The following is an 83677-nucleotide window of genomic DNA, read 5'->3' on the forward strand; positions in this document are numbered from 1 at the left end:
TTGGTTAAAGTTTACTTCCTGAGCAAATTCTTCTCTGTTTGCTCGTGGTCTGTTAGCATTTTGATTTTGGTTCTGCTGTTTTTTGTTATCCTGAGTTTTATTGTTTTTATGTTTATTGTTACCCATTTCAACTCACCTCCACTAACAGTGTGTGTGGAAAGTAAATTTCTATCCCATTGTTTATCTAAAAGCTTTGCTGTAAATTTCACGCAGTTCGGTTGCGTTATCTTGCCAATTTGTCGCTTCCCCATTGAATCTAATATGAAATCCTCTCGAACACTTTCACAAACGCCGATGCGGATGAGTATGCTAATAAAAAAGCCCAAATTCATATTACTATTGAATCTAAAAGTTGAGAGGAATGGTATGAGTGTATCCTTTTTATACAAATGGTTTTACTTATCCGCTTAGCGCTTCCTATGCGCAACCCTTTTCCCAATATACTGCACCGCTTCGTCATTTTTTAACTCGGCAACAGAGCAATCTTGATCAGCGTTGTATAAGTAAAACAGAGGCAGACTATATGGCAATGAATCGATTACTTTGGATGGAGCATGTCAATTGGACCAGAATGACGATTATTAGCATTGTGTTCCAATTGCCTGATTTACCATTTGTCCAAAAGCGCCTCCTGCAAAACGCAACTGACTTAGGCAATTGTCTGCGCCCATTTTATGGCGACCAAATTGCGGATTACTACGCTAAGCTTATTCAAGCTCACCTAGTAATTGCTGCCGAACTTGTAACAGCTGCAGTCAAAGGAGATACAAACACGGTGAATGCTAAAGAAAAAGAATGGTATAAAAATGCGGATGACATTGTTTTATTTTTAAGCAATCTAAATCCATACTTATATAAAGATGCACTGCAGGAAATGTTCTATAAACATTTAGAGTTAACTAAAAAAGAAGCCGTGACAATGATTCAAAAAGATTATCAAACGGATATTGAATTGTTTGATGAAATTGAAGCCGAGGCATTGGCTATGTCCGATATGATCGCATCAGCAATTGTAATGCAATTCTTTTACCGATTTATGTGTCCACACAACTCTTATTAATAACACAACATTTAATGTATAATTAAAATAAATATTTTAACCAGGAGTGACTGATATGAACCTTAACAAAATATTTATTGCCATCATACTCAGCCTGTAACGGTCCAATTTATTCTTTGGGGGACTTTTACAGGCTGAGCCCTAACCCAAGGAGTTGATGGTAATGAAACCACATACTAAAAATCGTAGTCGAGCCTATTTTCGACATCAGCGTGAAAGAGTCATTCAACGGAAACTTAAAATTGCGAAACAAATTGGATGGCATGCTCGCTATACCGGATATTTTGCAAAAGGGAAAATTCACTGTTCATGTTGGATGTGTTCTCAAAAAACGAAAATAGATGGATTTCCCCATTCACAAATCACTCAATTAGAACGCTTGAACAATCAATTATCCGAACACTATAAGGAATATCAAGATTAAGAATTTTTAGGCAGGAGGAATTTATTCCCCCTGTCTTTTTCATATGATTTTTTTAACCTCCCCCCAAAAAACGAATAGCTCCTTGCGGGAATTCCATAAGTCCCCTTACATTTGATTTAAATACTATAGAAGACTGCTCGTATATTTTTATACTCGGTATTCCTTTGCTGCTGCGAGCTAATTTATTTTATATCTTTCCGCTATCCAAATTCGAATAAGACATATGACTTGTCAACCATTGACTAATCAACTAAAATAAAAACCTATTCTAATTTCGATAAAGAAGGGTGAAAAAAATGTCACAACAAAAATCAGCTTTAGAAAAATTAATGGATGAACGTAAATCGGTTCGTAAATATGAATCTGGTGTTGCGATTCCTCGCGAGACAATTCAACATATACTTCAACAGGCAACAACAGCTCCATCATCAAGTAACCTGCAGCCTTGGCGCTTCCTTGTTATTGACGATCAGGAGCAAAAGAAAGAGTTGCGCATCGCTGGATTTAATCAGGAACAAATCGAAACATCCTCTGCAATTATTGCAGTCATTGGCGATATCGAAATGTATAAAAATGCCAAGCAAATTAATGATTTAAATGTTGAGTTAGGCTATATGCCACGTGAAATTGCAGATATGATGATTTCAAATTCCGAAGCATCGTACAGCAATTTTTCTGATGCTGAACGCAGTAATATTGCACATTTGGATTCAGGTTTAATTTCTATGCAAATCGTACTTTTAGCGAAGGATATGGGCTATGACACAGTAATAATGGGCGGCTTTGATAAAGCTGCATTCGCTAAAAGATATGAGCTGCCTGCCAATGAGGTGCCGATGATTTTAATTGCTATCGGAAAGGCTGCTATGCCAGCTCGTAATTCATCACGCTTACCATTCGAACAAATTATTCGTTTCTCTAGCTAATGGACTTATAGGGTCCTTTGCCTGACATGTTCAATTGAAATTTTTTTGACTTTATCCGAATGAACGGAAATGCTACCATATAGGGATACTTGGAACGAAGAGCAATCAATGTAAGGAGGTATAGTATGGAAGTTTGTTTGGATGATAAAAAACAGATGATCATGATGTTAAAAAGATTAGACCGTCATGTAACGCAAATATTTGAAAAAAGAACAGAAGTCAGTTTAACGAGATATGAAATATTAGTTTCTTTATTAAAAAAAGGAAGCGTTTCTCAAAAGGTTCTGCAACAATCCTTAGCTATCGATCAATCTGCAATTACGCGCCATTTAAAGCTGCTTGAAGAACAGCAATATGTAGAACGACAACGCAATGCAAAAAACAACCGAGAAGTTCTTGTAACGATTACCGATAAAGGACGAGCATTACTTGAAGGTTGCACAATGTTTAAAGATCAATTTCTGAATGACCTTTATGAAGATTTTTCAGATAGCGAATTACAGCAGCTTAAACAGTTTCTTACGCGCTTAAACCATAATGTAGAGAAGCTTTAATCGTTGCATAATAATAAAATAAGAAGAACGATTTTCTGTATCCAGGAAATCGTTCTTCTTTTATTGCTCTCATAACCCTTTCTACTACTGGCGTTTCCAATAAATTAACGTAATTACGGATGATTTTAAATGAGAATGTTTATCATCTGTGATATACTATAACTATAAAGAAAATAAGCATTATTTAAGGAGAATGTTTTATGCAAATATACTGGACGAAAATAAACAAAATTATTGATGAAACAACAGAAGTTAAAACGTTTTTGCTCGACCTTCCTGAAGGCTTTACATGGGAAGAAGGTGCCCACACACACCTTGCATTAGAAGGTTTCAATGCTGGTGATCAGCCAAATAAAAGCTTAGTTCGTCATATGTCAATCTCCACGTTACCAAATGAGCAGACTGTCGGGATTACAACTCGCATAAGAGAACTGTGCTCTGAATTTAAATCGATTTTAAGAAATCTAAAAGTCGGCGATAAAGTTGCACTATTTAAAATTCATTCAAATGTACCCCTGAAAAGAGAAGATAAAAATATTTATTTATTATCTTCCGGTGTAGGTCTTGCAACGTTCAGACCGCTTGTACTTACTTATTTGGAACGCCCTGATAACATCAATCGTATTCATTCTCTTAATATTGATTCAACAAAGAACTTCTTATTTACTGATGTTTTTGAATCTGCACCTGATAAAAATTTCACATCACAGTATGTTGATAATCGAAAAGATTACTATGAAGAAGCTAAAAAACTTGCTGCAGATCCGGACGGACTATTTTATGTTGTCGGCAGCGACGAGTTTATTATGCAAAACATTGACGTGTTGCGTGAGCAAGGAATCAAACCGGAACAAATTATCCTTGATAAACGTGAACGACAATTACCTAATTTCTTCCCGGTTGAATCTACAATTTAATTAATTATATGAAACGGGGCTATCCGAAAAAGTATTCTGCTTTTCGGATAACCCCGTTTTTAATATTCTATAGATTTTTTATAGTTTACTTTAAATATTCCGCAAAGAAGTCTACCAATGCGTTATAAAATTCAATTCGGTTTTCTTCATTTGCAAAGCCGTGTCCTTCATTATCTTTTACCATATACTCAACTTCCACACCTCTATTTTTAAGTGCCTGTACGATTTGGTCTGATTCTTGTTTATTCACACGTGGATCATTCGCCCCTTGTGCTACAAATAAAGGTGTTTTGATTTTATCGACATGGAAAACCGGTGAAGCAGCTTTTAACAGTTCCTTATCTTTTTCAGGGTGGCCTACACGCTCATAGAACATATTTCGTTGTGTTTCCCAATATGGAGGGATTGTTTCCAGTAATGTAAAGATGTTTGAAACCCCTACATAATCAACAGCTGCGGCATATAAGTCTGGTGTGAATGTTATACCGGCCAAAGTTGCATACCCCCCAAAGGAAGCACCGTAAATACCGATTTTTTCTGCATCAGCAATGCCTAAATCAATTGCCCATTGAACCCCATCTGTAATATCATCCTGAATTTTTAATCCCCATTGTTTGTTGCCCGCTTCAAGGAAATCTTTACCGTAGCCTGTGGATGATCTAAAGTTCACTTGAAGAACTGCATAGCCTTGATTAGCTAATAACTGTACTTCATTATTAAAGCCCCACATATCACGTGCCCATGGTCCACCATGCGGAATGACAACTAACGGTAAATTTTCAGCTATTTTATTTTTTGGTAGTGTTAAATAACCATGGATTATTAGACCGTCTCTCGCTTCATAGGAAATAGAACGCATCTCCGCTAAATTACCAGCATCCAACCATGAGCCTAACTCTGCTAATAATGTCATTGTTTCTGTTTCAGCGTCATAATAATAATACTTTCCATACACAGTATCGCTTGAAACACTTACGATAAATTTCGTCATTTCCTTATTGTAATCGTTAATCCCTAATTCACTTGAACTTACACCGAGTTGGTCTTTCATTTTATTGAAAAGATTTTCAAACTCGCTATCGAAGAAATTATAGTGAACTTTATCCGTGATATACGCAGCGTAAAGAAGTTGATCTTTTGTTGAGCTGTAAAGAGCCCCTGAAATATCTACGAGTGGATTTGAGAAAACTACTTCTTCTTTGCCCTCTAAATCATATTTTACTAGTGCCGCTTTATCTCGACCCTTATCAGATACGGCATAAATAGATTGATTGTCTCGAGAAAATCCTAGCGGTGAAACTGTTTCACCAGCATCAATCGAGATAAAGGGCTGGAACTCCTCTTCTTCTGTTTCACGATATAAAACAGCACCTACTACACCGTCAGATGCTACAGCCATTCGAATTTGTCCATTGCTATCGGGAATCCAGCTTAAAATATTCCCAGGATTTTTTGCTACTAACTTTGTTGCACCTGTCTTTAAGTTTAATTTATAAACATCAAATACCGTTGCATCTTCTTTGTTCATCATGATTAAAATTTCATCTTCAACATCTTTTAAATAATCAATAGGAAGTACAACAACATTCGGGTACGGCGTTAAATCTTTTTCTTCTGCACCGTTAAATGTAGACGAGTAAATATGATAATTTTCGTCTCCCCCGTTATCCTTCAAATAATACATACTATTATCTTTCCAGAAAAGCCCCGCAATATCTCGATCAGTTGTACTTGTTACTCGCACAGGCTCGCTCTCATCAGCCATGTTCTTTATAAACACATTTAAGCGACTTTGCCATTCAGCAGCGTAAGCGATGTATTGGCCATCTGGAGACATTTGATAACCTAAACTACCGGGATTCCGCATAAAATCTTCGACAGAGATTTCCTGTACCCCTGTGTTATTAATATCTTTGTTTTGATATTGCTTTACATTACTAAACATTTTGGAAACCTTTGCTTTTGTAATCGGCTGGAAATCCGAAATACCTTTAAATAAGCCTAGTTTTTCAGCTGTTTTTCTATAATCATCGAGCGTTTCCTCATTTGTTTCTGCACCAAGTGCTTTTACTAAAATAAGTGCAGACTGATTTTCAGTAATATAGTTGCTTGTATTTTCGAACTCATAATCACCAAGCCAATTTCCGATGACTTCTGCTCTCATATAGTCTGACGCATGCTGAAATGTTAAAGCTGTGACAGCTTCTTCAAGAAAAGCATCAATGGTTACTCGTGACTCTTGACTTGCTGCTAACTCATTTGTAGAATTGTTTGCTAAAGCTGAAAATGGTAACGAGACTAATAATGACATCGTTAACATAACTGATAAAAAGGTTTTTTTCACAATATCCCCTCCTTGATTAATATAAATTTAATAATAACTCACAGAATTATTTATGTAACATATAATTCAAATTATTCAATATTTTTACATATTTATAAATTTAAATTCCATAACAATACATATTTTTGAAACTTCTTTGTAGCACAAACGTATATTATTGATTTTCTCAAGTTTAGTGAAATAACAGGAGCATTCAAACATTTTAAAGAAGGTCACGCTCAAGGCAGCTGTTTTTCATCCCCATTTGTTATTATGCTTCCTGTAAATTAATGATATTGACAAGTTATGTTTTCATTTTAAAACAACAAAAAAGCCGAATGATGTAGTAGAATCACTCAGCTTAATCTTTTAACGTTATTTTAAATCTGTATCTGATAATGCAGGAATTATTTTCTGATCAATTTCACTAATAAAAGAATTTAAAATGCCAATTTGCTCTTCTAGTTTTTCCTTGTGCTGAATTAATATAGCTTGTGTATTAATCTCTTCCTGCTCTAAATTCAGCGTTGATATATTTTCTCTTATATCCTCAATTGACATGCCTAGACTTCGAAAACATTTAATTAATTTTAAAAGTTCAATATCTTGTTCATCAAATATTCGATGCTTTTGTTCATTTCTTTTTATTGGTGGAATTAAATCTATTTTTTCATAGTATCGAATTGAACTTGCAGGTATTTCAATTAAGAGGCTCGCTTGTTGAATTGTATACACGAGGTGTCCTCCTTGACTTAAAGTATGGTTTAACCTATAAGCTTGATAGTATCAAATTTAAAGGAGATTGTATAATGAAAAAGATATTATTAGTAGTAACGAATACCTCTAAGTATCCCAATTTAGATCGTGCAACAGGATTATGGTTAGGAGAAGCTGTTCACTTTGCAGCTGAAATGGAAAAAGCAGGATATGAAATTGATTATGTGAGCCCTAAAGGTGGTTATACGCCACTCGACCCGCATAGTTTGCAACCGGAACAAATGACCGAATTAGATTGGAAGTATTACACAAATACTGATTTCTTAAATAAACTAAGCACTACTTTGTCCGCTGACTCTATTAACCCAAATGATTATGCTGCTATCTATTATGCAGGTGGCCATGGAGTTATGTGGGATTTCGCAGAAGACGAAAACCTGCAAAACATTGCAAGCACTATTCACGCTAACGGTGGTGTTGTTTCTGCTGTTTGTCATGGAGTTGTTGGATTATTAAATATTAAAAATGGTGATGGTGAATATTTAATTAAAAATACTAAAGTGACTGGTTTTACTAACACAGAAGAAATTGCTGTTGGACTAGATAAAGTCGTTCCATTTTTAACTGAAGATGAACTTGTTCGTAAAGGTGCTAATTACGTAAAAGATGCTGATTGGTCAGTATTCACTGTAACTGATAATCGTATTGTTACAGGACAAAATCCTGCATCAGGTGGCGCAGTTGCCAAAGATGTAATTAAATTATTAAAATCACTTTAATACAAATTAACTCAAAAAATTGTTTTTAACCTCAAAAAAGCTGTGCTAAAATCCCCATACAATGTGGATTTTTGACACAGCTTTTTTATTGTATTTCTATACTAACTCCAACCAAGCAACCGCTTCACAGTGCGTCGTGTGCGGGAACATATCGACCGGCTGTACTTCCTGCGTTTTATATCCGCCGTCTTCTAAAATACGGAGGTCGCGCGCAAGGGTTGCGGGATTGCACGATACGTAAACTACACGCTTCGGTTTTTGCTCGATGATTGTACTCAGTAACGCTTCATCACAGCCTTTACGCGGTGGGTCGACTACTAATACATCTGCCTCTTTACCTTCTTTGTACCAGCGGGGAATGACTTCCTCAGCCGGGCCTGCTTCGAAATATGTGTTTGTAAAACCGTTTAATGCAGCATTGCGTTTTGCGTCCTCGATTGCCTGCTCGACAATTTCAACACCCATTACATGACCAGCCTTTTGGGCTAAAAACAGTGAGATGGATCCGATACCGCAGTATGCGTCGATTACGCGTTCATTGCCTGTCAGCTGCGCATAATCGAGTGCCTGCTTATAAAGCACTTCTGTTTGAACCGGGTTGACTTGATAAAACGAACGTGCCGAAATTTCAAAGCGGACATTGCCGATTGTATCTTCAATTGTATCCTTGCCCCAAAGTGTGAATGTATCGTTGCCGAAAATTACATTTGTTTTCTCGCCATTTACATTTTGCACAATTGAAGTGACATTTGGAATAAGTGCCCGGATTTTTTCGATTGCCGCGCTCGTCTGCGGGAACTTTTTAGATTTTGTAACAAGTACGACCATCACTTCTCCTGTTGCACGTCCTTTACGAACGACCACGTGACGCAGCATGCCTTGATGGGATTTTTCATCATATGGACGCATACCTAAAATTTCTAATTCACGTTTCAAATCTGCCATAACAACATCGGCTTCCCCTGTTTGAATTAAGCAACGTTCCATATCAACGATTGAGTGTGACTTCGTTTTATAGAAGCCTGCCACCATTTGTCCTGCTTCGTTTTGCGCGAAAGGTATTTGTGATTTGTTGCGGTAATGCCAAGGCTCTTCCATCCCTTTTACCGGAAGGACAGGCGCATCGATTTTACCAAGACGCTTCATCACATTTGCAACCATATTTTGTTTCCATTTTAATTGTCCCTCATACGAAAGATGCTGTAATTGGCATCCCCCACATTGCGAGAAATAGACACATGGCGCTTCTACACGATCAGGTGACTTTTCCAGTATATTTATAACTTTTGCAAAGCCATAATTTTTTAATGTTTTCATAACATGAATTTCGGCAGTTTCTCCAGGAAGTGCCCCTTGTATAAATAATGGATAGCCATCAATTTTCGCGACGCCATTGCCATCATGTGTTAAATCTTCTATATAAACTGTTTGACGATCATTTTTTTTAATTGGTGCAGACATGTTCATTTCTTCCTCTCATTTCAATCACTTTATTGTACCACGCTCCATATATTTTGCACTTATTATACTTTCTACTAACATTCTGACTAATCCCAATTATTACTTTTGTTCTAGTATTCAGTAAGTATTACCTATATAATTTACCTTATAGCTCTAATAATTCTATTAATTTCAAGGAGAAGAAAAAAACATGTCAGTTCGCAAAAAACTTAATATAGGCTTTATTTTAATCGGGATGATTCTTCTGCTTTCAATCGGATTTGCAACCGTTCAGTTTTTCCGTATTGGTGATGAAGTTTCCAAAGCCGTTGATGTACAGATGGCACAGGTTACTCGTATTAATGATATTCAGCAGCACATATTATCCCAAGGGATTTATGCACGTGCCTATGCAGTAGACCCTTCTCAAAATAACTTGGATTCACTAAACAGCCATACAACAAGCCTCGTTCAATTAATTGAAGAGGTACAAGGTGAGAATATTTTAGCAGAAGCGACACCGGTTATTACTAACTTAAAGGATCAGTCGGAAATAATCGCTGGGCAAATTGATAAGGTCATTTCATCTGTACAGTCACGTGATATTTCATCCGCTCTTTCAATGGTGAACGGCGATTATACATATACGAGCGTATTCACGAGCGAACTTGCGGAGAAAGTGGAACAAATCGAAAACAAAGAGCTTGATAAAGTGGTAAACAATACGAAAGACATGATCTCACTTTCTACGATTTTGTCGATTATTTTCATTATTATTACGCTTATTGTCATCGGCTTTTATATGGTGTATACGAAATATGGCATTACACAGCGTCTCCAATCCATTACAAATGATCTGGAACAAATTGCAGATGGAAATATTAAAGTTTTACATAAACCGGTTCACACAAAAGATGAATTCGGTATGCTGTCGAATGCGTTCATTTCATTGCAGCGTAATTTTGAGGACTTATTAATAAGCATTCAGCAAAATGCAAATCAGCTTAGCTCTTCGGCGGATGCACTTATGAAAAACAGCGGGACGATTTCTTCGGAAACAGCCCATATTAAAGAACTGATCGAGCATACTGCACAGACAGCCGCAACGATGACAATTGGTGCAAATGAAAGTGCGCTTGCTGTAGATGAAACTGCACAGGGAATTAACTCGATCGCACGGGCAACACAGGACCTGCATAGTAGTGCGGTGACATTGACACAGTTTGCCAATGATGGGGTAAAGATTATTGATGAAGCGATGCAGCAAATGGAAACAGTACATGCATCGACTCAATCGATTTCCAACCTATCCAGTGTCTTAATCGAACAGTCGGGACAAATCAGTACAATAACAAAAGCTATTACTGATATCGCGGATCAGACAAATCTGCTTGCCTTAAATGCTGCCATTGAAGCTGCCAGGGCTGGTGAACATGGGAAAGGCTTTGCTGTTGTTGCAGATGAAGTCCGCAAACTCGCGGAGCAATCCAAAAAGTCGGCAAATGAAATTGTACATTTAACTGAAACGATTCAGCACAATTCCCAAAATGTTGGCGAAGCGGTGGAAAGCAGTCTCAAACGTGCAAATGATGGTGTCGTTATTATCGATCGTGCCGGTCAGTCGTTTCATACGATTACCGATAGTATTTACAATATAACGGAGCGTGTAGAACATATCTCTGCTACATCACAGCAAATTTCAGCAAGCTCTGAAGAAGTTGCCGCTTCCGTCATCGAAATTTCGCTAGGTACAGAAAAAACGATGACGGACGTAGAGCAAGTAGCCAATGCAACTCAACTTCAAACTGAAATTGTCGTTGAAATGGAAGAGCTGTCTAAGCGACTAGCTAATCAGGCCAAACAGCTCCAACAAAGTATGGAGAAGTTTACATTGTAGAATAAATTGATTTAAATTACCTTCACTTTAACGGTTTTCACTTGTTGAAGTGGAGGTTTTTTAGAAGTTTCTCATTGTTTATTAGAACAACTTTTCGTTTATTAGAAAAGTTGAGGGATGCTTTCTACAGGGGGTTAGAGTGCTCTTTCTTATGAGAAGGTACGGATTTTAGAACAATGGTGTACTTTATTAGAAGATGTTAAAAGGCTATTAGAACATTCTTTGGGTTTATTTGAACATCTCAGCCCGAACTAAAAAACTCACAAGGGCATTCCACTACCCTTGCAAGTTTTAGTTAAATTACTTCTTCATCTGTTTCAATTTCACGAATTTTATCGATTGGCACGAATACTTCAATATGCCGTTTTAAATTTTGGAAAACAGCTGGTGCATCCCCGCCATATTCCCCGTCCAGATTTAAATGCACTTCCTGATCAGATGATACGACAACACGGCTAGCTTTTCGGTAAATGAGACGCTCGTCGGATAAATGCTCGCCACGTAATGCGAGTGAAGCAATACGTATGAAATCAGCAATATTGCATTCCTTTAAGATCATAACTGTAAACAGTCCGTCATTAATCGATGCATCGGGTGCTATTTTTTCGAAACCGCCTACTGAATTTGTTAAGCCACATAAAAACATCATCGCTTTTCCATCAAACTCTTCATCATCCATCTGGATTTTCATATGAGTTGCTTTAATAGAAGGAATCATTTCAATTGCCTTCAAATAATACGCCATTTGTCCAAGTACCGTTTTCATTCTGCTCGGTACTTCGTATGTCAGCTCGGTAATTCGCCCGCCTGCAGCAATGTTAATGAAATAGCGGTCGTCATTCAAAATACCGACATCGACAGGTATTGTATCGCCTGCAAGAATGATGTTTAGTGCTTCTTCAACATTTCGGGGAATACGAACAGCCCGTGCAAAGTCATTTGTCGTCCCCATTGGAATTAAACCAAGCTTTGGCCGTTTTTCGCATTGACTAACACCTGCCACTACTTCATTTAACGTACCGTCTCCACCTACTGCAATTACAACATCAAATTCTCGTCTTACAGCTTCAATTGCAGCTTTTGTTGCATCACCTTCACCAGTCGTTGCATGGCATGAAGTTTCATATCCGGCTATTTCGAGTTTCTCCAATACTTCCGGAAGATGTCTCTTAAATACTTCACGACCCGAAGTTGGGTTATATATAATTCTCGCTCTTTTCATATTGATCTCATCCTGATTAATTATATTTTTCATCCTGTCCAAAGTATACTGCTGTCTGTTTTAGAAAAGCAACAATAGTACCCAGGATATTCTCTTCAATAATACGCATTAAATAGAAAAAAGTTCCTACTATATTATATAGTAAGAACTCGTAAAAATAACAGGTTAAGTAAAATTAAATAGCTGCACTTACTTTATTTTTAAAATCTTCATATACGTAGATCCACAGCTTTGAATCATTTACATATTGTCCGCGCATATTTTCGTATACCGCTTTTTGTGCTTCTTCAAATGACGGATCTTCTTTATCCGGTAAAGTCGAACGTAAATCAGTTACAAGCTGCTGTAATTGTGGTGCACGTGGTCCCCATGCAGTAATTACTTCCCCGGCTTCATTTAAAATTAAATACATTGGAATAGCTCGTCCGCCATTTGTTAAATAACGGTCGATCAAATCTGTATCCGCATCACGTAAGGCCGTACGAATTTCCACACCTGCCGCTTCTGCTACTTTACGGATGATTGGATTGTTAATCATCGCATCACCGCACCAGTCTTCCGTAATCGCTAAAATATGGACATTAGCATTTTTCAGCTTTTCAATAAAAGCTGTATCTTCCGGAAGTTCAAAGCTCTCATAAATCGCAAAGCTTTGTTCTTTCAGTTGAGACATTGCATCCATATATTCCTTCATTGATTTGCTCTCTTCAAAATATTGTTGTTCTGTTTTCATATATATACCACCTTTCATTTCTCTCTTCTATTTTGCACGTTTTAAAGAAAAAAAGAAAGTTTTATGTGTCAAAATTGTTACACAATAATACAATTCAAAATTTTCAAAACAAATTGCATAAGATAGCAGATTTTTGTTATTTTCGAGAATATTAAAGCGACTAATTCTTTTGCTCAAATAACGTTACATTATTGTGAAATAATTAAAAATATTCTTAATAGTCTTACTTATTAGTATCTATAAAAAATTTTTAATATAGTATATATTTCTTATAAATATTCTGATATATTAAAATAACACATCAAAAAATTATCAGAAAATTTAATTTACATGATTTTCTAGGAGGGGTTATTTATGAAACGCAATAAAAAGGTCGCATTGACTGCTACAGCACTTTCATTATCTGCATTACTTGCAGCTTGTGGTGGTGGAGAAGAAACAAAATCTACATCATCTGGAGATGGTGAAAAAGAATTAGATTTACTAATCACTTCGGAGCCGCCTTCATTACATCCACAATTGGCTTCAGATACAACTTCTGGTGCAATTTTAGAAAGCACATTCGAAGGGTTAACAACAATGGTTGATGGCGAGCCAGTTCTTGCTGCTGCTGAAGATTATAAACTATCTGATGATCTTTTAACTTACACTTTCACTTTACGTGACGCAAAATGGTCAAATGGTGAAAAAGTAACTGCTGAAGATTTTGCATACGCTTGGAAATGGGCATTAAACCCGGAAAATGCGTCTGAATATTCTACAATCCTTTATCCTATTAAAGGAGCAGAGGCATACAACAACGGTAAAGGTACTGCTGAAGATGTTGCAATTAACGTAATCGATGAAAAAACATTAGAAGTAACGTTAAACGCTCCAACTCCATATTTCTTGGAATTAACAGCATTCAAAACGTTCTATCCAATTCATAAAGCAACAGCTGAAGCGGATCCAAAATGGTACACAGAAGCAGATACATATGTATCTAACGGTGCATTCAACTTAACTACTTGGAACCATTCAGGCGATATCGTTTTAGAGAAAAGTGATACTTACTGGGATACTAAAAATGTAGATATCGATACAGTAAACATTGCAATGGTTGAGTCTGAAACAACTCAAATGACAATGTTTGATGCTGGCGAAGTTGATTTCCTAGGAGCTCCTTACGGAACAATCTCTCTTGATGCAATCGACCGCTTAAAATCAGAAGATAAATTAAACGTTTCTGATATGTCATCTATTTACTGGTACAAGTTCAATACAGAAGATCCAGTAATGCAAAACGAAAACATTCGTAAAGCATTAGCATTGGCAATCGACCGTGAAGGCTTAATCAGTAATGTAGTAAAAGGTGAACAAGAACCTGCATTAGGTATCGTGCCAAACTCTGTAGAAGGCTTCGGCGATGATGAAGGATACTTCAAAGATGCTGATTTCGAAGAAGCGAAGAAATATTTAGAGGCTGGTCTGAAAGAATTAGGCTTAGCTAGCGCTAAAGATTTAGAAGTAAAAGTTTCATACAACACTTCTGAAGCTCACTCTGCAATCGCACAATTCATTCAACAAGGATGGTCATCGAATTTAGGTATTACTGTTAAACTTGATAACTCTGAGTGGCAAGTATACTTAGATAAAATCGGTAATGGCGATTACCAAATTGGTCGACTTGGTTGGGGCGCTGACTACAACGATGCGTATACATTCCTAGAAATGTATAACTCTGCTGAAAACGGCAATAACCAAACTGGCTGGTCGAACGAAGAGTACACTGCATTATTAAATGAGTCAATTACTGAAACAGATCCGGCAAAACGTACGGAAAAATTATTGGCTGCTGAAGCAGTAATTATGGAAGAAATGCCAGTAGCACCAATTTACTACAACACTAACTTAAACGTTGTATCTGATGAAGTAGAAAATATGGCTCCAGATGCTTTAGGTAACATTAACCTTAAATACGTTAAAGTGAAGTAATTTTAACTAGTTAGTATTTACCCCTACGATGGTCGATATAATCTCAAAAAATCATCGTAAATAGGGAGTGCCTCGAAATTATATTTCGGGCACTCCCTTTCACAGTTTTATCGAATTTTCAAAATAGTATAAAAAGGAGGTACGGACATTGCTTAACTTTATTATTAAACGATTACTCTATATCGTACTTGCAATGTACTTAATTATTACAGCAACGTTCTTCTTAATGCAGCTTGCTCCCGGTAGCCCGTTTACAAGCGAACGTGAATTGCCACCTGCTATCGAAGAACAGTTAAACGCGAAATACGGGTTGGATAATCCTTGGTATATCCAATATAAAGACTATTTAGTAGACACGATGACCTTTGATTTTGGGGAGTCAATGAAATACAAAGGCCGTTCCACAAATGACATTATCGCAGAAAGCTTCCCTGTATCCCTTGCTTTAGGTCTTCAGGCGATGGTTTTAGCTATTGGTCTTGGTGTTTTACTCGGTGTTGTTTCTGCACTGTATCATAATCGCTTCGGAGATTATGCCGCGACAATCTTTGCAATTTTAGGGATTTCAGTTCCCTCATTCATTTTAGCCGGACTATTACAGTATTACTTGGCATTTGAAGCTGGCTGGTTCCCGGTAAGTGGCTGGAAAGGATTCGCCTATACGATTTTACCTTCGTTGGCAATCGCTGTTACCCATGCCGGATTTATCGCCAAACTTACTCGTTCTAGTATGTTGGAGCAAAACAATAGTGAGTATGTAAAGCTTGCTCGTGCAAAAGGTCTAGGAAAATGGACAATCGTGTTCAAGCACTCTTTACGTAATGCATTATTGCCGGTTGTAACGTATTTAGGCCCACTATTTGCCGGTGTTATTACAGGTTCGTTCGTTATTGAACAGATTTTTGCGGTGCCAGGACTTGGCCGCCATTTCGTAACAAGTATTACAAACCGTGACTATACGGTAATTATGGGTACGACTGTGTTCTATTCATTAATTTTATTACTGGCTGTATTAATCGTAGACATTTTATACAGTGTCATCGATCCACGTATTAAATTGAAAGGAGCGAAAAAATAATGGCTCAAAACGAACAGCAAATACCAAAAGTATCAGCTGACATGTTCGATGTTGTCGGTCGTTCAGAAAATACAGATGCCCTTTCTAAAAAGCAAGTATCTTATTGGAAAGAAGTATTTTATCGCTTCTCTCATAACAAGTTAGCTGTAATCGGGTTAATCCTTCTTATTATAATTGCAGGATTTGCAATTTTTGCGCCCATGTTCTCTTCTTATACATATGAACAGAATGTTGGGTTATACAATACGGCTCCTTCTGCAACACATTGGTTCGGTACGGATGACCTTGCGCGTGATATTTTCGTCCGTGCATGGGAAGGTGCCCGAATTTCATTATTCATCGGTATTACTGCCGCTGTAATTGACTTAATTATCGGTGTTTTGTGGGGAAGTATTGCAGGTTTGGCAGGTGGTCGTGTCGATAATATTATGATGCGTATCGCAGATGTATTGACTGCAATCCCTTATTTATTAGTAGTAATTATATTATTGGTAATCATGGAACCTGGTTTAATTCCTATGATTATCGCCCTTTCCATTACAGGTTGGGTAAACATGGCACGAATTGTACGAAGTGAAGTACTGAAAATTAAAAATCAGGAGTACGTACTTGCTGCTCGTACATTAGGCGCAAATCAATGGCACATCATTAAACGTCACTTAATCCCAAATGCAATGGGTGCTATTTTAGTAACAATGACAATGACTATTCCAAGTGCAATTTTCACAGAGAGTTTCTTAAGCTACTTAGGTTTAGGAGTTCAGGCTCCTTTAGCCAGCTGGGGTACAATGGCCTCTGAAGGTTTCAAAGCACTTCAATCTGCACCATGGCGATTATTGTTCCCTGCAGCTTTAATCTCGATTACAATTTTCGCATTTAACGCAGTTGGAGACGGCTTACGTGACGCACTTGATCCGAAATTACGTAAATAAGGAGAGTGTACGCAATGAAGAAAAAAGTATTAGAAGTAAACGACTTACGTATTAATTTCAAAACGTACGCTGGTGTCGTACAAGCCGTACGCGGAGTAAGCTTTGAATTATACGAAGGCGAAACATTAGCAATCGTTGGTGAATCCGGTTCAGGAAAATCAGTAACGAGTAATGCATTGATGAAGTTAATTCCACAACCACCTGGTATTTATGCCGGTGGTGAAATCAACTTCAATGGTCGCAATATTATCCCTTTATCGGAAAAAGAAATGATGCAAGTTCGCGGAAATGATATTTCAATGATTTTCCAAGACCCCATGACTGCATTAAACCCAACAATGCGTATCGGGTCGCAAATTACCGAAGTGCTTTTAAAGCATAATAAAGTTAAAAATAAGGATGAAGCAAAAAAACGTGCGGTTGAGTTACTTGATCAAGTAGGTATCCCTTTCCCTGAAAAACGTTATAAGTCTTACCCTCATGAACTATCAGGCGGAATGCGTCAACGTGTTGTCATCGCCATCGCACTTGCAGCCGATCCGAAGCTTTTAATTGCCGACGAGCCAACAACTGCGCTTGATGTAACAATTCAGGCCCAAATTTTAGAGCTGATGAAAGAACTTCAAAAGAAATCAAATACGTCAATTATTTTCATTACACATGATTTAGGTGTTGTAGCAAATGTTGCGGACCGTGTTGCGGTAATGTATGCAGGTCAAATCGTTGAGTATGGTACTGTGGAAGATATTTTCTACAATCCGCAGCACCCGTATACTTGGGGACTTCTTGGCTCTATGCCGGACTTAAACAACTCTACTGATGAGTTGTTGATGGCGATTCCGGGTTCACCGCCAAACTTGATCGATCCACCTAAAGGCGATGCATTTGCCCCTCGTAATGAGTTTGCAATGAAAATCGATTTTGAAATGGAACCGCCAATGTTTAAAGTATCGGATACACACTACGCAAAAACTTGGCTACTGCATCCTGATGCACCAAAAATGCCTGTTCCTGATGCGGTAGCACGCCGTATTAAAGGCTATCAACAGGAGGGCATGTAATTATGGCAAATAAAATATTAGAAGTACAAGGCTTAAAACAATATTTTGGCACTGCTAAACAGCCGATTAAAGCGATCGATGGCATCTCCTTTGATGTGTATGAAGGCGAAACATTAGGTTTAGTCGGGGAGTCAGGCTGCGGTAAATCTACAACTGGTCGCTCTATTATCCGCCTTTACGATATTACAGAAGGTCAAATTACCTTTAAAGGCAAAAACATATCAGAAATGAAGTCTCGAAAAGAATTGATGCAATTCAACCGTGAAATGCAAATGATTTTCCAGGACCCTTATGCGAGTTTAAATCCTCGTATGACGGCCGGCGAATTAATTGCAGAAGGCTTTGATATCCATGGCCTGTATAAAAATAAAAAAGAACGCCAAGCTCGTATTGGTGAGTTGCTGGAAGCAGTTGGACTGACACGTGAGCATGCTAACCGTTATGCCCATGAGTTTTCTGGTGGTCAGCGTCAACGTATCGGTATTGCCCGTGCGCTTAGTTTAGACCCAAGCTTCATTATTGCAGATGAGCCGATTTCTGCGCTTGATGTTTCTATCCAAGCACAGGTAGTAAACTTACTGAAGCAACTACAAAAAGAACGTGGGCTAACTTATTTATTCATCGCCCATGATTTATCGATGGTAAAGTATATATCAGACCGAATTGCGGTTATGTATCGCGGAAAAATATTAGAACTTGGAAGTGCGGATGAGATTTACAATAACCCAATCCATCCTTATACGAAGTCTCTATTATCTGCAGTTCCTCAGCCAGATCCGGCTTATGAACGCAACCGTACACGTATCCCGTACAAACATGTTGAACATGATCCGGCTGCTAAAGTAATCGAAGCCCGCCCTGGCCATTTCGTCTTTGGCACAGATGTACAAGTAAAAGACTGGGCTAAATAAAAGAACAAAATAAGAACTCCTTCACGAGGCAATGTGAAGGAGTTCTTTCTATATTATATAAGGAAATTTCCAATGACTATTACTTAATAATTAAAATGCTTCTGATGTTGTTTTCGCTTGCATATGCAATGTTAAATAATCTGGTCCGCCTGCTTTAGAGTCAGTACCTGACATATTGAAGCCGCCAAATGGTTGGTAACCAACGATTGCACCTGTACAGCCGCGGTTGAAATAAAGGTTTCCAACATGGAACTCTTCGCGAGCATACTCTAAGTTCATACGGTCATTTGTAATAACAGCACCTGTTAAGCCGTATTCCGTGTTGTTTGCAATATCAATCGCTTCTTCAAATGAATCTGCTTTTGTAATCGCTACAACTGGACCGAAGATTTCTTCTTTCATAATACGCGCTTCTGGATCTACGTCGGCAAATACTGTCGGGTGTACGAAGTAACCAACAGAATCATCTGCAGTACCACCAGCAACTAGACGGCCTTCTGTTTTACCAATTTCAATATACTCACTGATTTTTTTGAATGCTGCTGAATCGATTACTGTTGCCATAAAGTTGTTATTGTCTGAAGGGTCACCGATTGTTAATGATTTCGTTAACTCTTCCACACGGTTTACAACTTGATCATATACATCTTTTACAATTACTACACGTGAACATGCTGAACACTTTTGTCCTGAGAAACCGAACGCTGATTTTACAATGGACTGTGCAGCTAACTCTAAATCTGCATCCTTATCAACAACGATTGTATCTTTACCACCCATTTCAGCGATGACACGTTTAATCCAAATTTGACCTGGGCTTAATTTTGATGCGCGTTCGTTAATACGTAAACCGACATCACGAGAACCTGTAAAGCTGATGAAGCGTGTTTTCGGGTGGTCTACTAAGTAGTCCCCTACTTCCGCTCCACTACCAGGAACGAAGTTTACTACGCCCTTTGGTAAACCTGCTTCTTCAAGCACTTCAATAAATTTATAAGCGACAACCGGTGTTGTTGATGCTGGTTTTAATAATACTGTGTTACCAGTAACAACAGCTGCTACAGTTGTACCTGCCATAATTGCGAACGGGAAGTTCCAAGGAGAAATAACAATCCCGATCCCTAGTGGAATATAATCATAACGGTTGTATTCATTTGGACGACTTTCTACTTTACGTCCATCTTTCATTTCCAGCATTTGACGGCCGTAATATTCTAAAAAGTCGATTGCTTCTGCAGTATCTGCATCCGCTTCATTCCATGGCTTACCTGCTTCTTTCGTTAACCATGCAGAAAACTCATGCTTGCGGCGGCGGATAATTGTCGCTGCTTTAAATAATACGTCTGCACGGATTTCAGGTTTAACTTTTTTCCATGATTTGAAGGCTTTATCTGCTTCTTGCATCGCTTTTTCAGCCAAGTCTTTTGAAGCTTTTGAAACAGACCCAATCACTTCTGTTTTCTTTGCCGGGTTATATGATACAATTTTTTCTTCTGTCGTAATACGTTCGCCACCGATAATTAGAGGATAGTCGGCACCAAGCTGTGATTCTACTTTTTTAAGCGCTTCCAAATAAGCTTGCTTGTTTTCTTCTACCGAGAAATCTGTAAATGGTTCATGTTTATAGTTAATCATTTATCATTACCTCCGATATTAAGTGCAATATATTTTTGCATCATATTATGTTACTTAATTTGAATTATGCAATATAATAATGCTTAAATCAATTATTTTTTCTAAATTACGCAAATTATCTCATTTTGACATTCCCATGCTAAAATAAAATGGAGGGGGTTACACCGTATGAATCAACTAGATGACTCTAGTGTTTTTGAATTTATGATTGAAAAAATAGAAACCGGTCTTTGCGCTATTGACGAAAATGGACGAGTCATCGTTTACAACAAAAAAATGCGCGAACTTACTGGTGAATCACTTGAACAAATAACACAGCGCTTTTTATCACAGTCACTTGACTTTAACTTGGAGCAAAATATGCTGCAAAAAGTTTTAGCTTCGGGTCAAAGTTTTAAACATATTAAGCAAACGTTCTGGAATGCCCGTGGTGAAGAAGTCACAATGATGAATGACTATTATCCATATACCCTTAATGACGGTACGAAAATCGCTATTCAATTTTCCCGCGATATTACACAGCAGGAGTTTTTAATGGACCGTCCTTTAAGTCGTTACGGAGCTCCATTAACTTTTGATATTATTACCGCTGTCTCAAAATCGATGAAGCAAGTAATCCAGCAAGCTAAAATTGCCGCGCTAGGCCGAATTCCGGTCATGCTTGTCGGTGAATCAGGGACAGGGAAAGATATGATTGCAGAAGGTATTCATCATGAGTTGGCAGAAAAAAACGAACGCTTTATTACACTTATTTGCCGCCGCAATGAAGAAACTTTGCTCGCTCAAATCGAAAAATATATTGCCGAGGAAAAAAACTATACGTTTTTTGCCGAGCGGATTGAGTTTTTATCAGATGAAGCACAAAACCGTATCGTGGAGCTTCTGGAGAAACATTCCGAACGTAACCATGTATTTATTGCAAGTATTGGTGAAGATCCGATTGACCTAATCCAGAAAGGTCATCTCTCCAAAAATCTGTATTACTTATTTTCTAACTTAACAATTCAAGTACCGGCATTACGTGAGCGCCGTGAAGACATTAAGCCTTTCGTGGACGATTATTTCGCTCGCCGACGCATTGCATACGGCAGCCCGGTTAAAGGTCTATCACCTGAAATCGAGGAAATATTTCTGAACTATGAATGGCCAGGAAACTTAAAAGAACTAGAAGTGTTACTGGATGATATTAGTGCATTACTTACAACAGAAGAATATGTGGAACTTATACATATCCCAGCATATTTCAAGTGGAAGCTCCAGCAAGCCGAGCCAACTACCTCCGAGCAGCAAAAATTATTTGACTTCTCCGGACAAACATTGCAGCCTCTTGATGAATATATGCGTAAAGTTGAGGATTATTATATTTCACACGCCTTACAGCTGAATGATGGAAATATTTCACAAACAGCTAAAGCACTAGGCATCCACCGCCAAGGTTTACAATATCGCTTAAAACGCAAGTGAAACTGGAAATATATTCTATTAATTACCATTTAACAGATCCGCTCTATGTGGGTCTGTTTTTCATTTTACAAAGTGCAATATTATAATGCATGTCATATAAATGATGTTTTTTAGAGCATGTAAACGTTTTAATAAAGTATTTCAGCAAAATTTTTTTACAGCAAAAACCGTTGCTATTTCTCGCTTTTCCTTCTAGCAAACACTAAACTTCTCAAAATTTGTTTCCTTTTTTGAATTTTTTGTTTTATACTCACGTCAATAACAATAAAATACTTTTTTAATCGCAGGGGGATTGATTAAAATGTCATTAAAAGATTTTTTTATCGCACTTTCAGAGAATCAAACATTAAATTCTGCAGCCCAAAAATACGGATTTAAGCTAGGGGCGCAAAGTGTCGTTGCAGGTACAAATATTGATGAAGTTATAGAAAGCATCAAGCATTTAAATGCACAGGGTATTTCTTGTACTGTCGATAACCTAGGGGAATTTGTGTTTGAGAAGTCAGCTGCACTTGCTGCAAAAGAGCAAATTTTGGCAGTAATCGAACGCATTCACAGTGAAAACCTTGATGCACATATTTCTTTAAAACCATCTCAGTTGGGGTTGGATATTGATTTCGAGTTTAGCTATGAAAATCTAAGAGAGATCGTTGCATTGGCAAATGAATATCAGATTTTTGTTAATTTTGATATGGAGAACTATGCTCGTTTACACCCTTCATTTGAGTTATTGGAGAAGATTCATGCTGAATACGATAATGTTGGTACAGTAATTCAAGCGTACTTTTTCGAGTCAGATGAAAATGTCGAACGTTTTAAAGATTACCGTTTACGCCTTGTAAAAGGTGCTTACAAAGAAGACGAATCTGTCGCTTATCAAAATAAAGCCGATATTGACCGCAAGTTTATCGAGCAAATTGAATACCATTTACTACATGGCAAATTCACTTCAATTGCAACACATGACCACAATGTAATTAATCATGTAAAACAATTTGTCGAAAAGCATAATATTCCGAATGATAAATTTGAGTTCCAAATGCTTTATGGTTTCCGTAAAGAAATGCAGTTGAGCCTTGCAAAAGAAGGATACAACTTCTGTACGTATGTACCGTTTGGTAATGATTGGTATGGCTACTTTATGCGTCGTTTAGCTGAACGCCCGCAAAACCTGACTCTTGTCACAAAACAAGTATTTACGAAAAAAACAAATACAATTTTAGCTGTTGCAGCAGGTGCATTTTTAGCCGGACGTATGTCTAAAAAGTATAGATAAGTACAGATGCGCCATATTTTATTGCGTTGACGACCATCTATCGAAGCATGTTAAACTAGTCAAAAATTATTAATAAAGGAGTTGTCTTTATGTCGGATTATAGCTATCAGTTGTTGGCCATTATTATTTACATGATTGTGATGCTCGGTATCGGTTGGTATGCCTTTCGAAAAACTAGCAACCTGACAGACTATATGTTAGGAGGGCGCGGTCTCGGTGCAGCTGTAACAGCATTAAGTGCCGGTGCAGCGGATATGTCGGGCTGGCTGTTAATGGGACTTCCAGGTGCAATCTATTTATCAGGACTTGTGGAAGCTTGGATTGCAATCGGTTTAACAATCGGTGCTTACTTAAACTGGTTACTTGTAGCACCTCGTTTACGTGTTTATACACAAGTAACAAAGGATTCCATTACAATTCCAAGTTATTTGGATAACCGTTTGCGTGATAACACTAAACTATTACGTATCGCATCCGGAATTATCATTTTAGTATTCTTTACATTCTATGTATCTTCCGGAATGGTATCCGGCGGTAAGTTTTTCGAAAGCTCATTCGGAATGGATTATCATACAGGTCTTTTATTCGTATCTGCAGTAGTTGTCGCTTACACTTTATTTGGCGGATTCCTGGCTGTTAGTTATACGGATGTTATTCAAGGACTTATTATGCTTATTACATTAATTGCTGTCCCTGTTTTCGGAATTTTCCTAACAGGCGGTATTGGGGAAACGGTCGATTCCATTAAAGCGGTAGATCCGGAAATGTTCAGCCTTCTTCCATCTACTGTGACAGCTGCGGCTATTATTTCTTCTCTTGCATGGGGGCTTGGCTACTTTGGTCAGCCACATATAATTGTGCGCTTTATGGCGATTTCATCTGTAAAAGAAACGAAAAGTGCACGCCGTATCGGTATTGGATGGATGATTTTCAGTTTACTAGGTGCGCTTGCAACAGCTTTGGTCGGTGTAGCATACTTCCAACAGCAAGGTACGGAATTAAAAGATCCGGAAACGGTATTTATCGTACTAGGACAAATTTTATTCCATCCGTTCATCGCAGGAATTGTACTTGCAGCAATTTTGGCAGCAGTTATGAGTACCATTTCATCACAATTAATCGTAACTTCTTCAGCACTGATTGAAGACATTTATAAAGCTTTGTTCAACAAGACTGCGACAGATAAACATTACGTATTTTTAGGTCGTGTCGCTGTACTATTCGTATCTATCATTGCGGCAATTGTTGCATGGAATCCTGAAAGCACAATTTTAGGACTGGTAGCATTCGCATGGGCAGGTTTCGGTGCAGCATTCGGTCCAATCATTTTACTTTCCCTGTTCTGGCGCAAGCTTACTAACTACGGAGCACTTGCCGGCATGGTTGCCGGTGCCGCAGTTGCATTTGTTTGGGGTCGTACGGAAAGTTTAACAAGCATGCTTTATGAGATTGTACCTGGCTTTATCGCGTGTTTAGTCGTTGCAGTCGTAGTAAGTATGTTAACGTATAAACCAAATGCGGAAATCGAAGAAGAGTTCAATGAAACTCAGCGTATTTTAAAAGAAGAGCAATAGTAACAATAAAAACGGTATGATCTTTTATAGATATACCGTTTTTTCAATATCCAGAAAAACTTTTGATGGAGGTTATTTTATGCAACTTGCACAACTATTCCCTTCCCTTAAGCAACATAGTACATACCCGACAGCCCATAATTCTGCAACTACAATTTTTTATGATTCGCCTAATGCATGCTGGTATGAAATCGCCAAAAGTGAAATAACCGAACGAGATGCTCTATTGTTAAGGCATTTTTATCATGAATGTAGTGAGCAAACGGATCCGTGGTTACTATTATTGACACAAGGAGTTGTACCAAAGCCAGCTACTTACTCTTCTATTCGAATTTTACAATATCATATTAATAATGACGCCGCGCAATTAAAGTACGCTATCGAACTTTTCTTTATGCATGATGTTTATCTTCTTGAAGTTTCTCCTACTACTTTCTGGATTATTTTGTTTAAAAATTATTCACGGGAAGAACTGGAAGGCTTTATTGCTATACTGGAAAATGATTTTTATTTGCATGGACAACTTTTCATAGGTCAAATGCTACCAGTTTCCGAGATGCTTCACCAATCTTTCTCATCAGAGCAAAAAATGTTTCAGACCATTTTAGAACGGCAACATCAAACGATCTATACATTTTCTGAATGCTTCCTAACTATACTGCCGTTACATTTAAATCTGCCGTTACAACAATATTTGCAGCATACGCTGTTCAATAATTTAAATGATGAAATGATTACTACCATTACAACGCTATTTTCCCATAATGGAAACATGTCCTCAGCCGCAAAAGAATTACATATACACCGCAACACGTTGTTGTATCGAACACAACGTTATTTTGAAGAAACATCATTGGACTTAAAGCGCAGTGACGATCTGCTAATAGCTTATTTAGCAGCTCAATTGAATAAACTGACAAAATATCCCTGAAAATTTTAAGCACATTGCACAAAGGCATTCCCCTCTTAATCTTTTATAATATGAAAAAAGGGGGATTGTTTTTTATGTTAGATTTTGATCATCTTGTAAAACGTTATCCCGATGGCTATGTAGCTGTTGAAAATTTTCATTTAAAGGTTGAACCTGGTGAATTCCTTGTACTTGTTGGTCCTTCAGGCTGCGGGAAATCTACGACATTGCGTATGGTGGCAGGACTTGAAACGATTTCCGAAGGGGAACTACGCATCGAGGGTAAACGAGTGAATGAAGTTGAACCAAAAGACCGTGATATTGCAATGGTGTTCCAAAACTACGCTCTTTATCCGCATATGAATGTATATGATAATATGGCTTTTGGCTTGAAGCTGCGTAAATTCTCCAAAGATCAAATTGATAAAAAAGTACGTGACGCTGCAGCAATTTTAGGGTTATCGGAATTATTGGACAAGAAGCCAAAATCCCTATCCGGTGGTCAGCGCCAACGTGTTGCATTAGGACGCGCCATTGTTCGTGACGCGAAACTGTTTTTAATGGACGAACCATTATCGAACTTGGATGCAAAACTTCGTGTACAAATGCGCTCTGAAATTACAAAGCTCCATTACCGTTTAAATACGACGACTATATATGTTACACACGACCAGACGGAAGCGATGACAATGGCTTCACGTATTGTTGTAATGAAAGATGGAATCATTCAGCAAATCGGAACGCCTCGTGAAGTATATGATACACCTGAGAATGTATTTGTTGGCGGGTTTATTGGTTCACCAGCTATGAACTTCCTTCGCGGGAATGTCGTAGGGGAATATTTTGAAATTGCCAGCGAAAAAGTTCGCATTCCCGAAGAAAAATTAAAAGTATTAAAAGAACAAAATTATACGGACCGGGAAATTATTTTAGGTATCCGTCCTGAAGATATACATGACGGCAATAAACAAGACTCGAGCAGTGTTGTTAAAACTAAAGTGCAAGTAAGCGAATTAACCGGTGCAGAAATGATTGTTTATGCATCAATTGATGACCAGCAATTTGTAGGCAAAATACACGCAGATGCAGATGTAGCTATGGGCCAGGAGCTTTCCCTTAACTTCAACTTAGCTAAGGCACACTTTTTTGATCCGGCAACTGAAATGCGGATTCGCTGATTAGTAAATAATTAGAAAAAGCAGTCAGAGAAAATTCTGACTGCTTCTTTTTATATTTTATAGCAACGCTGCACCTATCAGTCCGGCATTGCCTTTATTTAGGCTTGCTTGCACTCTGCCTTTTTTATGTTCAAAGAATGGCAGGCTGAAATACTGATCAACTAAACGGGAAATTTCACCCACAATTAGCGGATGATGATTCATAACTCCTCCGCCTAGTACAACAACATGCGGATCTACTAATAGGATGAAACTATGAATTTTCTGAGCGATTTCTTGCTGCCATTCATGGATGAGCGGCACAATACGTTCATCATTTTCATAGTAGCGGTCAAAAAATTGCTGTAATGTCCATTCTTCATTTGTATGCTGCTGTAACTTCTTTAATAAACCAGGTCCAGCACATACTTCTTCAAAATAGGCCCCTGCGCTTGTTAACGAAAAACCGATTTCTCCTGGAATTCCGGCACCTCTTAAAAACTTTCCTTCATGAATGATACAGCAGGCAATTCCTGTACTGATCGTGACATAAATGAATGTCTCTTTTTCAAAATGACGGATTTTATATTCTCCATTTGCTGCTGTCATCATATCTGTTTCCATAAAAACTTGAGCTTTCGGAAATGCCATTTCAAGTCTTTGGACGAGCGGAAAATTACGCCATGGCAAGTTTTGCTGAAATACAACAAGCCCTTGTTTTAAATCTAATATTCCCGGTAAACCGACCGCAACTTTTATAACGTCCCCCCCATCTTCATCTTCCAGAAGCTTATGAAAACCAGAAATAATGGCCTCAAATAATGATTCAGATTGCTGGGGACTCTTTGCTTCCATTTGCTTTATTATTTTTTCAGGCTGTTCTTGCTTCGATAAAGCAAGTGCTAATTTTGTCCCTCCGATATCAGCACTTAAAATCCACATTTAGTCCACCTGCTTCACAAAAATTCCGTAGTCTTTCCAAATCGTATAGCCAAGCTTTTCATAAAAGGCGATTAAATCTGTCCAATCAATAAAGAACGTCTCTTTACCACGTTGCTGCAAATAATATTCTGCTGCTTCAATAACCGCACGTCCTAATCCATATTTTCTATAATCTTCATTTACCCCTAGTGGACCAATGCCACCTAATCGGTCAAACTGCTCTGCCCAATTATAGTTCGGCCCCTTCCAGGCACTATGTTCGTCATTTATACGACAGAAGCCAACAATCTTACCTTCCCATTTTACAACGACATAATCTCTTCCTGTACCTCCGTGAGCAAAATAGTCATGTGCTTCAAAAGTCCAACGTCCGGGAAAAGACTTGCTCATAAAATCAATGAGTTGCTGTTGTTCCTCTTTTTCCAATAGAACAAATTGAACATTGTTTTTTTCAGGCAATGACAATCGCTCTGTTATCGTTTTCGTAAAGTCTACACTATCGACAACTCTCTTAAAGCCAAACTTTTCGGCGAATGCAACACCTTCCCGCTGACCAAGTGGGACTCCGCATAATAAGTGGCCTAAATCTCCGCCAAACTGGATTTTCTTTATTCCGTTATTGTGAAGGGCCTGTTCTGCATATTGATAAAGTTCTGTCGCAATTTTTTGCTGACGGTAATCCGGGTGTACGAGCAGCATTTGAATCCAGCCATGCTCCTTATTTAAAGAAACGCCGTGTGTTTCATGCCAAACTTTTGCAATGACAACACCGACAGTTTTCCCGTCTATTTCCTTTATCGCACTTCCTTCATCTAAAACATAAGATGATTGCCAAGTATTTTGTTCAAGCAAGCGATCCGACAACTTAAAGTCAGGCAAACAAATATTCCATAAGTCTACTATGTTCTTGTGAGATTCCTTTGTTACTGGCTTTAGCATCCTATTTCCCCCCAAATGTTTCTTCCATTCGACGTAACGGATCATCAAAAAAGTTTTCATCCCATTCAACAACTTGCCCTTGTTCTATTAACTGTTGTTTTACTTGTTCATATGAAATGTCCTGAACTGGTTTCCCTTCCTGCAGTGCAATTGCCGCTACAGTACCTGCCACTTGCCCGAGCATCATAAATACCGGTTCCATCCGAATTGAACCATAAGCAATATGAGAAGCACTTAGGCACACAGGAACAATTAAGTTTGTACAATGCTCCTTCTTCGGTAAAAGCGAACGCAAATCGATCATAAATGGTTTTACCGGTACTTGGATATCACCTTCATTCATTACTCGCCCATTGACGACGATCCGACGGCAATTATGTGAATCCATATGAAAAGATGCGATTGCAATAGGTTGTTCGCAAATTACTCGTTTTAGTGCATTGTGTTCTGTCATAACATACTCGCCTACCATTCGCCTTGCTTCTCTTATATACAGCTGGCGCGGCCAATTGCCTGTATCGGTAAACTCATCTGCCGCCAATCCCCATTGTCCCACTTCTTCACGAATAACAAGCGGCACTTCTTCATCATTGGCTAAAAAGTACAGTAGCCCTGCAACATATGTTACATGCTGCTGATACATTTTTTCTCTTAATTCATAATCCCCATCTGGGAAAGCATAATTCATTCCGATAAAATCCGTAGAAAATGCCCCATGGTTATTTAAATCGGTTTTTCCATTCATCAATGGGGTATGTAACTTCATCGCGTCCCAATGCCCTGCCTTTATATAGCGTAACAGCAGTGCATAATTATTACGCTCATATCCATTCGGTTTTGGGAACGGCACTTTTTTTTCCTTTGTTAAACACATCCGGAAATTATAAGCTTGAATTCGATGATCACCTTCACCATTTTGCTCTTTCACAACCTCATCCGAAATTCCATACAATAGTCCGCTTGCCGGATTGCCTTCTTCTATATACGGATCGATAAAACTTTCAAACTTGTGATGTTGTGCACCAAATTGAACTCCATTATAAATTTCCTTATAAACTGTGCTTGCTTCTCTTCCTACAATATATTCAACCCCTGCATGTGCCAGCAGATCACCTTCATAGCTGGCATCAATAAATTGCTTTGCTTCATAGGTTGTACTGTCTGTCATAACGATTTGCTGAATTTGCCGGTCTTCAAGAAGAACCGATTCAATAAATTGCTCCGTCTGGATATCAATCTCATGTTCTTCTAACCATGTTTTAAATATACGTTCTGCTACATGCGGCTCGAAACGTACACATTTTTCGATACGATAGTGGTGCGCAATCTCGTCATAAAATTGCTTCGCTAAACCACCAAGCGCCTGTTCAGCACCTAAGTCCGTTGCCCCTAACCCACTTGTCGTCATCCCGCCGACAAAGCGGCTGCATTCAGCAATACGAACATCATGTCCCTTCTTTTTAAGGGTAATTGCTGCTGTAATGCCTGCAGGTGTCGCACCGTATATTAATACATCCTGCTTATAATGCTGTTGTCTCTTTTCTTTTTTACAGTAATAAAAAACCGGTTCCCACATTTATAAAGCCTCCCAACGTGATTTCGTAGCCTGAACGACTCCCTGTAATGACTCCACATATTGTTGAAGCGGTTCCTCTACTTGCTCCTGTTGCAGCAACTGTTCCATTTTATTTAATAACTCCAGTACTTCAAGTTTCATTTCCGGGTTTTTGGCCTCTACAACACGGCTTGGGAAAAATACGGCGTTATACTGACTGTTTTGAGCAAAAATGTGTTCAATTTCTTCTGCAAGCTGCTGCATGGCCGGTGACAGTAAATACGAAACAGTTTCTACATCTTCCCAAAGCGACCTTGCAAATACGACATTATTTAATTGCTGGTACTGCTGATAATCGTATTGCTCCATATGTGGCTGAGCCTTTGCGAGTTTATGAAGTGGCACGACTAAATTGACCATTCCATCACAGCCTGTTTTTTTATAATTCTCTATATCTGTCGTTATTCGTTTAAATAATAGCGGGAAAAGTTCACTTAGCATGAAGTGGTCACTGTAATATTCAAAAACTGTAATCTGTTTGTCAGTTGCACTGCGCCAATCCATCAGGCTATCCCATGCACGCTCATCACGTTCTGATTCATAACTGTGTGCATAATTACGTCCCCAATATGCATATAAAACATTGGCTGTACTTACCTGCTGTTCTTTGCGCTCAAGCATTTCCCAACTTAGACCGGCATTATAGACGATATGCTCTACTTCAACTTGTAAACCTGCTCCAGTTAATGCTTGCTGTAGCTTTTCGGTGAAAGCCATATATTGAGTTAAAAAGAGCTTTGCTTCTTCACCTTTTGCTCCCACATCTTCCGGCCAGAGTGAAATCCGTCGAATAACGGGTTCTGCTTCACAGTAAGATACGATTACTTCGATGACTGATTGCTGAGCTTTTTCATTCTGTAAAAAGTCATGATTTTTTAGCGCATTGGCCGCTGTAAATTCTGTTTCCTCTCCAACTAAGTCATTTACCGCCCCATCAGCAGCAGCCTTTCCGGAAACGCTAACTCCTTTTGCCTTTGCCAATAAATAACGTAAACTGTGCCCGCCTAACGTGACATCAATCCCACGCTTTTTTATTTCCGGCAATAGCGCCTCCTTTACTTCATCCCATAGGAAAAATGTAAAGAACACTTCATTTAGTCCGTTTTTCGTACCAACATCTAGCATCCTCTTTAAAAAAGGGATGTCATCGATTGTTTCAAATACATTTCCTCTACGACTGAATTTCGGTTTTCCTTCATAGGTACTTGTCAGCCCTTGAATACCAATTTTTTTCTCATTCTCCAACTCCAAAAATACAAGCCCTTCTACCTTTTCAATCAGTTTATACACCCCGTACAACAAGGAACGACTTGTATTCCCGCGAATCACATAGTTATTTTCAGTGTAATTAATTACATATTCATCACCATTTCCCAATGGATTCAACTGTTCAAAAATGACTTGTTTATCCCCCGTATAAAAGCGTTCTAGTTCTTCAAATGCAAATTGTTCAATTTCATTTTTATAACTTTTTAGTTTGTTCATCTGCATCATTCCCTTTCGTTAATTGCTCCGGTTTAACGAAAAGGATACCCGTTACGAGTATCCTTTGAATTGTCCTATAGTTTTACTGCTTGCTTTTTGTAATTTGACTCATATGCTGCCAACGCTATTTCTAAAGATTTCAATCCATCATAACCGGAAATAAGCGGTTGCTTTTGATGCTGAATTGAATTTAGAAAGTCGACAATTAAATCAAAATCGGTATCATTTCCGCTATATAAATGTGTGAGCGATTTGTTGCCTTTCCCATACAGGTTAAGCTTCTCGTTGAACACATCGACTTTTCGCGTTGCTTTCGTTCCGATTACTTCAATCATCACGTCACCCCATGTCGGAAATTCCGGGAACCGTGACCAGCTTGCATCGTGTGAAGCAATCACACCATTATCAAATACAATTGTCATGATCCCTGCATCATCCGTACCAAGCTCGGTAAAATAGTTATTCGCAAATGCTGTAATTTCCTTTGCTTCGCTGTTCATATACCAGCGCATAATATCAACCATATGGACGGTATGATCCAATACCGCACCACCACCTGCCAACCCCTCATCGACAAACCATCCGCCCGGGTTTTGCCCGCGGTTAGTAGAACGGATTGCAACGATTTCTCCAAGTTCACCTGCATCAATGGCTGCTTTCAAATCTCGGATAGGTGCACTGTAGCGGACCGGATAAGCGATTGACAGTTGCACACCGTTTTCTTTACATACATCGATCATCTCTTTTGCATCATCAATATTTGTAGCAATCGGTTTTTCACATAAAATATGTTTTTTTGCGTTCGCTGCCGCAATTACCATTTCTTTATGAAACACATTTTCACTGCAAATAAGCACAACATCGATATCCTCTGCTAAAAATACATTCATATCTGTAAAAAATGGTACATCATATTGCTTGCTCGCATGCATACCTCTCGTTGTATCCGTATCAAAAATAGCTGTTAATTTCGTACCGGGGATACGCTGAATTGCCTTTGCATAGCTAGTAGCATGAATATGTGCAAAGCTCATAATGCCAATGTTCATCGCAGTTCACCTCGTTGCAGGAGCAGTCTAACAGCAGCCAGTCTTTCATCATAAGCATCATTCCATCGAACCGCATACTGATGAACTGCATCTATATTTTTGAACAGGTTTCGATTGTTGTCTGTGTCACTCGTCATTTGTAAACTATCAAACTCTGCAATATGCAGATGGCTGCTCCATTCAAGTTCAATCCGATCGTGACCCGTCCGGTATTCTAAATGGGCCATAATCGATTCTCCGAATTCACACAGAACGATCGTATAATGATTTTCTCCAATTTCATTCGAACGTACCGATACGTTTCGAACGGTTCCAAACCATTCCGATAAAGCAAGGATATCTTCTTCTATATACGAGAAATTATTCGTCGTTCTTCGCAGTCGAAGGACGCCTTTTACCGTATCATGTGCTTTCAACACTTCATGTAATTGAATGGCAAATGAATACGACCATAAATCGAAGTAAATCCAGCCTTGTTTATCAGAAATCGAGAATGGCTTATAGGCATCTGCTGCAGGCTGTTGCAAAATTGTTACGGTATTAGCCTCTTCACTGTTCTCGTTTGTAAAACGATACAGCGGAGAGTGCATAAGTAGCTTCCGGTCTTTTTCCAATACGATTTTCACTAGTAATCACCTACAATTTTATTTCTTGATTTGTTGCAGCCGATTCATAAATTGCCGCCAACATTTTCGTCACTTCAACCCCGTCTTCCACTGTAGAAATAGGCTGCACATTATTAATACAGCAATCCACAAAATGATTGATCTCGTTGATGAATGAACCTGCGAAATCGAAACTTAACAAATCGATTTGTGGTGTAATATTTAAAATTGTTTCATGCTGCTCTTTTATAATGGCCAGTTCCGGTTCTACTTCGGCACCGCCATTTTCACCATAAAGTTTTACGGATACTTCATCCTGTTTTGCATGTAGTGTAAAACTTACATCCACATAGAGAGAAGCACCATTTTCAAAACGAATGAGCGCATTCGCAAGATCTTCAACATCATTATGCTCAGCGTCATAATCCGCCGCCTTATAGAAAGATAAGTTTTCAACATGGGCGCGATTTCCTAACTTTTTGTACGTATTACCTGAAACTGAAATCGGCTTTGGTTTCCCCATTAAATACCAGCAAAGGTCGATCATATGCGTTCCTAAATCAATTAAAGGCCCGCCACCGGATTTTTTAATATCACTGAACCAGCCGCCCGGATTGCCTAATCGGCGTATGCATGAAGCCTTCGCATAATAAATTTCGCCCAGTTCACCTGCATCAATAAACTTTTTAAGTACCCCTACATTTGTTGCAAATCGGCGTACGTATCCAACTTGTAAAATCTTATTCGATTCCTTTACCGCAGCTTCAACTGCATAAGCTTCATCAAGCGTTAAACTTAATGGTTTTTCAAGTAGAACATGCTTGTTCTTTTGGAGTGCCTGAATTGCAATTTCTGCATGGGAGTTATTCCAGGTACAGATACTGATTGCATCAATTTCCTCGTTCGCAAGGAACTCACTTACTTTTAAATATAAGTTCTCTACACAGTATTTTTTGCCTAAAGCTTTCAGTCTTCGTTCATCACTATCACAAATCGCAACAATCTCTACATTGGGATGTTCGAAATAAGGTTTTAAATGATACTCGGAAATAGATCCTCCTCCAATTACACCAACCTTTAACATGTTAATTCCCTCCCGAATATTCAATGATGGCGGTCAATGCCTCACTGCTCTCTAATATGTCATACACACCGGCTGAATTTTCAAAAGGAATTTCCAGTTGCACAAAGTCAGAAACATCGATCGCCTTTCGTTCCAGTAAACGAATATAGGCTGCCAGGTTGCGCCCTTCCGTCCAGCGAACATAATGATACGGGTAGTCAATCGCTTCTCTTTCATAGCGAGCATCATAACGGCCTGGTCCGCCAGCTCTTGAAATCGTAATGATCGCTTCCTTTATAAACAATTGTTCACGATTAAATTGTGGTTCTACATCACCGACAATAACAATTCTGCCTTGCTTACGAACCCACTCAAGGCTACGGGGAGTTGTTTCAGATTGTTTGCCACCAGCACATAATAGAACAGCATCTACACCATGCCCTTTCGTATAATCCACAATATGCTGTTCCATTTCTTTTAAATCCGAAAAAATTTCAATGCCCGGTGTACCTTTCAGCATTTCTGCTCTTTTTTCATTAGGTTCATAGCAGATGACGTCATAACTTGCTGCTGCGCAAATCTTTGCAATCATTTGGCCAAGTACTCCTAACCCGATAACTACAACCGATTCACCGAACTGCAGTTGTCCTTGACGTATTGCGTGAATGGCAATCGTACCGTGTGCTGCGAATGCCGCGTGCTTTGGCAAAACTTCTGCAGAACATTTAGCTACTAATATTTCCGGTACAACAAGCTGCTCCATATGCCCAACATAAGGTGCACCGTAGCAAGCAACGATATCACCTACTTGGACGGTTGTAACACTTTGACCAATTCCCTTCACTTTCCCAACAGCGCTATAACCAAGCTGGCGTACCCCTTGTTTGCTTCCTTCAATTAATAACCGTTCAGTCCCTGGTGAAACAGCAGTATAATAGGTCTCTACTAATACCCCTGTTGCAAAAAGCTCGGGTTGATCGATTTCAGCTATTTTCACGACACCATCATGTGCTTGTAAAGCTTTCACTCTTCTCACCTGATTTCCACTTTGCTAAATTTTGTTTAACAAATACATCATCATTTAAATGCGGATACATTTTATAAACTCGAGTTATTTCATCGGCTTGACCTTCACTTAATACTTCGTGGTCTGCCAGACACCAGTTTCCTTTTAACAATCCTTGTCTCGTCAATACTTCATTGATCCCTGCAATGCTCCCTTTAAAGGCATGTGCCGGGTCGAAGAAAGCCGCATTCGCATCTGTCACTTCGATGGCTTTTGTTAACCAGCTTGCATCAATTTGTGCTTTATCTCTAGCTGCCTTAATCTCTTCAAAATATTGAACGGCAGTTTTTGCCCATACTGACCAATGCCCCAACAAGCCGCCAACCACTTTCTTTTTAACGGTTTCACCATTAATCGTAAATGCATATTCAGTTAATAGATCAATGACAATATTATCGTCATTTCCTGTATAAAGAGCGATTTCATCCCGGCGGTCGCTATTGCTTACAGCCCGAACGACATCTAATGTTTGATAGCGATTAAAAGGCGCCATTTTAATTGCATATACATTTTCTATATTGGCAAGTTCATGCCAAAACTTGTATGTGAATACACGGCCGCCTACTGATGGCTGTAAATAGAAACCAACTACAGGAATGATTTTGGCAACTTCTCTCGTTCGCTCCAATAACTGCGCTTCTGATAAATGTTGGAGTCCTCCCATACTTAGTAAAGCTAAATCATAGCCAAGAGATTTTAAAATTGTCGCTTCATTTTTCGCCTGCTCTACCGGACCGCAAACACCACCTATTTTAATGAAGGATTCCGGAACATTCGCTTTCTTCATTTCATCTATTGCAATTGAAAGAACACGCTCATACAAGTTGAATTGGGGATCACGAATCTCAAATTGTGTCGTATGAACACCAACTGCCAAGCCCCCGACACCAGCTTCAATATAATATTTCGTCAAGGCACGCTGACTTACTTCATCCAACGATTTGTCTTCGTTTAACGCTAATGGATGCGCCGGAATAAACGCACCGTCAAACAATGCTTTTTTTACAGCTTCATTCATTTAAAACGCCCCTTTTCGCTCTTGGAAATGCGTTGGTTTATTTAATGTGGCACCATCTAATTCCACCCAATTTGCAACCATATCAAGCATTTGCTCAATGGATACACGGGGATAGCCAAATAATTTATGGGCATGGGCCGCTGTATTTAATAATGCTGTTTCCTGTTCCACCCCTATAATTATAGCTTCCTTATTAAAGCGTTTTGCAAACTCCTTCGCCAGCCAGCGAACAGACAATGTTTCCGGCCCTGTTACATTCAGAATTTTTACAGGTGATTCGCAATGTATTAGCGAGCGAATCGCGTATTCGTTTGCATCCCCTTGCCAGATGACATTGACACTGCCCATCGTGACATCAACCGGCTCATTATTGTAGACGGATTTTGCAACTTCCAATAAAACCCCGTATCGTAAATCAATCGCATAATTTAAACGGAACATAAGCATTTTTGTATGAAAGCGATTGGAGAAATTCGTAAAAATACGTTCTCTTCCTAATGTGGACATTGCATATTCACCAACGGGAACCGGTGTTACATCTTCTCCGCAATTGCCCGCTGTTACAGGAGTAAATGGATAAATATTGCCTGAAGAAAATACGACGATATTTGAGTTTTTAAATTTATCTGCCACACGACCTGGTACGTATGTATTCATCGCCCATGTGAAGTGTTCGTTATTAACTGTACCGAATTTATTTCCCGCCATGAAAATGATATTCGGTATATCCGGTAACTGAGCGAGTTGCTCTTCATCCATTAAATCACAAGTAATTGTTTCAATCCCTGCAGATTCCAGCTCTTCTTTCATTTCTTTATTTGAAAATCTGGCCACACCGATGATCCGTTTCTCGATCCCCGCTTCTTCAGCAGCACGCTTCGCCATTTTTGCTAAAGTAGGACCCATCTTTCCTGCAATTCCTAAAATCAAAATATCACCATCAATTTTTTTTATATCCTCTACTAATGCAGCAGAAGGTTTTGTCATAAATTCTTCTAATTGTTGTACCGTTTGCATTGCGGTCACCCCTTTATAAATTGAATATTCTTACATCTTTCTGTAAAATTATATTAATATGGATTTTTGGAGGCACAGACATAATGAATAAGGCACTTCCGTATACCTCACAAAGTTTAGTAGGGATTATTGTTCCTGAAATTTTGCAGGATACAATTAAAGAAGCATTACGTGGATTCCCTAATATCCAACCACATTATTTTTTAACACAAGACTTTATAATGACGGACGAGCTACAGCGATTTATATATGAATACGAAATGCTTGTCGCAGCAGATCCTTATATTTTTCAGCAATTGAAATTCTATGATTCATCTTTGCAGCTTTATCAGATTAATAGTAGAGCGCTTCAGCTATATGAATTGCTATTAACCCATAAAATACAAAATGAACAGAAGCAGTATTGTTTTGACTTTTTACAACAAAGTACCATCTTGTCGATTACACATCAGTTACATCATAAAATCGACTATGTGTTTTCTGAAGGCGAAACGGTTGATGCCATATTGGAAAATCATATAAAACATGCTGAACAAGGCTATTTTCCGGTTACTACGATTGCCTCTGTCTATGAATCATTAAGTGAACATAATATCGAATGTCGTTATTTAATTCCGACAAAGCAAGAATTGATTGTTGCTTTTGAACGGGTATTATTGGCCTCTAAAGGGCGACAAAACAAAGAAAGTCAAATTGTATACGGTTTGATTCAATTTGAATTGATTGCTAAACAAGAACAGTCGAAAGTGGAACAAATACTTCAGCAGTTCACACAACAAATGGATGGTCATTTAATCATGCTGAATCCATTACAATATAGTTTTATTACGACCCGTGGACAATTTGAGCGCGAAACATTAGGGTACAAACATTTGCCGCTGCTTTCCCGCTTTAAAGAAGAGCTGAAAATTAATTGCACAATCGGTGTCGGCTTTGGAATCAATGCAAATGATTCCGGTCGTCATGCCAAACAGGCTCTCTATCAGGCAAATGAAAACGGACCAAACCTTTGTTATATCGTGCGTGAAGATAATAGTGTGATCGGTCCAATCGATACGACCGTTTTTATTAACTATGAACAGTACCCGTTAGTCATAACAGATTTAAAATTATTGGAGCGGGCGGAAAAAGCCGGTATGTCCGCTTCCTATATATCCAAATTAATGGGTCGCATTATGAAGCATCAAAAGTTTATTTATACGGCCGAAGAACTTGCTCAAACATTGAATATCACGTTACGAAGCGCAAATCGGATACTGCTAAAATGGCTGGATGCCGGACTAGTTGATATTATCGGCGAGGAAAAGGTAGCTCACCGAGGACGTCCTAAACGCATCTATTATATTCAGTTTTTAGAAGATATAAAGAATCAGTAAGTTGTGCTGGCAATATGCTTTATCTGATCTAATAGTTTGATTGTCTGCAATGTGTCGGTGAGATCAATGTGACTTTTTTTCTCTATAAAAAATTGCTCTATTGCATCAATCAGGCGATCATAAAATCGGACATCTCCTTCAGCAATTTCAAACCATTCACTTTGCTGCTGAGTATGTGTTACAAATTGAAAACTTTGACGATGCTGCAAGTACCCTCTAATTGAAGATACTGTCCCATCCTGATATGTTAATGAGATAAAGTGTTGCTGATCATTAAAGGTAACGGCTATGTCTTTGAAAGATGTTCCTTTTAACGCACTGATCATTTCCACTGCATGTATGCCATAATAGTAATAGTCGAATTCCTGCAGCATCGGCAGTGGAGTTATGATGTCCACTGCCTCAATGCTCTTTTTAGATTTTGCCAGTTGAATTTCTTCAGCAAAGCGTAAAGCAGAGCAGCTCATCAAAGGTGTTCCCTTTTCATTGGCTAGTTCCATAATGGAAATGGCCTGCTCGTAATTTTGTGCCAATGGTTTATCGATAAAAATAGGTTTTTCAGAAGCAGCCAAGACTGCAAATTGCTCGAAATGTTGTGAGGCATCAACCGATGTAATGATAAACGCATCACAAATGTCTGCCAGTTCCTGTAGTGTTTTTATAAAAGGAATTCCTCTTATATGCAACTCCGCTGAAACTCGTTCAATTCGGTTTCTACTTATTTCAATTGTAGATCCACCCCGATATGCGAATAGCTCATGACCTTTTTTCTGTAGCCTTTCACTGAACGCGACTGCATGGGTTGAATCTGCTCCGATCATACCTATTTTCATAGAAGCCCCCTACTTAATACCTGACATTGTAATTCCTTCTGTAAAATAACGTTGGAAGAAAATAAATATTAAAAATGTCGGTATGAATGAAATTGTTGCACCTGCCATTTCGACACCGAAGTTCCCTTCTTTTCCGAGCATCGAGGCAAGACCAACTGTAACTGGAAACATCTTTTCATTTGTTAAATAAATTAACGGCTGGAATAAGTCATTCCAGTTTGAAATAAAAGCAAAAGTTCCTACTGTCGCAATTACTGGGAATGATAGCGGCAAAATAATCTTGAAGAAGATTTGCCAGTCATTCGCCCCGTCAATATAGGCAGCCTCTTCCAAATCTTTCGGTATTCCCTGTAAAAATTGTCGTACTAAAAATACACCCATGATTGCCCATAATTCAGGTACAATTAATGCCCAATATGTATTAATCCATCCAAAGTCGGCGAACATAATATATTTGGGAATAATAAATAACTGTTGAGGAATCATGATGACTGCCATGAAAATCCAGAAGATTGCCTCTTTACCCCAAAATTGCTTTTTAGCAAATATATAACCGAGCAATGCCGCAAAAAGCATTTGAGTAATAACAGGAATGACAGTTATAACGATAGAGTTCCAGATCCATCGTATAAAAATCCCATTCGTAAAAATTGTTATATAGTTTTGGATTGATGGATTGGTCGGCAGCCAAAACAGCGGATCAATTTGTGCCTGTTTCACTTCTTTTAATGAACCGAACACCATGATGATGAACGGCATTATAAAAATGATTGCTAATATTGCTAATGCTGTATAAGAGATTACTTTTTTCATTTATCTGCTCCTTCCCGCACCAGCTTAATAATAATTTGGATCTTTCCCGATATATTTACGTTGTATTAACGAGATAATTAAAATGATAAAGAATAACACATACGATAAGACTGCTGCATAGCTCAAGTTCAAGCTTGTAAACCCTTGATGATATAAGTAATACACGATGGTCGTTGTTGAGTAGTTCGGTCCCCCATTCGTTAACAAGAACGCAGAGTCGAAAATTTGGAATGAACCAATCGTTGTTGTAATTGCCACGTAAAAGTGAATAGGCTTTAACATCGGGAATGTAACTTTCCAGAAGATCTTCCATGGACTTGCACCATCAATCCGAGCCGCTTCATACAATTGACGGTCGATGGATTGTAGTCCCGCATAATAGTAAATCATCGTTGTACCCGCTACTTTAAAAATACTTAATCCTGCCAAGACGAGAAGCGCCTGTGATGAACTGGATAAAAACAGCTGTGGGTTGATTCCGACAAAACCGATTAAATAGTTTATAAAACCATCTTCTGTACCGCGGAATAACCATCCCCAAATACCTGCAATAATTACGAATGATGTAACAACAGGTAAGAAAAACAATCCTTTAAAAAACCCTGAAAATTTAACTCCTGAATTAATGATTACTGCTAAAATTAGGCCAAGCGCCATTGTTGGAACTATATAATAGATGGAAAACTTAACTGTATTCCATATTGCTTTCCAAGCGATTTCATCATCAAACAAACTTTTCCAATGTTTTAACCCGACAAACTCAGGGTCCCCAATAATTTTCCAGTCATGAAACGTTAAATAAAAACTTAAAGCAAATGGATAGATTTGAAAAATAAGAAAATGAATTATTACGGGAACGAGCACGACATAGACTAATAGATTTTTGTTTAACTCCCTCTTAATTCGTGCACTAAGTGATTGTTTAGAAGTTGTAGAGGTCACATGCCTCACCCTTTCTGTACTTGAAGTAATGAGAGAGTTTGATCTTCACGACCAAACTCTCCTTTAAAATTATTTGTTAATTACCTTATCAATTGCGTCTGCCGCTTTATCTGCAGCTTCCTGAGGAGATTGTTTACCTTCTAACATTGCTTGAATTTCTGCTTGAACTAAAGGCATAATATTACGCCCTTCTGGGTGAATCACACCTGGCTTCGCATACTCTGTGTAGCCTGCTAATTGAGCCATGTATTGTTGTGAATCAAAAATATCCTTCGCTTCATCACGTGTCGGGATATATTGTGTAATATTGTTGAATGTACGTTGGTTATCTGTATTTGTAATATACTTCATGAACTCTGCTGCGGCTTCAGGATTTTTAGAAATCGCCGAACCTACAAACATACCAACAGTACCGTAAGTTAATTGCTCTGCATCTTTTAATGGTGGAGCAATAACAAACTCAAATGGCTTCTCAGCTAATAAACGGTTTACCGAAATACCAGAACCATTTACAGCTAATAACTTTCCGCCGAAGTAAAGTGAGTCATGATCAAGCGCTGTAATTGAATCTTGCGGAATCCAGCCCTTTGTATACATTTCGTTAATTAATTCAAATGACTTAACCGCTTCAGGCTTGTTAATTAAGATGTTGTTTTCTTCATCAATTACATTACCGCCAGCTTGCCATAAAAATGGATAAAGCGTGTTATTTAAAGAACCTCCACCAGCATAGGAGAATGCATAATAACCAGCTGCTTTAGCTTTCTCAGCTAAAGCTTTGAATTCATCCCATGTTGTCGGAAGGCTGTTTTCATCTACCCCTAACTCCGTTAAAATATCTTTGTTATAAATTAATGACTCCGCTGTTTGTAAAATTGGCATTCCGTACTGTTTGCCTTTCCAACTTGTTGCTTCGATAGCAGTTGGTACAAAACCGCTTAAATCTTCATCTGTAACATATTGCGATATATCTAAAATTAATTGTTGTTCTGCATATTGTGGCATTTGGTCAGGAATTACATAGAATACGTCCGGACCTTGACCTGCCGCTAAAGCCGTTAAGATTTTTTGGTCACGATTTGCCCATGGAATTTGTTCGAAGTTTACCTTTACACCTGTTTCAGCTTCAAAATCCGATGCAAATGTTTTCCACATATCTCCTTCACCTGTTGAGCCATCTGTATAAGGGTGTGCCCAAACTGTGATTTCACCTGATAATCCTGAAGATTCTTCTGAATCTGTGTTAGCGCTTCCATTGTCCGTATTTGTATCCGCATCTGTTGATGTCGTTTCATCTTCGCTGCATGCAGCCATTACAACAGAAAGCACTAATACTAAAAATAGCAGTCCCAACTTTTTAAAAATTGTATTACTCATAACCCATCCCCCTTTTTATTTTTCCTTTGTATAAAATAGCGAAATAGCTATTTTTTCCAGACTACAAAAAATTTAGGAGGAACTCAAGTCCATTAAAAGACCTTAATTTAAATTGTACGATTTTTCAGATTTTTTATTTTATAATAAAGACAAGGGGGTTATTAACTTTATGACATTTTGGGACGGGTTTTACGATTTTGGTGTAAAGCTATTAAAAATAATTTACTTGAATTTTCTATGGCTATTTTTTTCTGCGACTGGACTTTTTGTTTTCGGAATATTTCCGGCGACGATTGCTTTATTTACAATTACAAGACAATTTCTTCTTAATATTGAGAAGCCGATTACAAAAACATTTTGGGAAGTCTATAAAACCGAGTGGCTTAGAGGTAATGGATATGCGGTAATTAGTTATATTATTGTGCTGATTTTAGCAATCGACTTTTATGCGATTTATATGGTGGATTCTTTATCATTCCTTCTCATACCAACTTTTATCATTGCCTTTTTAATTTTTGGAACTTTATTTTTCTTCTTTCCAGTGTATGTACATTTTGATTTAGCATTTTTGGCAATAATCAAACAAGCATTTTTATTTACGGTCACTTCACCTTTCACGGTCATTTTAAATGCGTTATGTATCATATTGATCTATGGCATTTTCAATATTATGCCGGGGGCAATTCCTTTATTTGCAGGGAGTGTGCTTAGTTGGTTCGTTATGAAATTCTCTCTGCGTTCCTTTAAGAAAATTGAACAACGGAAAGTATCGGAGGCTGTAACATGATGAATGGACTGCACCCTGAACTCGTTGAAAGTATTGATCGTAAATTAAAAAATTCTCGTACATTCGAGCAACTGATCATGAACAGAACATTTATCCATTATTCCGAGCAAAACTACCAACTTGAAAATTGTTTAATCGAAGAAATGATGATAGGAAATATACGAGTCATCCGGATACAGCCGAAGAATGCAGTACAAAATATGCCGGGCTTTATTTGGTTTCATGGCGGGGGTATGGTGTTCGGCAGTCCGGATGACAGCTTACCTTATGTAACAGATTTTGTACATAACTTCCAAGCGGTAGTGTTCCTCCCGCAATATCGGCTCGCTCCGGAAAACCCTTACCCTGCTGCTTTAAACGACGGGTATGAGCTATTAAAGTGGCTAAGTGAACATGCAGGCGATCTGAATATAGATCTAACGAAAATTATCGTAAGTGGCGCCAGTGCCGGGGGAAACTTAGCATTGGCCGTAGCATTAAAAGCCCGAGATGAAAAAGGGCCAAAAATCGCGGCGGTTTTACCGTTGTATCCGATGCTTGATGCAAATGAAAGGTCATTTCATAAGAAATTTACCTCACCTGCTATTTGGAATGCCGAAAAAAACAGAAAAAGTTGGCTTGCTTATTTACCGGATCGTGAAAACATCCCACCTTATGCATCGCCTTTTTATGCAAATGTTGAAGGGCTTCCGCCGGTATATACGTTTATCGGAACGCACGATTTATTTTACGAAGAAGTATGTGAATTTGTGGATAAACTACAGCAGTCCCGTGTACAAGTTCAATTTGATATTTACCAAGGATGTACACACGGATTCGACTTGGAGGGAATACCAATTGCCCGTAAAGCTAAAAAACGGCTTTTGGATATTACATTAAAATTATTGAAGTAACCGCAAAATGGAGACCCGCAGGATTTTACGGATCTCTATTTTTTTATGCCAAACCACTATATGGATAGAGCAAATTATTCGGATACATAATATCTTTTTGATTTTTAACAAACATTGCTCCCTCATCGATGAGCAAATCTTGCATGACAGGAATCTTTAAATTATCCGGTGTAAAGCACAGTCTGATTTTTTCGGATTGAATCGGTAAGCAACCGAGTATTTCCTGTACATCAACCTGCTCTTTAGAAATCACATCGATTAACTCAGCATAATCGCTTGTTACATTCAAAATGACGAATGCCTGATACTTAGGAACATAATAAATACAGTCCCGATATTGCATCAATGCATGGAACATCACGATATTTTCATTTTGAACCATACTCATTTTCTGACTGACTGGTTTTCTAAACACCGTTGTTTCATAAAATACATTTCTTGTAGGCTTATCATCCAGGTTCACTTTCTTCACTTCAGTATGAACCGTTTCAATATCTTTTTTATCCACAGTAAATGTAGATTGTATACGTGTTTCAAAACCGAACTTCGGATAAAAGCCCAATACAGTTTTATTTGCAAACAGGTATATGATATGTGCACTCACATGATCTTCCATCACCTTTTCCATAAGTTGACGGGACAATCCTTTCCCTTGGAATTTTGGATTTGTCATAACAGTCCCGATTTGAACAGCTTTATACTGCCTGCCATCCAAAATCATCGTCCCGATACTTGTAGAAACATTGGCCACTATTTCGCCATCCTCTTCAAACACATAGGGACAATATGTATCGTTCCAATACCCTTGCTCATCCCATTGTTCGAAATCCAGACCAAAAGTATCGTTTGCCAGTTTAAAGAAACTTTTTTTCAGCTCGGGGTTAAGGCGCACAGCCTCTCCTTTAATGAAATTCATTTCCACCCCTCCTTTTTAAATCTTACTATTTTCATAAATAATCTTTCCTTCTGAAACAGTTAATACAACATCCTCTTTTTCATTTACAATATAAAAATCAGCATCTTTGCCAATTTCAATTGACCCTTTTTCTTCATATAACCCTAACAATTTTGCACTGTTTGTTGAAGTCAGCTTAGCCAGTGTCACATCTGATAGTCCGAGCCACTCTTTCATATTCTTTCTGGACTTATTTAAATTGAGCGTACTTCCCGCAAGCGCATCACTTCCGACTAATTTACACAAGCCCTCTTCTACCCGAACTTGTTGTCCACCTAAATCATAAATACCGTCTGCTAATTCGGTTGCCCGCATACTGTCTGATATTAATATCATTCGGTCCTCACCAATCGTATCGTAAATAAAGCGAATCATGTCCGAGTGAATATGAAAGCCGTCAGCAATAATTTCCAACATACACTCACTTTGCAGTAAAGCGACCTGCAAGCCTGGCTCCCGGTGATGGATTGGCCTCATCCCATTGCAAAAATGAGTGGCATTCTGAATAAGCTGTTGTTCTAGCAATGCCTTTGTCTCAGTGTATTTGGCATCAGAATGACCAATCGATGCTACAATCCCTTTATTTTTTAAATATGTTGCAAGCTTATGGCCTTCATCTAACTCAGCTGCTATTGTAATTAGTTTAATTTCGTTTTGGGAAGACTCATTTAGATGGTCAAATATTTCTACAGAAGGCTTTATTATAAACTGATCGGACTGTGCCCCTTTTTGAATCGGGTTAATGAAAGGACCTTCTAAATGTATGCCGGCAATTTTGGCACCTTTAACATTGTTCTTTGTATTGGCAATCGATTGTACAACATGCTCGATTTGTGTATCTGCCGCAGTCATCGTTGTTGCTAAAAAGGTAGTCACCCCGTATTTTGCAAGTGCCATACTGATCGTATTTAGACTGCTTTCAGTTCCGTCCATAACATCAGCACCGGACATTCCGTGAATATGCTGGTCAATCATTCCCGGCATCATTTTATACGCTGCCTTTGTTTCCACAAAATCGATTTGTACAGGTAATTCGTCTTTTTTACAAAACCGGACTATTTTTTTGCCTTCAATAACAGCATAACAATCTTCCTCTATCCGCTGTTCCCGGACAATTTGGAGTGGTCCAATACACCATGTTTTTTCCATGAACATTTCCCTCCTCTACCTCGCCTTTTATATTCCCCATTATTAGCCTATACTTGCCAATTTTCAAGAAAATTCCTTTTTAAAAATACAAAGAGATGGGGATAGAAGTAGAATTATATTTGGATAAATACAAAACTCTTTATTAAGAAACGGATATTTTGGAAAATTGATTGGAATGAAGGGCGAGTGTTCGTGCTGACGGTATCACCTTTCGCACTGTTAAAATACCAGCTGACGGCTACGCCTTTCGCTACAAGCAAAGCTTCCTGCGGGAACAGCAAAAATTTATTTTGCGACGAAAGCGTAGCGACAGGAGCACCGATGCCTGAGACGTTCGTGTAAGGCCGTGCCCGCAGAAAGCGTCCCGGAATGGAAATCAATTTTTAACGCTCAGCAAAAAAATGCTATTTTTCTCATAGAGAAAAATAGCATTTTTTGGTTATGTCCTACCCTCTTCTAAGAAAAAAATTAACGTTTATTAATTTCTTCCATTAAGATTTGGTTTGTTAATTGTGGGTTTGCTTGACCTTTAGAAGCTTTCATAATTTGGCCAAGAAGTGCTTTAATCGCACGGTCTTTACCAGCTTTGAAGTCTTCTACTGATTTTGCATCATTATCAAGAACAGTTGTTACGAAACCACGAATTACTTCCGGATCAGAAATTTGAACTAAGCCTTTTTCCTTCACGATTTTCGCTGCGTCTCCACCGTTTGTTACTAACTCAGTGAATACTTTTTTCGCGATTTTAGAAGAAATTGTACCGTCCGTAATTAATTTCACCATACCTGCTAAGTTTTCCGGTGTTAGAGCTGTATTTTTCAACTCTTTTTGTTCTGCATTTAAGTATGCAGAAATATCACCCATCAACCAGTTAGCTGATAATTTCGCATCAGCACCTGCATTTACAGTTGCATCAAAGAAATCAGAAATCTCTTTGTTTACTACGAGTACGTTTGCATCATAATCATTTAAACCTAATTCAGAAACATAACGTGCTTTACGAGCATCCGGTAATTCTGGAATCTCGTTACGTACGCGCTCTACCCATTCATCAGAAATTGAAAGACGCACTAAGTCGGGCTCTGGGAAGTAACGGTAATCATCTGTACCTTCTTTAACACGCATAAGGATTGTTTTACCTGTTTTCTCATCAAAGCGGCGTGTTTCCTGCTCGATAACGCCACCAGCCATTAATACTTCTGCTTGGCGGATTTCTTCGTGCTCTAAACCACGACGTACAAAGTTGAATGAGTTTAAGTTTTTAAGCTCAGTTTTTGTACCGAACTCTTCTTGACCGTATGGACGGATTGAAATGTTCGCATCACAACGAAGAGAACCTTCCTCCATACGTACGTCAGAAACGCCTGTATATTGAATGATTGATTTTACTTTTTCTAGATAAGCATATGCCTCGTCCGGAGTGCGGATATCTGGCTCAGAAACGATTTCAACTAATGGTGTACCTTGACGGTTTAAATCCACTAAAGAATAGCCGTCAGCATGCGTTAATTTACCAGCATCTTCTTCCATGTGAAGACGAGTAATACCGATTTTCTTTTTATAGCCTGGTGTATCACCTTTAGCTGGAATTTCGATTTCTACCCAACCGTTTTTACCGATTGGCTTATCAAATTGTGAAATTTGGTAAGCTTTCGGATTATCTGGATAGAAGTAGTTTTTACGGTCGAACTTAGTTTCTTGTTCGATGTCCATGTTTAATGCTAAAGAAGCACGCATAGCGTAATCTACTACTTGTTTATTTAATACTGGTAAAACGCCTGGATAACCAAGGTCGATTACTGTTGTATTTGTGTTTGGTTCCGCACCAAAGTGGTTTGGACTGCTAGAGAAGATTTTTGAGTTTGTTTTTAACTCAACGTGAATCTCTAAACCAATGACTGTTTCAAAGTTCATTTTATTTTACCTCCCATAATGCTGGAGTTTGTTTAGCAAAATCTGTTTGTTGCTCATAAGCATATGCCACACGGTAAAGTGTTTCTTCATCGAAATGCTTACCAATAATTTGTAAACCTAATGGTAATCCGTTTTCAAAACCGCATGGAACTGAAATTGCCGGTACACCTGCTAAGTTGATTGGAATTGTTAAAATATCGTTTGCGTACATTGTCAATGGATCATCAATGTTTGCGCCAATAGCGAATGCTGGTGTTGGTGCAGTTGGCCCAATGATTACATCGTAGTTTTCGAACACTTTGTCGTAATCGGCTTTAATTAAAGTACGTGCTTGTTGTGCTTTTTTGTAGTAAGCATCATACGTACCAGCTGATAAAGAATATGTTCCAAGCATAATACGACGTTTCACCTCATCGCCGAAACCTTCAGCACGAGATTGTTTGTATAGCTCTAATAAGTTTTTCGCGTTTTCTGAACGGTAGCCGTAACGAATACCATCGAAACGAGAAAGGTTTGAAGATGCTTCTGATGAAGAAAGAATGTAATATGCTGCTAATGCATATTTAGAGTGTGGTAAAGATACCTCTTCTACTGTAGCACCTAGGCCTTTCAATACTTCCAATGCATCAAGCACTGACTGTTTTGCTGCTTCGCCAACGCCTTCACCTAGGAATTCTTTTGGTACAGCAATTTTTAAGCCTTTAATATTACCGTCTAAAGCGGCTGCATAGTTTGGTACTGGCACATCTGCAGAAGTAGAATCCATTTCGTCTACACCTGAGATTGCTTCAAGTAATAATGCATTGTCTTTTACATTGCGTGTAATTGGTCCGATTTGGTCTAAAGAAGATGCGAATGCAACTAAACCAAAACGAGATACACGACCGTATGTAGGTTTCATTCCTACAACACCACAGTAAGCTGCTGGTTGACGGATTGATCCACCCGTATCAGAACCTAGTGAAAATGGTACTTCACCCGCTGCAACTGCTGCTGCAGATGCACCTGAAGAACCACCTGGCACATGCGAAAGGTTCCATGGGTTTTTAGTTGTTTTATAAGCAGAGTTTTCGTTAGAAGAACCCATTGCGAACTCATCCATGTTCAATTTACCAACAGTGACCATGCCTGCATCACGTAATTTTTTTACGATTGTTGCATCGTAAATTGGCATAAAGCCTTCCAGAATTTTAGAAGCACAAGTTGTTTCCAATCCTTCTGTTACGATGTTATCCTTTACGCCAATCGGCATACCGAATAATGGACCGCGCTCCTCAAAAGGAACTTGATCTAACTCAGCTGCTTTTGCAGTTGCTTGTTCTTTATTTAATGCTAAGAAAGCTTGTACTTCGCCGTCCAACTTTTCAATGCGGTCAAACGCTTCTTTTGTTAAATCCGCAATTGTTAGTTCACCCGACTTTAAGCTCTCTTGCAATTGTGCTGATGTGCGCTCAAATACTGTCATGCGAGTGGTTCCTCCTATTACTCCATAATTGATGGTACTTTAATTTGACCTGCTTCTTGTTCTTTTACGTTCAGCATTACTTTTTCAAGAGGTAAGCCTTCTTTTGCTACGTCCTCGCGAAGTACGTTCACTAAAGGTAAAACATGTGAAGTCGGTTCTACATTTGTTGTATCTAGTTCATTTAACTGCTCTGCGAAATCAGTAATTTTCCCTAGTTGTTCAGCAAATTTCTCTGCTTCCTCTTCTGTAATAGCAAGGCGAGCTAAGTGTGCTACGTGTTTTACTTCTTCTTTCGAAATGTTTGCCATTTGTTACACCTCCAAGTTATCGAATCAAATATACCTCGGCAAAATCGGATCATCCGCCGGGTCTATATGTGGAGTCAGTGATTGTTTTGGATACCCGCTGATTCTACATAAACCATGCCCATAATGATAACATTTTTCCTTGTAAAAATCTCCGCTTTAGGAAAAAATCCAGCAAACAATCCCCCACTTATGACGATTTTTCGCCAAATTAACGCATTAACGTAGTGAAGTAGAAATCCTGTGCAAAAAGAAAATACCACACTCGTAAAAGTATGGTATTTTCCGGGGGATTTTACTCATAAATATGAACAAAAGGCTTATCTTCATTCGGTTCTTTAATAATTAGCACTTCCGGTCCGTTAACAGAAGTAATACTCACCGAAATATACAGGTCAAGAGGTAAATGATTAAGCATTAAACCGGTCAAATACTGTGTAAATCCTGTAATTTCAGCCGTTCCGTAAAACTGGATCGGGATTTCGATATCAAGCTTCTGAACTTTTTTGTTTTGATAAAATCCAGTGGCAAACACACTCGTGAAGTTCGAGAAATATTTGTCGACATCCTGCTTGAAGTTTTGGAAGTTCGTATTCAAGTCACGGTATACATCATCCGGCGAACTCATCGGGAAAGTAACGTATTTTTCATCGATTGCTTTCCACTCACCCAATTCTGTTTTTCCTTTATCCGCGAAGTTATAGTCAGTATATGTCCCCGGTACAATCGCATTTCTTTCAGCTTGTTTAAATAAACCAATGACAATCGGAACATCTGCCAGCTCCGGACGGGCACGCAAACGATTGATCACTTCCTGCGCTATTTTTTTACCTTCTGCTTCTATTTTTGCATCAGGAATTTTTTGTTCAAAAAATTCCCCATACTGCTCTTTTTGATAATAGTAAACTGAATTTAACGCTAAACCGATTGAAACACCAGCCAGTTTTACTTTGTTCTCATCTGTTTTTGTTAAATAATTTTGTTCCACAATATGTGCCAAATAAACCGGAGCTTCTGTCGCTTTTACAGTCGGATCCATTTCCTTGCCTGTCGCCTCATCCACACTTGACGGGTTTAGACCTTGGTACTCCGGTCCTTTGTCTTCTGTTTGATTTGGACGGGCTAACCAGTATTTCAATGTATTCTCATCTAAATACTGACCTTCCTGGAAATAATAGTTTTCCGTATCGAAATGATTTTGCGAAATACGCATTAAGCCTGTTTCGACTTCCTTCATATCGTACTTCGTATAAATATTGGAAACAACTAAACCACGACTTGCACTTTCCTTATAAGGAATCAATACGCGATAAAATTTATCGTTTATTTGCATGTTCGGGATAATTGTTGTTTCCACAGCTTGTTCTGTATCTGATTCTTGCGTCAGTTCTGTATCAGGTGTAAGGTTTGGTGCACACGCTGACAACATCGCCGCTACAATTACCGCAGGTATCCAGCGATAACGTTTCATGAGAGCAAGTCCCCTTTACTATATTAATTGTTCGATTAGGCGCACTTCATCCCAAATTTCAATGCCTAAGCTTTGAGCCTTTTCAAGCTTCGAGCCTGCATCTTCTCCGACTATTACAAGGTCTGTTTTTTTACTGACACTCCCTGCAACCGTACCACCTAACTGTTCTATTTTCGCCTTTGCTTCGTTACGTGTCAATTGCTGCAATTTACCTGTCAGTACAATTGTTTTTCCTGCAAAAGGATTTGCCCCTGCTTCCACGACAATTTTCTTGCCTTTATAGGACATATTTAAGCCAAATCCTTTTAGGCGTTCGATTAATTGTTGTACTTGCTCGTTTGCAAAATACGCTACAATCGATTCGGCCATTTTATCGCCAATTTCATGAATATCTTTCAATTCCTCTTCAGTAGCGACCATTAGTGCATCGATTGTTTCAAACTGAGCTGCCAAAATCTTGGCTGCTTTTTCCCCAACATGGCGGATGCCAAGACCGAACAGTAATCGTTCCAGGGAATTTTCTTTTGACTGAATAAGCGCTTCAACTAAATTCGTCGCTGATTTTTGTCCCATTCGCTCCAGGTTGATCAGCTGCTCTACTGTAAGTTCATATAGTCCAGCTACATCTTGAATATAGCCTTCGCGAAGCAGCTGTTCTACTACCTTTTCGCCAAGACCGTCGATATTCATTGCATTGCGTGATACGAAATGCTTCACACCTTCCGCAATTTGCGCAGGACATTGCGGATTCACACAGCGCAATGCTACATCGGTATCAATACGTACCACTTCTTCTTCACACGCAGGACAATGTGTCGGCATTTTATATGGTACGGCGTCATCCGGTCGCTGCTCCAGAACAACTCCCACAATTTGCGGAATAATATCCCCTGCTTTTCGTACGATGACCGTATCATCGATTCGAATATCCTTTTCACGGATCAGGTCTTCATTGTGCAATGACGCACGGCTCACAGTAGTCCCCGCAACAAGCACCGGTGTTAAAATCGCTGTTGGAGTAATAACCCCTGTGCGACCTACCGTCAGTTCAATATCCAATAATTTTGTTATAACTTCTTCAGCTGGGAATTTGTAGGCAATTGCCCAGCGCGGCGATTTTGCTGTAAAGCCAAGCTCATCCTGATGGGCATAGCGATTCACTTTGATAACGATACCATCAATTTCATACGATAAATTTGGGCGCGCTTCTGTCCACTTTTCTATAAACGCCAAAACGTCCTCAATAGTTTCGCAATACTCACGTTCTTTATTTGATGGAAAACCTAGCTCCTCCAAATACTTGAGCATTTCCCAATGCCCGTCTATGCCATAGCTTTCTCCATCCCCGCCAACTGCATATATAAACGTCGATAAATTTCGGCTTGCCGCAATTTTCGGATCTAATTGACGCAACGATCCTGCTGCCGCGTTTCGAGGATTTGCAAATAGCTCCTCGCCATTTTCAGCACGACGTTCATTCAGTTTCTCAAAAGACTTTTTGGGCATATAGGCTTCGCCGCGAACTTCTAATGTCACTGGTTCTTTTAAACGTAAAGGAATGGCACGGATTGTTTTCAGATTGGCTGTAATATCTTCCCCTACTGTTCCGTCACCACGTGTAGCACCTTGTACAAATATCCCGTTTTCATAGCGCAGAGATATGGCCAAACCATCAATTTTCAGCTCACATACATACGAGTAATTTTTACCGATTGCCTGCTCGATTTTCCGGTCAAAATCACGCAGATTTTCTTCATTGAAAGCATTCGACAAACTAAGCATTGCTGTTTCATGCGTTACCTTTTTAAAGCCTTCCAATACCATGCCACCGACACGCTGAGTAGGAGAATCAGGATAAATAAATTCCGGATTTGCTTCCTCTAATGCGATAAGTTCATGTAAAAGCTGATCATATACACTATCTTCTACTACCGGTCTATCCAATACATAATACGCATAGCCATACTCATGAAGAAGCTTGTTCAATTCCGCAATTCTTTGTTCTATTTCATTCATCAAATGTTCCTCCTAAGCTTTCGTAATCGGCGCAAATTTCGCTAGTAGACGTTTTATTCCAGTTGGTGATGGGAAAGCGATGTCCAGTTCCATTCCATCACCTTCACCTTTTACGCTTACTACCATACCGACACCCCATTTACCATGGGCAGCTTTGTCGCCTACTTTCCAATCAAACTTATCTCCGCCAGTAGAATTCAGACGTGACGTTTGGGAAGCAGGTGCCTGCACACTTCCTAATGAACGCTTCGGCATACGGTCATAACGGTTCGATTTAAACGGTAATGAATCATCACGATATGATGTAGTATTTGCTTTTGAAACTTGCTCTAACACATTTTCATCAATTTCGCGTAAAAAACGTGATGGGGCATTGTAGCCTGTACGGCCAAAAATTGTACGAGAGCCCGCACACGACAAGTAAAGACGCTGCTCTGCCCGAGTCGCACCGACATACATTAAGCGTCGTTCTTCAGCCATTTCATCTTCACTTTCCAATGAACGTGAATGCGGGAATATATTTTCCTCCATTCCGATAATGAACACAACAGGGAATTCCAGTCCTTTTGCAGCATGCATCGTCATTAGAATAATCGTACCTTTTGCTTTTTCCTCTTCATCTAAAGAATCAATATCAGCTATTAGTGCAAGGTCTGTTAAAAATGCTACTAATGACTGATCTTCACTGCGCGCTTCAAAAGCATGTGTTACCGTTAAAAACTCTTCGATATTTTCCAGGCGGCTTTCTGCTTCAATCGATTTTTCCGCTTTCAGCATTTGACGGTATCCTGATTTTTCAAGCACTTCTTCCACAATCTCTGTTACCGATAATTCTTGCTGACGTTCACTTAATGAACGAATCATACTGTAGAAATTTTCAGCGGAAGTAGCTGCCTTCCCTGAAAGCCCCATAAATACAAGCTCACCCATCGCATCGAAAATTGAACGGTCGCGTTCCATCGCATAGACAAGCATTTTATCAAATGAAGTCGCACCAATCGCACGTTTTGGTTCATTGATAATTCTCGCCAGCGACAAGTCATCGTCATTGTTTGCAATTAAACGCAAGTAAGCAAGCAAATCTTTAATCTCTTTTCGATCATAGAACTTTGTGCCGCCAACGATCTGGTAGTTCATATTCGATTTTACGAGCACATCCTCGATTACACGTGACTGTGCGTTTGTACGATATAAAATCGCAAAATCATCCAGCTTGTAATCTTCGTCCTTCATAAGCTTTTGAATCGTACGTACGACATACTGCGCTTCATCCTGCTCATTGCCGGCTTTGTAAAGCTGAATCTTTTCGCCTTCCGGATTTTCTGTCCGCAGTACTTTTTTATAGCGGTCTTTATTTTTTTCAATGACGCTGTTTGCCGCTTGTAAAATACGCTTAGTGGAACGGTAGTTTTGCTCGAGCATAATTACCTTTGCTTCTTTGTAATCTTTTTCAAACGATAATATATTCGAAATATCGGCACCGCGCCAACGGTAGATCGATTGGTCCGAATCCCCTACGACACAAATATTGCGGAATTTCTTCGCCAATAATTGCACGAGTAGATACTGGGATTTATTGGTATCCTGATACTCATCAACATGAATGTACTGGAATTTGTTTTGGTAAAACTCAAGCACATCCGGCGCTTCGTTAAATAGACGGATTGTCAGCATAATTAAATCGTCAAAATCGAGACTTTGATTTTGTCTTAATCGTTTCTGATAGCCTTTATATACTTGTGCGACAATCTTTTCAAATGGATTATGCGGATTCATGTTCGCTTCAAAGCCGTCCACAGTAATACATTCATTTTTTGCCGAACTGATCGTATTTAAAATTGCACGCGGATCATATTTTTTCGGATCGATATTATCCTGCTTCAATATATTTTTTATTACCGTCAGCTGATCTGAACTATCTAGAATCGAGAAGCTTTTCGAATAACCGATCCGGTCAATATTACGTCGCAAAATGCGTACGCACATCGAGTGGAATGTGGATACCCACATGCTTTCCGTTGTTCCGTTTCCTAAAATCCCGTCAATTCGCTCACGCATTTCGCGGGCAGCTTTATTTGTAAACGTAATGGCTAAAATTTTCGAAGGGTACACTTCACGCTCAACCACTAAATAGGCGATACGGTGTGTCAGTACCCGTGTTTTCCCAGAGCCGGCCCCTGCCATAATTAGAAGCGGGCCTTCTGTTGATTTCACCGCTTCAGCTTGCTGTGGATTCATTCCCGCTACTAAATTTTTTGCTATATGCTCCATATTGCACCTTCCTATCTAAAGAACGTTTGTTCCTATTATATAACACTTTTTACTGCTTGTACGGTTTTTAATGCCGCTTTTAAGTCATCATAAATAATATTTCCGACAACTACGGTATTAGCATGTGCAGCCATTTCCTTCGCCTGTTCTACGGACGTAATGCCGCCTCCGTAGAAGAGCTTTGTTTCATTTAATACTTCGGCTGTTGCCTTCACCATCTCGATATCACCATATGCACCGCTGTACTCCAAATAAAAAATCGGCAATTTAAAATAGTTTTCGGCCATTCGTGCATATGCCACAACATCTTCCACCGTCAAATCCGTTTTCGCATCTGTTACTTGTGCTACTTTACAATCCGGATTCAATATACAGTAGCCCTCCGCTACAAGCTCTTCCCAAATCAGTACATCGCCGTATTCTTTAATCGCTTCATGATGCATATCTTTCACCCATTTTGTATCTCGACTATTCAACACGGACGGTATGAAATAATAATCATATCCTGGTGTAATGCTATCGACATTTGAAATTTCAAGCGCTATCGGTACTGAAAAACGACGGACACGGACGAGCAAATCCAAAACGCCATCCAACGTCACATCATCTGTCCCGCCAACTAAAATAACATCCGTACCCGATTCGCAAATCTGCTCTAATGCCTCATCCGAAATTTCCTTTGCAGGGTCCAGTTTAAATACATGTCTCCAGTTTAAATATTCCATGAATATATCCACCTATTCTCAAAATTTTTATATTGAACTTTTCATTATCTTAGTTTTTATTGACCATCTCTTAGTATAACGAAATTCGATGAAATATTAAAAGACTGAGCGGATAAATCTGCTCAGTCTTTTAAGCTTGCTCATATATTTATGATTGGGCGCTTCTTTACTTTGACGTAAATGGCTTTTCGTCTGGATAAAGACGGCCCAGCATTTCATCATAAGTGTCATTTCCGTAGTCAAAGCAACGGCGTACACGGGAAATTGTTGCTGTTGACGCACCTGTTTCCTTTTTAATTGTTTCATACGTTTTTTTCAAACGTAATAAATGTGCAACTTCAAATCGCTGTGCCAACGACTGAATTTCACTAATCGTGCACAAGTCATCGAAAAATTTATAGCATTCCTCAATATCTTTTAACTCTAGGACAGCTTTAAACAACTGATCTGTTTGATGACCGCGAATTTTTTCAATTTGCATGTGCCCACCATTTCCTCTCTACTCTGAATATATAACAGATGCCGCTAAACCTGGAGATGTTGGTACGAAATGTATCCATGTCTTTCCTTGAACTAACTTTACTTCCGATCCATCTTCTTCGACTGCCACCAGCAGGCCATCTGCATTTTCCCATTTCACTTCACGTATCGTCCCCGCTTGAGCTACATACGCATTGCCACCACCCGTAATTGTAATTTCGCGTCGACCCGCATTGTCTACAATTCGATGAGGCATTTCAAAAAATAAAATATTGGCTAATTCGATGGATTCATTTGTTTCGTAATCGATTGTTTCTACATTTGCAGAATAACGCTTGTACTGATTCGTTTCGGCATTGTAAACATACTGACTGTTAAATGAACCGCTATTATTGTATTTCATCGATACTTCATTAGCCGTTGTTCCTATTTTAACATTATCTTCGGCTTCATAAAATGGGTAGGACACTTTTTTCTGATAAAGTAGTGAAGTCCCTACTTTTTCGGCACCGGCCTTTACATTTTCGCCCGAAATATAGGAATTGTGTGGAGCGACCCGTGTTGATGAACGTTTAAAGTAAGTACCATCATAGTGCATTCCATTTATATTATCGACAACTCTCTGTGCAAGCATCGATTTCGCTTCAGGACTGTATCCGTGTGCAATATAAAATGCGTCCAGTCCTTTTGCGATATCAATGAAGTACGACCGCGCACTGCGAATCGGTCCGATAGATTCAGGAAGTTCGGACTGGTAAAGTGCTAAAAAGCGTGTCACATCACCTTCCGCCAGCATTTCATATATAATATCCGCCTGTGCAAGTCCAGATTGAGGACGTGCCTGCGGATGGTTATTAATCGTTGCAAGTATTGGACGCATCGTCACTTCTTCTGCTACACGTTCCCCTGTAAATGGTGTAACAAATGGCAGTATTTCTTCCGCTTCCGCAACAATAATATCTTCCTCTACTTCTGTTTCTTCTATCTCTACAACAGGCTCCTCTGTTCGTTCTTTATCGGAACAACCTGTCGTTAAGGTTATACCTAATAATGCTAACATAAATATACTGCGTTTCATCGTGCTACTCCTCTCACTTTTATAGGTTTATCGCATTACAGCAGGTAGCATAACCTTATTTTTCATGACATCAAAAATCCCACGCGTCGTAATTCGAATATATGGTAAATGTGTCGATTGTAAAAACAGCAATGTGTAAATTGCATCTGTATGGTGATAACCACGTTTTTTCAAAGCACTCTTCAATGCCAGTTCTAGCGGAATTACTTCATTAACTGTCCCATCGAAAATAGAGCCGGCCAATGTCAAAGGAATACTTGTTACGATTTGATCATCTTCAACAAGCACAATCCCGCCATTCATTTTCTTCAGTTCTCGGAACGCACGCTGCATATCGTGCATCGATTTTCCGATTAAAATTATATCTCCAGTATTTGAATACGATGAAGCAAAGCCTTTTACATGAGTAGCAAATCCTTTAATCATCGTATTAATGCGCCATTTCCCGTTTCGGTCGACAAGCATTAAATAGCTTTCATCATGTTCTGTAGATAAGGTATGATGATGATGTCCGAGATTTTTTATACTATAAGGCTTCGTAATAACATCATTCACCATTTCAACGCCAATCGGCATCGAAAATTGAAAATCTCCTTCATGCAAATCAAAATCAATTTTCAAATCACCGAATAGTGATAAGTCTACTTCCGGGAATGCTTTCAAATCATTATTGTCGCGCTTTAGCCATACTCCTTTTGAAATGACTGCTTCAGGTGTCGGAGAATATTCATCCGACAAAATATTAATATTTGCATAACGCCCTGTAGCAAGCAGCCCATGCAGATTTGTCATATTATAATAGCGCGCAACATTATAACTTGCCATATTATAAGCGTCAACCGGACGTACACCTGCTTCAAGGGCAGCCCTTATACATTTATCCATCACACCATCTTCATGGAAGCTCGGTGTGGATCCATCTGTCGTCATCATTAACTGATCAAATATTTCGTAGCCTTTATCGACAACCGCTTTTAATAAATGCGGCAAATCCGGGCGAATTGAAGAATAACGGAGAGTAACAGCATAACCATGCTGCAAACGTGCTTCGATATCTTCAATCGTCATTGATTCATGGTCACCATCGACTCCTAGTAAACGCATTTTAGCCAACGTTTTTTCGGATGCTCCCGGTAAATGCCCTTCGACTTTTTTTCCCTTATGCTTAGCTGCCTGAATCCAGTAGAGCATTTGATCATCCCCGCGCATCAGACGAGGCCATCCTGTAAGTTCCCCGCCGAGCAGTACGTCATGACGGTCAAGCCATTCCAATACGGAGGCATTTGAATATAGTTCCCTTTCATTTTCAAGCTCCGTTTGTGAATCGAAGCGACTCCACCAGTAAAATGAAAATGGCAATTTAGCAAGCTCATCCATAAAAGAAAACGCTTTCTTATTTTTCATTAATGAAACAAGTGTCATATTGTCTGAAATGAATGTAGTTGTGCCTGTCTGTGCACTGAATTCTGCAAAGCTATGGGGATTGTATAATTGAAAAGGGTGTACATGCGGCTCAATATAACCTGGTACTACTACTTTTCCGGCCAGATCAATAACCTCTGTCCCTTCTACACTTGCAGGCAGTTCCTTCCCGACATAAACGATGCGGTCATTGGATATCCAGATGTTTCCTGTTACCCAACTTTTCATCATACTATGTAAGTACTTTGCATTTTTTAAAACTAGACTCGGAGCAGCATGCCCATCAATGATACTCACTTGCTCTCGAATATTACTTAACTTCCAACTAATTTCCGGCATATTCTGCACTCCTTTCAACTTTTCTACCATAATATAAGGACGCTCATAACTTTTCCAAGATACTTATACCAGCTCTAAAAAATATACTGCTGCGATTCAAGTAGCTTCAGCAATTGTCTTTAACAGCTGCTGAAGCTAGATTAATGCGTATCGATTTAAAAGAATAACACATACTTAATTCAATATATTTTGCTTTATGTAGTCAATTGCTACAATATTCCTTTTGGTGAATTAATCGTAACATAGCACTTTCATAAAGCAAAGTGTTTCCAAAATAATTTTTAAATTTTCTAAAAAAAGGAGTGAAGTATAATTGCTAACCCCCAATATTTCTGAAACAAACGCTTTTATCCGTATGATGTGCGGTGTTGCAATGACCGCATTCGGTGTTGGGAGAATCGCTCATAAACCTCAATGTACAGTTGGCCGTATGATGATTCTTGCCGGTTCGATGAAAGTGGCGGAAGGATATTATCAATATTGTCCAGTAGTTGCAATGGCCAAATCAGAACAAATGAACGAAATGATGCCCGTCAATGATTAAGAGGTGGATCTAGGGTATGTTGAATAATTTTATGTAATACGTATACACAATAAAAAAGCGCTATATTGGTTAAATATAGCGCTTTTGGGTTTCAGTAATAACTTTTATGCGTTTATGAAATTGTAATACCAGCACTTGCCGTACCTGTCAGTGCAGCAGCTAATGTAACTCCTGTTCCGGCAATTGAGTAAACCATTAATAAACGGTCACCTTGTGCTACAGGAACCGGTGGCACATTTGATGATCCATATGATGTTTGGCCAAGAGTTATAAGCCCTGTAAATGGCGGTGTCAGCGTAACTCTAGCATTTGTAGCAGTGAATACTGAACTTCCTGCAGGTGCACGGTAAATTTGAGCAGTAACCGATACAGATCCTAAACCAAGATCAACGGCAGCTAGTGCAGTGAATGATGCGGAGATTGCTGTAATACTACCATTGCGTGGAACTGCGAAAGCTTCAGTAGCAACACCTGATAGGTCAATTGTATTCCCTACAATTGTAATTCCAGGAACCGCAGTACCAAATCCAATTAAACTTGTTGTACCCACTAATCCCCCAACAAGCGTAGTTAATACCACTGGCGTAATACCAGAAGAGAATGGAATGATTGACCCTGTATTTGGTGGTGTACAACCCGGTCTTACAGCTCTGAATGGTCCTAAGTTAACGCAGTTTGATCCACATGGATGTAAATTACCAATATTCATACTTTTAGAACACATACACATATTTTTCACCTCCTTCGCAATTATTCTATTCACCAATCAATAGAATCAAAGGGCAATTAACTAGTAATCAAATTTTGTAATTCAGTTTTTTACTTGAGCGAATCGACAGCTTGTTCAGGCAAAAAAAATAAAATCATCCTAACACTAGGATGATTTTATAAAGCTTTTCTATTTATTTTCGAAAAATATTAAAGAACGAGGAATTCCGCTGTTTCTTCGTCTTTTCTTCTCCAGAATCTGAATTATCCGTACTTTCTTCAACCGTTAATTCAATACTTTCCATCTGCTCTTCCCGCATTGAACTGCCTTCATTTATTTCACTTAAATCGACTGGTTGTAATTTTTCAACTACCAACTTAACTTCATGAAGTTCAGGACTTACGATACTACTTTCACTAACTTTCTTAATTAGAGATGGAGGCGTTTCTTCGGGTCCATTCTCTGGCTCAAATAAGTTAGAGACTTTATTTAAAGTCGGTAAAAAGGTTGCTTCACCCTTTGACGACTTATTTGGTTTGAGTGAAGCTTTATTCAAAGAATTTCTACTTACATTTTGTGGTGGATGGTTGATTGTTTGGAAATAACGCTGATTAAAATAGCGTTCATCAACTTGATCAGCTTTATATTCTATATGTTCTTCTGGTTTCGTCTTTTCATCCTCTTTTTGCAATTGGATGACTTGATTTGTTAAATTTCTCAACTGCATATACGATGGTTGATTCGGTAGCGCCGGTGCAGGTACATTTTCCTGAGTCCCGTTCTGAAGATATTTCATCGTACTATCAGGCTTTGGAGCATTAGATTTTTCTGCTAACGGCTGCGCTTTCTTTTCCTCTTCCACCTTTTCTTCTTTAACATTATTTAACTTCTTCGATATTAATACAATTTCCTTACCCATTTTTTCAACCGTCTTATTCAATGAAGCAATCTGCATTTCAAATTGTTTTGCTTGCTCTTCATAAATTACAGTTTGAGTTTGTTGTTTTTCTTCCATTGTTTTTGTTAAGCCTTCTATATATGTTAATTGGCTTTTTAATGCTTCAAATTCATTTTTCATCATTTGGAAATCTTCAAACGATGTCCCCATTTTCAATGTCATCAATGTATTTCTGTACCCAGAGATTTTTAATTTCAACTTTTCAATTTCCTGGAGAGTATAGGTTGTGGATTCTTCCATTTCATTCACCCCTTTCAATCCGCATCTCTTCATATTTTATTGACGTTAACTGAGGTATGTGACAAACACTTCACCTTTGCTGTTGTTTTTAATTATAAAGTCACAAAAATGGGCTTTGATCTACTAATTTGTGAAGGTAACCTAATTACAGAATTCCCAACAGCCAAACTATTTCTTTGCCTATGCACTTCTATTTCAGCGTCATAAAATACAAACGAAAGATAAAAATATAGAAGGAGGTGATAAGAACATGAAGGAACAAATGCCATCGCAACAAGAACTAATCTGTATTAATGTGGAAAAGGTGTATGACTGGGTTGTGAAAGATATGTCTTTTGAGTTCACTCCAACAAGCCCAATTACGTTTCCAGGTTTACCAGTAGATGCAGTTGTCGGAGGAGCTCAAGTTACATGCCAAGTAGTACCAGCAGCAGTAAACCCTGTTGTTATTATGAGCCGTGAAAATCGTACATTTACGATTGACGGAACATCTGTTTATTTACAACAGCTTATGATTCAAAAGAACTTCACTGTGACAATTTGCATTACGTTAGCAAACGGAACAACTTACACAAGTAACGGCTTTGATATTTCACGCTGCGAACATGTTGTAATGTGTGCACCTAAAGGGACAAATGTTGATGTAACATATACAGATCTTGATTGCTTCGTATGCTCAACTGGTCCATTCTTCAACAATGGGGACGGTACAATTTCATTTGAGAATCTATCACTTTCAATCGCAGTTTGCCAAAGCATTCAATCAACATTCCCAGTGACAGTAGAATTTTTGGCTGACTACTGTGAACCACGAGCAGATTTACCATTTGCTTGTTCACCAGCATCTCGCCCTAACAACTGTGCTGTTGTTTTCCCATAATATTATGAATCAGTGTTATCACCAACTTCATCATCATATAATAAAGAAAGGGAGAAACACCCTTTCTTTATTTTGCTTACATAAGCAAATAAAATTTAACCGTAAGGAGGAGGCATTTCCAGTGCCCAAAAGCTCCCACCCTTTCGAAATAAAGTTAAATACGCTGCAAAATCAAACCCAAACCTATCTCCACGAAATAAAGGAACTCATCGAAAAACTTCCTAATTCCAACAACACCAAGGTTATTAGCTATTTCACTTCCACTTTTAATATATCCCATCAATTAGATCAGGAGAGTTTATGTTTAGGCTCTTATCATATTTACAATATCGGTAATGAACCATTACTAAACCCTTCTATTTGTATAACATTGCCTGAATCATCACCTTTTTCATTTAGTGGTCGGTATGTACATGAACAGCTCCAACAAAGACTAAAAGGACCGAATGAATGGTTGCGTTTCTCAAAAACGCCAAACAAAAACGAATACTGGCTTAAACCAATTAGCAAAACATCAATCGAACCGAATGAAATCATTTCATTTACAAATTTCCAGATAAGATGGTCCCCAAATAAATCTTACGCTGGAAGCATTACAGGCTTTACTTATTGTGATCAGTTTCAAGATGGGATTGCTGTTGTAAACCCTATTAATTTAAGTGTCATTCATTTGGAACAGGAGGAAACATCATAAACGAATTTGAAGATAAACAAGAAGAATCCGAAGTACTAACAATTGAAAAGATATTAAAGCAATTCATGAAAGAACATTTTTCATCGATAAAAGATGAGCTCCAGGAAAATAATAATAGCTTTATTTTTCTGGAAAAAAGTTCACTCAATTTATTATTAGCTTATTTATTATCAAACAATAAATATGAAGCATCATACCCTGTCAATGAAGAAGAAGAAAAAAAAGCTGTTGAAAAAATAAACCAGCTCATCAATGAAAATGAAAAAGAGTTTCAGGAGATTATAGGCTTACTGAAAGATATGACTTGAAAGGAGGATCCATGTGGATATTGAAAGCGTGAAAAATAAGGACGTACTTCAATTACAGCAAACTATCATCTTTTTAAAATCAGAAATCGCAAAATATCAAAACGAAATATCCACCCTACAAAGCGTGGACTATTATTCAATGGTAAATAGTCTTGAGCAGGAACTGAGTCAGTTAGTAAACGAGAAAAAAGAACTTTCATTGGAATTAATGATGCTGAGGAAAAGTTTTGAAAAAGAGCTTAGCGAGCTGCATGAAAATATTCAATTACGTGAAGAGCAAAGAATAAAACTGATTACTTCCATTGAATCACTAGTGGAAAAAAAAGAAAACTTACAGAAAGAAAACAAACAATTAAAAGAAACAATCGAAAAAACAGCTAATACCGAAAATCCTGCTGCCCGTTCAGAAAACTATATACAGGCCGTAGAAGAACTGGATCATTTGCTGCGTTCTTTCATGAACAGCAACAATGAACAATTACTTTCTCTACGTGATACGATCAATCAACAGCACGATCTGTTAAAGCATATTAAAGATAAAAATGATGAAATTCATTCTACCCTTGAAGAAATGGTCCAAATAAAAGAGCCTGAACATAATAATTATTCTCCAACTGATGAACAAACGATCACCCGAATCAACCTTGAAAACCAGCTCCAAAATTTATTCATTCAAGCAACCAGTTTTGAAACAGAGCTTGATGAAAAACTACGTATACTGGATGAGTTTGATGACAAGTTACTATTGCTCGCCATTGAGATTGAGAAACATAAAAAAGGTGATATATAACAGACAGCTTAGATAGTAGAAAAGGCGACACGTCTGCACGTATCGCCTCTCCTTTATTTAAATGTTCTCCAACCAATATCTTTGCGGAAGAAGAAATTCGTCCATCCTTTCTTTGCAAGTTCAGCATATACTTTTTCCTGCGCTTCTTTTAACGTGGCTGCTTCTGACGCCACTAACAACACACGGCCACCGTTACCGATGAACCGGTCGCCCTCAAGCTTTGTCCCCGCATGGAATACCGGCAGTTCAATATCCGAAAGTTCCGGAAGTGCATTGCCTTTTTCCACATCACCCGGATAGCCTTCAGCCGCAACAACAACCCCTAGCATAGCCTCTTCTTTCCACTGTAACTCATATGGCTGCTCGTTCATTAAGCTCATCATAAATTCACCGAAGTCTGAAGCCATACGTGGTAACACAACTTGTGTTTCCGGGTCACCAAAACGTGCATTGAACTCAATTACTTTGGGGCCTTTGGCAGTTAAAATTAAGCCTGCATACAGAATTCCAGTGAATGATACACCTTCTGCATCCATTGCTTTTACAGTTGGCTCTACGATTGTGTCGTACGCAACTTTCACAATGTCCTCAGAAATTTGCGGTACTGGTGAATAAGCACCCATTCCGCCTGTATTTGGTCCTTTATCGCCATCATATGCACGTTTATGATCTTGTGCAATGACCATTGGGTATATTTGCCCTTTATGTACAAAACTCATGAAGCTGAATTCTTCACCATCGAGGAACTCTTCCACAACAACACGGGACGAAGAATCCCCGAAACGCTGGTTGCCGATCATATCTTCCACAGCTTCAATTGCTTCTTGTTCTGTCATCGCGACAATGACACCTTTTCCGGCCGCTAATCCGTCCGCTTTAATTACAATCGGAGCACCTTGCTCTTTAATATAAGCAACCGCTTTATCCGCTTCCGTAAAAGTTTCATGCGCTGCCGTCGGAATGTTATATTTGTTCATAATCTCTTTTGCATAAGACTTCGAACCTTCGATTTTTGCCGCTGCTTTCGTTGGACCGAAAATAACCAAGCCTTGCTCATTGAAGTAGTCAACGATTCCTTCTGCTAATGGCTGCTCTGGCCCTACAAATGTTAAAGCTACATCATTTTCTTTTACAAACTGTGCAAGTGCTGCGAAATCTAGTGCATCAATCGCAACAACTTGTGCATCCTGTTTCATTCCGTCATTTCCTGGTGCTACGAATACCTTTTGTACAGATGGTGCATTATTGAATTGCTTCGCGATCGCATGCTCACGACCACCACTACCGATTACAAGAATGTTCATATTAGCTTCCCCTTTTATAGAAATTTGGATAAAAAAAACGCCCGCCAAATTTTAGGCGAGCGTTTTTCATTAATGGTCGTTTACACTGCGCTACCCGACCAAAAGTAGTGCTGTGCATCTTACAATCAATGATTATTTTATTATTAACAGCGCATCTCCCGGCCAAAGTCGATACAGTTGTTAATAAAATTTGGTTACGATGGGGACCCGGCCAAGAATCGCCCAATCGTCTTATTTATCCCTCTCCCGGCCAGAAAGAAGAATAAATAAATCATTTGCAAACGCTTCTGCTAACATCCGGCCAGAACATTAGCGAAACTTTATTCTATTATAACGTAAATTTAATAATTTCTCTACTGCTAACTTATTAATTAATGTTTAAAGTGACGAACCCCTGTAAACACCATTGCAATACCGTATTTGTTCGCTGCATCGATTGATTCCTGGTCTTTAATTGAGCCGCCTGGTTGAATGATTGCTTTAATACCGGCTTTTGCCGCTGCTTCCACTGTGTCGCCCATTGGGAAGAATGCATCCGAAGCCAATGCCGCGCCCTGTGCTTTATCTCCTGCTTGTTCAAAGGCAATTTTTGCTGCGCCTACACGGTTCATTTGACCAGCGCCTACACCTAATGTCATTTGTTTATCCGTTACAACAATGGCATTTGATTTTACATGCTTCACAACTGCCCAGCCTAGTTTTAACGCTTCCCACTCTTCTTCAGTCGGTTTACGGTCTGTCACAACTTGAATGTTTGCATCTTTAAATCCGAAACGATCCGGCTCCTGTACAAGTAAACCACCTTCAACAGCAACAACATTGAATTGATCCTGCTTTTCCTGTGCGAAATCGATAGTTAACAGACGAATATTTTTCTTTTGTGTTAAAATCTCTAATGCTTCTGCAGTAAAGCTTGGCGCAATAATGATTTCAAGGAAAATACCCGATAACTTTTCTGCAGTTGCTTTGTCCACTTCTTTATTTAATGCAATGATGCCGCCGAATATCGATGTTGGATCTGCTTCATATGCTTTACTGAATGCTTCTTCGATTGTTTCACCAGTTCCGACACCACATGGGTTCATATGTTTCACGGCAACCGCTGCAGGTAGTTCAAATTCTTTTACGATTTGCAATGCTGCATTTGCATCCTGAATATTGTTGTACGATAATTCTTTGCCGTGTAATTGTGTTGCGTAGGCAATCGAGAAATCTGAACCTAAACGTTTTGCATAGAACGCCGCTTTTTGGTGAGGGTTTTCACCATAGCGTAATGTTTGCTTCAGTTCATATGTTAACGTCATGTTTTCCGGGAACTCTTCGCCAATTGCATTTGATAAATGATTGGAAATATACGAATCATATGCAGCGGTGTGACGGAATACTTTTGCTGCTAAACGACGACGTGTTGTTAATGTCGTTTTTCCATCTGCCTTTAACTCTTCCAATACGGCAGAATAGTCATTTGCATCAACAATTACCGTTACATAATCATGGTTTTTTGCTGCCGAACGTAGCATTGTCGGACCGCCGATATCGATGTTTTCAATTGCATCATCCCAAGATACATCCGGTTTTGAAATCGTTTCGACAAACGGATATAAGTTGACACATACAATTTCGATTGGGCGGATGCCATGTTCGTTCATTTGCGCAACATGGCTTGGCTCATCAAACTTACCTAATAGACCGCCATGGATCATCGGGTTTAATGTTTTTACCCGGCCATCCAAAATTTCCGGGAAGTTTGTTACTTCATCTACTGCAGTTACCGGAACATTGTTTTGTTGTAATAAACTTTTTGTTCCTCCAGTAGAAAGTACTTCATAGCCAAGAGCTACTAATTCTTTTGCAAATTCTAAAATACCATTTTTATCTGAAACACTAATAAGTGCACGTTTCGTCACGATTAGGTCCTCCAATTCATTTTTTCGGTGAGCAATGCCCTCACAGGAGCGGCTCATGCGAATTTACTTATTTACTTTAAATAATTGCTGTAATGTCTTCGTGTATAGCGCATGTTCTAATTTATGTATACGCTCTTCAGTCGCTTCACGGTTACCATCTACAACATCAACTGCTCCCTGCGAGATAATCTTTCCTGTATCCATTCCCGCATCTACATAGTGGACCGTTACACCCGTAACTTTTACGCCGTGATTCATCGCCTGACCAATGGCGTCTTTTCCGGGAAATGATGGCAGCAGCGACGGATGAATATTGATAATCCGATGCTCGTAAGCCGATAATAGCGTTTCCCCAACAAGGCGCATATAACCTGCTAAGATGATCCATTCAATCTCTCGTTCTTTTAACAGTTCAACAAGTTTGGTTTCATAAGCTAACTTGTCGGCAAAGGTTTTCGGTGCAAGCTCCATAGCAGGTATACCGAAATTTTGTGCACGTGTCACAACATAAGCACCCGGCTTATCCGTAATGACAAGCTCGATCGTCGCGTTAAGCTCACCGCGACTAATCGCTTCTTGAATTGCCTGAAAGTTACTACCGCTTCCAGAAGCGAATACGGCAATTTTCGTACCCATTACACTAAGCTCCCGTCATGTTCGCCGTTGAAAATAACTCCTTCACCGTTCACAACGCGACCGATTGTGTAAGCTTTTTCACCTTCAGCTTCTACTGCAGCAATCACTTTATCAGCTTCACTCGCTGGAACCGCAATAACAAAGCCGATTCCCATGTTGAATACGTTATATAAATCTTTGTCCGCCAATGCACCTTTTTCTTTTAAAAACTCAAAGATGCGCAGCACTGGCCAAGATCCTAAATCGATTTCTGTTGCCAAACCTTGTGGCATCATACGTGGCAAGTTTTCATAGAAGCCCCCGCCAGTAACGTGTGCACAACCATGTACATCTGCTGCTTTAAGTGCTGCTAAAACTGGCTTTGCATAAAGCTTTGTAGGAACGAGAAGCGCTTCGCCGATAGGACCAAGGTCTTCATAGCCTTCTACTACTGCGTCAACTGCGATTTCATTGTCCGCGAACACAACTTTACGCACTAATGAATAGCCGTTTGAATGTACACCGCTTGAAGCAAGGCCGATTAGAACATCGCCTTCCTCTATTTTCTCGCCTGTAATGATGTCCGTTTTTTCACAAGCACCTACAGCAAAACCAGCTAAGTCGTACTCTTCTTCTTCGTAAAGACCCGGCATTTCAGCTGTTTCTCCGCCGATTAATGCTGCTCCTGACTGCACACAGCCATCTGCAACACCTTTAACGATTTGTTCTATTTTTGCCGGCTCGGCCTTCCCTACTGCTACATAGTCAAGGAAGTAAAGCGGTTCAGCACCTTGTGCAACGATATCATTTACACACATCGCAACACAGTCCACGCCGATTGTATCGTGTTTATCAACCATAAATGCAAGCTTCAGTTTCGTCCCAACACCGTCCGTACCTGAAATAAGAACTGGTTCCTTTAAGTTCAGTGCAGACAAATCAAACATGCCTCCAAAGCCGCCAAACGTTCCCATCACACCTAAACGGTTCGTACGCTCGACATGTGACTTCATACGTTTTACTGCTTCATAACCTGCCTCAATATTTACGCCTGCCTGTTCATATGCTTTTGACATAATGTACTTGCTCCTCCTTAATTTCTAACAGTCTTTTTCATGTGGTAAAACTGTGTCCGGGAAAATCTCTGTCGGGTATTTACCAGTAAAGCATGCGACGCAAAGTCCGCCATTTTCATCTTCAAACGGGCGGTTCGTTGCACGGACCATACCTTCCAGCGATAAAAATGTTAGTGTGTCTGCTTCAATTGCTACTCGTATATCTTCCACACTGTGGCTTGATGCTATCAGCTCTTCATGTGTCGACGTATCGATTCCGTAATAACAAGGATCCGTCATTGGAGGGGAAGAAATCACAACATGTACTTCTGCCGCCCCTGCTTCTTTCAGCATGCGTACAATGCGTCTCGATGTTGTACCGCGTACAATTGAATCATCTACCATTACAACACGTTTTCCTTTAACAACTTGAACTACCGGTGATAGTTTCATTTTAACACCACGTTCGCGAAGCTCCTGTGTCGGCTGGATAAAAGTACGTCCAACATAGCGGTTTTTAATTAAACCAAGCTCGTATGGAATACCGCTCGCTTCAGAAAATCCGATTGCTGCAGAAATGGACGAATCAGGAACTCCTGTAACGACGTCCGCTTCAATATGGGAACATTCTTTTGCGAGTTCTTTCCCCATGCGTTTACGGGCCATATGGATATTTACTTCATCAATATTTGAATCAGGACGTGCAAGATATACATATTCCATCGCACACATTGTTCGCTTGTCCTTTTCAACATAGCTGTCGACCTCAAGACCATTATTTGAAATGATCAATAACTCGCCAGGTTCCACTTCACGTACGTATTCCGCACCGATTAAATCAAATGCACATGTTTCAGAAGCAACTACATATGAATCACCCAGCTTTCCAAGTGAAAGCGGTCGTAAACCATTTCGGTCCCGAGCCACAATCATTTGGTCATTCGTTAATAAAATAATAGAGAATGCGCCTTTTAATAACGACAATGCTTCTTTCACTTTTGAACGAAATGGTGAGTGTTTTGATTTTTTAATGAGATGTACAACAACCTCTGTATCGGAAGTCGAGTTGAAAATACTGCCAGAGCGCTCTAAAAACTGTTTTAAATGTGTGGCATTCACTAAGTTCCCATTATGGGCAATTGCCAGTGAGCCAGTTGAAGAACGGAATAACAATGGCTGGACATTTTCCAGTCCTTTGCCGCCTGCTGTTGCGTATCGTACATGCGCAATTGCTGCGTGCCCTACTACTTTACGTAATTTATTTTCATTGAACACGTCATTTACGAGACCTTCACCACGTACAGCCTGAAGCTGATTACCGTCGGTTGTGACGATACCAGCTCCTTCCTGTCCACGATGCTGTAATGCGTGTAAACCGTAATAACTTAAGTGGGCCGCATCCTGGTTACCCCAAATGCCAAATACACCACATTCCTCATTTAAGCCTCTGATTTCAGCAAGCATGGAATTGCTCCTTTCCAGGCAGAACGGAATTCCTCCACAGTACCTTCAACAAGTACACCAGTTTCGCCGCTAATTTTAATATTCGCGTCGTCTGTTACTGTACCGATTTTTTGTGCGTCTTTTACGATTGTTTCAAATCCTTCTGCATGTTCAGCTTTCACTGTTAATACAAAGCGTGATTGTGATTCAGCGAACAGAGCTGTTGTTGCAGAACCTGTTAATGCTACGTCCAAACCTAAACCTTTTGCAGCGAAAGTTTTCTCCGCTAATGCAACCGCAACTCCGCCTTCAGAAACATCATGCGCTGACTGAACAAGTCCCGATTGAATTGCTTCCAAAATAGATTGTTGACGTGCCGCTTCTACTGTTAAGTCGATTGAAGGTGCTTTGCCAGAAATGCCGCCTTCCACTAACTTTTGTAATTCAGAACCACCGAATTCTGTTTTTGTGTCACCGACTACGTACACAACATCACCGGCAGCTTTAACTTCCTGTGTTGTAACATGCGCTAAATCTTTTACTAATCCAACCATACCGATTGTTGGTGTTGGGTAAACCGCTTCGCCTGAACGCTCGTTGTACATTGATACGTTACCGCCAATAACTGGTGCATCTAATGCTAAACAAGCCTCTGCAATACCGTCAGCCGATTTTTGGATTTGCCAGAAGATTTCAGGCTTTTCCGGATTACCGAAGTTTAGGCAGTCTGTAATCGCAAGTGGTTGTCCGCCTGAACATACGATGTTACGCGCTGCTTCAGCAACAGCAATTTTTCCGCCTGTTGTAGGGTCTAGGTAGATATAGCGAGCATTACAGTCTGTCGTCATCGCCAACCCTTTATTTGTACCGCGTACACGTAATACTGCAGCGTCCGAACCTGGTGCTACCACCGTATTTGTACGTACTTGGTAGTCATATTGATCATAAACCCATTCTTTTGAAGCGATTGTCGGCGCTTTTAAAAGTGCTGTTAACGTTTCTTTATAATCTGTTACGTTTGGTTCTGTATTTTCCATTGCCTGATATGCTGCAAAGTAAGTTGGTTCAGCATCCGGCATATTGTAAACCGGTGCGTCTTCAGCAAGCGCGTCTGCAGGCACCTCTGCTACCACTTCACCTTTATGCAGTAAACGAAGCATTTTGTCTTCTGTCACTCTTCCTACTGCTACCGCATCAAGATCATATTTATCGAAAATCGCTTTAATTTCATCTTCACGACCTGCTTTTACTACGATCAGCATGCGCTCTTGAGACTCTGATAACATCATTTCATACGCTGACATGTTTGTTTCACGTTGAGGAACTAAGTCCAAGTTCATCTCTACACCAGTACCAGCTTTAGAGGCCATTTCTGCTGAAGATGAAGTAAGACCTGCTGCACCCATATCTTGAATACCAACTAATGCATCTGATTTTACAACTTCCAGACAAGCTTCAAGAAGTAATTTTTCCATGAACGGATCCCCAACTTGTACTGCCGAACGACTTTCTTCAGTATCTTCTGTCAATTCTTCAGAAGAGAATGTTGCACCGTGAATACCGTCACGACCTGTTTTTGCACCAACGTACATTACAGTATTTCCTACTCCTGCAGCAATACCTTTTTGGATATCCTTATGATCGATTAATCCGACACACATTGCATTTACAAGCGGATTTCCTTCGTAACACGGATCAAAACCAATTTCGCCGCCTACTGTCGGAATACCGATACAGTTTCCGTAACCTGCAATACCAGCAACAACTTCTTCAAATAGATATTTACCGCGCGCTGATTTCAACTCACCAAAACGTAAGGAGTTCAGCATAGCAATTGGACGTGCACCCATTGAGAAAACATCACGGATAATTCCGCCTACACCTGTTGCAGCACCTTGGTATGGTTCAATCGCAGATGGATGGTTATGTGATTCCATTTTGAAAACGACCGCCTGCTCATCACCGATGTCAACAATACCGGCACCTTCACCAGGACCTTGCAGTACTTGAGGACCTTTTGTCGGGAACTTGCGAAGTACCGGCTTCGATTTTTTATAAGAGCAGTGCTCAGACCACATTACCGAGAAAAGACCTGTTTCTGTCCAGTTTGGAATACGACCTAACTTTTCAATTGCTAAGTCAAATTCCGCATCTGACATCCCCATGTCTGCATAGAGACGTTTTTCCTTAATTTGCTCTGGTGTTGGTTCGAAATTAGTTGTTAACATGCTGTTCCCTCCACTGCTTCACAATTGATTTAAATAGTTTAAGACCGTCTGCGCCACCAACGATTTCATTTGCAGCACGCTCTGGATGTGGCATCATGCCGAGTACATTGCCTTCTTTATTGATAATTCCTGCGATATCCGCTAAAGAACCGTTCGGATTTTCACCCTCATATGTAAAGACAATCTGGTTATTGGCTTGTAAAGAGGCTAATGTTTCGTCATCACAGTAGTAGTTGCCTTCACCGTGCGCGATCGGAATATTGATTACTTCTCCCTCTTCATATCCGTTTGTAAATAATGTGTTGTTGTTTTCAACTTTCAGCTGTACTGTACGACACATGAATTTCAGGTTTTTATTGCGGATAAGAGCTCCTGGTAACAGCTCTGCTTCCGTTAAAATTTGGAATCCATTACAAACACCTAACACTGGTTTGCCTTGTGCTGCAAACTCTTTTAGAGCCGACATAATGTTTGATTGGTTTGCCATTGCGCCACAACGTAAATAATCTCCATATGAGAAACCGCCAGGCACTAATGCCCCGTCAAATCCGTCTAGACTTGTAGCTGTATGCCAAACATATTCTACTTCTTCACCTAACTCGTCCTTAATCGCATGAAACATGTCGATATCACAGTTAGACCCCGGGAAAACGAGCACTGCAAATTTCATCGTATTATGCCTCCTCAACTTCGTAACGGTACTTTTCAATCACCGTGTTCGTTAATACTTTTTCGCACATTTCTTTCACGATTGTATTGATGTCACGGTCAGTATCTTCGATTGTAACTTCCAAATACTTGCCGATACGTACGTCAGAAACTTCACTATAGCCGATTTTTTGCAATGAGCCTTGAACTGCAGAACCTTGTGGATCCAGGATGCTTTCTTTTAATGTTACATATATTTTAACTTTCTTCATGAGTTAGTTGCCTCCAAGTTTTTGTAATATAATTTCATATACTTCCGTTAGATTGCCTAAATCACGGCGGAATACGTCTTTATCAAGCTTTTGCTTTGTACTAGAGTCCCATAAACGACAAGTGTCAGGAGAAATTTCATCGGCAAGTAAAATATTGCCGCCTTTATCACGACCAAATTCCAGTTTGAAGTCGACTAGCGTTACACCAACAGCAGTAAAAATCGGTAGCAGCACTTCATTCACATGCAGTGCCGCATTATACAGCTGTTCTACTTCCATTGGTGTTGCGATATTCAGCACATCAATATGCTCTGTTGTAATCAGCGGATCACCTAATGCATCATCTTTATAGTAAAATTCGACGATCGGACGCTTTAGTGGAGTACCCTCATCCAAGCCTAGACGTTTTGCCAGGCTGCCTGCAGCAATATTGCGTGTAACAACTTCGATTGGAATAATTTCGACTTTACGTACAAGCTGTTCGTTCGCTGAAAGCCTTTTTACGAAATGTGACTCAATTCCGTTTGCTTGTAACTTTTCGAAAAGTAACGTCGTAATTTGGTTGTTTAAATTTCCCTTTCCAGCAATCTCGGCTTTTTTCTCACCATTAAATGCTGTCGCACTATCTTTGTATTCAACAAAAAGTATTTCAGTATCTTCTGTTGTATATAATCGTTTTGCTTTCCCTTCATATAAAAGCTGGCCTTTATTCATGACGTATTCCTCCTGATTAATTGATTAGTTAGTTAAGACCTAAACGTTCGAAAATCAAATCAACATTCTGAATATGGTAGTTGTAGTCAAAGCAGTCTGCAATTTCTTCCGGTGATAGATGCGCTGTGATTTCTTCACTCGCTTCCACAAGCGGACGGAATTGTGTTTGCTCATCCCAAGCTCGCGCTGTTAATGGCTGAACCGTATCGTACGCTTCCTCACGTGATAATCCTTTGTCGATTAACGCAAGTAAAATACGCTGAGAGTAGATCAGACCAAATGTACGCTCCATATTGCGTTTCATATTGTCAGGGAATACAGTTAAGTTTTTCAAAATATTACCGAAACGATTTAACATATAATTTAATGTAATTGTGGCATCCGGAATAATTACACGTTCAGCTGAAGAATGGGAAATATCACGTTCATGCCATAAAGCTACATTCTCATAAGCTGTCAGCATGTAACCGCGCATCAATCGTGCCATACCTGTCATATTTTCAGAGCCGATTGGGTTTCGCTTATGCGGCATAGCAGAAGAACCTTTTTGCCCTTTCGCAAACCCTTCTTCCACTTCACGTGTTTCAGATTTTTGCAGTCCGCGGATTTCTGTCGCAAACTTTTCAATTGATGTAGCGATTAATGCCAATGTAGAAAAGTATTGTGCATGACGGTCACGCTGTAATGTCTGTGTAGAAATTGGTGCAGCTGCTAATCCAAGATGTTCACATACATAGCTTTCCACACGCGGGTTAATATTGGCATATGTTCCGACAGCACCGCTCATTTTACCTGTTTCGATTACTTTTGCGGCTTCTTCAAAACGTACTAAGTTACGGCGCATCTCTTCAAGCCATAATGCCAGCTTTAAACCAAATGTTGTCGGTTCTGCATGCACACCGTGCGTACGTCCCATCATTACTGTAAATTTATGCTCTTTCGCTTTTTCAGTCAGAATAGCGATGAATTGATGTAAATCTTTCCGTAAAATTTCATTCGCCTGTTTGATTAAATATGATAGTGCTGTATCTACAACGTCCGTTGAAGTTAAACCGTAGTGTACCCATTTCTTTTCATCACCAAGTGCAGGTGTTTCCGAAACAGCTCGTGTAAATGCTACTACATCATGACGTGTTTCCTGCTCAATTTCATAAATACGATTGATATCAAATGATGCATTTGCACGTAATTTTGCTACATCCTCTTTTGGAATTTCACCAATTTCAGCCCAGGCTTCACAAGCTAAAATCTCTACTTCAAGCCATGCTTTAAATTTATTTTCTTCAGTCCAAATTGCACCCATTTCAGGACGTGTATAGCGTTCTATCATAAATCTTCTCCTTTTACTCCGGCCAGATACCAGAGTCTTTAATTTGTTGTAATGCTGTATTTATATCATCTGTCATGATTGTGACATGACCCATTTTTCGATTTACCTTTGCTTCTGATTTCCCGTACAAATGTACTGACCAGTCAGGAAACTTCGAAATTGAATTTGTTAATGGAACGACATGCTGACCAAGTACATTCACCATAATCGATGGCGCCCACAGTTTTGGTTTACGTAGCGGCCACCCGCATACTGCACGAATATGCTGAGTAAACTGTGAAATATTGCATGCCTCAATCGAATAATGGCCTGAGTTATGCGGACGTGGTGCGCATTCGTTAATTACGATACTGCCATCTTCAAGGACGAACATTTCAACTGCCAATGTACCAATCAGTTGTAGTGAATCCGCAATTTTTAGAGCAGCTTCCTCAGCTAATTGTGCTGTCGACTGTTCGATACGTGCCGGCACAATCGTTTCATGTAAAATATGATTTATATGAATGTTTTCTCCGACAGGCAAGCAGTAAGTTTCACCGTCTCCATTGCGTTGAACGATGACTGAAATCTCTTTTGTAAATGGAACAAAGCCCTCTGCAATACACTGTGAATATGCAAATAATTCTTTTGCTAACGGTAAGTCCTCAGCAGATTTCAATAACTGCTGGCCTTTCCCGTCATAACCGCCCCGTGCTGTTTTTACGATACATGGGAAGCCGATTTTTCCGATGTCCTCTTGAAGCTGTTCATATGTAGAAGCGACAATATATGGCGCAACCGGACAGCCTGCATCAACAATCATCTGCTTTTCTGTTACACGATTTTGTGTAATGCGCACAAGCTCTGCACCTTGAGGAACATAGGCCATTTGTGTTAAACGCTTTAAGCCATCGTAATCGATGTTCTCAAACTCATATGTTATGACATCACTTACTTCCGCCAGCTCTTCCAATGCTGCTTCATCATCGTAAGCTGCGACAATTCGTATGTCTGCCACTTGCCCACAAGGCGAATCCATTGTTGGCTCCAGTACTGCGATTTTATAGCCGGCTTCTTTTGCCGCAACTGCCATCATACGACCAAGCTGACCACCGCCGATAATGCCGATTGTTTGTCCAGGGTAAATCATTTTCGTCACGTTAAGTCACCTGTGCTTTCCAAAACTTGAGCTTTTGTCGCTTCACGTCTTGCCTCAAGCTTTGCAGCAAGCTCCTGATCAAACGCTCCTAAAATTTGCGTTGCAAGCAGGCCCGCATTTGTTGCTCCTGCCTTGCCGATTGCTACAGTTGCGACAGGTACACCACCTGGCATTTGGACAATCGATAATAGTGAATCGAGTCCGTTTAGCGCACGTGACTGTACAGGTACCCCTATTACAGGTAATGTCGTTTTTGCTGCTACCATACCTGGTAAATGAGCTGCTCCACCAGCCCCTGCAATAATTACTTGAATACCGCGTCCACGTGCAGCTTCCGCATATTCAAACATTAAATCTGGTGTGCGATGTGCTGAAACGACTTGCTTTTCATAAGGCACTTGCAGCTCGTCCAAAATGTCACAAGCATGCTTCATCGTTTCCCAATCACTTGAACTTCCCATAATAACGCCAATTTTCGGATTCATGAATTTCGCTCCTTTAAACATCTTCTCACTTGTTAAAAATCAATGTAAAAATCCTCAAATAAACTGCTCTCTACGCTCTACGCATGAGAAAGCAATCTACTTGAGGACTGAGCATTAAAAGTATATGTAGATAATTGCATTGCAATCCACATCCTTTATTCATCATACCTGAAGTTGCTTTCCCACATAGTCCGGTATTTACGGTGCCGGGTAGAGACACTAGAGCCATATTCTCTAGCATATATGAGGGATTAAATGTTTTTCCTGTTCACATTTTAACAAGGGTTACGAATAAAATCAACGTAAAAATGCGAACGATATTTTTAAAGCAAAAGATAATGTTCGGTTTTTAATCAAATCGCCCGTTAATCTTCTATTAATATACCTTTAAATTGTATTTTTTGACGTAAGTAAACAGGTTCGCCATTTACCTCTTCAAATACAGGTTCTTCTCTTCGTCCAAATGGCATATAGCCATCTTTCTTCATTCTTTCAAGGCATTGCTCGATTGTTTCATTTTCTTCTACTTCATACCATACTTGCTTTTTAGCCAAAAAGGTCATCCTTCCACATGTAAAATATCGCTCTAACTATACCACGATATTTTTAGTACTTTCTAATAGAAAGATTTAATTTTGTGAACGATTTGTCACAACTGGAAAATAAAACGGAGCAATCACAAATTTCCAGTGATTGCTCCAGTTCATTTATTTTATATACTCCATTTGTTCTGTTAACTCCAGTATATCCTCAAATGTTAAGTCAGGATTTTCAATAATTATATTATAGCGTAAGCCCTCTTCATCCCATTGAAGTAATTTGAAAGTCTCCAAATCAATTTTAGATCCTTTTTGTCCGCGTACTTCAATTATCTCTTCATCTTCACCGATGGACTCCATTGGCTTGAAGATTGAAAGAGAAAATTGCTGCTCACCGTTTTTAGAATACGTTAACACAATCTCTTCAGTTTCCGCCATCCCCATATCTTCAATTCCTTCCAATGTGTAACCAAGTGATTCGGAGAAGATTAAAAAGGGGCCTAGCTTCTCGACAGCTTCCTGCTCTGTTAATTGTTCGATTGGCTGAAAAGGCTCAATTTTTACATTAGCATCTTCCGGAATGTCCAGAATAAATATGGAATCATCAATTTTACTGTTCGGTTCAAATTTTGTGAATTCAGAAGTTATTTTCATATCGCCACTTACAGATATTGTCTTTAATGTCATCCATGTTTTTTTATCAACCCAAACTTCCATATCTCCAATAAGCGTATTTTGCTTTTTAGCTTTTGCGATTAAATGGTACGTTTCATGATCGGCAATCTTTTCTTCTTCACCAATCGTAATATCATGGGAATTTTTTATTTGTTCTAATGTACGTAATGCCTGCTCTTTTAACGTTGGTCGAACTAAGTTTTCCATGTCTGGACCGAGCTCAAAGATGATTGCTTCATTCATTGTTTTCGAATAGGATGTTATTGTTTTACCGTCGTTAACAGCAATTGATTCCTCTCCTGTGGAGTCAACCATCTCTACACGAGTCTTTCCGTTTTTCTCCCATTGCTTTGAAAGTATTTCGGTCCCGTCATCCATTGTCATTTTATATTCTCCATAAAAAGAATCAAGCTCAGACGTTTCCTGCATCGCCTGATCTAATATTTCCTGGGGTGAATAACTTTCTTCATTGCTGCATGCTGCCAAAGATAGCGTTAAAACTACTGCTGCTGAATAAATCAATTTTTTCATTTTATCCATTCCTCTCTTCTTCAATTGATGGTATCCATATGACAATCGCTAACTGATTTTTCTGTGCTCTAGCTGTAATTGTTCCATCATGCTTAGCTATAATTTGCTTTGCAATACTTAAACCGAGACCAGCCCCCCGCTCACCTATATGGCTTCGGGAATCATCAATCTGATACATCGGTTCAAACATTTGTTTACACTCCTGTTCCGTTATCGCTGCACCGCTGTTTTGTACGACAATATAAACACCTTTTTCCGTAAAGCTTTCTGCTAATTTCCCTATACTCCACGAAGGCATATTTGATTTTTCAAATGCGGATACATAAATCGTTCCTCCAGGATTTGTATACGTCCATGCATTCGCGACAACATTATCGACAACGCGCATCAGTTGCTTCGGATTTACGAAATAACTTCCTTCCACTTTGACTTTCGTTTTTGCCTTAAACCCTTTTTCCCTACTAATCTGTTCATAGTCACCTAAAAGCATATCAAAAAACTCTTCACCATCGACTTTTACAAGTTCCAGTTCATATGTTGGGGATTGCAATAATGTCAACATCATTAAATCATCAAGCAACTGCTTCATATAGTCTGATTTGGACTGAATGATCTGCAAATATTCCTGATGATCCTTTTCAGAATGGTTCCCGTACCGTAAGCTTTCTGCATATGCTTGAATTGATGTTAGAGGCGTTTTCAAGTCATGAGACAGACTTGCAATCATAAATTCCTTTTGTTGCTGCTCCGATGCAAGCTTTTTTCGAGTCGCCGTAATTTCCTGCTGCATTAGCTGAAAGCTCTCGGTTAATTCCCCGATTTCATCCTTTGTTACAGGTAGCGGATTTGTTGCTTCATCCTTGGCGAAAGCACGCATTTGCTCCATTAGTCGTTTTGCCGGCTTATTGAGGCGTCTGTTTAGCAAATAGACAACCGACCCGTATATGAGCAGCATTATTGCAATTAAACTAATTATGACAAATAGAGATTTGGTATTTACTTGTTCCAGCCATTCTGAACGAACGAGCGCAATTTTGTATATACCCTTTATTTCTCCATCTTCATAAACAGGTTCTTTATAAATAAATGTCTTATAGTTTTGTTCAAATTCATACAGATTTTTATAAACCGTTCTTTTCGAATCAAAGCTGCTGAAAGTGTTAATAAAATTTGAGGAATAATAAATCTTTCCATTCGGACTGTACAGCGTAATCATCAACTGATCGGATGCCAGTTTCTCGATTTCCTTGTAATTCGCATTAATATTGTAAAGCGATGGATGATCCAATTGATCTTTTAAATCTGTAACTAATGCCCACTTTTCAAAATACTCATCAACATTTTTATCTTGGTAATATGCGTTAATCGTTACGTAAAGACCATACAATGCAAGTAACGGCAATATCATGACAAGCAAATACGTAAGTAGAAGCCATGATTTAATCTTCATACTTGTTCACCTATAAAGCGGTAGCCCTTTCCCCATACGGTTTGTATATAGTTAGGTGATTTTACAGGATCATGCAGCTTCTCACGTAATGCTTTAATATGGACCGTTACCGTATGTGTCTGGTCCAGCTCAACTTGGTGCCAAACAAGTGTATACAACGCTTCCTTTGTAAATAACTCGAATGGATTTTGTGCCAATACTTTCAGTAACGCAAATTCTTTTTGCGTCAAGTTAATTTCAGCATCTTCGATATAAACACGTTCTTTTACCCAATCGATTTTTAACCCATGTACATATGAAAACATATCTTCTGCTGCAAAGACTTTATTATATCGCTGCCATCGACGTAATTGAGACCGAACACGCGCTTTTAACTCTTCTAAAGAAAATGGCTTTGCCAAATAATCATCGGCATCTTGTAATCCTGTGACTTTATCCGTTTCATTGCTTTTTGCACTGATCATAATAATTGGGACATCACTTTGCATTCGAATATGTTCAATCATTGATAACCCATCCATTTCAGGCATCATCCAATCAACAAGTATTAAATCATAGTTTCCGGCAGAGAAATCTTCTAATCCTTCAATTCCTGTCGTTGCCCATGTTACTGCATAACCTTCCTTTATTAATGTGTCTTTAATAATTCGCGCAATTTCGCGGTCATCTTCCACTAAAAGAATTTGTTGTGCCATCATGTACGCCTCCTACAATCACTATAACAAGTAATTTTTCCGATAATTGTAACTTTATAAATCCTTTATATTTTATCTTACTTTGTATTGTCTGTTTAAAGATAGCCAAAGTTACCTTTCACAGTAAAGACGACCTTTCTAAAATGGGTTTTTATGTTAATATCAACTATATAATTTGTTAAAAGAGGTGTCTTAAAGAAATGGAAATTTTTTTTGAAAAGATGAACAGCAAGATGGCCACTGCAATTCTCGACTGGAATTATGAAGAGCCTTACGACTTTTATAATAATGAACAAACAGTGGAAGCTATGGAGGAATTACTGGATGGATCCTACTATGTAATTATTAATAAAAATAAAGAGGTAATTGGTTTTTTTTGTACCGGGAAGAGTGCTCGAGTACCTAGCGGAAATAAATTTGATGTTTATAAGGAAGATTTAATTGATATGGGAGTCGGAATGCACCCCAATCTGGTGGGTCTAGGCAAGGGGTTCGAGTTTTGTACGTATATTATGAAATTCATTGAAGATAGTTATCCAAGTAAATCGTTAAGATTAACCGTAGCAACGTTTAATGAAAGAGCCATTCATTTATATAAAAAGCTTGGTTTTGTTAAAGAAAATGAATTCAGCAATGACGTCACAAAATTCATGACCATGGTCAGAATATAATCGATTATAATGTATCTATTTAAAACAACAAAAAAACCACTGATTCCTCAGTGGTTTTGCGTGTGCGAAGCGACGTCCTACTCTCACAGGGGGAAGCCCCCAACTACCATCGGCGCTAAAGAGCTTAACTTCCGTGTTCGGTATGGGAACGGGTGTGACCTCTTTGCCATCATCACTTCACTATTTTCGGCTTCCAATACACGGCCCTATCCTTCGTCAACTTCCCTCGTTCTTTCAGTCACGTACTTTAGTACGCTCCTTCAATCACTCAGTCGTTTCCTCGACTAGCTTGTGTCTTGAAACCCTTAGAAAGATCATTCTTTCAAAACTGGATAAACGTTTCATTGAATTGAGCAATAAAATGTGGTTAAGTCCTCGACCGATTAGTATTCGTCAGCTGCATGCGTCACCGCACTTCCACCTCGAACCTATCTACCTGATCGTCTTTCAGGGGTCTTACTTACTTGCGTAATGGGAAAT

The 83677-nt window shown here is 39.1% G+C and carries 77 protein-coding genes, 2 rRNA genes and 1 riboswitch (1 of these 80 running past the window's edge); of the genes, 26 read left to right on the forward strand and 53 right to left on the reverse strand.

Features of this window, described 5'->3' with window-relative positions; genetic code table 11:
- Window positions 1-126, reverse strand: the 5' portion of a protein-coding gene (locus tag M3166_RS15500) for a hypothetical protein (RefSeq protein ID WP_251690756.1). The gene continues 72 nt to the left of window position 1, outside the view; 126 of the gene's 198 nt are visible here — the first part of the coding sequence; it begins with the start codon at window positions 124-126; its stop codon lies beyond the left edge, outside the window.
- Window positions 127-370: 244 nt separating this feature from the next.
- Here M3166_RS15500 and M3166_RS15505 point away from each other — a divergent pair, with 244 nt between their 5' ends.
- From M3166_RS15505 to M3166_RS15525, 5 genes are all read left to right on the forward strand, one after another.
- Window positions 371-1060 (forward strand): hypothetical protein, encoded by a 690-nt coding sequence (locus M3166_RS15505; protein ID WP_435368085.1) that lies wholly within the window; start codon window positions 371-373, stop codon window positions 1058-1060.
- A 163-nt stretch (window positions 1061-1223) separates the two neighbouring features.
- A complete protein-coding gene (locus M3166_RS15510; RefSeq protein ID WP_251690758.1) occupies window positions 1224-1484 on the forward strand; it encodes a hypothetical protein in 261 nt (86 codons plus the stop codon).
- 296 nt (window positions 1485-1780) lie between these two features.
- Window positions 1781-2410 (forward strand): nitroreductase family protein, encoded by a 630-nt coding sequence (locus M3166_RS15515; RefSeq protein ID WP_251690759.1) that lies wholly within the window; start codon window positions 1781-1783, stop codon window positions 2408-2410.
- 125 nt (window positions 2411-2535) lie between these two features.
- Entirely contained in the window at window positions 2536-2964 is a 429-nt protein-coding gene (locus M3166_RS15520; RefSeq protein ID WP_251690760.1) for a MarR family winged helix-turn-helix transcriptional regulator, read from the forward strand.
- A 200-nt stretch (window positions 2965-3164) separates the two neighbouring features.
- A complete protein-coding gene (locus tag M3166_RS15525) occupies window positions 3165-3881 on the forward strand; it encodes a dihydropteridine reductase (RefSeq protein WP_251690761.1) in 717 nt (238 codons plus the stop codon).
- Window positions 3882-3966: 85 nt separating this feature from the next.
- On the opposite strand, the gene M3166_RS15530 is transcribed toward M3166_RS15525, so the two are convergent.
- Both M3166_RS15530 and M3166_RS15535 read right to left on the reverse strand, forming a co-directional pair.
- Window positions 3967-6225, reverse strand: a complete 2259-nt coding sequence (locus M3166_RS15530; protein ID WP_251690762.1) for a S9 family peptidase — start codon at window positions 6223-6225, stop codon at window positions 3967-3969.
- 354 nt (window positions 6226-6579) lie between these two features.
- The gene (locus M3166_RS15535; protein WP_251690763.1) at window positions 6580-6939 is read right to left on the reverse strand and encodes a MerR family transcriptional regulator; all 360 of its coding nucleotides are present in this window, start codon (window positions 6937-6939) and stop codon (window positions 6580-6582) included.
- Between the two features lie 74 nt (window positions 6940-7013).
- On the opposite strand from M3166_RS15535, the gene M3166_RS15540 reads away from it, so the two are divergent.
- Complete coding sequence (locus M3166_RS15540) at window positions 7014-7700, forward strand: type 1 glutamine amidotransferase domain-containing protein (RefSeq protein WP_251690764.1); 687 nt, start codon at window positions 7014-7016, stop codon at window positions 7698-7700.
- Between the two features lie 96 nt (window positions 7701-7796).
- Here M3166_RS15540 and rlmD read toward each other — a convergent pair whose 3' ends face one another.
- Window positions 7797-9161, reverse strand: a complete 1365-nt coding sequence (gene rlmD, locus M3166_RS15545) for a 23S rRNA (uracil(1939)-C(5))-methyltransferase RlmD (RefSeq protein WP_251690765.1) — start codon at window positions 9159-9161, stop codon at window positions 7797-7799.
- Between the two features lie 190 nt (window positions 9162-9351).
- Between rlmD and M3166_RS15550 the strand changes: the two genes are divergently transcribed.
- Window positions 9352-11037, forward strand: a complete 1686-nt coding sequence (locus M3166_RS15550; protein WP_251690766.1) for a methyl-accepting chemotaxis protein — start codon at window positions 9352-9354, stop codon at window positions 11035-11037.
- Between the two features lie 295 nt (window positions 11038-11332).
- On the opposite strand, the gene M3166_RS15555 is transcribed toward M3166_RS15550, so the two are convergent.
- Both M3166_RS15555 and M3166_RS15560 read right to left on the reverse strand, forming a co-directional pair.
- Window positions 11333-12259 (reverse strand): diacylglycerol kinase, encoded by a 927-nt coding sequence (locus tag M3166_RS15555; RefSeq protein ID WP_251690767.1) that lies wholly within the window; start codon window positions 12257-12259, stop codon window positions 11333-11335.
- 175 nt (window positions 12260-12434) lie between these two features.
- Complete coding sequence (locus M3166_RS15560) at window positions 12435-12992, reverse strand: thioredoxin family protein (protein WP_251690768.1); 558 nt, start codon at window positions 12990-12992, stop codon at window positions 12435-12437.
- Window positions 12993-13346: 354 nt separating this feature from the next.
- Between M3166_RS15560 and M3166_RS15565 the strand changes: the two genes are divergently transcribed.
- The 5 genes from M3166_RS15565 (at window position 13347) to M3166_RS15585 (ending at window position 18948) form a co-directional block, all read left to right on the forward strand.
- Window positions 13347-14966, forward strand: a complete 1620-nt coding sequence (locus tag M3166_RS15565) for a peptide ABC transporter substrate-binding protein (RefSeq protein WP_251690769.1) — start codon at window positions 13347-13349, stop codon at window positions 14964-14966.
- A 148-nt stretch (window positions 14967-15114) separates the two neighbouring features.
- Entirely contained in the window at window positions 15115-16044 is a 930-nt protein-coding gene (locus tag M3166_RS15570; protein WP_008405519.1) for an ABC transporter permease, read from the forward strand.
- Entirely contained in the window at window positions 16044-16976 is a 933-nt protein-coding gene (locus tag M3166_RS15575; RefSeq protein WP_285848940.1) for an ABC transporter permease, read from the forward strand. Before M3166_RS15570 ends, M3166_RS15575 begins: the two co-directional genes overlap by 1 nt.
- A gap of 14 nt (window positions 16977-16990) precedes the next feature.
- Entirely contained in the window at window positions 16991-18037 is a 1047-nt protein-coding gene (locus M3166_RS15580) for an ABC transporter ATP-binding protein (RefSeq protein ID WP_251690770.1), read from the forward strand.
- Between the two features lie 2 nt (window positions 18038-18039).
- The gene (locus M3166_RS15585) at window positions 18040-18948 is read left to right on the forward strand and encodes an ABC transporter ATP-binding protein (protein ID WP_251690771.1); all 909 of its coding nucleotides are present in this window, start codon (window positions 18040-18042) and stop codon (window positions 18946-18948) included.
- Between the two features lie 90 nt (window positions 18949-19038).
- Here the strand turns inward: M3166_RS15585 and pruA are convergent, their stop codons facing one another.
- Complete coding sequence (gene pruA / locus M3166_RS15590; RefSeq protein ID WP_008405509.1) at window positions 19039-20583, reverse strand: L-glutamate gamma-semialdehyde dehydrogenase; 1545 nt, start codon at window positions 20581-20583, stop codon at window positions 19039-19041.
- A gap of 168 nt (window positions 20584-20751) precedes the next feature.
- Between pruA and M3166_RS15595 the strand changes: the two genes are divergently transcribed.
- The 5 genes from M3166_RS15595 to M3166_RS15615 all read left to right on the forward strand — a co-directional run bounded on the left by M3166_RS15595 (window position 20752) and on the right by M3166_RS15615 (window position 26985).
- Entirely contained in the window at window positions 20752-22047 is a 1296-nt protein-coding gene (locus M3166_RS15595) for a sigma 54-interacting transcriptional regulator (RefSeq protein ID WP_251690772.1), read from the forward strand.
- A gap of 301 nt (window positions 22048-22348) precedes the next feature.
- The gene (locus tag M3166_RS15600; protein ID WP_251690773.1) at window positions 22349-23323 is read left to right on the forward strand and encodes a proline dehydrogenase family protein; all 975 of its coding nucleotides are present in this window, start codon (window positions 22349-22351) and stop codon (window positions 23321-23323) included.
- A gap of 89 nt (window positions 23324-23412) precedes the next feature.
- The gene (putP, locus tag M3166_RS15605) at window positions 23413-24897 is read left to right on the forward strand and encodes a sodium/proline symporter PutP (protein ID WP_251690774.1); all 1485 of its coding nucleotides are present in this window, start codon (window positions 23413-23415) and stop codon (window positions 24895-24897) included.
- Window positions 24898-24976: 79 nt separating this feature from the next.
- Window positions 24977-25828, forward strand: a complete 852-nt coding sequence (locus tag M3166_RS15610; protein WP_251690775.1) for a PucR family transcriptional regulator — start codon at window positions 24977-24979, stop codon at window positions 25826-25828.
- A gap of 74 nt (window positions 25829-25902) precedes the next feature.
- Entirely contained in the window at window positions 25903-26985 is a 1083-nt protein-coding gene (locus M3166_RS15615; RefSeq protein ID WP_251690776.1) for an ABC transporter ATP-binding protein, read from the forward strand.
- A gap of 57 nt (window positions 26986-27042) precedes the next feature.
- Here the strand turns inward: M3166_RS15615 and M3166_RS15620 are convergent, their stop codons facing one another.
- The 10 genes from M3166_RS15620 to M3166_RS15665 form a co-directional block, all read right to left on the reverse strand.
- The gene (locus M3166_RS15620; protein ID WP_251690777.1) at window positions 27043-27906 is read right to left on the reverse strand and encodes an ROK family protein; all 864 of its coding nucleotides are present in this window, start codon (window positions 27904-27906) and stop codon (window positions 27043-27045) included.
- Entirely contained in the window at window positions 27907-28845 is a 939-nt protein-coding gene (locus tag M3166_RS15625; RefSeq protein ID WP_251690778.1) for a GNAT family N-acetyltransferase, read from the reverse strand.
- Between the two features lies 1 nt (window position 28846).
- Entirely contained in the window at window positions 28847-30421 is a 1575-nt protein-coding gene (locus M3166_RS15630) for an FAD-dependent oxidoreductase (protein ID WP_251690779.1), read from the reverse strand.
- Window positions 30422-31945, reverse strand: coding sequence for a hypothetical protein (locus M3166_RS15635; RefSeq protein ID WP_251690780.1), 1524 nt, complete (start codon window positions 31943-31945; stop codon window positions 30422-30424). It abuts the gene before it with no gap.
- A 74-nt stretch (window positions 31946-32019) separates the two neighbouring features.
- Window positions 32020-32994 (reverse strand): Gfo/Idh/MocA family protein, encoded by a 975-nt coding sequence (locus tag M3166_RS15640; RefSeq protein WP_251690781.1) that lies wholly within the window; start codon window positions 32992-32994, stop codon window positions 32020-32022.
- Window positions 32991-33620 (reverse strand): peptide ABC transporter substrate-binding protein, encoded by a 630-nt coding sequence (locus M3166_RS15645; RefSeq protein ID WP_251690782.1) that lies wholly within the window; start codon window positions 33618-33620, stop codon window positions 32991-32993. The genes M3166_RS15640 and M3166_RS15645 overlap by 4 nt, the downstream gene beginning before the upstream one ends.
- Window positions 33621-33630: 10 nt before the next feature.
- Window positions 33631-34683, reverse strand: a complete 1053-nt coding sequence (locus M3166_RS15650) for a Gfo/Idh/MocA family protein (RefSeq protein ID WP_251690783.1) — start codon at window positions 34681-34683, stop codon at window positions 33631-33633.
- Between the two features lies 1 nt (window position 34684).
- The gene (locus M3166_RS19525; protein WP_251690784.1) at window positions 34685-35698 is read right to left on the reverse strand and encodes a zinc-dependent alcohol dehydrogenase; all 1014 of its coding nucleotides are present in this window, start codon (window positions 35696-35698) and stop codon (window positions 34685-34687) included.
- Complete coding sequence (locus M3166_RS15660) at window positions 35667-36746, reverse strand: dihydrodipicolinate synthase family protein (RefSeq protein ID WP_251690785.1); 1080 nt, start codon at window positions 36744-36746, stop codon at window positions 35667-35669. The genes M3166_RS19525 and M3166_RS15660 overlap by 32 nt, the downstream gene beginning before the upstream one ends.
- Window positions 36747-37763 carry an NAD-dependent epimerase/dehydratase family protein gene (locus tag M3166_RS15665; RefSeq protein WP_251690786.1) on the reverse strand — a complete coding sequence of 339 codons (1017 nt, stop codon included), beginning with the start codon at window positions 37761-37763 and terminating at the stop codon, window positions 36747-36749. It lies immediately after the preceding gene.
- Window positions 37764-37846: 83 nt separating this feature from the next.
- Between M3166_RS15665 and M3166_RS15670 the strand changes: the two genes are divergently transcribed.
- On the forward strand, window positions 37847-39139 hold the full coding sequence (locus tag M3166_RS15670) for a transcriptional regulator (protein ID WP_251690787.1): 1293 nt from the start codon (window positions 37847-37849) through the stop codon (window positions 39137-39139).
- Here the strand turns inward: M3166_RS15670 and M3166_RS15675 are convergent.
- The 4 genes from M3166_RS15675 to M3166_RS15690 form a co-directional block, all read right to left on the reverse strand.
- Complete coding sequence (locus M3166_RS15675) at window positions 39133-39972, reverse strand: Gfo/Idh/MocA family oxidoreductase (protein ID WP_251690788.1); 840 nt, start codon at window positions 39970-39972, stop codon at window positions 39133-39135. The two genes, M3166_RS15670 and M3166_RS15675, sit on opposite strands and share 7 nt — an antisense overlap.
- A gap of 9 nt (window positions 39973-39981) precedes the next feature.
- The gene (locus tag M3166_RS15680; protein ID WP_251690789.1) at window positions 39982-40785 is read right to left on the reverse strand and encodes a carbohydrate ABC transporter permease; all 804 of its coding nucleotides are present in this window, start codon (window positions 40783-40785) and stop codon (window positions 39982-39984) included.
- A gap of 24 nt (window positions 40786-40809) precedes the next feature.
- On the reverse strand, window positions 40810-41727 hold the full coding sequence (locus tag M3166_RS15685) for a carbohydrate ABC transporter permease (protein WP_251690790.1): 918 nt from the start codon (window positions 41725-41727) through the stop codon (window positions 40810-40812).
- A gap of 69 nt (window positions 41728-41796) precedes the next feature.
- Window positions 41797-43104, reverse strand: a complete 1308-nt coding sequence (locus M3166_RS15690; RefSeq protein WP_251690791.1) for a sugar ABC transporter substrate-binding protein — start codon at window positions 43102-43104, stop codon at window positions 41797-41799.
- Window positions 43105-43273: 169 nt separating this feature from the next.
- Here M3166_RS15690 and M3166_RS15695 point away from each other — a divergent pair, with 169 nt between their 5' ends.
- Together M3166_RS15695 and M3166_RS15700 are read left to right on the forward strand one after the other, a co-directional pair.
- Window positions 43274-43891 carry a YesL family protein gene (locus M3166_RS15695; RefSeq protein ID WP_251690792.1) on the forward strand — a complete coding sequence of 206 codons (618 nt, stop codon included), beginning with the start codon at window positions 43274-43276 and terminating at the stop codon, window positions 43889-43891.
- Window positions 43888-44784, forward strand: coding sequence for an alpha/beta hydrolase (locus tag M3166_RS15700; protein WP_251690793.1), 897 nt, complete (start codon window positions 43888-43890; stop codon window positions 44782-44784). Before M3166_RS15695 ends, M3166_RS15700 begins: the two co-directional genes overlap by 4 nt.
- 43 nt (window positions 44785-44827) lie before the next feature.
- Here the strand turns inward: M3166_RS15700 and M3166_RS15705 are convergent, their stop codons facing one another.
- The 12 genes from M3166_RS15705 to M3166_RS15760 form a co-directional block, all read right to left on the reverse strand.
- Entirely contained in the window at window positions 44828-45700 is an 873-nt protein-coding gene (locus M3166_RS15705; protein ID WP_251690794.1) for a GNAT family N-acetyltransferase, read from the reverse strand.
- A 15-nt stretch (window positions 45701-45715) separates the two neighbouring features.
- A complete protein-coding gene (gene nagA, locus M3166_RS15710; protein WP_251690795.1) occupies window positions 45716-46888 on the reverse strand; it encodes an N-acetylglucosamine-6-phosphate deacetylase in 1173 nt (390 codons plus the stop codon).
- 468 nt (window positions 46889-47356) lie between these two features.
- Entirely contained in the window at window positions 47357-48802 is a 1446-nt protein-coding gene (gene gatB / locus M3166_RS15715; protein WP_251690796.1) for an Asp-tRNA(Asn)/Glu-tRNA(Gln) amidotransferase subunit GatB, read from the reverse strand.
- 1 nt (window position 48803) lies between these two features.
- The gene (gene gatA / locus M3166_RS15720; protein WP_251690797.1) at window positions 48804-50267 is read right to left on the reverse strand and encodes an Asp-tRNA(Asn)/Glu-tRNA(Gln) amidotransferase subunit GatA; all 1464 of its coding nucleotides are present in this window, start codon (window positions 50265-50267) and stop codon (window positions 48804-48806) included.
- A 17-nt stretch (window positions 50268-50284) separates the two neighbouring features.
- Window positions 50285-50575 carry an Asp-tRNA(Asn)/Glu-tRNA(Gln) amidotransferase subunit GatC gene (gene gatC / locus M3166_RS15725; RefSeq protein ID WP_079523753.1) on the reverse strand — a complete coding sequence of 97 codons (291 nt, stop codon included), beginning with the start codon at window positions 50573-50575 and terminating at the stop codon, window positions 50285-50287.
- A 292-nt stretch (window positions 50576-50867) separates the two neighbouring features.
- Complete coding sequence (locus M3166_RS15730) at window positions 50868-52043, reverse strand: CamS family sex pheromone protein (protein WP_251690798.1); 1176 nt, start codon at window positions 52041-52043, stop codon at window positions 50868-50870.
- Between the two features lie 18 nt (window positions 52044-52061).
- Window positions 52062-54059 (reverse strand): NAD-dependent DNA ligase LigA, encoded by a 1998-nt coding sequence (gene ligA / locus M3166_RS15735; RefSeq protein WP_251690799.1) that lies wholly within the window; start codon window positions 54057-54059, stop codon window positions 52062-52064.
- A gap of 12 nt (window positions 54060-54071) precedes the next feature.
- Window positions 54072-56330, reverse strand: coding sequence for a DNA helicase PcrA (gene pcrA, locus M3166_RS15740; protein WP_251690800.1), 2259 nt, complete (start codon window positions 56328-56330; stop codon window positions 54072-54074).
- Between the two features lie 35 nt (window positions 56331-56365).
- Entirely contained in the window at window positions 56366-57055 is a 690-nt protein-coding gene (locus tag M3166_RS15745) for a heptaprenylglyceryl phosphate synthase (protein ID WP_251690801.1), read from the reverse strand.
- A gap of 166 nt (window positions 57056-57221) precedes the next feature.
- Entirely contained in the window at window positions 57222-57536 is a 315-nt protein-coding gene (locus tag M3166_RS15750) for a YerC/YecD family TrpR-related protein (protein ID WP_008408714.1), read from the reverse strand.
- An 18-nt stretch (window positions 57537-57554) separates the two neighbouring features.
- The gene (locus M3166_RS15755) at window positions 57555-58613 is read right to left on the reverse strand and encodes a DUF3048 domain-containing protein (RefSeq protein ID WP_251690802.1); all 1059 of its coding nucleotides are present in this window, start codon (window positions 58611-58613) and stop codon (window positions 57555-57557) included.
- Window positions 58614-58640: 27 nt separating this feature from the next.
- Window positions 58641-60374, reverse strand: a complete 1734-nt coding sequence (locus M3166_RS15760) for an adenine deaminase C-terminal domain-containing protein (protein WP_251690803.1) — start codon at window positions 60372-60374, stop codon at window positions 58641-58643.
- A gap of 313 nt (window positions 60375-60687) precedes the next feature.
- On the opposite strand from M3166_RS15760, the gene M3166_RS15765 reads away from it, so the two are divergent.
- Entirely contained in the window at window positions 60688-60918 is a 231-nt protein-coding gene (locus M3166_RS15765; RefSeq protein ID WP_079523760.1) for a YgaP-like transmembrane domain, read from the forward strand.
- Window positions 60919-61030: 112 nt separating this feature from the next.
- On the opposite strand, the gene M3166_RS15770 is transcribed toward M3166_RS15765, so the two are convergent.
- A complete protein-coding gene (locus M3166_RS15770) occupies window positions 61031-61648 on the reverse strand; it encodes an exosporium glycoprotein BclB-related protein (protein WP_251690804.1) in 618 nt (205 codons plus the stop codon).
- Between the two features lie 172 nt (window positions 61649-61820).
- Window positions 61821-62825 (reverse strand): hypothetical protein, encoded by a 1005-nt coding sequence (locus tag M3166_RS15775; RefSeq protein ID WP_251690805.1) that lies wholly within the window; start codon window positions 62823-62825, stop codon window positions 61821-61823.
- 250 nt (window positions 62826-63075) lie between these two features.
- On the opposite strand from M3166_RS15775, the gene M3166_RS15780 reads away from it, so the two are divergent.
- From M3166_RS15780 to M3166_RS15795, 4 genes are all read left to right on the forward strand, one after another.
- Complete coding sequence (locus M3166_RS15780; RefSeq protein WP_251690806.1) at window positions 63076-63705, forward strand: hypothetical protein; 630 nt, start codon at window positions 63076-63078, stop codon at window positions 63703-63705.
- Between the two features lie 121 nt (window positions 63706-63826).
- Entirely contained in the window at window positions 63827-64399 is a 573-nt protein-coding gene (locus M3166_RS15785) for a hypothetical protein (RefSeq protein ID WP_251690807.1), read from the forward strand.
- Window positions 64400-64464: 65 nt separating this feature from the next.
- On the forward strand, window positions 64465-64707 hold the full coding sequence (locus M3166_RS15790; RefSeq protein ID WP_251690808.1) for a hypothetical protein: 243 nt from the start codon (window positions 64465-64467) through the stop codon (window positions 64705-64707).
- A gap of 13 nt (window positions 64708-64720) precedes the next feature.
- Window positions 64721-65497 (forward strand): multidrug ABC transporter ATPase, encoded by a 777-nt coding sequence (locus M3166_RS15795; protein ID WP_251690809.1) that lies wholly within the window; start codon window positions 64721-64723, stop codon window positions 65495-65497.
- A gap of 53 nt (window positions 65498-65550) precedes the next feature.
- On the opposite strand, the gene purD is transcribed toward M3166_RS15795, so the two are convergent.
- The 16 genes from purD to M3166_RS15875 form a co-directional block, all read right to left on the reverse strand.
- Window positions 65551-66801, reverse strand: a complete 1251-nt coding sequence (gene purD / locus M3166_RS15800) for a phosphoribosylamine--glycine ligase (protein ID WP_251690810.1) — start codon at window positions 66799-66801, stop codon at window positions 65551-65553.
- Window positions 66802-67172: 371 nt separating this feature from the next.
- Window positions 67173-68708, reverse strand: a complete 1536-nt coding sequence (gene purH, locus M3166_RS15805; protein ID WP_251690811.1) for a bifunctional phosphoribosylaminoimidazolecarboxamide formyltransferase/IMP cyclohydrolase — start codon at window positions 68706-68708, stop codon at window positions 67173-67175.
- A gap of 63 nt (window positions 68709-68771) precedes the next feature.
- Complete coding sequence (purN, locus tag M3166_RS15810) at window positions 68772-69344, reverse strand: phosphoribosylglycinamide formyltransferase (RefSeq protein ID WP_251690812.1); 573 nt, start codon at window positions 69342-69344, stop codon at window positions 68772-68774.
- Window positions 69344-70399, reverse strand: coding sequence for a phosphoribosylformylglycinamidine cyclo-ligase (gene purM, locus M3166_RS15815; protein WP_251690813.1), 1056 nt, complete (start codon window positions 70397-70399; stop codon window positions 69344-69346). The genes purN and purM overlap by 1 nt, the downstream gene beginning before the upstream one ends.
- Before the next feature lie 24 nt (window positions 70400-70423).
- Window positions 70424-71842, reverse strand: a complete 1419-nt coding sequence (gene purF / locus M3166_RS15820; RefSeq protein WP_251690814.1) for an amidophosphoribosyltransferase — start codon at window positions 71840-71842, stop codon at window positions 70424-70426.
- Window positions 71818-74049, reverse strand: coding sequence for a phosphoribosylformylglycinamidine synthase subunit PurL (gene purL, locus M3166_RS15825; RefSeq protein WP_251690815.1), 2232 nt, complete (start codon window positions 74047-74049; stop codon window positions 71818-71820). The genes purF and purL overlap by 25 nt, the downstream gene beginning before the upstream one ends.
- On the reverse strand, window positions 74036-74719 hold the full coding sequence (gene purQ, locus M3166_RS15830; protein WP_251690816.1) for a phosphoribosylformylglycinamidine synthase subunit PurQ: 684 nt from the start codon (window positions 74717-74719) through the stop codon (window positions 74036-74038). The genes purL and purQ overlap by 14 nt, the downstream gene beginning before the upstream one ends.
- Before the next feature lie 4 nt (window positions 74720-74723).
- Window positions 74724-74969, reverse strand: a complete 246-nt coding sequence (gene purS / locus M3166_RS15835; protein WP_251690817.1) for a phosphoribosylformylglycinamidine synthase subunit PurS — start codon at window positions 74967-74969, stop codon at window positions 74724-74726.
- Window positions 74970-74972: 3 nt separating this feature from the next.
- Window positions 74973-75683, reverse strand: a complete 711-nt coding sequence (purC, locus tag M3166_RS15840) for a phosphoribosylaminoimidazolesuccinocarboxamide synthase (protein WP_251690818.1) — start codon at window positions 75681-75683, stop codon at window positions 74973-74975.
- Between the two features lie 28 nt (window positions 75684-75711).
- Entirely contained in the window at window positions 75712-77013 is a 1302-nt protein-coding gene (gene purB, locus M3166_RS15845; RefSeq protein ID WP_251690819.1) for an adenylosuccinate lyase, read from the reverse strand.
- A 13-nt stretch (window positions 77014-77026) separates the two neighbouring features.
- Entirely contained in the window at window positions 77027-78151 is a 1125-nt protein-coding gene (purK, locus tag M3166_RS15850; RefSeq protein WP_251690820.1) for a 5-(carboxyamino)imidazole ribonucleotide synthase, read from the reverse strand.
- The gene (gene purE / locus M3166_RS15855) at window positions 78148-78636 is read right to left on the reverse strand and encodes a 5-(carboxyamino)imidazole ribonucleotide mutase (RefSeq protein WP_251690821.1); all 489 of its coding nucleotides are present in this window, start codon (window positions 78634-78636) and stop codon (window positions 78148-78150) included. The genes purK and purE overlap by 4 nt, the downstream gene beginning before the upstream one ends.
- 167 nt (window positions 78637-78803) lie before the next feature.
- A riboswitch (purine riboswitch) is annotated at window positions 78804-78903 on the reverse strand.
- 98 nt (window positions 78904-79001) lie between these two features.
- Window positions 79002-79190 (reverse strand): NETI motif-containing protein, encoded by a 189-nt coding sequence (locus M3166_RS15860; protein ID WP_251690822.1) that lies wholly within the window; start codon window positions 79188-79190, stop codon window positions 79002-79004.
- Window positions 79191-79343: 153 nt separating this feature from the next.
- Window positions 79344-80381, reverse strand: a complete 1038-nt coding sequence (locus tag M3166_RS15865; protein WP_251690823.1) for a LolA family protein — start codon at window positions 80379-80381, stop codon at window positions 79344-79346.
- Window position 80382: 1 nt separating this feature from the next.
- On the reverse strand, window positions 80383-81831 hold the full coding sequence (locus M3166_RS15870) for a HAMP domain-containing sensor histidine kinase (RefSeq protein WP_251690824.1): 1449 nt from the start codon (window positions 81829-81831) through the stop codon (window positions 80383-80385).
- A complete protein-coding gene (locus M3166_RS15875) occupies window positions 81828-82526 on the reverse strand; it encodes a response regulator transcription factor (protein WP_251690825.1) in 699 nt (232 codons plus the stop codon). Before M3166_RS15875 ends, M3166_RS15870 begins: the two co-directional genes overlap by 4 nt.
- Before the next feature lie 200 nt (window positions 82527-82726).
- Here M3166_RS15875 and M3166_RS15880 point away from each other — a divergent pair, with 200 nt between their 5' ends.
- Entirely contained in the window at window positions 82727-83197 is a 471-nt protein-coding gene (locus M3166_RS15880; RefSeq protein ID WP_251690826.1) for a GNAT family N-acetyltransferase, read from the forward strand.
- A gap of 64 nt (window positions 83198-83261) precedes the next feature.
- Here M3166_RS15880 and rrf read toward each other — a convergent pair.
- Window positions 83262-83377: ribosomal RNA gene (rrf, locus tag M3166_RS15885) — 5S ribosomal RNA — on the reverse strand.
- A 183-nt stretch (window positions 83378-83560) separates the two neighbouring features.
- Window positions 83561-83677, reverse strand: a 23S ribosomal RNA gene (locus M3166_RS15890); the annotation flags it as partial.

It is taken from the genome of Solibacillus isronensis, assembly GCF_023715405.1.
Lineage (GTDB): Bacteria > Bacillota > Bacilli > Bacillales_A > Planococcaceae > Solibacillus > Solibacillus isronensis_B.

Excerpts from the sequence above, each read along its gene's own strand:
- M3166_RS15510 (WP_251690758.1), top strand. The coding sequence starts at position 1,224 with ATGAAACCACATACTAAAAATCGTAGTCGAGCCTATTTTCGACATCAG.
- M3166_RS15515 (WP_251690759.1), top strand. The coding sequence starts at position 1,781 with ATGTCACAACAAAAATCAGCTTTAGAAAAATTAATGGATGAACGTAAA.
- M3166_RS15520 (WP_251690760.1), top strand. The coding sequence starts at position 2,536 with ATGGAAGTTTGTTTGGATGATAAAAAACAGATGATCATGATGTTAAAA.
- M3166_RS15525 (WP_251690761.1), top strand. The coding sequence starts at position 3,165 with ATGCAAATATACTGGACGAAAATAAACAAAATTATTGATGAAACAACA.
- M3166_RS15540 (WP_251690764.1), top strand. The coding sequence starts at position 7,014 with ATGAAAAAGATATTATTAGTAGTAACGAATACCTCTAAGTATCCCAAT.
- rlmD (WP_251690765.1), bottom strand. The coding sequence starts at position 9,161 with ATGTCTGCACCAATTAAAAAAAATGATCGTCAAACAGTTTATATAGAA.
- M3166_RS15550 (WP_251690766.1), top strand. The coding sequence starts at position 9,352 with ATGTCAGTTCGCAAAAAACTTAATATAGGCTTTATTTTAATCGGGATG.
- M3166_RS15555 (WP_251690767.1), bottom strand. The coding sequence starts at position 12,259 with ATGAAAAGAGCGAGAATTATATATAACCCAACTTCGGGTCGTGAAGTA.
- M3166_RS15560 (WP_251690768.1), bottom strand. The coding sequence starts at position 12,992 with ATGAAAACAGAACAACAATATTTTGAAGAGAGCAAATCAATGAAGGAA.
- M3166_RS15565 (WP_251690769.1), top strand. The coding sequence starts at position 13,347 with ATGAAACGCAATAAAAAGGTCGCATTGACTGCTACAGCACTTTCATTA.
- M3166_RS15575 (WP_285848940.1), top strand. The coding sequence starts at position 16,044 with ATGGCTCAAAACGAACAGCAAATACCAAAAGTATCAGCTGACATGTTC.
- M3166_RS15580 (WP_251690770.1), top strand. The coding sequence starts at position 16,991 with ATGAAGAAAAAAGTATTAGAAGTAAACGACTTACGTATTAATTTCAAA.
- M3166_RS15585 (WP_251690771.1), top strand. The coding sequence starts at position 18,040 with ATGGCAAATAAAATATTAGAAGTACAAGGCTTAAAACAATATTTTGGC.
- pruA (WP_008405509.1), bottom strand. The coding sequence starts at position 20,583 with ATGATTAACTATAAACATGAACCATTTACAGATTTCTCGGTAGAAGAA.
- M3166_RS15595 (WP_251690772.1), top strand. The coding sequence starts at position 20,752 with ATGAATCAACTAGATGACTCTAGTGTTTTTGAATTTATGATTGAAAAA.
- M3166_RS15600 (WP_251690773.1), top strand. The coding sequence starts at position 22,349 with ATGTCATTAAAAGATTTTTTTATCGCACTTTCAGAGAATCAAACATTA.
- putP (WP_251690774.1), top strand. The coding sequence starts at position 23,413 with ATGTCGGATTATAGCTATCAGTTGTTGGCCATTATTATTTACATGATT.
- M3166_RS15610 (WP_251690775.1), top strand. The coding sequence starts at position 24,977 with ATGCAACTTGCACAACTATTCCCTTCCCTTAAGCAACATAGTACATAC.
- M3166_RS15615 (WP_251690776.1), top strand. The coding sequence starts at position 25,903 with ATGTTAGATTTTGATCATCTTGTAAAACGTTATCCCGATGGCTATGTA.
- M3166_RS15620 (WP_251690777.1), bottom strand. The coding sequence starts at position 27,906 with ATGTGGATTTTAAGTGCTGATATCGGAGGGACAAAATTAGCACTTGCT.
- M3166_RS15625 (WP_251690778.1), bottom strand. The coding sequence starts at position 28,845 with ATGCTAAAGCCAGTAACAAAGGAATCTCACAAGAACATAGTAGACTTA.
- M3166_RS15630 (WP_251690779.1), bottom strand. The coding sequence starts at position 30,421 with ATGTGGGAACCGGTTTTTTATTACTGTAAAAAAGAAAAGAGACAACAG.
- M3166_RS15635 (WP_251690780.1), bottom strand. The coding sequence starts at position 31,945 with ATGAACAAACTAAAAAGTTATAAAAATGAAATTGAACAATTTGCATTT.
- M3166_RS15640 (WP_251690781.1), bottom strand. The coding sequence starts at position 32,994 with ATGAACATTGGCATTATGAGCTTTGCACATATTCATGCTACTAGCTAT.
- M3166_RS15650 (WP_251690783.1), bottom strand. The coding sequence starts at position 34,683 with ATGTTAAAGGTTGGTGTAATTGGAGGAGGATCTATTTCCGAGTATCAT.
- M3166_RS15660 (WP_251690785.1), bottom strand. The coding sequence starts at position 36,746 with ATGAATGAAGCTGTAAAAAAAGCATTGTTTGACGGTGCGTTTATTCCG.
- M3166_RS15665 (WP_251690786.1), bottom strand. The coding sequence starts at position 37,763 with ATGCAAACGGTACAACAATTAGAAGAATTTATGACAAAACCTTCTGCT.
- M3166_RS15670 (WP_251690787.1), top strand. The coding sequence starts at position 37,847 with ATGAATAAGGCACTTCCGTATACCTCACAAAGTTTAGTAGGGATTATT.
- M3166_RS15675 (WP_251690788.1), bottom strand. The coding sequence starts at position 39,972 with ATGAAAATAGGTATGATCGGAGCAGATTCAACCCATGCAGTCGCGTTC.
- M3166_RS15680 (WP_251690789.1), bottom strand. The coding sequence starts at position 40,785 with ATGAAAAAAGTAATCTCTTATACAGCATTAGCAATATTAGCAATCATT.
- M3166_RS15690 (WP_251690791.1), bottom strand. The coding sequence starts at position 43,104 with ATGAGTAATACAATTTTTAAAAAGTTGGGACTGCTATTTTTAGTATTA.
- M3166_RS15695 (WP_251690792.1), top strand. The coding sequence starts at position 43,274 with ATGACATTTTGGGACGGGTTTTACGATTTTGGTGTAAAGCTATTAAAA.
- M3166_RS15700 (WP_251690793.1), top strand. The coding sequence starts at position 43,888 with ATGATGAATGGACTGCACCCTGAACTCGTTGAAAGTATTGATCGTAAA.
- M3166_RS15705 (WP_251690794.1), bottom strand. The coding sequence starts at position 45,700 with ATGAATTTCATTAAAGGAGAGGCTGTGCGCCTTAACCCCGAGCTGAAA.
- nagA (WP_251690795.1), bottom strand. The coding sequence starts at position 46,888 with ATGGAAAAAACATGGTGTATTGGACCACTCCAAATTGTCCGGGAACAG.
- gatB (WP_251690796.1), bottom strand. The coding sequence starts at position 48,802 with ATGAACTTTGAAACAGTCATTGGTTTAGAGATTCACGTTGAGTTAAAA.
- gatA (WP_251690797.1), bottom strand. The coding sequence starts at position 50,267 with ATGACAGTATTTGAGCGCACATCAGCACAATTGCAAGAGAGCTTAAAG.
- gatC (WP_079523753.1), bottom strand. The coding sequence starts at position 50,575 with ATGGCAAACATTTCGAAAGAAGAAGTAAAACACGTAGCACACTTAGCT.
- M3166_RS15730 (WP_251690798.1), bottom strand. The coding sequence starts at position 52,043 with ATGAAACGTTATCGCTGGATACCTGCGGTAATTGTAGCGGCGATGTTG.
- ligA (WP_251690799.1), bottom strand. The coding sequence starts at position 54,059 with ATGAATGAAATAGAACAAAGAATTGCGGAATTGAACAAGCTTCTTCAT.
- pcrA (WP_251690800.1), bottom strand. The coding sequence starts at position 56,330 with ATGGAGCATATAGCAAAAAATTTAGTAGCGGGAATGAATCCACAGCAA.
- M3166_RS15745 (WP_251690801.1), bottom strand. The coding sequence starts at position 57,055 with ATGGAATATTTAAACTGGAGACATGTATTTAAACTGGACCCTGCAAAG.
- M3166_RS15750 (WP_008408714.1), bottom strand. The coding sequence starts at position 57,536 with ATGCAAATTGAAAAAATTCGCGGTCATCAAACAGATCAGTTGTTTAAA.
- M3166_RS15755 (WP_251690802.1), bottom strand. The coding sequence starts at position 58,613 with ATGAAACGCAGTATATTTATGTTAGCATTATTAGGTATAACCTTAACG.
- M3166_RS15760 (WP_251690803.1), bottom strand. The coding sequence starts at position 60,374 with ATGCCGGAAATTAGTTGGAAGTTAAGTAATATTCGAGAGCAAGTGAGT.
- M3166_RS15770 (WP_251690804.1), bottom strand. The coding sequence starts at position 61,648 with ATGTGTATGTGTTCTAAAAGTATGAATATTGGTAATTTACATCCATGT.
- M3166_RS15775 (WP_251690805.1), bottom strand. The coding sequence starts at position 62,825 with ATGGAAGAATCCACAACCTATACTCTCCAGGAAATTGAAAAGTTGAAA.
- M3166_RS15780 (WP_251690806.1), top strand. The coding sequence starts at position 63,076 with ATGAAGGAACAAATGCCATCGCAACAAGAACTAATCTGTATTAATGTG.
- M3166_RS15790 (WP_251690808.1), top strand. The coding sequence starts at position 64,465 with ATGAAAGAACATTTTTCATCGATAAAAGATGAGCTCCAGGAAAATAAT.
- purD (WP_251690810.1), bottom strand. The coding sequence starts at position 66,801 with ATGAACATTCTTGTAATCGGTAGTGGTGGTCGTGAGCATGCGATCGCG.
- purN (WP_251690812.1), bottom strand. The coding sequence starts at position 69,344 with ATGGGTACGAAAATTGCCGTATTCGCTTCTGGAAGCGGTAGTAACTTT.
- purM (WP_251690813.1), bottom strand. The coding sequence starts at position 70,399 with ATGTCAAAAGCATATGAACAGGCAGGCGTAAATATTGAGGCAGGTTAT.
- purF (WP_251690814.1), bottom strand. The coding sequence starts at position 71,842 with ATGCTTGCTGAAATCAGAGGCTTAAATGAGGAATGTGGTGTATTTGGC.
- purL (WP_251690815.1), bottom strand. The coding sequence starts at position 74,049 with ATGTTAACAACTAATTTCGAACCAACACCAGAGCAAATTAAGGAAAAA.
- purQ (WP_251690816.1), bottom strand. The coding sequence starts at position 74,719 with ATGAAATTTGCAGTGCTCGTTTTCCCGGGGTCTAACTGTGATATCGAC.
- purS (WP_251690817.1), bottom strand. The coding sequence starts at position 74,969 with ATGAAGAAAGTTAAAATATATGTAACATTAAAAGAAAGCATCCTGGAT.
- purC (WP_251690818.1), bottom strand. The coding sequence starts at position 75,683 with ATGAATAAAGGCCAGCTTTTATATGAAGGGAAAGCAAAACGATTATAT.
- purB (WP_251690819.1), bottom strand. The coding sequence starts at position 77,013 with ATGATAGAACGCTATACACGTCCTGAAATGGGTGCAATTTGGACTGAA.
- purE (WP_251690821.1), bottom strand. The coding sequence starts at position 78,636 with ATGAATCCGAAAATTGGCGTTATTATGGGAAGTTCAAGTGATTGGGAA.
- M3166_RS15865 (WP_251690823.1), bottom strand. The coding sequence starts at position 80,381 with ATGAAAAAATTGATTTATTCAGCAGCAGTAGTTTTAACGCTATCTTTG.
- M3166_RS15870 (WP_251690824.1), bottom strand. The coding sequence starts at position 81,831 with ATGAAGATTAAATCATGGCTTCTACTTACGTATTTGCTTGTCATGATA.
- M3166_RS15875 (WP_251690825.1), bottom strand. The coding sequence starts at position 82,526 with ATGGCACAACAAATTCTTTTAGTGGAAGATGACCGCGAAATTGCGCGA.
- M3166_RS15880 (WP_251690826.1), top strand. The coding sequence starts at position 82,727 with ATGGAAATTTTTTTTGAAAAGATGAACAGCAAGATGGCCACTGCAATT.